Origin of the sequence: Muricauda brasiliensis, assembly GCF_003057865.1 — a bacterium.
Lineage (GTDB): Bacteria > Bacteroidota > Bacteroidia > Flavobacteriales > Flavobacteriaceae > Flagellimonas > Flagellimonas chongwuensis.
This window is the reverse complement of the sequence record NZ_QBTW01000005.1, coordinates 1-115,343: the sequence shown is the minus strand read 5'-3', so window position 1 is coordinate 115,343 and position 115,343 is coordinate 1. Positions and strand designations below refer to the sequence as shown.

Genomic DNA, 115,343 nt, shown 5'->3' with positions numbered 1-115,343 from the left:
TCGTTCTCCGTATTGATGGTTACCGTATTGTTTGCGCTCAAATCCTCGATATCCACACTGGAAATTTGCGGCATCCTAGAAACTTCCACAAACACGGTTCGGCTGGTTTCACAAAGAGTTCCGTTGGATTGATTGGTCACCGTTAACGTATATTGACCACTTTCGGAAACTATCAAGGATGGTTCTTCTTCACCGGTACTCCATTGATAGGTATAATTTGGATTTGGGCTGATTTCTCCTATTTCCAGACTTCCGACCGACTCACAAATTACAGCCTGGTCCGAAAAACTTAGAATCGGAGTTTCAATCGCATTCAAAGTAAAGCTTTGGGAAGCATCATAACATTCCGGGTTTGCCAAAGAGGTGGTCCTAACAAATAGGGTTTCCATACCGCCCATTGGGATATACTGTTTTTCCAGCGGACGAACTCCTAAATCAGCATCCGCTTGGGAACTGTGGTAACTCACAATAAAATTTTCGGGGTCCATACCATTCAATGCCTCGGAATTTTTACCGTTCAAACCAAATACCATATCGGTTTCTTGACAAAAGGTTTCATCGGTCAGCATACCTGTAACAGGCACTTCATTGAACCCAACTTGGACATCGCTCACTATATTTTCGACGGATGTGGTCACAACCACACGGTACTGGCCAGTATTTTGAACATGGTACGTAGCAGCATTGGCACCGGCAATAAGTTGATATCCGCTTCCTGTATCGCTATACCATTCATAATTAATGGCGCTAGAAGTGGTAGCGTCCAAGGTTACATTATCGCCCTCACAAGCTGCAATCGGCGGTCCCAGTAAATTGTTTATAATGGTGCAATCCAATGCACTATTGGGATGATCCACCCAAATATTTCCCGTAAACTGAATGGAGAATCCAGAATTTACATTACTGAAGTTATTGATAAAAAGGTAATAGTCCTCGCCAGCCTCGACTTGGAGCCAATCCTCATAGTGGACCGAATCCAAATCCCCTGTCGGGTCTTCTCCAACCCCTATAAAACTGGTGTTTTCACTGTTATCAAAAAAATTACAGCGAACGGGTTCACCCAGATTATTGCAATCCGATGCCCGATAAAGGGCAAAATCCCAATCTTCATCACTGCTATGTCCAATATTAAAGCCCAACTGCCCCGCTTCCGCAGTTCTAAAACGATACCATGCAGAATTGGATTCTATGGCTCCCGTAGTAGTCTGTTCCAAACAACCGCTAGAGGCCGCTCCATTAAAATCATCCGTGCCATAACCATTGGTTCCACCATTAATCGGGGTATTGCTACAAATAGGCACCGCGTCGGCACAGTCTGGCACAACTTGGGCGTGTGCAGAATGGCAAATCAATAGAACTAATAAGGTCTTCAAAAAGGTTTTCAACATAAAAGACTGTACGTTTGGGCATTATAAAAGTACCGTGGTGTTAGGGTTAACAATAATTTATGTTGTCAAACCTCGGCAAGCAGATGTTAAATCCCTCATTAATGTATATCTTTGCTCTCCTTAAGCAATAGCTATGAAACTAGAGCAGGCATTGGAAGAACAATATGAAGAAAGAGGAAACGACCATGTAGGTTCCTCATCGGACACCCCATTAAGGGATGATGCTTTTGTATTGAGCGACGAAGAAAAAATCGAAAGAATACAAAAAAGCGTAAGGGAAATTATGCTTACCCTTGGCCTTGACTTGGATGATGACAGTTTAAAGGGAACTCCTAAACGCGTAGCGAAAATGTACGTACAGGAAATATTTGGCGGATTGCATCCTGAGCGGAAGCCAAAATCCTCCACTTTTGACAATAAGTACAAGTACGGCGAAATGTTGGTGGAAAAGAACATTGTGGTCTACTCCACTTGTGAGCATCACTTGTTGCCCATCGTTGGACGTGCACACATTGCCTACATTTCTAACGGAACGGTGGTAGGTCTTTCCAAAATGAACCGAGTTGTGGATTATTACGCAAAAAGACCTCAAGTCCAGGAACGTATGAACATCCAAATTGTAAAAGAACTTCAAAAAGTTTTGGGCACCGAAGATGTAGCTTGTGTTATCGATGCCAAGCACCTTTGTGTAAACTCTAGGGGAATTCGAGATATTGACAGTAGCACGGTGACCGCCGAATACGGTGGAAAGTTTAAAGAAGAGGCCACTAGAAGAGAGTTTTTGGATTACATTAACTTGGACACCGAATTTTAAACACCAACCATTTAAATGCAACCTTATAAAGACCAAACCTTAAGAATCCATAATTCACTTACTGGAAAGAAAGACGTATTCGAACCTATAAACGAAGGCCATGTGGGCATGTATGTCTGTGGTCCAACCGTTTACAGCAACGTACACTTGGGTAACTGCCGCACCTTCATGTCTTTCGACATGATTTTCCGATACTTCAAATATCTGGGATATAAGGTGCGTTACGTTCGCAATATTACGGATGCCGGACACTTGGAAAACGATGCGGATGAAGGCGAGGATAAAATTGCAAAAAAAGCAAAACTGGAGCAGATTGAACCTATGGAAGTGGTGCAGCGATACACCGTTGATTTCCATAACACCCTGCAACTGTTCAATTTGTTACCGCCCAGTATAGAGCCGACCGCCACAGGCCACATTATAGAACAGATAGAAATCATAAAGGAAATCCTTGAAAAAGGATTGGCTTACGAGGCCAATGGTTCTGTTTATTTTGATGTGATCAAATTCAACGAAGATCACGACTACGGTAAATTGAGCGGCAGAAAGTTGGAAGATATGATCGCCAACACCCGCGAGCTTACCGCACAGGACGAAAAGAGAAATCCACAGGATTTCGCCCTTTGGAAAAAAGCGGAACCCCAGCACATTATGCGTTGGCCATCCCCTTGGGGTGATGGTTTCCCGGGATGGCACTTGGAGTGTACCGCAATGAGTACCAAATACTTGGGTGAAACATTTGACATCCACGGTGGAGGAATGGACCTTAAGTTCCCGCACCACGAATGTGAAATTGCACAAGCAGAGGCCAGCACCGGAAAATCTCCCGTAAACTATTGGATGCATGCCAATATGTTGACCTTGAACGGTAAAAAAATGTCCAAATCCACGGACAACAATATTTATCCATCTGAGATTTTTAGTGGCGACAACAACATATTGAGCAAGCCATATTCACCTTCCGTGGTTCGCTTTTTTATGATGCAGGCCCACTACACCAGTATTTTGGATTTGAGTGATGATGCCTTGCAAGCATCCGAAAAAGGGTACAGCCGTTTAATGGATGCCCTCGACAGCATCGATAAATTAAAAACAGGTGAAAAGTCCGATTTTGATGTGGCCGCTTGGAAGCAGAAATGCTACGACGCTATGAACGATGACTTCAATACACCTATTTTAATAGCACAATTGTTCGATGCCGTAAAGCACATCAACCTGATCAAGGAAGAAAAGGAAAGTATTTCCGAAGAGGACAAGGAATACCTTGCAAGCTCTCTAAAAGCATTTGTTTATGATGTCCTTGGTATCGAAAATCAAGCTATGTCCAAAGATGATTCCGGCACTCTAAATGGAGTGATGGACTTATTGATTGACATTAGAAACGAAGCTAGGGCCAAAAAAGACTTTGCCACTTCTGATAAAATCAGAGATCAATTGGTGGAACTCGGCATCCAAATAAAAGATGGCAAGGATGGAACTACCTTTAGCGTAAACTAGTGTTTCACAAATTTTGATTGGTACTCTCCCGGCGACACATGGATTTTTCGCTTAAAAAGCCGATTGAAATAAGAACGGTTCTCAAACCCACATTCCATATATATCTCTTTTATTTTCCTATCAGGGTCCTTTAAGAGATTAATAGCCATTTTTATACGCTCGCTGTTGATGTAATCAATCGGTGTGACGCCCAGTTCATCTTTAAAAGTTTTATGGAAATGAGACTCGCTCATATATGCTTTTTTGCTTAACTCCCCTACCGTTAGTGGTTCGTGGAGATGCTGCGAGATATATTCTATTACGTAGGCCAATCGGTTGTTAGAACTTATTTTAGACGCATTCTGGGTATATTTTTCTCGGGTATTTCCCTGCAAGATTCTAATTATCAGCTCTTGGAGCATATTATCCACAAAAAAATCTTTGGAAGGATGGTTCTCCGTGAACAGGTACAGCAAGCGTTGGATAATACCATAAATACTGGCATCATTGGTAAAATGGTAGTTATAATCCATCAAGGCCCATTCCGAACCATCATGCTTGGGCATGGATTCGTTCATTAAATTGATGACCTTATTTATCTTCTCATCGGAAATGGCCATAGCTAAACATCGTGTCGGATTCTCTTCATTGGCTTCCGGAAAGTCGATGCACATGACCTCATTGGAAGGAAGTATCAAAGATTCACCAGGTAGAAAATCAAAGGATTTTTTGTCCCTAAGATGCATCACCTTCTTCCCTATCAACATAGAGGCCAGTACAGGCTGGTCAAATTGAAGGAGTACTTTTTCCGCCTGCAAATGCGTCTCGAACACATGCATTGAGGCATTGTTCAAAGTGTAGGAGGTTTGGTTCTCAACCAAATGCTCGAGTTTTCTTTCCTTATAGAATTTATCCGGCAACCGCATATTGAATACTTACTCCTTAATATATTATACAAATAGTTATTAAATATAAAAAATATGATGTGATATTTTGTTAAAAATATAAAAACAAAGAGGATTGGTCATGTCATTAATAGAATACGTCAGATGTACAGCGTTCAAAATCAATACTTTTAGAATCAGTCACTTGAGCAAAGTGTGAACGAACATAAAATTAACTTTAACAACAAGTATTATGAGCAATGTACAAACTACTGAACGCAGTGTTTTGGAAAAACCAAAGTTCAAAGATCAGTATGAAAATTACATCGGTGGAAAATGGACCCCGCCGACAAAAGGAGAATATTTTGACAACGTTTCCCCAGTAGATGGCAATGCATTCACCAAAATTGCGCGATCCACAGCGGAAGACGTAGACAAAGCCATTGATGCCGCATGGGCAGCAGCTCCGGAGTGGAACAATTCCTCGGCAACATACCGCAGCAACCTTCTTTTAAAGATTGCGGATGTCATGGAGAAAAATTTAGAAGTATTGGCACGCGCCGAAACATGGGACAACGGTAAAGCGTTGCGTGAGACACGTGCCGCGGACATGCCATTGGCAGTAGACCACTTTAGGTACTTTGCAGGTGTAATCCGTGCAGAAGAAGGTTCGGTAAGTGAATTGGATAGCAATACCGTATCCATGAACATTATGGAACCTCTTGGTGTGGTCGGACAAATCATACCTTGGAACTTTCCCATCTTGATGGCCGCCTGGAAACTGGCTCCGGCCTTGGCCGCAGGAAACTGTGTAGTGCTTAAGCCAGCCGAACAAACACCAGTTGGAATCTTGGTACTGATGGAACTGATAGAGGATATACTACCTGCCGGTGTACTCAACATCATTAACGGATTCGGTCTTGAAGCCGGAAAACCTTTGGCATCGAGTTCTCGAATCAAAAAAATCGCCTTTACGGGAGAGACCACTACAGGTCAATTGATCATGCAATATGCATCAAAAAACATCATACCCGTTACCTTAGAGCTAGGCGGTAAATCCCCTAACGTTTTCTTCGAAAGTATTATGGATGCCGATGATGAATTCTTCGACAAATGTTTGGAAGGTGCCGTTATGTTCGCATTGAACCAAGGGGAAGTATGTACCTGTCCATCCAGAATATTGGTTCAGGAAAGTATTTATGACAAATTCATTGAACGTGTTGTAGAGCGCACCAAAGCCATCAAATTAGGGCATCCGCTAGACCCGGAAACTATGATGGGCGCGCAGGCCTCCAATGATCAGTTCGAGAAAATCATGAACTATATCCAAATCGGTAAAGAAGAAGGATGTGAAGTGCTGGCCGGTGGTGAGGCTGCTTACAATGAAGGTCTGGAAGGTGGCTACTACATTCAACCCACCATCTTAAAAGGAAACAATAAGATGCGTGTGTTCCAAGAGGAGATTTTTGGGCCTGTAGTCTGTGTAACCACATTTAAAGATGAAGCTGAAGCTCTGGAAATAGCCAATGACACACTTTATGGATTAGGCGCTGGGGTCTGGACACGCGACATGCACCAAGCCTATAAAATTTCCAGACAAATAGAAGCTGGTAGGGTTTGGGTAAACTGCTATCACAACTATCCTGCACATGCACCGTTCGGCGGGTATAAAAAGTCGGGTATCGGTAGAGAGAATCATAAAATGATGCTCAGCCATTACACCCAGACCAAAAACATGCTGATTTCCTACGACAAGAACAAATTGGGCTTTTTCTAGGATGGGAAATTTGATAAAACGCGTGTTGGTATCGGACAATGCCATAAAAATCATTGACCAATTAAGGGAGCGCCACGGTGAACTTATGTTCCACCAAAGCGGGGGCTGCTGTGATGGCTCCTCCCCTATGTGCTTCCCTAAAGGTGAGTTGATGCTCAATGAGAACGATGTTAAATTGGGCACCATTCATGGATGTGATTTTTTTATGAGCAAGGACCAGTTCGAATATTGGAAACACACACAGCTTACAGTTGATGTAACCACAGGGCGTGGTGCCAGTTTTAGTCTGGAAATTCCGTTGGGACTCCGTTTTGTCATTAAATCGCGCATGTACACGGATGAGGAGCGGGAACATCTGGAGCCCGTACAATCCGCTGAAGAAGTATAAACCAAGCCCCGACTTTGTCGGGGCTTTTTGCTACCTTGCCCCTATCCTACACTTGAGGTTCACATGAAGAAAATTTTGATAGCGCCATTTTTACTGTTGGTACGGTTTTACCAACTTTTTATCTCCCCCATGCTTCCCGCAACATGCCGCTATTCACCAACTTGTTCGCAATACACGTTGGAAGCTCTAAAAAAGCACGGCCTGTTCAAAGGGGGATGGTTGTCCCTTAAGCGAATTGTCAGTTGCAACCCATGGGGTGGAAGTGGTTACGACCCTGTACCTTAAAAATTGCACTTTAATTAACCCGTGCAACCATTCAAAGTAGTTATATTAGTCCAAAATTTAGATAAATGTATTCTCTCGGATTTGATTGGAACCCCGAAGGAACCCTATTTACATTGGGTTTCATACAGATAAAATATTACAATTTGTTGTGGATTGCCGCCTTTGTTCTAGGCTGGTTCATCATGAAGAAAATCTTCCTGAACGAAAAGAAATCCATGGAGAAACTGGATTCCCTTTTTATTTACACCGTGGTATCGATAATGCTCGGAGCACGTTTGGGGCACGTTTTCTTTTACGATTGGGACTACTACAAGGACCATTTAGCGGAAATCCTATTACCTATACGAGAAAGTGCGAACAGCAATCTTTTCGGCATCATCAACGGATATGAATTTACAGGCTTCACTGGCTTGGCCAGTCATGGTGCCACCATAGCGGCCATCATCGGAATCTGGCTGTATACCCGTAAATGGAAAGACATTAAAATGCTTTGGTTATTGGACCGATTGGTAATTCCTTCCGCCATAGGCGCTGCATTTGTTAGGTTCGGTAATTTTTTCAATTCCGAAATCAATGGAAAAGTGGTCGACAAGTCCTATTTTTTAGCGACACGATTTATCCGTGATTCGGATGATATGCCAGCGTATCAGGCGATGGCCCTGACCAAGGAACAAACCCCCAATGCGGCTTATAAAGCCATTCAGCACAATCCAGAATTCTCTGAAGTACTACAATCCATTCCTTTCCGTCATCCAGCACAATTGTATGAAGGATTTTGTTACGTGTTGGTATTCATAGCACTTTATCTACTGTACTGGAAAACAGAATGGAAAAACAAACCGGGCTTCCTTTTCGGATTGTTCATGGTACTATTGTTCGTGGTTCGCTTCTTCGTGGAATTCTACAAAAAGAGTCAAGGTGGGTTCGAGGATACACTTGGCATGCTCTCCACAGGGCAATGGCTCAGTATCCCCATGATTTTAATAGGGGTGTATTTTATGGTAAAACCAGAACCCGTAGAATTATAACAGTATGGGAAAAATTCTGAAAATAATGTTCTTGGCCTTTGCCATTGTGTTGGCATCTTGCAAATCGGAGCCTAAACAATCCATCAAAACGGAAAATATTTCCTTCACCAAAGAAGGTGAGCTTGATATCCTATCATCGGAAACAGACTCCATTAAAGCCAATTTTGATATCGAGATTGCAGAAACGGAGTACGAAACCCTGACAGGGCTCATGTACCGAAAGTCCATGCAGCAAGACCGGGGAATGTTGTTCATCCAACCAGAAGAAGCTGAGCAGAATTTTTACATGAAGAATACCGAAATCGCTCTGGATATTATTTATATCAATTCCGGAATGAAAATCGTTAGCTTCCAAAAAAATGCAAAACCCCTGGATGAGAGCAGCCTACCTTCCAGGGCACCGGCAAAGTACGTATTGGAAATCAATGCGGGGCTTTCCGACCAATTGGGACTTCAAGTTGGCGACAGCATTTCCTTTTCCCGCAATTAAATGTCGAAATACCTTCTAGAAAACCAAACTTCAGAAAGGCTGATTTTTCGTAAGCTGGAAGAAGTGGATTTTGAGGAGTGGCTCCCCTTTTATCACAATCCAAAATCCACCCAATATTGGGAAGGTCTGCCTAGTGACCCGATTGAAGCTTGCACGTCTCAATTTGATAGGATCTTTGAACGTTACGAAAATGACTTGGGCGGAATGAACGCGCTTATTTCACAAAAAACAGGTGAACTGGTCGGGATTTGCGGTTTGCTTGTCCAGATGGTGGATAATATCGAGGAACTGGAGATTGGATACTCCATTCTACCCAAATTTTGGTTGCAGGGCTATGCGTTTGAAGCTGCACAAAAATGTAAGGAGTTTGCTTTCGAAAACAATTTCTCAGATTCTTTGATTTCCATTATTCATGTAGATAACATACCCTCCCAAAAAGTAGCTCAAAAAAATGGGATGTATTTGGACAAGACCACTACTTACAAGAATAATCCGGTGCATATTTTTCGGGTAAACGCAGGATAATCGTAATTTTAGTGCTTTACTTTTATACTCCATGAAGCTCTCCAACAGCTACGCTATCCTCACACAAAACAATTCCAACTCTGACCATTTGGTTCAGCATTTGCTCCGTAACCAAACCGTTACCGGTCTTACTGAATTGAAGGAATTAAATGGGCTTCTGTTTTCGCGTTCCGAAATCAATAGGTATATGGACGAGGAGGAACGACATGACATTAAAATACTGACAAAAGACAGCGAACAGGCATTAAAGACCATGAGCAGTGGGGAACAGAAAAAAGCATTGCTCAGCTATTTAATGAAACAGGACCCGGATTTTATCATACTGGTAAATCCGTATGATAATTTGGATGTAGCCACCCAAGCCCAGCTCAAGGAACAACTTATAGCTATCACTTCCAATAAAATAATGGTTCAGTTGGTCAGCAGATTGGATGATATATTGCCCAGTACCGACCAATTTTTTAAACTGGACGGTAACCAACTCCATTCCTATGATTCGCCCGATGCTTTTTGGAAGGAAAACAAAACCGAAGCCATCAGCTTTAACAGGACAATACCACCACCTTTGTCACCCGTTGTTGTGGATTTTGAGGAACTCGTGAGCTTTAAAAAAGTTTCTGTCAGTTTTGATGGTCGTCAAGTACTCGATAACATCGACTGGACCATATCAAAAGGGGAATTTTGGCAACTTATTGGACCCAATGGCAGCGGCAAATCCACACTTTTGTCCATGATTACAGGTGACAGTCATAAAGGATATGGTCAAGATTTGACTATTTTCGGACAAAAAAAAGGAAGTGGCGAAAGCGTTTGGGACCTCAAACAAAAAATTGGCTACTACACTCCTTCCATCACCAATAAATTTCGGGGCTACCACAGTCTGGAAAACATGATCATATCAGGACTGCATGATTCCATTGGACTGTATGTTCTACCAACCGATAGTGAAAAACAATTGGCCAATGAATGGTTACATCTGTTAAACTTAAAAAATAGAAAGAATGATCACTTTCGCGACCTATCAGTGGGAGACAAACGTTTGGTGATGATGGCCCGCGCCATGGTAAAACATCCCCCTTTATTAATTTTGGACGAGCCTACTGCCGGTTTGGACGATTCCAGTGCACATTTATTTGTGGCCTTGGTCAACAAAATAGCCAAGGAAAGCGATTCCACTATAGTTTTTGTCTCGCATCGCAAGGAGCCTCAATTGGATCCTGAGTATATTTTTGAACTTCATCCATCGGAAAATGGCTCAAAAGGAATGGTATCAGACATTTAATTGACTCATAAATAACCGTTTAAACAAATCAACTGTTTTTTCGCTATCTTATAGGGAATTCAACATTTAACCACTCCCTTACATGCAAAAGATCACTGTAAAGCCAGGCGCCAAACTTGTGGATTACAAGGCGTACGGCTCCCTCTACTCCTCCGTACTGGATTTTACGGAACAAGCGAAAGAACCTATTGAAACGCTACAAGGCCGAACCATCTGGATGATAAATTCTACTGCTATTGGTGGTGGAGTTGCCGAGATGCTCCCGAGTCAAATGAGAATTTTACGAGAACTTGGCGTCTCCATTGAATGGCTCGTTATTGAGGCAAAAAAGGAAGCCTTTTTCGATTTGACCAAACGTATACACAATGCGATTCACGGAAGTGGCAACGGCATTTTTACGGAAGAAGACCGGAAAATATATGAGGAAGTCAACCAAAATAATCTATCCAAGGCTTTGAATCTAATCAATGACGGTGATATCGTTGTGGTACATGATCCCCAACCCATGCCGTTGGCGGCAATGATCAAAAAAGAAAAAAATGTTTCCATTATCTGGAGATGCCATATCGGACTTGAGGATGATACCGATGTTACCGATGCCGTTTGGAAGTTTTTGGAACCCTACACCAACGATTATGATCATTTTGTATTTAGCCTTCCCTCCTATGTTCCAAACCCATTGAAAAATAGAACCTCTATTATTCCACCTGCTATTGATCCTTTAAGTCATAAAAACCGGGAACTGCAATTGCACAAGTGCATTGGAATTTTATACCAATCCGGCATACTGGACGATCATAAGGCCATTCTTTATCATCGATATAAACATTTAGTAAGAAGAGTAATGCCAGATGGCTCTTTTGATGTGTTGGATGCTGGAAAAAACCTAAATCTGATTTATCGCCCAATAGTTACAGAGATTTCACGATGGGACCGCCTAAAAGGTTTTAAGGAGTTAATGGAGGCCTTTATCAAAATGAAGACGGACAATCGAAAAAATGGTGACCCCAAAAGTCTGGAGTACAAACGAATTGAAATGACACTATTGGTGATGGGTGGACCCGATCCTGCATTTGTTTCCGACGATCCAGAAGGAAAAGAAGTCCTCGAAGAATTGACGGAAACCTATAAAACGGTGGATAAAAACATGCAGAACGATATCGCCATTTTGTTACTGCCATTGGACAATCCAAAAGAAAATGCACTGATTGTAAATGCGCTTCAGCGTTCCTCCAGTATTATTGTGCAGAATTCCATCCAAGAAGGGTTTGGACTTACAGCTACGGAAGCCATGTGGAAAAGAAAACCCGTTTTGGTATCCAATGCGGCGGGACTCAAATATCAGGTTGTTCACAATAAAACAGGGCAAATAAATCCAGACCCTATGGATATCGAAAGCCTGTCCAAGACCTTGGCCTATATGCTCAATCACCCTAAAGAAAGGGACAAATGGGGTTTTAATGGCCAGCTCAGGGTCATCCAGAACTTTACTCTGTTCAGTCAACTATTATCGTGGCTGGGAACGTTATCCGCAAACAAAGTATAAAAAATAAAGGCCCTCAAAATTGAGGGCCTTTATTATTAAAGTGTAATGTAAAAAAACGAAAAACTATGCTCCTGTAGCAGCAGCAATTTTCTTCTTTAATGAGTCGAACATCACAGGTGTTGCGATAAATACAGAAGAGTATGTACCTACAATTACACCTACGATCATTGCGAACATAAATCCTCTAAGGCTCTCACCTCCAAAAATGAAGATGGCCAACAACACGATCAACGTGGTAAGCGAGGTGTTCAACGTTCTACTCAAAGTGCTGTTCAATGCATCATTAATGTTTACTCCATCGTTGAATCCTTTAAGTGCTGTAATCTCACGGATGCGGTCGAATACTACTACCGTATCGTTCAGGGAGTATCCAATTACCGTAAGTATGGCAGCAATAAAGGCTTGGTCGATTTCCATATTGAAAGGCATAATGCTTCCTGTTAGAGAGAATATACCCAACACGATCATTACATCGTGGAATACCGCAACAACGGCACCCAATGAGAATTGCCATTTTCTAAATCGCAATAGGATATAAAGGAAAACTACCGCCAAGGAACCTATAATGGCCAAGAATGCATTTTTCTTGATGTCATCTGCGATTGTCGGACCTACTTTAACCGATTGTAGAATCCCGATTGATTTTTCTGATGCTCCCACGGTAAAGTCTTCAAAAGACGTACCATCTGGCAAATATTTTTGAAGGGTGATGTATAATTTATTTTGAATTTCGGTATCCACTTCCACACCTTCTTCATCCACCTTGTAAGGAGTGGTCACCTTAATTTGATTGGCATCACCAAAGGTTTTCACCATGGTTCCGCTACCAAATTCGGCATTCAGTTCAGAAGCAATCTCAGAAGGACTCACGGCTTTCTCAAAACGAATTTGGTATGAGCGTCCACCAATAAAATCGACACCTTGGTTTAGTCCTTTGGTAAGCAATGAGAATACACTTACTGCTACCAAGATTCCAGAAACAATGTAAGCAATCTTACGCTTGGACAAGAAATCAATGTTCATCTTGGTGAAAAGATTCTTGGTAATCCCGGTACTGAAATCCAATCGACGTCCTTTTTTACTGGTGTAGGCCTCAATCATTAACCTAGTGACAAATATGGCCGTGAACAGCGAGGTTACAATACCGATCATCAATGTAGTGGCAAAACCTTTAATCGGTCCTGATCCAAAAATAAACAGTATGATCGCCGTAAGACCTGTAGTAATGTTGGCATCCAAAATGGAAGACAAGGCATTTCCAAAACCATCGGCAATGGCTTGAGCTTTTCCTTTTCCACGGGCCAACTCTTCTTTTATCCTCTCAAAGATAAGTACGTTGGCATCTACGGACATACCAATGGTCAATACAATACCTGCGATACCCGGCAATGTCAACACAGCACCAAGGCTTGTTAAAACACCAAAAATCAAAAGAATGTTGAATACCAATGCGATGTCTGCGAACACCCCTGCTCTACCATAGTAGAAAATCATCCATACCAATACAAAGATCATGGCGATGACGAAAGACATAAACCCACTATCGATAGCTTCTTGTCCTAAGGATGGCCCAACTACTTCGGATTGGATAATATCTGCGGACGCAGGAAGTTTACCAGCACGCAGTACGTTAGCAATATCTTTGGTTTCGTTTACCGTAAATGTACCTGTAATCTCGGAACGTCCTCCAGAAATAGGCCCTGAAGAAACACCCGGTGCAGTATATACTTTGTTATCCAAAACAATGGCGATACCTGTTTGGTTATTGTATGCATCACCTGTCAATTCTTCCCACTCTTTAGCACCACGAGTATTCATGGTCATGCTAACGGCAGGTTTGTTGAATTGATCAAAGGTATCTTGTGCATCGGAAACTACATCTCCACTAATTCTTGGAGTTCCTTCCCTGTTAGATTTCAATGCATATAAATCTACTATCTCAACATCTTGTGCTGGACGCTCCCAAAGGAACTTTGTAAATTGAATATCGTTTGGCAACAATCTTTTGATTTCTGGCATCCTCAAGTACTCGCCCAATTCAGCGGTATCGGAAACCATAGCTCTTGCAATGGCGTGGCTACCTGGATTAGCAGGAATCAGTTTGCCCAAAATTGGATTGGCCTGTGCGGTCATATCCAAAGAATCCTGTGAAACATCGGAAAGCAAAGAATCGATTTCAGACTCTGGTTTAGCTTCGGTATCTTCTTTAGCTTCGGGCTTCAAGATTTCTTTTAAACGCTCATTGGCACTTACCAAAAAGTTTCCAATGCTGTTGTTGCTCTGCGGATAGGTTTCCCAGAACTCCAATTGTGCGGTACTTGACAAAAGCTCTTGTGCACGGGCGATATCCCTAGCACCAGGAAGTTCCACCAAGATTCGGCCGGAATTTCCTTCCCTTTGAATATTTGGCTGGGTTACACCAAAGCCATCAATACGTTCGCGAAGTACTTCGAATGCAGATACAATGGATTCATCAATCTTTCTTCTGATGATAGGCTTCACCTGATCATCCGTCATTTGAAAGTTGATATCATCGCTAAGACCTTTGTTTGCAAAAATATCCGGTGATGCCAATTTGGTATCTCCCTTGATTTGGTCAAAAGCCTCGAAAAATAGCTCCAAGTAAGTGTTATCACTACTCTTGGATGCTTCATCCGCATCGGCCAATGCTTTGTTGAAAACTGGGTTCTTGGTATTGTTGGCCAAGCCTTTCAAGATATCCTTAACGGAAATCTGCAAGGTAACGTTGATACCTCCTTTAAGGTCCAATCCCTTGTTCAACTCTTTCGTCTTGGCATCTTCATAGCTCGTAAAGCCCAAAACAGTGTTATCACTGATCGAGTCCAAATACGATGCCTCTAAAGCTTCACGCTTTGCAACATAATCTTCCTCAGCCTCCGAAATTTGGCTAACTGCGTATGCTTCAGCATCTCCCTCCAACTTGTTAGTGATGAAAGTATAAGACAACTGATAGATGCTCACCAAGCCAAAAAGGATCGCGAAAAGCCTTATAAGTCCTTTATTCTGCATTGATTGTTAATTTTATAGAAGTTTTCTTAAACAGCGTGCAAATATATCATTTCCGATAACATTTGACAATAGAAATTGATGTAATTGCAATTACGGTTGATGGTTACGCTGTTAAAATAAAAATGTCATTCCGGACAAACCTTTAAATTTCCATACATATTGATGGTAAAACTCCTCGAGGCCGCGTCCGAAATGACATCTTAGTTGGTTATTGTTGATTTGGTCTAGACTTCCAGAAGTCCGTTGGTTTTTTTAACGCCTTCTGCACTTTCCTGCATTTTGGCCTTTTCTGCATCGGACAATTCGATTTCAACGATTTTCTCGATACCTCCTTTACCCAAAATAACTGGTACGCCGATACAAATGTCGTTCAATCCGTACTCACCTTCCAACAAAGTCGAACATGGGAACATTTTCTTTTGGTCGCATGCAATGGCCTGTACCAATCCGGATACGGCAGCACCTGGGGCATACCAAGCACTTGTGCCCAACAATTTGGTCAAAGTGGCACCTCCAACTTTGGTCTCTTCCACTACCCAATTCATTTTATCCTCCGACAAAAATTCGGAAACCTTCACACTGTTTCTAGTGGCGTGGCCAATTAGAGGAACCATTCCCGTATCACTGTGCCCGCCGATTACCATACCGTCCACATCGGAAATCGGGGCTTCCAATGCTTCCGCCAGCCTATATTTAAAACGTGCACTGTCCAAAGCACCGCCCATTCCGATAATTCTATTCTTTGGCAATCCTGTTGCTTTGTGAACCAAATAGGTCATGGTATCCATTGGGTTGCTCACTACTATGATAGTTACCTCTGGAGAATGCTCGATAAGGTTTGTTGCAACGGTTTTTACGATTCCGGCGTTGATACCGATCAACTCCTCGCGAGTCATTCCCGGTTTACGTGGAATTCCTGAGGTGATCACTGCGATATCACTACCTGCAGTTTTACTGTAATCGCTGGTACTTCCAGTAATTTTGGTATCAAAACCGTTCAAAGAGGCCGTCTGCATCAAATCCATGGCCTTACCTTCGGCGTATCCTTCTTTGATATCCAATAAAACAACTTCTGCCGCAAAATTTTTCATTGCTATGTATTCTGCACAGCTTGCTCCCACTGCGCCTGCTCCAACTACGGTAACTTTCATTTGTATAGATTTAAATTTTAGTCTTCAAAAATAATGCATTTGACGCAGAAAGAAGCTGACTTTTACCAGTTTTAGCGCGTCAATTCTATCAAATTATACCTTCTCAAAGTTATTTTGAAGTGTAGAAAAGCTGATTATGACAGGTGGCGCCTAAAAAAAGAAATATTTTATAAATTTTATGCAATAGATTCCTACAATGCTACGTTCTTATAGTCCCAAATTTAACGTAACCTACTTGACCTATGAAAAAGCTCTTTTCATTGTTGTCCATTGTTGGCATCATTGCCATAAGCAACTGTACTCGCGTACCAGAGAATCACGACCCTATCCTGGGCATCTGGGCAAAGACTGAATCTACCAGCACCACAGACAAAAGTTCCAATACCGTTCGCGAAGAATGGATTTTCAACGATGTATACCTAGGTAGGTACCAAAGGTATTCGAACTCCAAATTGATTTTTTACACTGATTTTAAATGGTCCCAAGAAAAAGGAACCTATTCCATTACATACGGTGATCCTGAGGTGACCGATATTACGGTAAGCTTGGAGAAAGCAAAAACACCAGAAATATTGACCCTGGATAATGGCTCGGTCTTCGCCACCAGGGAATGACGTGAAGACTACATATATGAAAATAGGAGGCCCCATTACGGGGCCTTCTTTATTTTTGGTCAGTTGATTTGGTTTCCTTTCTACCTGAATCCGAAGTTAACACCAAAGGTGAAGGTGCTGAATTCAGCTATATTGTATTCTGCATTAAGTCTAAAAAAGCCAAGTTTCAATTTGGTACCCAAGGTGGCGGCTACCCCACTCGCATTCTTTGACACCGTAAAAGGGTCCTCTACCGTCTCCGAAAAGAAAGGTCCGTTTGCCTGATAAGTTCCCAGCAAATCGATATCCGATTTACCTGTGATATAACCAAGTCCTCCATAAAAATTGATTACCGGAATGTTTTTTGTTGAAACGACAGCACTAAAATTCCAAGTTTTAAAGTTTGCATCAATACGTTGATCACTGCCATCAATAAAATTAGAATCCGTAAAATCATACTCTCCGTTCAAATTGGTATATCCTATGACCGCCGAAATGGCCACGGGCATCACCTTGTCCGCTGGCAATATTTTGGTGAAATCATATTGCAAGCCAGCTCCAAACAATCCTATTTTGGCATCGTCATCAAATTTGATTTTTGGCAAAAAGCGTGCTTTCACCTCCAGTCCTTTGACCAAGCCAACACTTGCCTGAAGATACCCTGATGGGATAAAATTTAGGTTTTCTGACGAAAGTCCCGAAGGAAGCACAAAGTCCTCACGGAACACGCCGCTTTGGTCCTCAACAAAGACCTCTACGCCTTCTATATCGCCCAAGGCGGTCGACACCATTCTGGCTTGGCCCGGATTCTGCACAAAGTCCAAGTTCTCATAATCGGCAGGATTCAACAAAAATGCCTTTTTATCATCCTTGTTCTTAAAGCCGGTCATGTTACCAATTATAGAAATTTCGAATCCACCCAAAGGTTTGGCATACGCAGTATTGTACCATCCATTGGATATGCTGTAAATGGCCCCTTCAGAAACGGGAGACAAATAGGCATTGGCAAATCGTTCTGCATCTGCCACACCAGAAACAAAGATATCATTCAAATCTTGGGCCTTGCCCATGGTCACCGAGACCAACGCTAAGGCTACAATTATTTTTTTCATAATCTTGAAGTTTTACCCAAAACTAAAAAACTCGCCTTGGTGAGGCGAGTTTTTGTTGTGAAATGCTTGTTATCTATACATCTATATTGGCATAGACGGCATTTTTCTCTATAAATTCACGTCTAGGCGGCACTTCGTCCCCCATTAACATAGAGAATATTCGGTCCGATTCGGTGGCATTGTCAATTTGTACCTGACGCAATTTTCTGAAATCTGGATTCATAGTGGTATCCCAAAGCTGCTCAGCATTCATTTCACCAAGACCTTTGTAACGTTGGATACCTGCTCCCCCACCCATTTCTGCATTGATTGCATCACGGTCCTTATCGTTCCATGCATAGCGTTTTTTGGCACCTTTTTTCACCAAATATAACGGAGGGGTTGCAATATATACGTGCCCACCTTCAATAAGCTCTCTCATATAACGGAAGAAGAATGTCAAAATCAAAGTTTCAATGTGGCTACCATCGACATCCGCATCACACATGATGACTACCTTATGATAGCGAAGTTTATCCAAGTTCAACGCCTTACTGTCCTCTTCGGTTCCGATGGTAACACCTAAAGCCGTATAAATATTCTTGATTTCCTCGTTTTCAAAAACCTTGTGCTGCATGGCTTTTTCCACGTTCAAAATCTTACCACGCAATGGCAATATGGCTTGGAAGTTCCTGTCCCTTCCCTGTTTTGCCGTTCCACCTGCGGAATCTCCCTCCACTAGGAACACTTCGCATTTGGTCGGGTCTTGTTCGGAACAGTCAGATAGTTTCCCTGGCAATCCACCAACACTCATCGGGTTTTTACGCTGAACCATTTCACGCGCCTTTGCAGCGGCATGTCTAGCTTGAGCGGCCAGCTTTACTTTTTCCACAATTTGCTTGGCATCATCTGGATTTTCTTCCAAATAATCTGTCAACATTTCGGAAACGGCTTGACTCACTGCACTGGTCACTTCTCGGTTACCTAATTTAGTTTTTGTTTGACCTTCGAACTGTGGTTCTGCAACTTTTACAGAAACAATGGCCGTTAATCCTTCACGGAAATCATCTCCGGATATTTCGAACTTTAATTTGTCCAACATCCCGGAATTATCCGCATACTTTTTCAAGGTAGTTGTCAAACCTCTTCTAAAACCTGAAAGGTGCGTACCTCCTTCGTGTGTGTTGATATTGTTCACATAGGAATGAAGGTTTTCGGAATACCCTGTATTGTAGACCATGGCCACTTCAACGGGAATACCGTTTTTTTCGCCCTCCATGGAAACTACGTTCTGAATCAAAGGCTCTCTGTTTCCATCCAAGAATTTGATGAATTCCTTTAAACCTTCTTCGGAATGAAAAGTTTCCGAGATAAATTCTCCCTTTTCGTCCTTATTCCTTTTGTCCGTAAGTTTTATAGTGATTCCTTTATTCAAATAGGCAAGCTCGCGCATTCTATTGGACAAAGTCTCGTAATTGTATTCTGTTGTTTGGGTGAAAATAGTATCATCTGGAACAAAGGTTACTATGGTACCCGTTTCCTTGCTTTCCCCTACACTTTTAACAGGATAAAGACTCTTCCCTCTTTCATATTCTTGCTCCCAAATTTTACCATCACGATAAACGGTCGCTTTTAAACTAGTTGACAATGCGTTGACACAAGATACACCTACACCGTGGAGTCCACCGGAAACTTTATAGGAATCCTTATCGAACTTACCACCTGCACCAATTTTGGTCATTACTACCTCGAGGGCAGAAACTCCTTCTTTTTTATGAAGGTCCACAGGGATACCCCTACCATTATCTTCCGTAGTTATGGAGTTATCTTCATTGATGGTCACCTCGATTTTATCGCAGTAACCGGCCATCGCCTCATCGATGGAGTTGTCCACAACCTCATACACCAAATGATGCAATCCTCTGACCCCTACATCTCCAATATACATGGAAGGTCTCATACGTACGTGCTCCATTCCCTCGAGGGCCTGGATGCTATCCGCGGAGTATTGTTTCTTGTTAGCTTCTTCGCTCATATATTTTCTGTATTTGCCTCAAAAATTCAAATCTTACAAATATAATCAATACCCTGTGTAAATGGTCTTAAACTGCTTGTTGGACACCCTAAGTTATCAACAAAAACTGTGGAAAACGACTTGGTTTGAAGCTTATACCCACCTACCGCTACAGACAACTAAAAAGCCCCTTTGATAAGGGGCTTTTCGGACTAATTAAAAAATGAAACTAGTTAGATTACTGCTTCATAACGTTTGGTTGGTTTAAACGGGGGTTATTTCATATACGCATCGGTATGAACCTTAGCCACAGCTCTTCCTGATGGGTCGTTCATATTTTTAAAGGCCTCATCCCACTCCAAGGCAATCTTGGTACTGCAAGCAACTGAAGGTTCCTGGGGAACACACAGTGCTGCTGCATCCGATGGAAAATGACTCTCAAAAATTGAACGATAATAATATTCTTCTTTGGATGTAGGCGTTTGTATGGGGAACTTAAAATGTGCGTTCTCCAACTGCTCATCCGTTACTTCTTCCGCCACTACGGCTTTTAAAGTATCTATCCAGCTATATCCTACACCATCCGAAAATTGTTCTTTTTGTCTCCAGACCACACTGTCCGGCAAATAATCTTCAAACGCTTTTCGCACTACCCATTTCTCCATTCGTTCGCCATTGATCATCTTATCTTTTGGGTTGATGCTCATTGCCACATCCATAAACTCTTTGTCCAAGAAAGGTACACGCCCTTCAATACCCCAAGCGGCCAATGACTTGTTTGCCCTTAAGCAATCGTACATATGGAGCTTATCCAGTTTTCTTACGGTTTCCTCATGAAAATCCATTGGGCTCGGTGCCTTGTGGAAATACAGATATCCACCAAACAATTCATCGGCTCCCTCACCCGAAAGGACCATTTTGATTCCCATGGATTTGATTACCCTCGCCATTAAGTACATTGGAGTGGAGGCTCTTATAGTTGTAATATCGTAGGTTTCTAGATTATATACAACATCTTTTATTGCATCCAGCCCTTCCTGAATGGTAAATTTGATTTCGTGGTGCACTGTTCCGATATGATCGGCTACTTTTTGGGCCGCTGCCAAATCGGGCGAACCTTCCAACCCTACGGAGAATGAGTGCAGTTGTGGCCACCAAGCATCAGCAGTGTCTCCGGACTCAATACGCTTTTGGGAATATTTTTTGGCGATTGCGGAAGTTACTGAAGAATCTAACCCACCCGAAAGCAACACTCCATAAGGGACATCGGACATCAATTGACGGTGCACTGCGGCTTCCAAAGCATCCTTTATTTTTTGAATACTGGTCTCGTTCTCCTTTACGGCATCGTACTCCATCCAATCTCGCTTGTACCACCTAACAAACTCACCGTCGGAGCTGTGCATGTAGTGTCCGGGAGGAAATAATTGGATTTTGGAACATGTTCCTTCCAAAGCCTTCAATTCGGAGGCTACGTAAAAGGTTCCATTTTTGTCCCACCCGATATATAAAGGAATAATCCCCATATGGTCACGGGCAATGAAATATTCATCTTTTTCGGAATCGTAAATGGTGAAACCAAAAATTCCGTTCATTTCGTCCACAAAGTCAGCTCCTTTTTCTTGATACAAGGCCAATATTACCTCACAATCAGATTGGGTCTGGAATTCATATTTTCCATCGAACTGTTTTCTTAGCTCTTGATGATTATATATTTCGCCATTGGCGGCAAGCACCAATTTACCATCTGCACTAAACAGCGGTTGTTTGCCCGAAGCCGGGTCTACAATGGCCAATCTTTCATGGGCCATAATCGCTTTATCATTGGAATAAATCCCACTCCAATCCGGCCCACGGTGCCTTACTTTCTTCGACATCTCCAACAATTGGGGCCTAAGTACTTCTGTACTTTCCTTCACATCAAATGCGCATACAATACCACACATAAAAATAAATTTAATAACAATCTTGAAACAAAAATGAATTTAAAGTTAATAAAACAAAACAGTTACGATTAAAATAATTACATATCGAAATAAAAAACCATCAATATTAGTTAATTTGAAATAAAAAATTTGGTTTATCTTTTTTAACTGCCTCCTTTTGTAAGGATACTTAATTTTCCCGTCTGTATATTTAAACAATATTTTATTAACTAGTTTTGAAAGAACTTAAATCACAATCATGAAGAAATTAACAGTATTACTTATGGTGCTATGCACTAGTTTGGCATTCACTACAGATGCGACGGCACAAAAGTTTAGCGGACTGGACAAAAGTCCTGCGGATATCGCCTATTACCCAGCTAGTTCAAGAGAAGCTGATAAAGCTGCGAGAGTAATTTACAGTCGTCCGCAGTTAAAAGGACGTAGCCTTGCCGAGTTGGCCCCTGTGGGTAAAGTTTGGAGAACTGGAGCAAACGAAGCTACTGAAATCACTTTTTATAAAGATGCCAAAGTGGGCGGCAAAACCATTAAGGCGGGCTCCTATGCTTTGTTCACCATTCCTGGTGAAGATGAGTGGACGGTAATCCTGAACAGCAACCTACACCAGTGGGGAGCTTATTCCTATGACAGTGATAGCGATGTGGTCAGAGCCACAGCAACCACTTCTACCGATAGCGAAGAATTGGAAGCTTTTGGTATTGCTTTTGACGATGACGGAAATTTGGTCATGGGTTGGGGTACTACAAGGGCTACCTTACCCATTAGCTACTAAAAAGTTTTAGTTTTATAAATTATGAAAGCCCCATTTCGGGGCTTTTTTGTTTTTCCACATCACTATTAATGGAAGGTATTATTTCTTCTGAACACCGCCCAAGAAAACATGTTCGGCCGTTACATGTGGAATTTCTTCAGAGGGAATCGTCATAATGTCATCGCTCAATATTACAAAGTCGGCAAATTTACCTGGTTCGATGCTTCCTTTTTCATCTTCCTCAAAATTGGAATAGGCCGCCCAAATAGTCATCCCTTTCAGGGTTTCCTCCCTGCTCAAGGCATTCTCCATTTGAAAACCACCTTCTGGGTATTGTTCCACATCTTGACGGGCCACGGCTGCATAAAATGTTAAAAATGGGTTTACCTGCTCCACAGGAAAGTCGGTACCCAAGGCAACTAGACCTGCTCTATCCAATAAATCTTTATAGGCATAGGCACCTTTGACACGCTCGGCACCCAACCTATCCTCGGCCCAGTACATATCGCTAGTGGCGTGGGTAGGCTGAACCGAAGGAATAATACCATCTTTAAAATAATCGAAATCGGATTCCGATATTACTTGAGCATGCTCCACTTTCCATCTGCGGTCGGTTTTGCCCTCCAATGCTTTTTCATAAGCACGAAGCACCACAATATTGGCCGAATCGCCAATAGCATGTGTATTCATTTGATAATCGGTGGATGCGATTCGCTGTGCAAGTGCTTCAATCTGGTTTACTGGGGTGACCATGGCCCCAAAATGACCAGGCTTATCGGAATAGGGAGCGCGTAATGCAGCTCCTCGAGAACCCAATGCACCATCACCATATACTTTTACAGAACGAACATTCAAGCCTTCTGTTTTGATAATTCCTTTTTCCAAAAAATAATCCAGATTCTCGGGATAATTGGACACCATGGCATACACTCGTATAGATAGTTCACCAGCTTGTTGCAGACTATCTATCAACTCAATGATATCTCTCGGCAGCCCCGCATCGTTAACAGTCGTCAGTCCATAATCCAAAGAAATTGCTTCAGCATCCTTAAGTGCCTGTATTTTTTGTTCTAGACTCGCTTTTGGAATTACATTATCAATCATTCTCATTGGGCCATCTACCAAAACTCCGGTTATATTGGTATTTTCATCCAATACAATTTCACCCCCTTCCACGAATGTATACTCCGTAATACCAGCCAAATCCAATGCCTTTTGATTGACCAAATAGGCATGTCCATCAATGCGTTCCAAAGCCACAGGAGTATCAGGGAACAATTCATCCAGTTTATCCTTGGTCGGAAACTCTTTTACCTTCCAATCGTTCTGGTCCCATCCTCTTCCTAAAATAAAATTGGAAGGACGCTCTTGTTGAAACGTCACCACCCGTTCCACCACTTCGTCAAAACTTTGGGTTCCAACCAAATCAACCACCTGCTGATTCTGTCCCAATCCATAAAAATGACAATGGGCATCTATTAGTCCTGGAACAATGGTTTTGCCCTGGGCATCAATCTGCTCTTGGGCTTCGTATTTTTCTAAAATTTCTTCGGTACTGCCAACTTCAACAAACTTTCCATCTTTTATGGCCATACTTGATGCTTTGGAAAAATCGGCATTTACCGTATAGATATTTGCATTGGTAATGACAAGGTCAGCTTGTTCCTTATTCTCGCATGAAAAGGCAAGAAGAGCAATCACAATTAGATAGAAGTTTTTCATTTCTGTCGGTTTCCTTCAAAAATAGAAAAAGTAAGGATAGGGAAATCGCGCTCACCTAAATAAAGAGCTAGATATTTTTTGAAAATTTAAATTTTAAGAGTTTCGATTCATTATTATCACTACTTTACAAAACATTTTTGATAGCTAATTTACCTATGGACATTGTATCAGCTTTTTCCTTTTGGACAAAGGCTATACTGCCTTTAAAAACTTTGGAGACCGCCATCCCCAGCGAACTCAATCTACTCCATTTTATATTCATCGGAATATCCCTTTTGGGGGCTGGAGTTGGCAGTTACCTTATTTTTTTGAAAAAACATAATCTGTACATGGGAGTTTTCATAATTGCCATGGCGGCCATTCTTCTAGAGCTTACTTTACTGTGGTGGGATGGTGTTCTGCATATACCCAAAATCCCGTTTTATTCAAGTATTTCCTTTCTTTTGGGCCCATCCCTATTCCTCTATATCCAAAGAAAGGTGTATCCGCATCAAAAAATGAAGGCAACAGCAATATTGCAGTACTTCGTCATTTTTATTATTAGTTTGTTATCAATATTAATTCTGACCAACACCAATAGTGATATGCCTGGCAACGGGCTCAGACTACAAGGGGTTCAACTACTGAACAGTTACTACTTAAAAAGTTTTTATTTTGCCTTTTTCTTGGCTTTAATTATAAAACAATATATCAAGTATCGAAAACAGATTGATAGCATGGACCGAAATTGGTTAAGAATACTGGTTATTTTCTTCTTTTCAATATTTCTGATCTCAATAATAGGAGCCCTATTTAAAGATGAATTTTCACTTATTAATGTAACAAGATATATAATCGCCTACTTTTTTTCGGTTTTTATTATTATCATCTCTTTCCTGTTATATCTATTTCCTGCTATTGTTACTGAACCTTTACAAATTAGACTGAACAATACCCAAATCAAGGAAAAATATCAAAACTCAGGCCTAACTATAGCCATGGCGAGCACATTAAGATTACAACTTTTAAGTTCCATGGAGGAAAAAATATTTTTGAATCCTACATTATCGCTGGAGACCTTGGCCAAAAAACTCAATACAGACCGTTACAGTCTCTCACAAGTTATCAATCAAGAATTCAATAAGAACTTTTATGAATTCATCAATGATTATCGCATTGATGAATGCTTGGCTCATATTGATGAAAACCCACATCAAATAGACTCAATTTCCGACCTTATTTATGCGTCTGGATTTAACAATAAAGTATCTTTCTACAATGCTTTCAAAAAGCGAAAAAGTATGACTCCAGTCCAGTATATCAAAGCCTTAAATCAATAGTTTTTTGTCTTTTTTTTAAGAAAACCCAGCTAGCCTGAAATTATTTAACAAAATTTCAACAATCTCATCATCAATCTATTACACAAAAGTAAGGGTTAATATTCGTCGGTAAACCATAAACCTAGGTCGGTCGTAATCATCATCCCATCACCTCTCATTTATTTTATCTGCTGATTAAGATTAGTTCGGTCATATTTCAAAACATTATGTAGTCTAACTGGCCCATTTGTTTATTTGGATTAGTCACCAAAAAATTGACCGGCTTTTCTTAATCAATAAACTAATTCAAAAAATGAATCTATTAATTAACACTCAAATTAAATGAGAACAAAAACAAAAGTATTACTGGCGCTTTTGATGGCATTTGTTGTGCATCTGTCTTCCGCACAGGAAAAAATGATAAGTGGTACAGTAACTGATGGGAGCGGACTGCCATTACCAGGCGTAAACGTTGTTATCAAGGGGACCACACAGGGTACTCAAACCGATTTTGATGGTAACTATAACTTACAAGCAGAAGTAGGCCAGACCCTTGTATTTACTTATCTGGGGCAAAAAGAGACCCAAGCCACCGTAGGTGTACAGAGCATCATAAACATACAAATGGAAGAAGACGCGCAAGCCTTGGAAGAAGTTGTAGTGGTTGGTTATGGTGTACAAAAAAGGAAGGAAATCACTGGGGCGATTGCCAGTGTATCCGGAGGAGACATCCAAGGCCTTGTAACACCCAGTTTCGAAAGCCAATTGGCCGGTAGGGCCGCTGGTGTGCAAATCACCACCAATAACGGTATACTCGGGGAAGCCCCAAGAATCAGGATCAGGGGTCTAGGCTCAATTAGTTCTGGAACTTATCCTTTGGTAGTTGTTGACGGTGTTCCAATTATTACTGGAGATATTGGTGGATATGCATCGACCAACGCATTGAACAGCATCAATCCAAACGACATCGAATCTTTTGAAATTTTGAAGGATGGTGCTGCAACCGCTATTTACGGTTCGAGAGCTGCCAATGGTGTAATCTTGATTACTACAAAAAAAGGTAAAAAAGGTTCTACCCAAGTGAGCTACAACGTGGTAACCGGTTTTGCATCACCGATCAAAACCTTTGATTTGTTGAATACCGCACAGTTCTTGGAAACTGCAAATGAAAAGCGTACAAACAGAGGACAGGCTCCTTGGGCCATTGGAAATGACTATGATACCGATTGGCAAGGTGCAGTACTCAATTCAAACGCGCTGCAAATGGATCACAACCTATCCGTAAACGGAGGAACCGATAGGACCAAATATTTCATGTCCCTTGGTTTTACCGATCAGGACGGTGTTGCAGTATCCAACAACATGAAGCGTCACAGCATTAGAACCAACCTTGAACACGATGTTTTTGATTGGTTGACCGTTGGTGGTAACCTTGCAATCACTAGAACTGAATTAAATGGATTGAATACGGGAGGAAACTCACTTTCAGGAAACATTTTTAATGCTACCAGACAGCTTCCCAACATACCAATCTATGACCCGAGCAATCCTACCGGCTTTAACCTATCTGCTGATGGAAGCGTAGTAGGGCAATGGGACAACACAGACCCTGTTGGCGACAACATTTCCAATATTGGCTACGTACTCGTCAATAATAAATTCCAGTCCATATCAAACAATACTTTGGCCAGCGCTTTTGGCGAAGTAAAACTATTGGAAGGTCTTACCTACAGGTTCCAGGCAAGTGCCAACAATACCATTACCAATGGATTTTTGTACTACAGTCCCATACATGGTGACGGCAGGGGATCTAATGGAAGGTTACAAAACAACAATCAGGATTATCTACGTTGGAATACCCAGAACATCATCAACTACAACACTAGTATTGCTGATGCTCACAACATTGGTGTTACCGCTGTTATGGAATTTCAAAAAGATAAGTTCAAAAGTTTCTTTGGAACAGGTACCGATCTTTTAGATGAGTTCTACAACAAAAACTTAGTTACCGGAGCTTATGGCACACAAACTTCCGGAGGTAGTGTAACAGAAAACGGTATCAGCTCCTATGTAGGTCGTTTAAGCTATAACTTTAAACAGCGTTATTTTCTTCAAGGATCTATACGAAGGGATGGTATTTCAAAATTAAGCGAAGCCACCCGTTGGAATAACTTTACTGGGTATTCTGCAGGTTGGAACATTGCCAACGAGGAATTTTTCAGTGGTTTGAACCCTGCTATTTCCCTCTTTAAACTAAGAGGTTCATACTCTGAGGTAGGAAACACAGATATTGGAGACTATCCATATTTAGGATTGACCTCAGCCTCACAATACGGCACCCTAAACGGTATCGCATTCACCCAATTTGGAAACGACCTATTGATATGGGAAACTAGTAAAAAGACAGATTATGGGGTGGACTTAGGCTTCATGTCCGACAAATTGACCATCAGTTTTGACTACTATAAAAATGATATTGATGGTTTGATTCTTGATGTACCTGTACCTCAATCATTGGGTGTGCCGGACAGTAGAATCAAGAAAAATATTGGTAATATGGTAAACGAAGGTCTTGAATTTGCTGTAAATTACACTCCTTTCAACACAGCTAATTTCAGCTGGAATGTTTCCGCTAACTTGACATTGGACAAAAACAAGATAACCAACCTTCCCGAAGGTCAAGATATTATTGGAGGTACTTCTACCAACACCAACATCGCTCCCAACTTGATTATTAGAGAGGGGGAGTCCATCAACTCTATTTATGGACACAGATATTGGGGCGTTAACCCTGCTAACGGTAACCCAGTGTACTATAAAGCTGATGGTTCTTTGGTACAGGGCAACCTGGATACACAGACCTATTTTGTATTCAACCCCAGCAATCCTGGAGACCTATCAGAAGCTTCTTCTTTAAGCGCTGCGGACGACAAGTTTATTCTTGGAAATTCCTTACCTACTTATTACGGTTCCGTCATTAACAGATTCACATACAAAGGCTTCGATTTTAGCTTTATGTTCCGTTATAGTGGTGGTAACGAAGTGTTCAACGCAACTCGTAGAGATTTAGTGACCCAAAACTTCAATAACAACTCTACTGAGATTTTGGGAAGATGGCAAAGTGCTTCCAATCCTGGAGATGGAATTACACCTAGGCTTTACGCAAGTAGCAACACCTTTACAAACCTAACAGGACATGCTACAACTAGATTCTTGGAAAAAGGTGATTTTATTAGCTTGGACAATATCACTTTGGGCTATAAACTCCCATCACTAGTAACTGATAAGTTGAATGTGGACATGGTAAGGTTCTTTATCCAAGGACAAAACCTATTGACCATTACAGACTATAAGGGCTTGAACCCGGAAATGGAGTCCAGCGGTGTGGACATTAACGGTACACCAAGATCAAAAGTATTATCCATAGGTCTAAATGTTAATCTATAATTCTTCAAAATGAAAAAGATATTCAAATACATCACCCTTTCCTTTTTCGGAATTAGTGTGATCTCATGTTCTGACGAAACTCTTTTGGACCTGAGTCCTATCAATAACATTTCGTTGAGTGACTCATATTCATCCGCCTCGTTGATCGAGAGTTCGGTTAACGGGATGTACAATGCTGCCGCAATTGGTCAGTATAACTCAACTAACCCCAATGCTGGGCGTGGATATATCTGGGGTGCCGCTTTCGTACAACAAGGGGACAACCGAGGAGAAGATGTGGTAAACACAGCTACCTTCTACCAGTTGACCTATACGGCTACATATGACCCAACCACTGCGAACAACGTGTATTATTGGATAGATGGTTACCGTTTGATCAACAGGGCCAACTTGGTGATTGAAGGAGTTACCACTGCTGCTGAAGCTGGTATCATTACCCAAGCTGTTGCAGACGATTATATTGGACAAGCGAAATTTTTGCGTGCCATAACCCACTTTGAATTGCTAAATTTCTTCGCAAGACCTTATAACTTTTCCGCTGGTGCTTCACACCCTGGAGTTCCTTACAGAGAGGTAGGTATCGATACTCAAGCTGAAATCGATTCAGAAATCGTGCTCGGTAGAAATACCGTAGCAGAGGTTTATGAAAAAGTATTGCAAGATTTGGACGATGCGGAAAGCTTGATTACCAACACATCATTGACCAAGGCATCTGCAAATGCAGCCATTGCATTTAAAACAAGGGTATATCTGCACATGAGAGATTGGGACGGTGTTATCGCAGAAGGCAACAAGCTTACTGGCGAATACACTTTGGAAGATTCTCCTAATGGACCTTTCAATGATAGTTATGGAAACTCCGAGTCGATTTTCTCATTGACACAGGCTGCAACCATGAACCCTGGTGTGAATGCTGCATTGGCTTCACAGTACAACAGAAGAAGATTGGTGGCCATCAGCCCTATCATTTGGAGAGATCCTAGCTGGTTGGCTGATGATTTACGTCGTGAAGACAATTCAACTGAAACCGAAGTGGGAACCGGAATGGTATTTACCGCTGGGGGGGCAAAATTCACCCTAAAATATAAAGATGGGGTAAACTATACCGATGCTTCACCTGTTATCCGTTATGCTGAAGTATTGTTGAACATGGCCGAAGCACAAGCTAGAAGAGTAGCTGCCGATTTAGGAGCTTCCTTGTCCTTATTGAACCAAGTTAGAAACAGATCTCTTGCTGATCCAGCTACCCAAGCTTATGTAGCCGGTGATTTTGCAAATGCAGGAGAACTTGTTGGTGCAATCCTTAAAGAGAGAAGAATCGAGTTTTTGATGGAAGGCAGAAGATGGTCCGATATCCACAGACTTCAAGGGGATGACCTTCAACCCATCAACGGAATACCACAAAAGGTAGCCAATGGAACACCTGCAGCTGAATTGTACACTTTGGGAACTCCATATGATGGTCCTTACGGTGTACCTGCTGTGCCGTATGCCGACTTTAAGTTTGTTTGGCCGATACCTCAGGTAGAGATTAACGCGAACCCTACACTTGCAGATCAGCAAAACCCAGGCTGGTAATTATCGAAAGGTTTAAGCATGTACAATAAAAAAACCCGTGGGCTCTCCCACGGGTTTTTTCATTGTTTTGGGATTAACTTTTCACCATCCCATAAAAATACTTTTTCTTCTTGGAATGATCTAACTTCATAAGCCTGCGATAAATCCAAGTAACCAAGCACAATTTTGTCTTGAACACCAAACATCTCATTAGGGAACCTATACTGCCAATAATTAAATTCATCCCCGCAATTTTCAACTTTTAATTCAGGTAAGGGAACAAAACGACCCTTGGCAGTTTCAACGATATAATTCAAACTTATTGACAAGCAGCAAGAAGTAAAATAATTTTCGACCAATATTATTCTTTTGACTCCTTGAATATTTGGCAAATCATTTACCGAAAGATGTAGACTGGAATCTTGCACGTCACTCGCATATTGATCCAAAACTGGGACAAGCGTATCATTTTCCTTAACTAAATAAATTGTGGATTTAGCGTAATCGTCATGAAGCATTAGAGATTCCTCATCCACATCAGCCCATATAGCTTTGGTCAATGAATAAACATCAGTAGGATAAAATCCACTCCCAAACTTTGGATGTTGCATATCCTGTGCGAATAGACCAAAAGTTCCCAAAGCACATCCTGCAATGAACCTTGGTATGGTATAAGTATTTTTCATAAGGATCAATTTTAATGAAATCCGATAAAAATACATTTAACACCAATACCATTTGTCGTGAATTGATGGATGATACTTTTCAATTGATGGATGGCCAATTATTAACCACTCACCAATCCAAGTTTCCTGTTTTTTTGCTCAATCTATGATTGAGATACTATCAGAAAGTCTCCTTAAAAATCGAATTTATAGGAAACTCCGGCCAAGGCCTGGAAGCCTTGCACTTGAAAATTGGCCCAACGTTGGTAACTATTGTTGGCAATATTCGATGCTTTTAAAAAAATCGAAAGCTGTTCGTTAAACCGGTACCCTACGTGTGCATTGGCATCAAAAAACCCATCCAAGGTTACCTGTTGGAATTGCAACTCGGAATCAAGCGGATTAATTTGAGATAACAGATCATCTCTTTCACCTACGTAGAACAGATTGGCACCCATGTACCATTGGTCGGAGATTTGATAATCCATAAAAACCGACCCTTTAATGGAGGGTAGGTTCCACGCTGGATTGTCGGTCTCAGTATCATAATCGTAGAATTCGGCATTTACACCAAGTGAGAAATTACGGTTTACATCCACATTGATTTCCCCGAAAACACCCAAGGTCTTTACATCATCATAAAATACTTGAAAAGAGTTGCCATAGTAATAGCTTTTTTCGTCATCCCTTGAGGTATTAACGGGATTGTGAAAGAAAAGAGGCTTTCTGTTCTCAGCCATATAAGAACCTTTGATATTGTATCCCACATTAGAGGTCAACTGCCCTTTCAAACCTAAATACCCTTCATACTGTTGGTCCGTTGGAACAATATCCAAAGTCGGAGAGACAAAAGGGTTATCATTCACAAAATCATAATAGGTGTTTTGCTTCAACTCCCCTTCTATTCCACCATAAGCGATTACATTTTCGTCCATTACACGATAAGATGCTGTTACCGCCGGATAGATATAAAAGTTGTTCTCACTATTTTCCATATCAAGGCCATAGACAATATTTGCTCCCAAATTAATGGTCAAATCATCACGCAGAATCAATAAACTTGGTGTTACCCCTGCCTGAAGATTGCTATACTTTTTCTCCCCTGCATTGACTCCTTCCGTAATAGAGCCATTTTCAAAGCTGCCCCCAACATAATCGACCTTGGCAGAAATCGTGATCAACTCCTCGGTTACGGGAAGCTCGAATGTTGGATTGATAACCGCACGGTTCTCTGCAGATTCCGTGGCGTCCCAAAAGCGTCTTAATAAAAGATTTCCGCTCTTAAAATAGGAATCTTCCATATTAAAATGGGCCTTGGCCTCGGCATTGAAATAGTTTTGCTGCTCATCCATGGCATTGATTTCATCCTCGCTGAACAGTTCGCTCTGTATTCCGTACCAATTGTAAAGTTGATGTTGCAGGCCAATAGCTGCTCCCCAATCCATATAACGGTCTTTTTTGGCATAGGATGCATTCAATTTGGTATCGTAAAAATCGGTTTCCAAGGGTGTAGAGTCCAAATCGCCACGGGACGAGTTATGGGTCAGGCCAAAATCCAACAGGTCCTCTCCCCTATTAAATTCTCGGCTTGTATAAAAGTCAACCAGAGCATTGTTGTAATTGCCCAACCCGATGGACGCATAGGAATTATACAAGGTCGGCGGCGGTGTTTTTTCCACCCCCGAAGCCTTCCCCTTGGCCGGGGTAAATGTAGATGCCACAGGCACCGAAAATATACTGTAATTGATTTTCTTTTTCTGGAGTATGATCGAATCGTTCAGGCTGGGGGACGATTTAATTTTAAAGGCATCCGAAACGGTCGGGGAATACGGCTTTACCACCGTTACCGTTTCCGTACCAATGTTATCCTCTTCCTGGGCGATAACCATTCCACAAAGGCTCAAAAAAAGTAATGAAAATATATAGGTTCTCTTTTGCATGTTGTGTCTCGTTTAATTTTGGTTCGGATCTACGGATGAATTGCTTTCTGCCTCTTTGGCCTTAATCGTGGCCAGTTCACTCTTCGCATCAGCAACGATGTCCTCAAATTCTGAAAAGTTGGAAATCACACTTTCCAAAATGTACGTGGCTTGGAAGGCATCGCCCAAATTGTAGAAGTTCTTCGCCATAATCACCAACCCTTTTCCTGCCCATTCCTTATAAGCTGCATAATCCTTCGCTAATTTTTGAACGGACTCGTTGGAAGCTTCATAATTCTGCTCCTGATTCTTAAAGTAAGCATCGTAGTACCATGCTTCTGCCGCCAATTCTCCAGATGCAATTTGTTTTACATCTTGGTAAGCAGTTTTGGCCAAGTTCTCATTGTTCGTCGCAATGGCCGACCGTGCGATCATGATCTGCGCATCACTCTTGATGCGGTCATCAATTTTAGGAGCTTTCAATACCTTCTCCGCATAAGCAATGGTCTGTGAGTAGTCCTTTTGTCCGTAGTAGCCCTTCATCAAATTGGATTGTGCAAAGGTTTTGTTCTCCGAAATATCCGCAGTGCTCTCCAATCTTTTCAAATAGGGAATGGCACTGTTATAATCCTGTTTATCCACGTAGATTTCGCAAACACGGGTCAGGGCCTGCTCCGTATACTCACCATTTCCACCATCGGCAACAGCCTTGTATTTCGGCAGCGCCTTATCCTTTTCCCCATTGGCAAAATACAGTTGTGCCAAGGCGAAATTCGCATTCTGGGCATGCAACCCATTGGGAAATTGCTTTAGGTAATCCTCGTATCCTCGTATGGCCGCTGGCGTTTTGCCTTCGATCTGTTTTCTTTCGGCTGATTCGAAACTTGCATTATCCAGCTCGGAATCGGTCACCTCCACAAAATCCAAGTTTCTGGCCCAAGCAGCATATTCGCTTACCCTACCTTCGTCCACATAGACCAATTTTGCGGTAGCCACCGCTTGTTTGGCTTCTTGGGCTTTCGGATATTTTTGGACCACTTCCTTAAGTTTGCTCAACGCCTGCTCATTTCGACTGGAATTGTAATACACCAATCCAGAACGCAACAGTCCACGAGGGGCAAATTTGCTTGTAGCATACTCCGCCACGATACGGTCATAGGTCTGCAACCCCAAACTTTCTTGGTTGTTGTTGATATAGGAATTGCCCAGTTCGAAGAGGGCATCATCTCGAAGGGATGAGGAAGGATAATTGGTCAAAAACTCGTTTAGGCCATTGATCTTCGCAGAAATATTCCCCAAAAATCCATCGCAAAGTGTTTTCTGGAATGCTGCATAATCACGCTCGGGACCATTCATACCGGATGCGGTATCGTAGGCCTTCTTTGCCAATTGATATGTACTGTTCACAAAATAGCTGTCGCCCAAACGCAAATAACCATCGTTTTTCCTTTGAGCATCAATGCTATTGGAACTCACCACATTCTGAAAATAGGATATGGCGTTGTTGTAATCCTTTAATTTGAAATAAGAATAGCCCAGGTTATAATCCAAATGCTCGTACTCTTGTAGCGATTTGGACACTGATGAATTCTGGAACCTGACAAAATCGACCAAAGCTTCCTCGAAACGGTTCAACCTGTAAGCCGACTCCGCTTTCCAATAAAGTGCACGGGCCTCAAAAGTAGGGTTCGATGCGCTTTTCAGGGATTTATCAAATCGTTCCCAAGCCCCTTCATAATCGCCATCGATAAAAAGTTCGATACCGCGATAATAAGCTACTTTTTGATAGGTTTCCTTGCTTGCGTAGTTCTGGTTCTCCTCCAAAAGTTGCATCGCTCCTTCAAAATTTCGAGAAGTGATATAAGAGTCTACCAAGAGTTCCTGGACCTCCATTTGATGTTCATCCTTAGGATATTTCTCCAAATATGAGGTCAAAACTTGTGGAACCGGCTCGTAGGCATTTCCGATTTCGTAGCTCAAACGGGCATAGTTCAGCCAAGCATCTTTTTGGATATCCGGGCTGAACTCCATTTGTGAAGCATTTCGGAACGCGTTCAGGGCTTCTGATTTTTTATCCAATTTTAAATAGCATTCCGCTAGGTGATAATACGCATTTTGCGAAACGGCATTGTTGCCACCTATAATTTTATTGAACTGTTGAACGGCCTGTTCGTAGTTACCCAATTTATAATGGCTGTAGCCCAAGAGGTAATAATCGGTATTGTTCCATTTTCCACGTTTGCCCCTGTATGCTTCCAAATAAGGAATGGCCTCGGCATATTGTTCCAAGTTGAAATAACTCTCCCCAATAATTTTGTTGAGTTCTGAAATTTCCTCTCTATTTGATTTTGGCAATTGCTTTTTGGCCAGTTCAATAGCCTCTTGAAACTTGCCCAGTTTAAAATTCAGGTCAGCCTGATAATACGTCAACTTTTCATCGAGCAGCTCTGGGTCTCGGATTTGGTCGAAACGAGCACTAGCAGAATTGTAGTCGTCCTGTTCGTAGGCGATATATCCTAAATAATACTTGGCCTGGGACCCGTATTTCTGGGAGGTGGTGACCTTGTTCAAATAACGTTCTGCCTCTTGCGGACGTTTAGACGCATAAAGTGCATAACCATTGTTGAAATTATATCGGTCACGCTCCGAATAGGGCATTGAACTTTCATCTACCTTTTTGTACCATTTTAAGGCATACGGATATTTTCCCGTTTCAAAATAGTAGTCGGCCACATCCAAAAACGCAGAGTTCCGTTTTGTGGAAGTCGGGTATCGCTCCACAAAATCTTCCATCATCTTATCCGCCCCGCGCTGGTTTAACCGAATTGCTGCGTTGGCGGCATAATAAGCGCTGTTCGCTTCGGTTTCCCCATCCTTGGTACTGGCCTTCACAGATTCAAAAATGTTCTGCGCTGCTTGGTATTGCTCATTATTGTAGAGCGCCAAGGCATCTTGATAGGCTTTGTTTTCGTGGGTAAATATCTTGGTTTCCTGTGCGGACAGCACAAAAAAAGTTCCCATAAAAATGGGAATTATAAGGAGGTTTTTTCGATTCATAGTGTTCTACGCTCTTCTCGATTGACTTTACACATAACGTCAAATTTAAGGCCAAAGTATATTTTAATTTGTCATTTATCGAAAAATACGTGTCTGAACTTGATTTATTTGCCCGAAATAATAATTTTAAGTCCTCTATTGAAAACCCCTTCAATAGCAATATTTCCAAACCTCAACATATAAAGTCTTTTGGGCTTTACGATTACAAGAAAGGGACAATCCTTGTGTTTGTTCCAATGTCTAATTTACACCATGTTGAGATGTCTTATTTTATTTTGATTATTGTCCTTATCCTATTGTTTTGTGTTTTCTTATACAACAACTTAATCAGCAAAAAAAACAAGGTCGAAGAATCTTATAGCAGCATTGATGTAATGCTAAAAAAGAGAACGGATCTAATCCCCCAACTCATCAGTACCGTTAAAGGCGCCATACAGCACGAACGTGAAACCTTAAGCGAGCTGACCCAATTAAGAGAAAGATTGTTGGACAAAACCGTTGATACGGAAGAACGGTTTCAGTTGGAAAGTCAATTGGGAATCATGTTGGGAAAATTGCAAGTGCGTGCCGAAGCCTACCCCGATCTAAAAGCGAACCAAAACTTTCTTTTGCTGCAATCCAGCCTCAATGAAGTTGAGGAGCAATTATCCGCAGCCCGGAGGGCATATAATGCCGCCGTAAATTCCTTCAACAATTCCATTGAAATGTTTCCATCGAACCTAATGGGCAAAATGATGCACTACTCCAAAAAGCCTTTGTTCACTATTAAGGATGAAGAGAGGAGTGTACCAAAAATTTCATTCAACTCATAGCAAATGGTCGATTTTAACAAAATAAGGGATGAGGTGTTTCCGCTCCTAACAAAAGCAGAAAACATCCGAAGGAAACATATTGTTTATCAAAGTGTGTTTTCAATTTTAATGTCACTAATGATTTTTGGCTTTTTGCTTTTACCCATCATTACGTATTTCAACAATGCCGGTTTCAGCAAATGGATTGCCAACATTACCCAAGGAAGCTCATGGAACCCAATTCAACTAATAGCAACGTTATATTGGGTGCCTTTTTTCATTACGATGGTTGCCGCCTATACCACCAAAAATAAGTACAAGGCAATGGAAAGGGAAATAATAAAGATTACCCTAGATAAAATGGCGCCTGAACTGAAATTTGACCCCAAAAGACAGATTTCCCCAAAACTGATTGAAGAAAGTAAATTACTGCCTTCCTATGCCCAAATAAAAAATGGACAAAACAGGCAAGGTGGTTACAACCTTCACTTTGGGACTTTAAAAGGAACGGTCGGAAATACATCAATAACTATGGGAGATGTCAACATCTTAAACCAAGGAGTTTATGGTTCCTTTTTAATGTACATTCCTTTGTTCCCCTACCTCAATTTAGTCTATAATTATGTGAGACCTTATTTCTCCAAACATCACTCTACCGAGAATTTGGGAAGTAGTTTCGTTGGAATGTTTGCCGTGGTCGATTTTAATAAAAAGTTTAATGGACACACCATTGTTTTGCCCGATGCAATGGAAAAAAGGGTCGGATATCTGGCAAAAAATCTTCAAACCATGAATATGACCAGAGGCCAATTGGTACATCTCGAAGATACTGAGTTTGAAAATGATTTTATGGTGTACAGTACCGACCAAGTCGAGGCGCGCTATATTTTGTCGACCTCCCTAATGGAAAGAATCACCCAATTAAAAAGAAAAATTGACAAACCCATTATGTTGTCTTTCAATAAAAATAAATTGTATTTGGGCATACAGCATCCACATGGTTTTCTATGTTTCGACAAGAAAAAAAACTTATTGACTTCCAATGTTTTTGAAAAGATACATGATGATATTTATGCTGCGATCGCAATTGTGGAAGATTTAAACCTGAACACCAGAATTTGGAAAACCGAATCTCCGGAAGTTTCAAAATAAATTAGGGATTAACCTTTTATTTTGATGTCGCTTAGCATATTTTCAAATACTTTTGTGTAAGCTGTTTAAATAAAATTATGTCCGAAACCATAGTAAAATTACAAGACGTCGCCGTATTCCAGAATGAGAACATGGTTCTCAATGATATTGATCTTGAGGTCAAAAAAGGAGAATTCGTCTACGTAATCGGCAAAACAGGTAGCGGAAAAAGTAGTTTTATGAAAACCCTGTACGCCGACCTTCCCCTAAAACAAGGTGAAGGACAGGTAGTGGATTTTGACCTAAAGACCTTGAAAGAAAAAGATATTCCATTTCTGCGAAGAAAGTTGGGCATCGTTTTTCAGGACTTTAAATTGTTGCCGGACAGAAATGTCAATAACAACCTTAGGTTTGTACTCAAGGCGACCGGTTGGACGGACCCTAAGAAAATGGATGACAAAATCGAAGAGGTGTTGGACAAAGTTGGCATGAAAACCAAAGGCTTTAAATTTCCCCACGAGTTATCTGGAGGTGAGCAACAGCGTATTGCCATTGCCAGAGCCCTGCTTAATGACCCAGAACTGATTTTGGCGGACGAGCCCACGGGCAACCTTGACCCGCAAACCAGTGTGGAGGTGATGAAAGTGCTACAGGACATCAACCAGAACGGGCGTACCATTATTATGGCGACCCATGATTATGCGTTGATTCTAAAATATCCCCACAAAACGCTAAAGTGTGATGGCAGCAAAGTATTTGAAGTGATTCAAAAAGCGATATAACGCCAAAATTCTATTCTAGCTGATTGATTTCCACCTAAATTACTGGATCAGCAAAAGTTTTTGTTACTTTGTTCAAACTAACATTGATTCCTTTTTATGGAGATTCTTGGTATTGATATTGGCGGGTCGGGCATCAAAGGTGCTCTTGTAAATGCCGAAACAGGTGAAATGCTAACGGAACGTTATCGGATTGAAACACCAGCTTCCAAAAAACCCGACGATATGGCCAAGGTCGTGGCCGAAATAGTTGAACACTTTAACTACAAAGGCCCGGTGGGTTGTGGTTTTCCTTCCATTGTTAAAAACGGTGTCTGTAAATCCCCTGGGAATTTGCACCCCAGCTGGGTGGGTGTCAATATCGATGAGTTGTTCACCGAATATACGGGTCATGAGTTCACGGTACTCAACGATGCGGATGCGGCTGGTTATGCCTCAATGAACTATGGTATAGGCAAGGGAAAAGACGGATTGGTGATAATGATTACCATTGGCACAGGATTGGGCAGTGGTGCTTTCTACAACGGAGTGCTTATCCCTAATTTCGAATTGGGCCAGATTCCTTATAAAAAGTACAAGAAGATTGAAAAATGGGCCGCAGCTTCGGCAAAGGAACGCGAAAAGCTCAGTTTTAAAAAATGGGGTAAAAGGTTCAATAAATTTTTGGGATTCGTAGAACTTATTGTTTGCCCAGACCTTATCATAGTGGGCGGTGGTACATCAAAAGATTGGGAACAATTTAGCCATCGCATAAATATCGAGACAGAGGTGGTAAAGGCCGAGCTGATGAACCATGCTGGAATTATTGGAGCAGCCGTAGCGTGTTTGCGAGAGCAACACCACGGACATTTGCATTAATCTTTTTTGAAACAAGACTAAAAGGAATCTAGACTTCGCCCTTATTGTTCTAAAAAGAAAAGCGAATGAAGTATAAAACTCCATCCGCTTTATTCAAATGTCAAATTGAATTATCTTAAACTACTTTATTTCTTTTTCTATCTACCTCTTTTAGGTATATTTTCCTAAGTCTCAAGTGGTTTGGAGTTACCTCAACATATTCATCTTTTTGGATGTATTCCAAGGCTTCTTCCAAAGAAAACTTAATTGCCGGAACAATCTTTGCCTTATCATCAGCTCCAGAAGAACGAACGTTTGATAGCTTTTTGGTCTTGGTTACGTTCACCGTCATATCATCCTGACGAGAGTTTTCACCGATAACTTGACCTTCGTAAATATCCTCTCCCGGGTCAATGAAGAACTTACCTCTTTCCTGAAGCTTATCGATGGAATAAGGAATTGCAGTTCCGTTTTCCATAGAAACCAAGGAACCGTTCAATCGCTGGGCGATATCCCCTTTCAATGGTTGATATTCAAAAAATCGGTGCGCCATAATGGCTTCACCTGCTGTAGCTGTCAACAATTGGTTTCTAAGACCAATGATTCCACGGGATGGAATAACGAATTCACACACCATACGGGAACCTCTCGCCTCCATACTGGTCATCTCCCCTTTACGGATGGAAACCATTTCAACAGCTTTTCCTGAAACTTCTTCCGGCAGGTCGATGGTCAAGTGCTCCACTGGCTCACATTTTACACCATCAATCTCCTTGATGATTACCTGTGGCTGCCCAATTTGAAGCTCGTAACCTTCCCTACGCATGGTTTCGATCAATACAGAAAGGTGCAATACACCACGACCAAACACCAAGAATTTATCGGCACTATCCGTTTGTTGTACGCGAAGCGCCAAGTTTTTCTCCAATTCTTTTTCCAAACGCTCCTTGATGTGACGGGAAGTAACAAACTTTCCATCCTTACCAAAAAACGGACTATCGTTGATTGTGAAAAGCATACTCATGGTAGGCTCATCAATAGCGATGGTCTTCAATTTTTCTGGATTTTCGATATCGGCAACGGTATCACCAATCTCGAATCCTTCCATACCTACAATGGCACAGATATCCCCAGCAACCACTTCTTCCACTCTTAAACGGCCCAAACCTTCAAAAGTGTAAAGTTCCTTGATCCTAGTTTTTACGATAGCACCATCTCTTTTCACCAAAGAAACTTGCTGCCCTTCACGAAGTTTACCACGTTGTAATCTTCCGATGGCAATTCGCCCGGTGAATGAAGAGTAATCCAAGGAAGTAATCAACATTTGAGTGGTCCCTTCTTGAGGCTTGAACTCTGGAACATGTTCGATGACCATATCCAATAATGGCTCAATGTTTTCGGTCTGTACTTTCCAGTCCTCGCCCATCCAGTTGTTCTTTGCAGAACCGTAAACGGTCGGGAAATCGAGCTGCCATTCTTCTGCACCCAATTCAAACATCAAATCGAAAACTTTTTCGTGAACTTCTTCCGGGGTACAGTTTTCCTTATCAACTTTGTTGATGACCACGCAAGGCTTCAAACCAAGGTCGATGGCCTTTTGAAGTACGAAACGAGTCTGTGGCATTGGCCCCTCAAAAGCGTCCACCAATAACAAAACTCCATCGGCCATGTTAAGTACACGCTCAACTTCTCCACCAAAATCGGCGTGACCAGGGGTATCTATAATATTAATTTTTGTGTCTTTGTAAACAACGGAAACGTTTTTGGAAACGATGGTAATCCCACGTTCTCTCTCCAGGTCGTTGTTATCCAATATCAGGTCGCCCTTGTTCTCGTTTTCCCGGAACAACTGGCAGTGGTACATAATTTTATCAACCAAGGTAGTCTTACCGTGGTCTACGTGTGCAATGATTGCAATGTTTTTGATTTTGGACATAACCTAAATTTTAAGCCCGCAAAGATACTGCTATTTTTCACTTGTTGGCACACCTAAATGTTATTTTTATCTTATTGATTTTGTGGAAGTTCCAAATCTAAAGACCAACACACCAGCGCTTTTCGCTAATAATCCATCCAATGCTTAGGTTCACCACGGGTTGAATGGTCCCTTTGAACGGCCCCACATAGTAGCCTGCACCGGCATCAACAGAGAAGCTGAAACCTGAATCAAAACTGCGCTGGATGCCATACACCAGACCGCCATAACCGTGAATGCCATCTACCAATCGACCCTCAACCACACGATCTCCCGGAGAAAAAACGGCAACTGAAGGTGCAATATAATTTCCGGAATTCCCATAAATGGACCTTCTTCGCCTTTCCCGACTGTTCAAGTTGTGATAATATCTGTTCTGAACGGTAATGGCAGGGAAAAAATCAAAATCTTCCAACGGTCGGGAACTAGCAGGTTCCAAAGCGGCCTGATACGCCACTCGAATGTCCAAGGTACTATTTACTCCCAGAGCCATTTCATACTCAATTCCTGGATTGATGGCATTGAGCTTAAACTGACGAATTTCACAGTTAGTGCCATATTGGGCTTGGGTAAGATATCCCATGAAAAAGAATCCCAGAAGTAGTAAGCGACGCATTGTAGGTTAATTTGGTAGTAGTATAACCTTAAGTTGTGCAAAATAGTATGTGGCAAGGCTTTTATTTAATCTAGATACGGGTCTTTTTTCTTCCGCTTGGTGGCCACCCATCCAAAGGTTAAATTAATCAATGGCCCATATCCATTCGGCACGCCATCTCCTCGATAATATCCTGCCCCTAGCTCCACATTAAAATTGAATCCTTTTTCATAGGTACGTTGGATACCGTAGACCATTCCGTAAAATCCTAAGTTAAAATCGCTAGGGCCTTCCACATCGGTCGCAACTCGAAGTTGTGAAAAGAAGATGGCTTGGGCGGCGGCGATATAGTTCCCCGAGTTACCAGAGGTATTTTTTTCCAGCCTTTCCCTCCTATCAAAATTATGGTAATAGCGGTAACGGTTGTTCATTGCCAAACCGAACACATAGCCCTCTTCATAAGTAGCGGTGGCCAAACCCAAATTTGTGGAAACGCTTTGGTTTTTAAAAATTCCAAGTTCATACGTAAATCCGGGGCTCAATAAGTTCAATTTAAATTGATGCCGTTCCAAATGGGCCAAATCAAATGTTCCGCCCCGCTCTTGCCATTGGGCTTCTACAAAAGTTGATACTAAACAAAGTAAAATAAGAACATATTTATTTTTCATGGTTGATGGTTTGTATCGATAAATCTAAAAAGGATACCATGGTTTAATATTATATTTGTGCAAACTTTAAGAAATGGACATCACCAAAATTCCACAGATAAAACACACGGACAGCGATAATTTTTTCCTATTGGCTGGCCCTTGCGCCATTGAAGGCGAGGATATGGCCATGCGAATTGCAGAAAAGGCGGTTGCCATTACGGACAAGCTTAACATTCCCTACATTTTTAAGGGGAGTTTTAAAAAAGCTAACCGTAGCAGAATTGATTCTTTTACGGGAATTGGTGATGAAAAAGCTTTAAAAATCCTTCGAAAAGTTTCGGAGACTTTTGGTGTTCCGACCGTAACCGACATTCATGAAATCTCTGACGCAACCATGGCCGCCGAATATGTAGATGTTCTCCAAATTCCTGCGTTCTTGGTCAGGCAAACCGATTTGGTCGTAGCAGCGGCAGAAACAGGCAAGGTCGTCAACTTGAAGAAAGGGCAGTTTATGAGTCCTGAAAGTATGAAGCATGCGGTTACCAAGGTGACGGAAACCGGAAATGAGCAGGCCATTATCACCGATCGTGGAACCATGTTCGGTTATCAGGACATGATTGTAGATTTCAGGGGAATTCCAACGATGAAACAGTATGCACCTGTGGTTTTGGATGTGACCCACTCACTTCAACAGCCCAATCAATCTTCTGGGGTGACAGGAGGTAGACCCGCATTGATAGGAACAATGTCCCGAGCAGGAATCGCAGCTGGTGTAGATGGACTTTTTATGGAAACTCATTTTGATCCTGCAAATGCCAAAAGTGATGGCGCCAATATGCTGGATTTAAGTTTATTGGAAAAACTTTTGACGGATTTGACTGCGATTAGAAAAACCATCAATTCATTATAAAATCTCCTCAAACTACAATTTTAACAAAATCAATATACTGATTTAAAGATAATTACATTTAAATTTTAGATTTATTTATAATTAGTCTAAATATTTTTTGTATGATTAAATGTTGGAACATACATTTGCAATCGAAATTTATTTAGACCAATTACAAATAACTAATGAAGAATATATTACTCATCCTCAGCCTAGCTGTCTTTTCTTTTTCGCAAGCTCAAACAGGAAGTTTGGAAGGAAAAGTGACAGATCAAAGAAACAACGCACTATCAGATGTAAACATTATGCTATCCAACACCAGTTTGGGAGCCACATCCGATAATTCTGGTTCTTACAAAATTGAAAACCTTGCTCCCGGCTCCTACACACTCACCTTTTCTATGGTAGGTTATGGAATGCAAACTAAGACCATCACGATCAATGCTGGACAAACCACTCAGGTTTCAACAGTTAAAATGGTGGAAAAACAGGAGCAACTCAACGAAGTAATCGTTGAGGGCCATCAGAACAAATATCTCGAAAGAGAACTTTCAACCTCGTTGAGGTTAAAAACGGAACTGGTAAAACTTCCACAAAATGTACAGGTCATCAGCGACCAGCTCTTAAAAGATCAGCAAGTAACCACCATAATGGACGGACTTACCCGAAATGTGAGTGGTGTTACCATGTTGGAACATTGGGGACAATTTGCCCGGATCAACATGCGTGGCTTTCGTTTACCAGCTTTTAGGAACGGAGTAAACGTTCAGGACAGTTGGGGGCCATTGGCCGAAGACATGAACACGGTGGAACGCATTGAGTTTGTAAAAGGTCCGGCCGGATTTATGATGTCCGCAGGTGAGCCCGGTGGTTTTTACAACGTAGTCACCAAAAAACCTACGGAAGAATTTGTTGCCAATGCCTCTTTTACCGCTGGAAGCTTTGACTTTTATCGTGGTACAGTCGATGTGGGTGGCAAAGCCTCCGAAAATGGAAAGTTGCTCTATCGCTTCAACGCCATGTACCAAACTACGGACAGCCATAGAGGAAATGAGCAAACCGATAGATTTGGTATTGCTCCCGCCCTAACCTATAAGTTTAGCGACAAAACTTCAGTTACCGCTGAAATGAACTTGCAGGATGCCGAATCCTTCTTGGGGTCTGCCTATATTTTTGCACCTATGGAAGATGGATATGCAAGCCTGCCCCGTGATTTCAACTTTGTTGACACCAATTACCCAAAAACCGATATTCAGGAAGTTACTTTCTTTTTGAATGCCAAACATGAATTTTCTGATAATTGGAGCGTTGAAGGTCAAATGGCATATTTAAGATATGATCAAATTGGAAATTCTGCCTGGATAGCTGGACTTGATAGCGATACCGGAGATGTTGTTAGGACAATATCCCAATGGGATGCACTGTCGGTAGGTAAATATGCCCAATTATATATCAACGGGGCCTTTAATACCGGAGCCGTTTCACACAAAATCTTGGGAGGTTTCGATTTTAGCGAAAAATCCTATTGGGCCGATTTCTCGGTTACCCTTCCAGTGGACACTGCTGCACCATTCAATATATATAACCCTCAGTATGGTGTCACATTCCCTGAGTTTGACCGTTCTGTAAATGTTCAATACAGAAATGGAGGTGCTCCATATAGTGCAAATACCTTAAGAGGATATTACCTGCAAGATGAGATTGGTTTCTTGGATGATAAAATTCGATTGACCTTGGCCGGACGGTATACCAACTTGTACACTCAAGGAAAAACGGAAAACGATGACGTATTTACACCACGTGTTGGCTTGAGCGTTGATATTTTGCCAGATTTGACCGTTTACGGACTCTATGACCAATCTTTTTTGCCTCAAGCAGGAATGAGTGTCGATATGGAACCTTTGAACGACCCTGTAGACGCCAACGATATAGAAGGTGGTATTAAAAAGAGCTTTTTTGATGGACGGTTAAGAACTTCTTTAGGGGTTTACCAAATAACGAAGGAGAATATTTTGACCACAGATCCATCCAATCCTAACTTCTCCATGTATTTGGGCGAAGTACAGTCAAAGGGTATAGAATTCGACCTTCAAGGTGAAATTACCCCAGAGCTAAATGTAATCTTGAACTATGCCAATACCAAGGTAGAGGTAACCGAGGACCCCAACCCGGATATTGTAGGCACTAGAGTGGCGGGCCATGCCAAGCATGTAACCAATGGATGGTTAAATTATAACTTCGCCCAAACATCATCATTGAACGGATTCGGTGTTTCCTTAGGCTATCAATACCAAGTAGACCGATCTACTTGGGCATGGGCCGCTGACAACCAGTCCGACCTTCCAGATTATTTTAGAATGGATGGTGCCCTATCATGGAGAAACAGCAACTTCAGGGTTCAACTGAACATCAACAATATTTTGGACGAATATCTATATTCCGGTGCCAACTATGGTTCTTATCTATATTGGCAATCAGAGCCCGGCATCAATGGAAGGCTAACAGTAGCGTATAGTTTTTAAACATTAACCAATTTAAATAAGGCCCATGCAAAATACCATGGGCCTTTAAACGCACATGATCATGAAAACAAAATTCATTCTTTTTTTAACTTGCCTATTTGGGACCCTTACGGCCCAGGCACACTACCTATGGATCGAGACCAATGCCAACGGAAAACTTGGTCAGTCCCAAGAAATACGTGTACACTATGGTGAGTACACTTACGGCGTCATTGAAAAAGTAGAAGGTGAGGCCTTTCCCGCAGTTTCTAAATTTACCCTTTGGGCAATCGGTCCCGATGGTTCAAAGACTGAACTTAAGACAGAACCAAAGGAAGACCATTACTTGGCCAGTTTTACCCCATCACAAAACGGTGTTTATACCATTGCCTTGAACAACAATGAAATCGATGTGATCGATTATACCCAATATGACTTCGGAATCTTTAAAACCCACTATCATTCCACTGCAAAGGTTCAAGTAGGGACAAATGGGGACACCAAAGCGGAAAATCCAGAAGGAATCGTGGTAAAACAATTGGAAAATGACGGGAAAGAAATCAAACTCCAAGTTTTGTACAAGGGCGAGCCCATAGCCAAAAACGAACTTAAGGTCTATGTCTCCGACCTATGGTCCAAAACATTGTATACCGATGATAATGGTGAAGTTTCCTTTACTTTGCCTTGGAACACAAAATACATTGTAGAGACCACGACCAAAGAAGAGATTCCAGGCACCTACAATGGCGAAAAGTATGAGTTTATCTGGCATTGTGCCACCTACTGTATAAAACAATAACCATGTTCACGGGAATTTCCCTTCTAACCTTGATTTCCTTTTACCTGCTGTACAGTACATCAAAAAAAATGTCGGCCGTCGGGAATCTGGGCTTTGAAAAGTCGATCGGAGAACACGAAAAAGCATCCAAATACATTGGCTTGGCCTTAATGATTTTATCATTGGGGCTGAGCTGCTTTTATTGGGGCATAGGTGCTGGAACCTTCACCTTTTTTATCATTTTAATGACGATTGCCAGTTTGGTTATACTCCTAGCCCCCTTGCGATTGCTGAACTACACTTTTTTGATTCTCACTTTTGGCTGTTCCTTTATTTTTGAAATCCTGTTGTTTTAAACTATGCCCGCCAACAAAAAATATTTGACCCCCTCCCCCGCACAACGTTTTGCCAAGATATCCTCTGCCATTTTGGGAGGTTTAATCGTTTCGGTGATGTTCCATATGGCTCTGGCCGCTTGGTTTGATCACGTTATCGTAATCATCACCAGTACGTTTTCAGCCTTTATTCTATGGGCCATTTTAATGGTTGTTGCTTTTTTGGGCAAAAATGGCTGGAAAATTTGGAGTATCTATCTTCTGGCAAGCCTTGTGTTCTTTGTGATCTTTTATTTTGGAAACCAAACCAATCCACTTGTTTAAAACCATGGGAAACCGCATCTATAATATATTGTTCCACACACATACCGTAAGCGGTATCGTAATCAGCGTTGCACTTTACGTTATCTTCTTTACAGGTTCGTTCTCCTTCTTTAGGGATGAGATTACCAATTGGCAACGCGGACATTCCGTGACCCAGGAAGATGCAATATCCGGAAGCGTGGACCAATATCTTGACGAACTCTCCAAAGAACACAATCTTTATGGGCGTGATGTGGTGCTGCGCCACTATTACAATGAAAGAAATATTTCCGTAAGCATTGGGGCTTCTCAAGACTCTCTAGCTGCTGAAAAAGACAAAGCCCGCGTCTTTTTTTATTTGGATACAGTGGATAATACCAAAGGAAACTATGAGGGCAATTACCATTTGGGCGAGTTTTTGTACCGCCTTCACTTTTTGGACCAAATCCCATATCCCTACGGCAGATATTTATCGGGATTGGTGGCCTTCTTCTTCCTATTTGCCATTATCACGGGAATCTTGGTGCATTGGAACAAGATTGTCTCCAACTTTTACACCTTCAGACCTTGGGCCAAGATCAAAACTATTTGGACGGATGCCCATACTGCTTTAGGAGTAATCGGTTTCCCTTTTCAATTTGTGTATGCCGTTACCGGAGCCTTCTTTTTGCTGAAAGGCGTTTTGATTCTTCCTGTGGTGATGGGAATGTATGATGGGGATCAAAACAAACTATTCGAAGACCTAGAGTACAATCATCCCGTATATGAATTTCAGAACGGAAAACTGAACAAAGAAATCCATCTTGATCAACTTGTGGACCAAATGAAGGAGGAGTGGCCCAGTTTTAGAATGACCGAAACCCACATCTTTAATTACGGGGACAAAAACATGCATGCTGCCATCAGCGGATACCTTGGTTACGAAACTAAATTAAATGGTCTTGGATACCGAATCTACAATATGGCCAATGGTTCCATCGTAGACGAAAAGGTTCCCGCCAAGAACAATTCATATTTGGATGCAGTTAAAAATATGATGTTCCGTCTTCACTTTGGTGATTATGCGGGCATCGGGCTTCGTTTAATATCCTTTATTCTTGGACTAGTCTCCTGTTTTGTTATCCTATCCGGGATCATGATCTGGCTCGTGGCCCGTGATAAAAAGAATATCCCAGAAAAGCGCAGAAAATTTAACGCACAAGTAGCCAATTGGTATATGGCCATCTGCCTTACCCTGCTTCCTGTTACTGCCTTAGAGTTTATCCTTGTAAAGTTTGCAACAGAAGTCAACCGCACCTTTTTGTACCAAACCTATTTTCTTGTTTGGTTAGCTGCATCTGTTTTCTTTATCCTTAAAAAGGATATTGCCTTTACCAATAAATGGACATTGATCTCTGGTGGTATTTTGGGATTGTTGGTTCCGATTGCAAATGGAGTCGCAACGGGCAATTGGATTTGGGTAGCCTATCAAAATGGATACCAGCACATTCTTTTGGTGGATTTGCTCTGGTTGATATTGGGAATTGTATCGCTTTGGATAGCTTTCTTTAAACTGAACACCTCTAAGAAAGAACTCGCACCTTCCTAAACCTACTTTTTGTAAAATCCTTTATGTTTAAGCGAATAACATTCCTGTAAAACTTCCACCAACACCTTTTGGTCAATTTCTTCCAACGAAAAATAGCGAAGCGATTTGACCACCTTTCGGTTTTCATTGACCATTTTATCCAAATGCAATGTGAGATGGGCCGAATTCCAAAAGGCAATATCCACATACTTCTTTTTTTGTGACACATTTAAGTAGCAAATGGGCTGTTTGCCTGCATAAAAGCAAGGGATGTTCCATTTGTATTTCATGTCAACATCAGGAACAATAGACTCGATTACAGCTTTTAGGTGCAATAAAATGCTTCTGAAGGGTTCTTTTTGGTCGAGTATGTAGTTTTCGGCTGGATTCATACAACGACTTGCTTAGGATTTGCGTTTGAATAGCTTATTGACCAACTTCAACAAAAGAAGCGCAACAAATCCGATGACCAGCCCAAAAATAAAATCCTTTAGCATACTGGGGAGGCTTGGGAACAAATGGTGAAAAAAATCAATGTTATGGGTAAAAATACCCCCTGAAACCAACAATAGAGCCAATGTACCTACAATGGACAGACCCTTAATTATTTTCGGAAGCGCATTCACCAATACCATGCCCACCTTATCTGAAAAGCTGTCGGTCTCCTCATTTAAGTTAATAAGCCGGTAGCCATAATCGTCCATTCGTACAATCAAGGCAACAATGCCATATACACCTACTGTTGCCAACAACGCTACAACAGACACCGTAGCTATCCGTATGGTCAATGGTTCGTTTACCACAGTGCTCAAGGCGATGATCACAATTTCAATGGAAAGGATAAAATCGGTTATGATGGCCTGTTTTATTTTTTGTTTCTCCAGTTCCGGCAAATCTTCTTCGGGAATTTCGGTGGGATCGGTTTCATGGGCTTCCTCTCCTCTATGAAAAATGTACTCGTACACCTTTTCGGCCCCTTCATAGGCCAGATATACCCCTCCTAAAATCAAGATAATGGTAATAGCAAAGGGCAGATAGGCACTCAACAAAAATGCTATGGGCAGAATGATCAATTTGTTCAAAAAAGAACCTTTGGTAATGGCCCATAGTACGGGAATTTCCCGGCTGGATAAAAATCCTGTCGCCTTTTCGGCATTCACCGCCAAGTCATCGCCCAAAATACCTGCTGTTTTTTTTGTGGCAACCTTGCTCATTGTTGCCACATCATCCATAAGTGCGGAAATATCATCCAAAACGGCAAAAAAACCTGATGCCATAAGCTTTGTTTAAGGTTAGTGATTTAAGTTTGGGAACAAAATAAATAATTCCAACCTTACCAATGGTCAAAATCGAAAAAACTATTGTCTTAAATGCCTTCCATAGACATTAAAGTGGCCGCCCAAATAATCACAGAAGAGAAAAAGATTCCGATTGTATTTGCTGCAAAGGCTTCGCGTTTTTTCATCTTGAAAAGATATGCAGCAATACTGCCTGCATAGACCCCGGTGCCAGGAAGGGGGATCATAACAAACAACACAATCCCCAAGAATCCGAAACGTTGTATTTTGTTTCCCGAACCCTTTTTGGCTCTTTGACCTACGAAGACAGCGGACTTTTTATAGAAACGCCATTTAATCAAATGACGGTTGATATATTCCAAAAAGAACATCATTAAGGGAAACACCATTACGTTTGCCAAAAAGCAGACAATGAATACAATGTACTCATTTACCCCTTGGTACATTCCATATGGAATACCGACCTTGGCCTCACCAAAAGGCGATATACTCCAAAGTGCCGCTATAATCAAATCTTTGTGCAACGTACTGAGATTTTAAGCCGACAAAAATAAACAGGAATTTACATTTTGCGTCTTGGTTAACCCTTAAAAATTTATTAATTGTGATTTATGTAGCCTAAGCTAAAATAACTTTAAGCCACGGAAGAAAAAGATGAGCCATTTATAGCCTGATCAAAACCGGAAAGAATTTGATTAGTATATTCCTTTGGAGTTCTATCCGATATAGAAACCCGTTTATTATCCACATCCACATTGAAATGAAAGCTAGAAAAGTCGGTATCGACATCCAGCCGAGACAACAGGAATCGCATAATCCTAGGTCTAAGGCTGTATTCCATATCGATACAGGTGCGTTGCATTGCTGGATTGTCATCTCCAGAAAATACCCAATTGAATTTCACTGGCTTATGGAAATTAGGACACACAATATACTAAAAAACGGTCCATAGTCAACTTATAACCATTGTTTTTGGACAAAGAGTTATTCTTTGCCGTCCAAGTAATCCTGTAGGTAAGCATAACGTTCGGTCAGCTTCCCATTTTGAGTCATACGAGCTCTTTCAAGGACTCCGTCCTTGTCATTATTGAAAAACGAGGGAATTACGTACTTAAAGAATGCTTCTCCAAAACCAACACTGGCATCCCTGGGCAATTCACAGGGCAGGTTATCCACGGCCATTACAGCAATGGCATTTTCCAACATAAAATCGGTTTCTTTTTCAGAATACGGGTCATAGCCGTAGATAGGTTCCGCAATGGTAGACGGACGAATAGTAGATGCGACCGGACCATCGATATCGCAACTAATATCGGCAACCACCTTTATTTTAAAATCGGGCTGCTTGGCATCCTCTCGGGTGTAGAGATAAGGGGCCCCATCTCCATAAAAATGACCTGCGATATAGAAGTCGGTTACATTGGCAAACCGGAAAAAGTCGGACTTGTAGGCTTCGGGGTTTTGGAAAAAGTCAGCTTTGTTACCCTTGTTGCCGTCTTTTCGTTTGACATATTGGGACACATCAATTTGGCAATACACAGGTTCGTCAAACGTTTTGGACAAATATTCACTAGAGGCAATGTGCCTTAACCCCATCGCATCGAGCATTTCTTTTGCTCCATTGCCCACTCTGCCCTTTCCCGTGAGCAGTATTTTGATATTGGGCAGTTGTATTTTTTTGAGTTCGTTAATCAGATCCTGCTGGTCTAGAAGAGACTCCGCTTTGGGCAACTGATACAAATTGTACTTCAACCCATATGCCCTAAACCCGTTGTAGGCTCCCACAATACCAGCGTAACGACCAAAAGCTACCAATCTAGCTCCTTTGGCATTGGTAATCACCTCATGATCGTATAGTTCTATGTTTTTGTCCAAGATAGCTCGGAGCAGTTCTCGATTATAGGGCTGTTTTTTTATGGTATGGGAAAAAAAGAAATATTTTTTGTGGGGAATCAATGCATCGATGGGAACCTCTTTGACGCCGAGAAGTACGTCGCAAATCTCCATAACGTTTACCACTTGCAAGTTCTTATCGGCATACTCTTGATCGGCAAATACCCGTATGGGGGATGATTCGACCAAAATTTCGGCTTGTGGAAATTTGGACAAGACATTTTGACATTCTTCTGGAGATAGCACTACCCTGCGGTCTGGCGGATTTTTACGTTCCCTGATGATTCCGAACTTCATATAACATTTTGGTATAATTGTTGACCAAAATAAGAGGAAAAGGCAGGGTTACCAAACTTTTTATTGTTTGATGGATATGCGTTACCTTTGCCGACCGCGTTAGGGATAGAGGCAAGTACCGTGTACAGCCGATAGCCCGACCAAAATGTTGCGAAGCAATGTTTTGGGAACGCCCACACTTCGACTGCGCTCAGTGCAGACAAGTTCTTTGATAAAAAAGTGAGTAAATGTTTAGGCCCTTCGACTCCGCTCAGGGCATAATTCGTTCATGGTAAGCAAAGCTTACCTAACTCATTATGGGGGCCGACCGGTTTTGACAGCAAGACCAATGGCGATGTAAGCATGCCGAGCGCTGGGATATAGCTCGTTAATCTCATATTTCACACTTTTAATTGGCGAAAATAATTACGCTCTTGCCGCATAATCTGAATTATAGTAGGATTTGCCTCGTCCCTACAAGGTAGGGAAGCGAGATGTTCCTGAATAGCCCTTGTTGACGGCGATTCGTTTAGGAGCACCAAAAAAGTCAACACAAGGGTGTCCGTTCGCTTTGGCGACACCTCTAAAACCTAAAGAAGATAAGTGTATGTTAGGCCGTATCTGGTCAGGCATGCATCGAAAACTAAGCAGATACTAAGCATGTAGAAAGCATGGTTATTGCTTGTTTGGACGAGGGTTCGAATCCCTCCGGCTCCACTGAAACATACCCAATTCAAAACATCAAACCTGTAAATTACTGATTTACAGGTTTTTTTATTTTATTTAATTTCATTTGCACTTGAATAATATCAAATAAAAAGGCACCATATCGATACCCAAAATATGTCAAATTCCTTTGCAGTCTTATTTTACCTTAAAGACAAACGCCTCGACAAGAACGGAAAAGCTGGACTATACCTTAGATTAACAGTAAATGGCCAACGCTCTGTAATAAGCCTTCATAGAAAGATCGACCCTAAAAAATGGGACTCAAGAATGAACAAATTGAAAGGAAAAGGAATTGAAGCAGAAGAATTGAATCGATTCATGGCTACTGTACGTCATAAGATTAATAAGATTCACCATGAATTAGTAGAAGAAGGAGAATTTTTCACCGTGCACGATGTAAAGGATAAATTTCTAGGAAATGACAAAAGAGTAAAAATGCTATTGGAACTCTTTAATGAGCATAACCAACAAATGGAAAAACTTATTGATATTGAATTTGCATTGGGCACCTACAAGCGATACCATACCACTAGAAACCATGTGGCTGAATTTATCAAGTTGGAACTAAGAAAAACTGATATTCCTGTCCGAGATGTGGATTTGAAATTCATCAAAGGATTTGAGTATTTCCTAAAAACAGTCAAAGAATGCAACCATAATACAGCTTTGAAATATATCAACAACTTCAAGAAGATTATTCGAATGGCTGTTGCCCATGAATGGATCAGCAAAGACCCATTCTACAATTATAAAGTACAGTTCAAAACAGTGGAAAGGGAATTCCTTTCCAAAGAGGAACTACAGACTTTGGTGGATAAGAAAATTGATGGGGAACGTTTAAATATCGTCAGGGATATGTTCGTGTTCTGTTGCTATACCGGCCTATCTTATATTGATGTCCAAAAATTACACCCTGACAACATCGTGAAACATATAGATGGTAGCCTTTGGATAAAATCCAAACGCACCAAGACAAAATCTAGATTGGGCATTCCCTTGCTCCCAACTGCTTTGTCAATTATGGGTAAATATCAAGACCACCCAAAGGTTATGAATGGGGATTGTGTATTGTCTGTTTTGAGCAACCAAAAGTCCAATGCTTATTTAAAAGAAATTGCTGACCTATGCGGCATTAAAAAGAACCTCACAACCCATTTGGCCAGGCATACATTTGCAACGACAGTTACACTTTCCAATGGGGTTCCCATAGAAACCGGAGGGCAGATGCTGGGACACAAAAATCTAAGGACCACCCAACATTATGCCAAGATTATTGATAGGAAAGTGAGCGAGGATATGGCTGTTTTAAAGGAAATTCTTGCAGAATAGAGAAATAATCCAGCTAAAAAGAGTGGTTTGCCTTAGTGGCAGACGGACTTTACCTACCTGAAGATTGTCGGGTGGGGCTGGTACTATCTCTCGACCATACTGGACGATTACAGCCGGTATATCATCCATTGGAAACTCTGTCCCTCCATGAACGCCGGGGACGTGAAGAAAGCCGTGGCAAGGGCATTGGAAAAGGTATCTTTCCCCAAGGGAAAATGCCAAGGCTGCTGTCCGACAACGGGCACTGTTACATCAGTGGCGAACTGAAGGAGTTCATAAAGGAAAGGGAGGTGGAGCATATCCGGGGAAAGCCCAACCGCCCACAGACACAAGGCAAGATAAAGCGTTACCACCGTTCGATGAAGAACATCATCAAACTGGACAACTATTATCTGCCGGGGGAGCTCAAGGAAAGATTGGAAGAGTTCGTGGACCATTACAACAACAGGAGATATCACGAATCATTGGACAACCTGACCCCTGCAACCGTATATTTTGGATTGGACAAAAAGATATTGGAAAACCGTAAATTGATAAAGAGAAGAACGATGCTCAAAAGAAGAAAAGAGCACCAAATTCAAAAGTTGAAACTATGACTTAACTTTGGACCGGGCCAGTTCAGATTCGTTTGAAGACGTACAATAAAACGATATCTCTTTTTGTCGTTTGTAAAAAACTTGTGTTTGCCCAATTTATGACCCCTAGCGTCCTAAATCTTCTTTGACACGTCGGTAACATTGACTCCATAGTTATTTTTCATAATTTTAAAATTGACCGTTGAATACGTTGCATAAACTATTTTCTATCTTGGATAACGATACACCAAGTATGCCTATTGGTTGCATGCAACTTTTAGCAGAAAAAGGACTGATACGTCTAGTAAGGCTTAACTTAGAGACCGTTTTGGTCTCCCCTTTCTCCTGTTAAAATTATGAATTCAAAGTAAAGGAGACCGTTGTGTATCATTTAAGACCAAAAACCTGATTACAAAAAATGGAAAATAAACCCTTCAAAAAAATATCTAATTGGTACCAAAAATTACAAATTAGTAAATCACCTCAAATGAATTTAGTTTGGGGATTTTTTTTGTATACACTAATTGGATTCATTTTATTGTCTATTCCTTTATTTCACAAAACCGACATATCTTTTTTAGATAATTTATTCATTTCGATTTCTGCCATTTCAACTACTGGACTTGTAACTATAAGCGTTTTCGATTCCTATAATTTTTTCGGTCAGTTTATTATTATGGCATTAATACAAATTGGCGGAATTGGATACATGACGCTAACGACTTATTATTTACTATTTACTACAAAAAAAATAACGCATTGGCATAGTAAATTAATAGGTGCGGAATTTACTTTACCCAATACAATTCAGATAAAAGATTTCGTAAAAAGCGTTATTGTTTTTACCCTGATAATGGAAACTATTGGAGCTATTCTTTTCTACTTTGCCTTTACCAATTCCGGAATGGGAGGTTTAAAAGCAATTTGGTTTTCAATTTTTCATAGTATTTCATCGTTTTGTACAGCTGGGTTTGGATTATTTAATGATAGTTTCGAAAGTTATCAAGAACATACTTTTATAAATACAATTATTTCTTTATTAGCCATTTCTGGTTCTTTGGGTTTTATTGTTATAACAGATTTGTGGTATCGAATTAGAGGTAAATCAAAAGAAATTTCGTTTACAACAAAAATCATTATTTATGGTTTTTTGATTTTGCTTTTTTTAGGCACTTTTCTCATTTATACAACTGAGCCGCCATCTATTCTCAGCTCAAATAGTTCATTAATGACCTCTTTCTTTCAAGCAATGTCAGCCATGACAACAGTTGGATTTAACACGATACCTATCGGTGAATTATCCTTGCCAATATTATTGCTTATAACCTTTCTTATGTATATCGGAGCTTCTCCCTCGGGAACAGCTGGAGGAATGAAAATAACGACATTAACGGCAATGCTATCGATATTGAAAAGCCGATTGTTTGGTCAGAAAAAAATTACATTTTTAAATAGAAGTATACCATTTGAAAGAATCTATGTTGCCACATCAACTTTTATGCTCTACACGAGTTTAATTTTCTTGTTTTCATTTTTACTTTCTTACTTTGAAAACTTTTCTTTTGAAAGCATATTGTTTGAAGTAGCATCCGCTTTAGGAACTGTTGGATTAAGCACAGGAATCACTGGGGATTTATCCAACATTGGGAAATTATTGATTATTATTTTGATGTTTATTGGACGAGTAGGAGTCCTTACTTTTGGATTTGCTTTGTTGCAACAAAAAGAGAACGATTCAAAAAAAATCAGAACTGATGACTTGGCTGTATAACATAATAGTACTAAGAAAAATAGAAAAAACGCCGTACAACAATGCTAATAAGTAATTGCTTGTTCCCGCATACTTCCAAAATCCGCATGGATTTTCAGTTTGATGTGTACCTGCCCGCCGGGCAGGCAGGCTTGCAAAGTTAAGTACCAACCCATACAACCACTCAAATCCGAGACTCTTAGCGGAAATATGACAAATCAACTGTAATCTTGAATTGTAATACGTTTATCCTTGATTTGAAAACTTTTTGAATCTGTATGCCTTGTAGTTTTGCTAAAAACAAAAATTATGGGTGAACATAAAGTTTGGCTTATTACCGGAGCCTCTAAAGGAATGGGGCTTGAAATTACAAAAGCAGTTCTGGGAAATGGTGACAAAGTCATTGCAACTTCACGAAATACGGACACACTTTTGGAAAAAGTTGAAGAACACAAGGGAACCTTACTTCCAATAAAATTGGAGGTCACTAATGAAAAAGATGTTGAAAATGCAGTTTTAAAAGGCATAGAAACATTTGGACAAATAGATGTTGTGATCAATAATGCGGGATATAACCTGTTAGGTAATATCGAAGAAATAAGTGATGCCGAATTTAGAAAAACCATGGATGTAAATGTTTTTGCAATGACCCATATCATTAGACATGTCCTTCCCCATTTACGGAAGCAAAAATCGGGGCTAATCATCAACACTGCATCTATGATGGGTTATATGAGTTATCCTGCCAACGGAAGCTATAGTGCATCTAAATATGCGGTTATTGGACTGTCAGAGGCCCTTGCCCAAGAAGTCGCTCCTTTTGGTATAAAAGTGACCATCATGGCTCCAGGAACCTTTCGCACAAATTTTATGAATGAGGACACCCTCAATGTTGCGCAACATAAAATTGACGCTTATAATTTAGACAAACAAGTAGAACAGTTTACGGGATTCGATGGCAAGCAATTAGGAAATCCTAAAAAATTAGCAGAGGTAGTACTTCAACTGGCTGAAATGTCCAATCCACCATTGCATCTTCCTTTAGGTTCTGATAGTTACAATGCCATTTTGAAGGTTCGTAAAAACGAAATGGAAGAAATGGAAGAATGGAAAACCCTATCTTTATCCACTGATTTTGAACAACATTAGTGTGAAAAAAACTGCTCCATATAAAATTGAATCAATATCTGAACTCCATAGATTGTTCCATTTACCAAAGCCAATTCATCCATTGGTAAGCGTGATTGATTTTGAACATTTAAAATTCGATTCTAATGAAATTTGGAACAGCTTTTATTATGATTTCTATTGTGTGGCTATTAAAAAAGGTACTTCAGGGAAATTTCGATACGGACAAGCTCATTATGATTTTGATGAAGGTATCATGAGTTTTACCAAACCCGGTCAAATCTTTTCGGTCACGGACCCTACCGATGACCCCGTGTCAGGATATATGACGGTCTTTAAACCTGACCTAATACGACATTATGATTTAGGAAAGAATATTGGCAACTATGGATTCTTCTCCTATGCTGCCGCAGAATCGCTTCACCTTTCCGAAAAAGAGGACCATATCATCATGTCCCTGATGCATCAAATGCAGGATGAGCTAAAAAATAACATTGACCATTACAGTCAGGATTTACTAGTCTCGCACATTGATCTACTTCTCAATTACGCCAAGCGTTTTCACAATAGGCAATTTCTGACTCGAAGCGCTGTGAACAATGACATTGTCGTAAAAATGGAAGAATTGATGGAGGCCTATCTAAAAAGTGATGCTGCACTATCGGGTGTTCCAACGGTCAACTTTTTTGCGGAAAAACTCAATGTCTCTCCCAGTTATTTGAGTGATCTATTAAAAAATGCAACCGGCAGGAATGCACAAACAATCATCCAGGAATCCATAGTTGAAAGAGCGAAGGAACTGCTATCCACCACTAATTTAAGCATAAAGCAAATTGCTTATCATCTGGGGTTTGAATACCCCCAATCTTTCAGCACTATGTTTAAGAGGAACACGCAACAAACACCATTGCAATTCAGAGCATCATTTAATTGAAAAGATTATTACCCTTCCAATACGTTTCTAAAAAAGCAAAAGTGTTTCAATCTAAGTTATTATAGTAGATTTATCATACATTTAAAATCGATAAATCGTTACATTAAATCTGCACTACTTTAAATATCCAATATCAGTTTGTAACCTGCCCTTTGAAAAGAACTACTTGTATATCCTTTCGCATAAATTCGGGATGACTGGCCCAATAAACATCCAGTACACCACTATAAACCAACACGTTATGTCTATTCTTTAAAAAATCACCGAATAGATAACTTTTGACCGTTTCGATATACTTTCTATGACCAAACTAATGAATTCTAGAGACATTCTTGATTAAAACTGTAGCTACTCGATTCAACCCAGCTTACATGATAAATTATGTTAATTAGTTTTTGTTATTCCTTTCTCCGAACAGTATAGTAGATAGTTTTGATTGCTTTAATTATAATGTTTTAACCTTTACAATAAGCACTGTAAAATGTTTAATCCGCAATGATTTTATGTAAATTCTCAAACAACAGAAAGTTTATATATTGTTTTAGTACGATAGACTGTTCCGGGATCCAAACGTACAGAAGGAAACCTTGATTGATTCGGACTATCTGGATAATGTTGAGGCTCCAAACATAGGCCTTGTCTTTTCCCGTATATGATCTTTTTATCGGTTGTACAATATCCACTTAATAAATTTCCACTATAAAATTGAATACTAGGTTCAGTAGTATACACTTCCAATCGACGGCCACTACGCCAATGGTATAATGAAGCTGCTAATTCTAGATTACCGTTCTCTTTATCTAAAATCCAACAATGATCATAGCCTTTCCCTATCAACAATTGCTCATCATTGTCAAAAATGGAATCGCCTATGGTTCTATATTTTCCAAATTCAAATGGTGTTCCCTCTACGGGGCGATATTCTCCAATTGGAATCATTTTATCGTCCACGGGCAAATAAGATTCCGCATTCAATAATAACTCATGATCCAAAATATCCCTTGAAAAATCTGCTGAAAGATTGAAATAACTATGCTGCGTAAGGTTAATGATTGTTGGGCGGTCAGTTGAAGCCTCATATTGGACCTCAAGTGCATTATCATCCTTAAGGGTGTAGGTGACCTTTACATCAAGATTTCCAGGATATCCTTCTTCCATATGATGACTGGTATATGTCAAGATAAGAGATGTAGATTCCATCTTAATCCTTGTTGTAGCATTCCAAACCACTTTATCAAAGCCCTTTTCTCCACCATGGAGATGATTTTCGTTTTCATTTTTGTTCAATTCATACTTTTTTTTGTCAAGTATAAAACTGCTATTTGATATCCTATTTGCGAATCTTCCTATTAACGCTCCCAAAAAAGCACCTCCTTCCATATAGGACCTTAAATCATTAAAATTTAGAACTATGTTGCCTTGGTTTCCATCTTTATCCTTAGAAGTCCATCTGGAAATTATACCTCCATAATTAATAATATCAACTTCCATTCCATCAACGTTCCTTAGCGTATATTTATACACTTTTTCTCCTTCAGGAGTTTCTCCAAATTGTTTTTTTTCAAGACGTGTATCCTTCATTATTTTATAGTAATTAGTTAAAATTGATATTTCAAACCCATACTCCCATAATAATTCCGACCATTTCCAGGGTAAAAATATCTGGGTTCTGCCCCACCAAAACCAACTGCATTGATCAATACGGATTGGGCATAATTTTCATCAAAAACATTGTTGATGCCGGCATTCAGGCCCAAATGAATGTGTTGGGAAATAGAAGTTTGATAACCGATTTTGGCATTGAACACATTAAAAGAGTCGCTATAGGCCGAATTTGCATCCGTAAGGGGAATTTCATCCACAAATTGGTGGGTAAGGTTCAAATGCAGACCACTGGTGTGTTGCACATCCAATCCAGAACTGATCAAATGTTTTGGAACTCCCGTGAGCGGATTGCCAGAATAATCGTTGTCGCCATCCACAAAATCCACAAAGCTATGGTCGTTCAGGGTATAGCTGAGGTAAGGCGTTAGGGTAAGGGTTTGCAAAAGCTTTCCCCGGTACTGTAGGTCCAATTCCACACCTTGGTGACGGGTTTTCCCAGCATTTCTTCCAATATATTGGTCTTCCCCGACACGTTCTGCCACCAAAAGGTTTTCCACATTCATTCGGTACAGCATAACATTGACAGATAATCTTTTGCCAAACGGTAACCATTCGCTGCCCAACTCATAATTAACTCCAGTTTCCTGGGCAATATCTGGGTTGATGATTCCACCTGGAGTCAAGGTTTCCTCCAAACTGGGGTTCGAGAAACCACGGCTGATGTTGGCATAGATTTTTCCGTTTTCCAATTGATAGTCGATTCCAAGATTGGGCAACAAGATCGCATCAAAATCGCGTTCGGCAGATGCATTGCCATCACCTTGATCGAACAAATCCCGAAAATCATAAAAGGTTTTGTTCAGGTTAAGGCCCAATTGGGCGGTTAAATTTTCAATAACCGGATATGTGAATGTTCCAAATAGGGTAAACTGTCTTCTAAATTCTTTGTTATTACTCAATGGGTCACCTAGCAAGCTGCCATTTCCATCATTTTCTTGGTATAAATTTTCAAAAGTGCCCCACTGATATTCATCTTTGTAAAGTTCTCCACCAAAGGTGAACTGGGCTTTTTCCCATTCACCCGCAAAACTAGACCTAATACCAAACCCGTTGGTGTACTCATTTAAAATATCAAAGGGCCGTGGTTCGTAATGATCTAAGTAGGTATAGAAAATGCTGGTTGTATTTTGAAGGTGTTCGAAAAACCGATACGTATGCGAGAGACCTGTTAAAATATATTTATTGGCTTCGTATCCCTGTGCAGCCAGCCAATTTGATGCTGCCCGGGTTGGGTCTTCATCAAAATAGGTCTGGTTGATGGAACTTGGAATATGGGCAGTGTAATCTATATAATTCATCAAAATGGACAGACTGCTGTTTTGTCCAGTCCTAAACTGTGTGTTCAACAAAAAACCATCCCGAACAAACTGACTGTTCTGTCGGTAGCCATCCGTTTCCAGGTGATTGTAGCTTAAGCTCAGGTTAAAACCATCTTCGGAATGCGAAAATGTGAGATTGTCCTTTAACATATTATAGGAGCCCACTGAAAATGAATTGATCAATTGGGACCTATCTTCCACCGATGCCTTGGTGTCCAACAAAAAGGCCCCTCCAAGATTGGCACCATATGCAGTGCCTTTGGGGCCTTTGATAATTTCTATTGCCCCCAGGTTCTCAAAATCGAAAGCTTCGATTGTGCTTGCACCTGTGCCATTGGTTACGGGAATTCCGTTAAAATACATACGAAGCTTATTAGTGCCGTAAGGAGTCCTTGCCCCAATGCCACGGACTGTGATTCGGTTAGTGTTTATGGCGCCGGATAAAAGATAAACTCCCGAAATCTGGTTGATGGCCGAGGGAATATCCGTTGGGTTGAACCGTTCAAAAGTTTGCCCGTCAATTTTGGATGATGTTGTGATTCCCGTAGCTTTTTTTGGGATAGCATTATGGATCAAAACAATTTCATCCAATTGGGTTATGGTATCCTTGGGGGTGGCTTGCGCATGAGTCAATAATCCCATTAGACCAAAGGCAACAATTGGTAAAAGTTTTGTCATTTTAAGTATCTCTCTTTTTCGGTTTAGGGGCTCGGCGAAAAAAGGCGTAGCACAATACTTGCGCTACGCCAACAAACTAAACTAAACCAACTAATCTAGATTGATTTTTGATTGGTCGGTCCCAACTATTATAATGCACTTATAGTTTTCTTATTCGAATGTTTTTCCATTTCATGGTAAAAGGCCCAGGTTCTTCAACACCGTGCATTTGAAGCCCTATAAAGCCTTTAGGGTTTGTTTTGTAAACCTCTTCATTGGTGAGGTCTTCAATCTGTATACCATTCAACCAAGTCTGGATACGGGGTCCTTCGGCCAAAATGCGCAATTTGTTCCAGCCATCCTCATTTAGATAATTGTGGCCGTTCTGTATCTTTTCGTCCGAGGACAACCAACCTGTTCCTAAGGCCTCTCCATATATAAGTCCTGTTGTCGGGGTACCTGGCTCCCTGTTTCGTTGCATTTCCACTTGGGGCCCGTACACACGACCGGCCCTTCCCCTTTGGTGTTCTGCTTCAGAAACCGGTTTTGTCCTACTTCGTATTTGAATTCCAGAATTGGTCACATCATCGACCATAATATCCAAGGTCAGTTCAAAATCGTCAAACTCATCCACCGTACACAGGAAGGAATTGGGACTTCCCTGTGCTGTTCGGCCTACAATGCTTCCATCCTCCGCAAAATAGTCGTGCCATCCATTGAGTTGTACCCAACCTTCCAATGATTCACCGTCAAACAAATCGGTCCATTCTGAATACTTCTCCTTCACCTCTTGTCCATTTTCAAGGACTTCATCGGGCAGGGCAAATGCAATTACGGAATCACCATATTTGGTCGCGTTCTTTCCTCCACCACCAGCTGCTATCACCAAATATTGTTTCCCATCTATCATGTATACACTTGGGGTGGCATAGCCTGCTGCAGGCAATTTATATTCCCAAAGCACATCGCCATTATGCGAATTGAAGGCCCTGATTTTTTCATCCGGGGTGCCGGCCATAAAAACCACATCTCCGGCTGTGGCCACCGGACCTCCAAAACTCTTGGAGCCTGTATTTCGTATGCCTTGCTCTACCAGTTCTGGATATTCGCCCAATGGAACTTTCCATAGGATATTTCCCGTACCAAGGTCAACCGCATTCAATGTCCCCCATGGTGGAGCGATTGCAGGGTACCCGTTCTGGTCCACAAAAAATGGCGCTTGATTGGAATATCTGGTTTTTGATTTAACCGATTCTTTGGCTTTACCTTCGTCGCCATCACTTTTCAAAAAGGCGATAAGGTCGTTTACCTGTTCTTCCCCTAATTGCTCAAATGAAGGCATCATCCCTTTTCCGTTGAACAACAAATCCTTGATTTCCCCATCCGACAATTGAAGATCGGTCAACTTAGGAAATGCTGGTGGGTTTCCCTGTCTGTTTGCCCCATGGCAAGATGTACAGGCATTATTGTACAACAAAGCGCCCCGTTGTTCTGGTGTTGCCTCCTCCTTGTTTTCCAGTTCTTGATATTTTACCAACTTGTGAATGGTGGGAGCCTCGTTTACATTGATATATACTACATTGGTGTATGGATCATATGATCCTCCGCCCCACTCCATTCCTCCTTGGTGTCCTGGCATAGTAATGGTTCCCTGCTCAGAGGCCGGGGTATATAGATTTCCTGTTCTATATTTTTTGAATTCCTTGAGAACGTATTCATGCACTTCTGGAGTGATGTTGCTCAAATCCGATTCGTTCAGCGTAATCCTGTTCAATGGTGGCGGCTTTACAGGAAAGGGCTGCGTGGCCCAAGCTTCTTCGCCCGGAACATCTGAGGCCGGTACCGGCAATTCGACCACGGGGAATATTGGTTTTCCTGTTTGCCTGTCCAAAACAAAGGTCAATCCCATTTTTGTAAACTGCACCACCGCCTCTTGGATGGAATCCCCCACCTGAATATCGGTGAGCATAGGTGCCGGAGGATTGTCATAATCGAATATGTCGTGATGTATATTCTGATAGTGCCATTGCCTTTCTCCTGTGGTGGCATCCAATGCTATGATACAATTACCGAAAAGTCCTTTCCCTTTTCTGTTACCTCCATGGATAAAGTCGGGAGCCGGAGATCCTGTGGCAAAAAACACCCATCCCCTTTCTTCGTCCAGGGAAAAACCTCCCCATGGATTGGCCCCACCGTAGACCACGTCTTCTTCGAACTCCCACGTATCGTAACCAAACTCACCTTCTTGTGGAATAGTATGGAATATCCATTCAAATTCACCGGTCTTGGCATTATATGCCCTGATATCCCCAGGGGTAGAAAAACTGCCTTCTGGTACGCGGGACCCAACGATCAAGTAATTTTTATAAACTATCCCCGGAGAGGTCATCTCAACGGATGCATCTTTTGGGTCCACGGGTAAATTTTGCCTAAGGTCTATGAATCCATCTGGGCCAAAATCATCAATTCGTTTTCCCGTACGGGCATCAAGGGCATATACCCTGTCCTTAACAAAATTGAATATCCTTCCATTTTCACCATTGGCATCTTCCCAGTAGGTAACACCTCGGCTTCGGCCTCTGAAATCCTTTTTGTCCGGGCTGTATAGAGCGGGGTCAAACACCCATTCTTCCTTACCGGTTACCGCATCAATGGCCACTACATGCAATTTGGGAGTAGTAAAATACATCAACCCATTTACCACTATGGGGTTACTGTACATGGAAGGTCTATCGGGATCACCGTGCTTGTATTCCCAAACAGGCTCCAGAGCATGCACATTTGCCGCATTTATCTGCCCAAGTTCGGAGTACTGATTGGCCTTTTTATCTCCTCTATATATGGCCCAATCGGTAAAATTATCATACTTGTCCGTGTTCTCTCCTTTGGCCACGGTGGCCGAACCGGACTCCCCCTTTTTGGGGTCCTCGGCGGTATCGCAGCTGTACAATGCGATAATCGTTGCCAGACAAACAATAGCTTTCTTTTTAGTCGTCATTAATTTAAGTGGTTTTAGTTAGTTCTTGTGTACACATAAGTTATTTTCCTGAATTGCTTCCTTTACAATTCTTCACAAACAAATTCTTTCCAGGTACGTGCAATAAGGTCATTGTCCCGGTTGCCGGTGTAGATCAACAATCTATACTTTATAGTCTCTGTTGAACCCTTTGGAATCTTCCAATCACCCAATATTTGAATAGAGGGGCCCAAACCAAACTGGCTGTCTACACGCCATGGTGTAGGGAAGGCCCTATTGTCCGGATGGTCCATCATTGCAATGTGAGCCAAATTCGTTCTTCCGGGAACCTGTATGCCAACATCCGCCCAAATTGCTCTTTGGGCCTCCGCTTCAAGATTCTTTTTACCGTCGGAGTTTACTATTTCGGCGTTATATCCTTTCTTCCAAGGCATGCGCAAAAACAAGCCGCCAACATAGAATTCTCCCATGGTCACATCCTCTCTAGCACTGCCCTGCCATTCCAAATCCAATATAAAACTTCCTTCTCGCTCTTCCATGGACCATTGTTGAACCTCCTCAAGAATCACTTCACCTTCTTCGTTCAACAAACCATATTTTGTTTGCCATCTTACTATTGCTCCAGAACCCTCCAAAATGGTCGAAGATTCCTTCTTCCAATAGTCTTCTTTCCAGTTCATGAAGTAGTCTCTCTCGTTGACACGTTTTAGTCCCCAATAAAGTCCTGTTTGATGTAAATGATGACCTGGCCCATACTCTGTCAAAACCCCATTACCATCGGGTGCGGCAATAGGATGGATATAGGGCCTGATTCCCGCTTTGACCACTTGTGTCAGAATGGGATTCGACGTATCCTTGGAACGCGAAATAATTAAAGATTCATTGATGCTGTCCGTAATGATGTACAACTTGCTCTCCTGAGCATAAACATTAGGTCCCATGAGTCCCAAAAGGAAGTATACGCCAATAATCTTAAATATATTTTTATTCCTTCTTTTCATACTTTTTCTTTATCAAAATTAGGGGCCAATGGAAATAATCGGCCCCATGGTAAAAATCAATAGCCGGGATTCTGTACAAGTACGGAAGCCCCACTTTCATCTTTGGAAAGGTCTATTTGTCTTTGCGGGATTGGCCAAATCTCATGCTGTCCCTCCGTGAAGGATTTTCCGCATAGGTAGGACATAACCGAACAAGAAACATCCAAATAGTTGTTCATTACCTCTCCGGCTATTCCCCAGCGTACTAGTTCATAAAACCTATATCCCTCCATAGCTAATTCAATTCTATTCTCATGCCTAATGGCCCGTAGGGCAAATTCCCTGTCTGGGAAAATAGCCGGATAAGGTTCTACACTGTAGTTTGCCGCTGGTGTACCATCATCAAAACGCACCACATTGGAATTTTTGGCCCGATTTCGAAGCTCGTTGATCAAATTGGTCGCTGTTTCCAAGGAACCTCCCGTGGCTTCGACCTCTGCTTCGGCCAACCATAGCATAACATGGCTCAACTTAAACTTACGGTAATTGTTGGCATTGGGAAATGTCCTCCCTGTATTACTGGACATTGTTCCTCTTTCAGATTTCAAGAACATGGGCTTTTTGTTTATGTAAGGGCCTCCATTAATAGGGTCACGAATCCAAGAATGTCCTTCCTGAATGCCCCAATCCAAGAAAGGTACCCCTGGCCTACCTATGGTGTGATCCAATCGAGGGTCCACGGGACCTTCATACAAAACACTCTCTCCATCTTGATCATAAGGAAATATATCATCTTCGGAAAAGGTATCATCCAGAAGTGGCAGTCCATTTTCACCAACTCTATATGCAGTTACCAGATTATGGGAAGGCTGAAAAAATCCACTTCCTCCCATAAAGGTCATTCCTATTATACTATTGCCTATACCAGCATTTGGGGATCCATTAAATCCATCATTTACTGCATACTGAATTTCAAATATGGACTCCTTGTTATTGAGGTGGGCAATCCTATAATTCTGTTCATAGCTCTCCATCAATTCAAAAGGGCCATTGTTGTAGATATCCCGTAAAATGGGCAGAGCATCATCAAACCGCCTTTGGAACATATAAACATAGGCCAAATAGGTCTTGGCCGCCCACGAAGTGGCCCTTCCCTTATCCTCCCAACTTCCCGGAAGGTTGTCTGCTGCAAATTGTAAATCTGCTTCTATTTCCGGCCAAACCAAATGATCATTGGGCACTACAGACGGATTCTCTGTATTCTCATCGATATAAGGAACTGGACCATGCACCCTTGTAAGTTCAACATAGTAATGAGCCCTTAAAAATTTGGCCTGCCCCTCTACCTGTGCCTTTTCCTGTTCGTCCATATCCTCCACATCTGGAAGGATACGCAAAATATCGTTTGTTCTTAGGACACCATCGTACATCGGGGCCCAGTGGTTGGCCACATAAACGTTGGCAGCATCCACATAAAATCCTTCAATGGCATTAATGGGAGCCTGGTCTCCTGCCACGGTACCCTTGTAGGCATTATCGGAAGCCACTCCTCCCCAAACCCAATTGGAATCTGCTCCTGCCCAACCTTCTCCATTTTTTCCATTGACACCGTCCACAACGGCATAGGCACCTGTCAACAATAAATCTATACCTGTTTGGTTTACCAAGTCTTCAACTTGGGATTCTCCTTTGGGCCGTATATCCAAAAGATCATCTTTTGAACAAGATCCAACTAAAACCAACAACAGTATCAATTTGATTAAATGTATTTTTTTCATCTTGTTATGTTTTTGATTAAAGATTAATATTGATTCCCATCATAAATATCTGAGATGGGGGATATAGACCGGAATCCACTCCTATTTGACGATCGTCACCAGAACTTGTTTCCGGGTCTATTCCACTGTAATTGGTGATGGTGAACAAGTTCGTTGTCTGTAGATAAATCCGGAACCTGTTCAATCCGCCGAGCTTCTCCAACACCTTTTCTGAAAATGAATAGCCAAGCTCAAAGTTTTTCATTCTAAAATAGGAACCATCCTCTACAAAAAATGTTGATGGTCTTTGCATTACAGAATCATCGTTCAACGAAATGGGCACAGTAATCCTATCCCCATTCTGATATCTTTCCGGCGTCCAAGATTCATACAAACGTTTTTTAAGATAATTCCCATCAAAACGGTTGAACAAAACTGTACGGCTACTGAAATTGACCAAATCATTCCCAAGAACGCCTTGGAAGAACATGGTCATGTCCCAATTCTTATACTTAAAATTCATGTTGAGTCCATAAGATAGATCAGGGTGTGGACTACCTATAAAGGTTCTATCATCTGGATCAATTACCCCATCACCGTTTACATCCCTATACTTGAAAACCCCTGGTCTACTGTAGGCATCTACACCAGATACATCAGGATTGTATGGTGCATGTGAGTCTACTTCTTCCTGTGTGTTGAAATACCCATCCACGATATATCCGAAAAAAGAAGATATAGGTCTTCCCGGGGTAGTCGCGGTATAAGTATCATTCAATAAAGAGTTTCCAAATCTAATTTCATCAGGGTTATCGTTAAGGCGGATCACCTCGTTTTTATAATGAGAAAGATTAGCACTAATAGTATATTGTAGCGGACTGTCAATATCACTTCTGTAGTTCATAATTAAGTCGATACCAGAGTTTCTCATCTCCCCTACATTCACGGAAGAAAGTTCCAACGCACCCCATGTATCCGGTTTGACATCAGGATACAGCATATCTGTTGTTTTTCTTGTATATACATCTACAGAAGCATCAAATCTATAATCGAAGATTGAAAAATCCACACCTATATTTGTAGTGGTATTGGTTTCCCATTTACTTTCCGGATTACCCAGTTTATAGGCATGAAAACCTGCTTGGGTCGAGGTGGATCCCGAACCGCTAAGGTTATAATAGGATTCAAAGCCATCTGCACGATAGGTACTGTAGGCATTGTAGTTTCCTACATTATCATTACCGTTCTGGCCCCAGCCTACCCTAAGCTTTAAGCTGTTCAACCAATCTACATCGTCCATAAACTTCTCATCGCTTACTCTCCATCCTGCGGAAAATGCCGGGAACACCCCCCATCGATTTTCTTCATTAAACCTAGAAGATCCATCTCTACGGGCAACAGCTTCGAACAGATATTTGCCTTTGTAATTATAATTCACCCGTCCAAAAAAGGAGAAAAGTGCCCATTCATCAAAGAAACCTTCATTGGTTTGATTTTCGGTTCCTGCATTTAAAATCATGTAATCCAAATCGGTAAAAGCAAATGAAGACCTTCCGGCAGCAAAATATTCCAATCTATTTTTAATCTGTTCCATTCCCAGAAGCACATCCAATGAATGATCTTCTCTAATAGTTTTGGAATAATTTAAAGTATTTGTGAAATTATATTGAAACCCCTCATTATGACTAAGCTCTAGGCTATTGTTAAAGTTGGTCTGTGTAAATTCTGGATTGGCCAAGGTACGGTCTTCAGCCTTTCTGTTGTTGCTATCCACACCCAACATAGTCTTAAAAGTAAGGTCATCAGTCAGGTTGAATTGCAAGTAAACATTTGCCAAAATCCGTAGCTGTCTAGAAAAGTCATCCTTATCCCTATATAGTATTGCTACGGGATTTTGTGCATTTCCAGTACCTTTGGATTGGGTACCTGCAAAATTTCCACGGATATCATAAACAGGAATGATAGGGTGTGTTCTAAGAGCGTATTCTATCGCTGAAGTAGACAGGTTTCCTTTTCTATTGCTTCTTGTTAAACTCAAGCTTTGTCCAACTTTGAACCAATCGGTAATGTTGATATCGGTGTTGGCCCTCAAACTGTAGCGGTCAAAACCGGTGTGGTTCAATATTCCTTCTTGATTTAAATAACCTCCTGATATGGCATAGTTCATATCTTCGGTACCTCCACTAACGGAAAGATTATATTCCTGTATCGGGGCTACGGTGAAAATTTCATCCAACCAGTCCGTCCCCTGCTTGTTGGCCCTTGTTATACCATAATATGGGTCGCCAAAATTGTAAAGACTCTCATCCACTTCTCCTTCCATCCTTCCGTTGGGGAAAATATAATCCGGGATTTGCGGTGTAGCTCCGTTACCATATTGAAGGTCTCCCCAACCCGGGTCTCCGACCTCTATCCCATCATTGGTGAATTTTTGCCATTTCAGTAATCCTACTTCCTCGGTATTCAACAAATTTATATTGTTGTTGGCTCTTTGTACCCCTGATCGTACACTGAGGCTAAGACTTGGCTTTCTGCCCTTGCTTCCCCTTTTTGTGGTCACCAAAATTACACCGTTTGCCGCACGGGAACCATAAATTGCTGATGAAGCTGCATCCTTCAATACGGTCATGGATTCAATATCGTTGGGATTCACCCCGCTGAGGCCTGTGGTTGTGGGCACTCCATCTATTACATATAGCGGGTCATTGTTGTTTATGGAACCCACACCCCTCACACGCACAACGGCATTTCCTCCAGGGGCGCTGTTGGTGGTAATGGTAACACCTGCAACGCGTCCCTGCATTCTTGAGGCGGCATCACCACCCGTAGGTACTGCGTTCAGTTCTTCTTCGTCCACAGTAGCTACAGAACCGGTAAGGGATTCTTTGCTCTGGGAACCATATCCTACAACAATCACTTCATCGAGCCCTGCAGCACTTTCTTCCAAAGCAATGGTAAATGTCGATTGCCCATCAACAGGAATTTCCTTGGCTGCAAATCCGATATAGGAAACCACTAATGTCCCATTCTCATCGGCCAACGAAAGTGAAAAGTTTCCGTCAAAATCGGTTTGCACTCCATTAGTTGTGCCTTTTTCTACAATATTGGCTCCCGGCAAGGGCTGGCCATTGGTATCTGTCACGGTACCAGTTACATTGAACTGGTAAGTGTTCTTCTTTGTCTTGTCTGAATAAAAAGTGTTCTTTTCTACACTTTTCTCCATTGCAGTACCAATAATTGGATCAAATTTGCTTTCTTTGTCAATAGGAGCGCTAATCTCCTCACTTAAATGAGAGGCAGTAGCATCTATCACAAATAGTGTTGTTAGTGATAAAAGAAGTGCCAACTTCCATCCAAAGATTTGGTAACAGCAATTATCCAATACCCATAAGGGATTTGATATTTTTTTCATAATTTCAAGGTTTGTGTTAGTTAATTATTATCTGCCCTATCGGAAAATGATCCACCATTTTCCGATTTTTTTTTCGTGTGTATCAACACATATTTCAATCAGTTTGTTTGTTTTATTCAATAAATTTTATCGCATTAACCCGCATTCACTCTCGGCGAATCGGTCAATGCCGGAGTTGATTTCTTTTTTTGATGTATCCAGAAGAAAAGAATGACAAAAAGCACAATAAGTATAATCGGGAAGACCACCATTCTTTTTAGTGTTTCTTGACCTGCTTCCAGTTCCAATGCATCTCCGGCAAGGCCCATTGACGTTGCCGTAGCCCTGGCACTATCTATCCAGTCGCCTATGATGGGCTGAAAAATTGACGTGGAGAAAAAACCGATCGCTCCCACCACGGACATTCCCAGAGCACCACTTTTAGGGATTTTCTCGGCCACGAACCCAATCATATTTGGCCAGAAATAGCAGACCCCAACGGCGAATATCGCTGCGGCAACATAAATCATTCCACCTGTTTGGCTGCTGAGCAAAAAGATACCTAGAGCGGTAAAAATCGCCGAACCCAAAAGGACCCCACTTTGATCGAACCGATGGACAATCTCTCCACCGAAATAGCGTCCAAATGCCATGATTCCGGTGATTAAGGCCAATACCAACATGGGCACTGCCCCACTCTTCTCCAATACAAGTTGGGCCCATTGGGTCGGTCCAAACTCGGAAATGGCCGTCAATGCCATACATGATGCTATAAAAATGAACATGGGCGATACCATGGCCTTAAAATTAGCCTTGACGCTGGCTGCTTCCTCTACTCTTGGCTTTGGAAATTCCTGCCCATAGAACATATATGCATAAAGAAAGGTAGGGATAAAGAAAATCCAAATTTGGGCTTCCCATCCCAAATTAAGACCGGTCATAACATACGATATCAAGCTTCCGAGCACAATTCCGCCAGGGAACCACATATGGAAACGGTTCATTAAAGTATTCATCATCTTTCCCTGGTAACTATCTGCAATCATGGGGTTACAAGCGGCTTCCGTACATCCATTCCCAAGACCGATCAATAGGGTCGATATCATTAAACCGATATACCCTCCGGAATAAATGGTCAGCAAAATACCTGCGGAATGTGCCACAAAAGCAAAAGCCATTATATTTCTGGGCCCGATGACATGATAGAACAATCCCCCTATTACCATTGTGATAGGGAAGCCCAAAAACCACATCTGGTTGATGTATCCTAGTTGCTTTGCAGTCAAATCAAAGGTCACGGCCAATTCCGGAAGAATCCCAGCTCGAATACTAAAGGAGAAGGCCGTTGTTATTATTGCAAAACAACTTCCATAAAAGAGTCTTTTCTTATTGTTCTTTTCCATAATTCGTTACCTGTTGTAATTTTTACTTGATTATTATTTTCGAGGTATCAAAATAACATTTAACCGGGTTTTGACCATCAGTCTTCCGAAAGTGTGAAATCCGGCATCTTTATAATCTCTCCCCCGTTCATGGCGGACTCGTGTGCCAAGATTCCAACACAGGTTATGTTTGCGGATTGGACCGCGTTCGGATAAGGTTGCCGCCCCTCCATCAAGGCACTTACAAACTCGTGCGCCAAATGTGGATGAGATCCTCCATGCCCTGCTCCTTGTATAAAGGAAAGGTGTTGGTTGTCATCGGAATCATAAACACCGGCGCTGGTAAAATTTGCAATCTTTTCTGGCAGCAGGTGCGCATAGTCCGGCACCTCTACACGTTCAGGTGTCTCTCCAGTATGAATGACCGGGTTTTCATTTTCTATTAAATTCCATTCAAAGGATTTAAGGCTTCCGTAAATATCAAAGCTTTCACAATATTGTCTTGCCGTATTAAAAAGGGAACGGGTTATTTCGGCAGATAAATCGGACTTCCTGAATTTGATGTGACAGGTTTCCACAGCAAACGGGGAGCCATATTTACCAATCAATTCCTCATCAATCCTACCAGAACCAAAACATGACACATATTCGGCCTCAGACCTGGAAAGGGCCAATATTGGACCTACACAGTGGGTCGCATAATGCATTGGAGGCAAGCCCTCCCAATAACCCGGCCAACCCTTCATTTCTTGATGGTGCGACGCCCTTAAAAATTGTATCCTTCCCAAGTCACCATTTTCATACATCTCTTTTACAAAAAGGAATTCACGGCTGTATACCACGGTCTCCATCATCATATAGGTAAGCCCTGTTTCCTTTACGAGCTCTACAATTTGTCTACATTCCTCAACAGTGGTGGCCATGGGAACGGTGCAGGCAACATGTTTTCCTGCCTTTAACGCTGCGATGGACTGCTCTGCATGGTTAGGTATTGGTGTATTTATATGTACGGCATCAATATCAGGGTCTTTAAGCAGCTCGGCATAATCTGTATACCGTTTTGATATGCCAAAAGCATCACCGATTTCATTGAGCTTTTCTTCATTTCGCTGACATATTGCATACATTTCTGCATTGGGGTGTTCTTTATAAATCGGAATAAACTCTGCTCCGAATCCAAGCCCCACAATGGCTACTTTAATACTTTTATCACTCATTTTTATAATTTGGTATTATGGTTTAATTCGTATTGGTTTTATTGGCAAGCTAAATCGATTTATCACCTGCACTCCTGACATCCGACACCCACTTCACCAACAATCAGCTTATTATCAATTACTTATCAACACAAAGTGGGAGTTAATCCCCAAGCTTTTGTTCAGTACCGATGTTGGTAGTTTTAGCGAACATTCAAACATATCCACAATACCTTTGGATTCCAATATGAAATTTATACATATCATTTAGATATATTACCATCTATTATTTAGACTTATACCCTTCCAGCCGCCTTACTCACCATTCAATAGTTAGTATTTTTTTGATATAAATTTTTATTAGTTACCATTTTATTGAAGTAAAAATTGCCATCAACAACAGCACAGTCCACATTTAGTTGGTTAGGTTCGAAAAACTTCGTAATTGAAAAAAATACGATATCATCAACTTTTGCATATCTTTAAATTAGATTTTTAACTAGAAAAGCAAACCCCGAAGCATGCTTAAATATGTCATTGTCCACTGGACACAAAAACATGGCAATGGTTTCCTTTATGCTCATATAATTTTAGCCCAACCACATGCCTAAGGATATAATCAGAAAAAAAAGATATAAAGTAGCCCTGTTACTGGAAACCTCAAACGCATATTCCAGAGGCATCATTAAAGGGATATATGGTTACATAAAAGAACATGATGACTGGGATGTATATCTGGGTGAATACGGAAGGGGCGAGCCGAACCCTGAATGGCTACTCTCTTGGAAAGGGGATGGAATTATAGCCCGTATTGAGAATAAAACCACTGCCGACCTAATACAGCAATGCAACCTGCCTACAGTGGATACAAGCTCTGCCAATTTGATCCCCAATATACCTTGGGTTGAAACCGATGATGAAAAAATTGCACAAGTTGCATTAAAACATTTAGAAAGCTGCGGTTTTAAGCACTTTGGTTTTTTGGGTGCTAATTTTAACTGGTCCAAATGGCGTTCCAACCACTTTACAGACTTGCTCCGGGAAAATGGAATTTTTTGCCATGACCATCATATTTCCATCGACCTGAAACTAAATTTGGTCGCGGAACAGAAGAAAATAGATTCTTGGCTGTCCAGTCTTCCAAAGCCCATCGGAATATTCGCGGCATACGATCAATTGGGAAGATTAATTATTGACTCCAGCCACAGGCAAGGTTTTATGGTTCCCGAAGATATCGCGGTCATAGGTGTCGACAACGACCCACTGGTCTGCGAACTCTGCTCCCCACCACTCACTAGCATTATCCCAGACACACATAATACAGGTTACTTGGCCGCCACGCTACTGGAGCAGCTGATAAAAAAAAAGAAAATTGAAACATTTTCCCATCGCATACCACCTTTGGGCATCAAGAAAAGAAGGTCCACTGAGGCACTAGCCATTGAGGACCCATATATTTCAAAAGCACTCCACTACATATATGAACACGCGAATAGCGGCACATTTAACATAAACGATGTATTGAACTTGGTTCCAATGACCCGAAGGGTTTTTGAGAAAAAGTTTGTAGAAATCGTGGGGCGGACACCGTACAAGGAAATGCAACGGGTACGTGTAAACCGATTGAAAGAATTGTTGACTGAAACCGAGCTTGGATTACTTGATATTGCCGAAAAAACAGGTTTTGAACATGTTTCTTATATGAGTTATCTGTTCAAGCGTGAAACTGGTATTTCCCCCATTGCATATCGTGAGGGAAAGTTAATAAGAATCTAATTAAAAGGGAGGCTTTCAACACTGATAATACTCCAAAGGCAAGGAGGACCCCCTCACTACTATACTTGTTTTGATTGTCTTTGTCTCAAAATCATCCACATGGTCTTTTAGAACATTGAAGGCTGATGTATAAAGAGGTTGCCAATAGGTATTGAATAATTTGTTGAGCGCATTTTTTTCGCCTTGCTTTAATTGCACTATAAACAACGTATCGCTTTCAAGACTGGATTTGGTCACTTCAGTTTAATTGGTACCCAAATCTATCCAAACAACATGTCGTTATCTGGACTTAATTTTTAATTAATTGTTAAGAATAAGAGCATGTCTATTTGATTGGTCAGAAATACTACATTAATTGAAAGATAGAGATTATGTGTTATACTAGAAACTTCGAACCTAGTAAACCATACTGGTCGGGTAAAAATGAGCACCTTGGAAACTTACATGAAAATTTGATTTTCAAACTATTAAAGCCAAAAATTGTATAACTCAAATTTTCCGTTCTTAGTGGTCTCAACCATCAGGCTCATCCAATTTTACCATTTTTTTTTGCTTTCCGATACATCCGTACCAAAACAAAAGCTTGTTAAAAACCCCACCAGCACACAGGTGCCCAAACCAATGGCACTATACAGGAAAATATGAAGATCGGTCTGCGTAGATACGAAGAACTGGACCACACTGCTCACCAAAAGTCCGACCACGGCACCCTTTGCATTGGCCTTGGGAAAACATACCCCCAAAAGAAACAGCCCCCCTAGACCCCCTGTGAACAATCCCAATACCTTAAAGAATTCATCCCAAAGCGATTCAATATCAAAAGAGGCCATCCATAGTGCAAACAGAACGCCCAGTACCCCAGTCAATAGTGTCGCGTAGCGGGCCACCTTCAAATACCTTTTTTCGGCCACACCTTTGTAAAACCTTTTATAGATATCTATGGTGAAAACTGTGCCTGTGGAGTTGATACTGCTGCTCAAACTGGACATGGCCGCAGAAAACAATCCTGCAATCAACAGACCTGAGACGCCAGCGGGCAGTTCGTTGATGATGAACCACGGAAAGATGGCATCATTGTTCTCGGCCACAGGGTCCAATGCATCCGAAAACTTGGTGTAATAGAGAAACAGGGCCGTTCCCACGCTAAAAAAGATAAGGGTAGATGGGATGACCAACAAGGCATTGGTCCATGCGGTCTTTTTGGCACCGGATTCATCCTTCGTGGTCAGATAACGCTGTACCAAGGTTTGGTCACTACTATATGTGATCAGGTTGGCAAAGAAGCCTCCAATTATGACCACCCATATCGTGGGCTCGTTCCAAGAAAAGTCAAAATGGGTCAACGTCAATTTGTTGTTCTCGATGGCCCTACCCAACATGGGTTGAAGATCATCACCCAAATCAAAAATGATGACAACAAGAGAGAGAACTGCTCCTCCCATAAGCACGATGACCTGCACCACGTCCGTCCATATGACGGCCTCTATACCACCAATGAGGGTGTAGGCAATGCTAAAGGCTCCGACCACCACAATGCATAGCGAAATGTCTATTCCGGTTACCAAGGATAGTGCTATGGCGGGCAAATATAGCACAATTGCTATGCGACCAATCTGGAAGAGCATAAAGGAAATACTCCCGAACATCCGCACGGTAAGATTAAAGCGTTGTTCCAAATACTCGTAGGCCGAGGTGAGCTGTAGCTTTCGATATATGGGAATGAACAACCCTACCACCACCGCGGTGGACAGCAAAACACTCAGATTGTAAAAGAAATAGGACCAGTCTGTTGCATAGGTTTTTGCGGGTATGGCCATAAAGGTAATGGCACTCAATGCCGTACCAAAAACGCTGAGACCTGCGGCCCACCAAGGGACACGTCCGCCACCTTTGAAATAATCGTCCGTTGTTTTTTGTTTGGATGAAAAATAGATTCCTATTCCCAAAAGGACAAGGAAATAGAGGCCCAGTACCATGTAGTTCAGATATCCAAAAGTTCCTTTGGAATGCTCCACCGTAGCTTGTAAAATTCCAGTTGACCGAACACCCGGGCTAATTTCTCCCATAGGAAGGGTTACCTTGTTCCCCCAGAAAAAAGCGTTGGTAGTGACCGGAGGGAAATTGGGCAGCTTGCCCGCCTTCTGGAAGGTGTTGGTAATGGTATTGAATGACCATATCTGATTGGAAAAACCGGTATGGTTCTTCAGCCTGTCATTCAGCACGGATTGTAAGGAATCTTTGCCCTCATTATCTTCCATAGCCAGTATTCGCTTGGACAGGGCATCCCTTTCCAACAATCTGTCCCCTCCATCCCCGCTAAAGATGAGAATATTGGACACTCCATAGGACAATGCTGGTGCAGCCATGACCGGAGGCACATTGACAATTCGGTTCCATTGCTTGGTTGAAAAATCAAAACTATATCCGTCATCAAGCAGTTCTATACCCGTTTCGGTTTCTGACCTTCCGCTAAAGATGTAGAGCGCATCGGACTGTCCATTGCCCTGCACGGCATAGGAAGACATTTTTCTCGGCGGGCCTGGACATGGAGGCAATTCTTTCCATGACAGTTTTTGATTGGAAGAACTGCCCAATAGTTCGGAAAGGGGTAATTGGAACAACTTATTTGTCCCATTTTCAATACCTCCCAAATACACCTGTTCCTGATATACGGCTCCAAAGGTCGCTTCCAAATTCCCTGGTAGATTGCCCAACTGCCGTTGGGAAATACGTTTATCCACTTGGTCCCATGAAAGCAATATGGTCTTGGTGACAATGCCCTCTGCATTGTTCCCTCCCAAACAAAGTATTCCCTCTTTTGTGGACAAGGAAACACCATAACCCATCGGAACAGGGAGTTGTACCTCTTCTGAACTGTACCAATTATAGGCTGTGCCTTGCCTTGTGATGGCAATAATTGTGTTTTCCCACTTTTTTTGCCCCATTTCCCATGGGTATCCGTTGGGAAAATTGGCACCTCCTGCCAACAAAAGTACATCATTATGTACTCCTGAAAAACTTCCGGCCATTCCCTTTTCCGGGAAATCCTGACCTTGTGGCATTTGTGTAGCCGTTTGCCAATCGAACCGGACGAAATCTTTTTTTGGCGATTGGTCTTGTGCTTTAGAGGTATTTCCCAGTAAAAAAATCAACACAAAAAATAGAAAATAGCTCTTCATTTTCTTTCCGTTACCCATCATTTCCATTGCTATTTGATTCATCATATACCCTATTCTTCCACTCTGGTGGCGTTGTCCCAATCATCTGTCCTAAATGAGGATGCAGGCAAAAGGTTCACATCATACAACGTCCCAACGATCCAATTGCGCCAGGCATATCTAACCGCCATCGGTTTGGGTACTTTCGGACTTTTGACAAAGACCTGTTTATGGTTACCTACTATTTTGGCTTCAGCCGTATAAAATTTTCTATCCTCCCCTGCAATTTCAAAACCTTCAAGCTTGTCATAAGCAAAAAGACCTGTATCCCCTATGTGGTCAAAATTCAATACGATTCCTCCATCCTTTATGGCCAAGGAACTGTATGTCGGGCCCAGATGGTCTATGGCCGTTTGTCCATAGGTTTGGTTAAGGGCCATATAGAGCAACCTATCCGCGACTTCTTTTTTCTTTGGTGGGTGGATGGTGTGCGATTCCCCAATATCCATGGTAATGGCCATTCCAGCATTCGGAATATCTTCCAAGCTCTCCAATTGGGCCTCCCGGATAAAAGCTGAATTTTCAACTTCCTGAAAGTAATCGTTCCTTTTATCGTACAGATACGGAGCAACCTGCACATAGTAAAACGGAAAATCCCCTTGGCCCCACTTGGCCCTCCAATCCTTTACCATTGCTGGCAAAAGTTGTCGGTAGAGTTGAGGCTCCAAACGGTTGGATTCGCCTTGGTACCACAACATTCCTTTGACAGTATAAGGCACCAACGGGTTTACCATGGCATTGAACAACACCGTGGGGATATGTTTGGTATTTTGGGAGATATCCACATCTTTCATATCAACTGTTTGATACATCTCCAATGCATCCTTAGCCATCCAGGATTGTATTTCCGTTCCTCCCCATGAGGTAAGGATAAGCCCAACCGGGACATCCAATATTTCTTGAAGTTGTTGTCCAAAGAAATAGGCAATGGCACTGAAATCCCTAATCGATTCGGGAGATGCCTCCTGCCATGGCCGATATCCGTCCAAATGGTCCAAAGGTGTTTTTGAACCGTGATGTTCCACCGAAAAGACCCTAAGCTTTGGGTTGCTGGCATTGGAAAGGGCCGAGAGGGCACCATAGGTGGGTTGGCCTGTGTAGCCTTTGAGGGATTGTTCCATGTTCGATTGGCCCGAGCAGAGCCATACTTCTCCAAAGAGGATATTCTCCAAAATGATACTGGATCCGCTTCCCTTGATTTCCATGGATTGCGGTTCTCTTGCATTCGTGGTGGTCAGCTTAGTACTCCAAGATCCATTGTTATCCGCCTTTACCTCAATTGGGCTTTCCATCCATGATGCATTGATGGTAACATTGGCGTTCGCATTGGCCCAGCCCCAAACGGCCACTTGGGTATTGTGCTGCAAGACCATATTGGATGAAAAGAGTTCGGGAAGCTTGATCTGGGCATTGGTGGATTGGATTGACACCCATATACATACAACTGTATATAAGACTAAACGTAATCTTCCCATTTTTTGGTCTTTTTATTTATAAAGAGACTGCCCAAAAGATCATTGGAAAAAATCTTTTGGACAGCCTTCTTCTCTGTTTTTATATTACAGGTTATAAAGTTCGGTAATTTCTACTAGGGTCAATGCTTTATTATAAATGAGCATTCCTTCCAAGGTCCCGTTGAGGAAATTTCCAAACACGCCTGGATCCATTTCCTGCCCTCCGATTTTGAAGTCCTGTTCGTTGGATACATTTCGGATCGGGGCAACATCCATCTGGTGGATTAATGATCCATCCACATAAACATAGTTGGTGCCACCATCCCTAACAGCGACCACAAAATGCCATAGGCCATCCGAAACGCCATTGGGCAACCTATCTGTACCGATGTTGATAATCGCTCCTCCGTTACTGTCCTCTGTATCAAAACGCATCACTCGCGAATCCGTATTATCGCCTATTCTCAACCAGGTCTGGTTGTCGTTTGGTCCGTTGGCCCCACTTTCTTGCCAGACCATCATTCTAGAGGTATCTTCTGTTTTCACCCAGACCCCAACAGAAAAGTTGGCAGTGCCAAAATTCAAAGCATCATTGTCCGCAACGGTGATCAGACTAGCTCCATCAAAAGTGGCCGTTCCTGTATTTCCAAAGCGATCTTCTCCGGTGAAAAGTACATTGCCCACAATAGTTGTGGAAAGTTGGTTCGGCCCTGCGTCTGACCCACCATTGCTCAATGGGAAATACGCAGCCAAATCATCTCCTGGAACCACAACCACATAATCTTCACGAGTAATGGTGGACTCGCCTCCATTATCATTGGAAACCGTTAGTGATACTCTATACCTTCCTGGGGTAGCATAGGTGACCGCAGGACTGGTTTGATTTGACGTGCCAGGTGTTCCTCCTTCAAAGGTCCAGCTATACGTATCCACATTTCCTACGGAGAGATCGGTAAACGTCACCTCATTTCCCGTGTAGGTATAAGAGGCCGAAGCTTCAAAATTGGCATCCACAGAGGTCAGGTCCAAAACGGTGAGCACATTGCTCATCACCACCTCATCCGAGTAATCTGCGTTGGCAGCAGTCAATTTAATGGAATAAACACCTGGCTGCTCGAAAACGACAATTGGGTTTTGATCGGTAGAAGTGATACTGCTTCCCGTTTCAGGAATGAACTCCCATTGCCAGGATGTTGGGTTTCCTGTGGTCCTGTCCATTATCGTAAAGTTGTTGCCCATAATCACCGAATTTGCACTCAACTCAAAATCTGCATTGACCTCTGGGGACTGTACCACGATAAAGTCTTCCTTGGTAAGGGTCTTACTTCCATTTTGGTTGGCCACATTCAAAGTAACACCGTAAGTTCCAGGTGTCTCGTAGACTACCTCGGGGCTTTGTAAATTTGAGGTCGGTGGCGTTCCCCCTGGAAATGTCCAATTCCATCTGGTCACATCGCCTATGGACAAATCCGTAAACTGTACAGCATTCCCTGCCTGTACGTTCTGCACTTCGGCCGAAAAATCCGCATCCACTTGTTTCACCAATGTACTGGTGTCGTCATCAGTACACGAGAACAGAACGGCCAAGGAACAAAGAGCCATCATTATTTTTATTGTTTTCATATCGATCAATTTAGTTTTTACTGTTAGTTAGTCTTGGTTATTGTAATTCATCGAGTCCCACGGTCTCAAAAGAGATTCCTTGGTAGCGGTCTTGAGGGGTTGGACCTGTCTCGTAGAGAATGGCAACCCTATCCCCGTTATAGTTTTCCAGATCAGAATAGGCAGCAAACCCTCTGTGAAGGAGATATGACCGGGTCCATGTACTTCCATCGTCCGTACTCAGGCGTATGGTCATGTTCATCCGTTCCATTTGATCGGCAGGATTGGAAAACAGCAGAATGTTGTCCTCAAAATCAAATCGGTGTAGGCTGGATTGCACCTTGGGACTTATAAGAGTATTGTCCAATCCCAAATATTCCCAGGTATCACCACCGTCAGAGCTTGTGGCCACCTTTCTGCGCTTTTCGTTACCGGAGTTCCGCATGTTCAGCATAAGATCTCCATTGGAAAGTTCGGCCACTTCGCATTCGTTGGTCTGGACCTCCGGGGAAACACCTCCCAACACCCAGCTTTCCCCATGATCATCGGAATAAATCACATGTGAATACCCCCGTCGCTCACTATCAATATAATCACAGCCCACCATAAGACGATCGGCATAGGGTCCATTTTTAATTTGGATACCAGAACCCGGTCCCGTGGCATACCATCGCCAATTGGGCAGCTTTACATCTTCAGTGATCTCTGTGGGAGAGGTCCATGATTTTCCTTTATCGGTGGAAGAAAGATGATAAACACGGCGCGTGTCTATGGAGGTACCATCATTGATAGGGCCTATATCGTCCCTACCATCGTTCCAAGTTGCCAACAACACCACTTTTTGTGCCACTGCATCCCAGATGGGAGCAGGGTTGCCGCAGGTATTGTCCGCATCGTCCCAGACCACAATGGTTTCTCCCCAAGTGAATCCATTGTCTTCGGAACGTCTCACTACTAGATCGATGTTCCCCGTATCGCTACAACTGTTCCTTCGTCCTTCAGCAAAGGCCAATAGGGTCTGATCATCCACCTGCAACAGTGCCGGGATACGATAACATGCATAACCTCCTATCCCTTGTTCAAAAAGATAGTTGATTCCTTCTGTGCCCGGAAACTCTACAGCTACCGGATCATCGTCATCCACAATGATGCTCCCTCCAGGGGATTCGGTGCATGCGGACAACAGTACTAAAAAAAATATGAGATAACCGTATTTCATTTTTATGTGCTTGTAAGGGTTTGTTAGTTAGCTATCTTCAATGAGCTATTGGTTTGAAAAGTCCTTGCCGGTCCATTATCGAATACAAATCATTGTACTGGGTTTCCAATAAGGGGCGTACCGGAGGTTTGGGAGGACCAAAATCATGGCCTACCATTTTCATTATGGCCTTTTGGGCCGAAAGACCGTCATATTTCAAGAAACCATTGATGATCTCTGCCACTTGATGATATTGGGGGACTGCTTTTTGAGGTTGGTTGCTTTTGTGCTGCTCCACAATTCGTTGATACATGGGCAGCATAAAATTGTAGGTGCTTCCTATAAAGGCATCCGCACCCAACGACAATGCTGGCAGGAACAGTTCGTCCACACCAAAGTACATTTTCAAGTCCTTCCCAAAAGTGTGCTCACAGCGAATGTAATCATCCAGATTGCCCGCGGTGTATTTGATCCCCTTCAATTGGGGCAAACGTCCGTGAATCGCTTCCAGAAAATCGTGCATCTTGAAATTGAGACCGGTCTTTCCAGGAATATGATAGTATATAAATGGCAATTCATCCTGACAATCGACCATTTTTTGCACCCCATAGACCAGATGATCCAAGTTGTTGATGCCATAGTAGGTAGGCAGGTTGGCCGAAACGGCGTCAGCACCTACCTCAATGGCATGCTTGGTCAGCAAGGTGCTGGTCTCATGACTGGCATGACTGACACAGATGATGACGGGTACCCTTTTGTTCACGGCCTGCATATAGCTTTCCACAATGGCCATTCGTTGTTCTATACTGCAGGACATTCCTTCCCCGGTACTTCCGGTGAGATAGAACCCTTCTATACCTTGTTCGATCAGATGTTCAACAAGTGGTGGGATAGCTTCCAACTTCAGTTTACCGTCCGTATCAAATGGACTGAACCCTGCTGCGATGATCCCTTTAAATTCCAATTTCTTCATGTATGATTTTATTTGTTCAAAAAACACTTGGGATATTGACCATGGATCAGTTCCTATATCCCTCGGTCTGCTCTATAAGTTCATTCTGTGCAATGACATTGTCGTTCACGGGCCATACCAATGGAAGGTTCTTTCCTGCCAAGTTGGGCACTTCGGCATAGATATCGATGGTGCTGCCCGCATCGAACCGTACAAGGTCCCAGTATCTTTTGAGTTCCAAGAAGAGTTCCCTCCCCCGCTCATCCAGAATCTCCCGCTCCACGGTAGGCTGATCGGTAGGACCTGTATAGGCTCCGGTACCTGCCCGCTCCCTAACCGTATTGATATCAATGATCGCTTCCACTGTTAATCCTTGGGCCGCCAAGGCTTCCGCCCTCAAAAGCAAAAGTCCGCCCCATCGGTACACAATAATGTCATTGTCATAAAAAGTATCGTTGTTGTTGTCCGTACCCTTGAATTTGTTCTGACTGATGCTCAACACATCTGGATCGGAATCGGCGTCGGACCCATCTTGTGTAAGGATCGGGATAAAGCTCCGAGCTGTTCGTTGGTCGTTTGGATTGTTGTAAAGCGCGATGATCTTATCACTGGGTCTGTAATTATGCCTTGCATTGAAACTGGTCGAAGTGGGAACGTTCGGGTTAAGCTCCCTATCCACATTCACATCACGAGAAGTAATGGTACTTGCATACATACCGGCCTGTTCGTTGAAATCAAAAAAGATGGAAAAGACCACTTCATTGTTTTCCTTGACATCAAAAACATCCCCAAAAGAATTGAGAAGTCCCACACCCTCAATGTCATTGATGGCATCAACAGCTCTAATAAAGTCCTCATTACCACCACCGAGTACCTTGCCTTTCCAAAGACTGGCATCGGCCAAAAGAGCATTGGCCGCAGGGGCTGATGCTGTGTATTTGCTATCTCCGAAACCATTTGAAGGGAATGCCGCCAAGGCACTTTCCAAATCCAAAAGAATCTGATCCATGACCTGTGTTGCCGCTGTTCTGCCCACGGATGGGGTTGTTTGGTCCACAGGCTCCAAAATCAAGGGAACATCTCCCCAAATTTTCAGCATTTGGAAATAGACGAAGGCCCTTATGAAATAAGCTTCCCCAAGGATTTGGCCTCTTGTCTGGGAGCTGTTGAACTCAATTTCATCTGCGGTGTTGATCACAATATTGGCATTATTGATCAAATTGTAGTTCACCCTCCAGTTGGGTCCGTTTGCCCCACTCAGGTTGTGTGCCCACGAATCCGAAACCGTGCCGATGAGGCCCACATCGAAGGCATCTCCACGATCCTCGCCATATTGGGTGCGGTTGTATTCGTCCCTTACACCATCGTATAGCCCGGTCAAAATGGCCCTTAGGTCACCTTCGGACCTTGGGAAGTTGCCCGTGGTTATGCTGGATGGTATTTCAGTATCCAATGCACTTTTGATACACGATTGAACCGAAAGGAACAGTATCAGTGCCAGAAATTTATATATAGAAGAGAGTTTCATAGTTTTATTTTTTTAAAAAGAGACATTCAATCCGATGATAAGCTGAAAGGGCCTTGGGTATATACCTTCATCCAGACCATCGAACACCTCTGGTGTAAGGCCGGTATACTTGGTCCAGTACCCTAAATTGTTGGCACTGATGCTGACATCCAAATTGGAAATCCCGAATTTGTCCAACCCTGCAGATTCGGGGAATTGGTATCCGAGCCATAGTTCACGGAAAGCAATGAAATCGCCCCTGTGGTAATACAGTGTACTGGCAGAACCTCCACTACTGCTCGGGGTCAGGTTTCCATTGGATTCCCAAGGGCGAAGGTGGTTCCTATAACCATTGTCAAAGTCGGAAGCATTGTCATATCTTGGAAAAACAGCAATGTCCCCCTGTTCTTTCCAAAAGTCGTCCCTGAGGACATCCTTAGTGGTCATTACATTGTTTCGCGCGTTGGCATTGGCCCTGGCCCTCCATCCGTTATTGATCACATGCCCGAACGCATAGTCCATTGAGAAACGAAGTTGCAGCCCTTTGTAGGTGAATGTATTGGACATTCCTCCTAATTTGTCCGGTGTTGCAAAACCGACAAATACCATATCATAGTTATCGATGACGCCATCATTGTTGACGTCCCTCCAAATAGCATCCCCTCCATGTTTGGGGTCTCCAAATTTGGACCCTGAAACCAATAGGTCCTCTGGCGCATTGGCGGCTTCCTCATCCGTAGCATAAACTCCAATCATGTCAAAAGCCCAGATTCCGTAGGGTCTTTCCCCTTCAGCAAGTCCTCCGACTTCCATCAGGTCACCGTTATCGTTATAGACCAAACCGTAGTTGATCCTGTTTTTGTCCCTTCCGTTTTCAGGAAGTTTGACCACTGTGGTCCGATTAAAGGCAAAGTTGAAATCCGTATGCCATTGGAAATCTTCCCCTTTGATGATATCAGCTCCAATTTCAACTTCAATTCCCCTATTTCGGATATTTCCCACGTTGTCTCGTATGGAACTGAAACCTGTCTGTTGGGGCATGGGCCTATCGATCAATCGGTCATCCGTGATCTTTTCATAGACATCCAGAAGGAGGTTGATCCTATTGTTGAACAGTCCCATGTCCAAACCGATGTCCGTTGAAGTCGTGGTTTCCCATTTTAGGGCTGTATTGGGCAATTGGGTCAACAAGGCTCCTCCTTGGAAACCATAAAGACGGGTGGAAAACTCTCCTTGGGTATCCGATATGGTAAGCCCTGAAAGAGATCCTGCCTGCCCCCAACTACCTCTCAACTTTAAACGGCTAACGGCCTTGGACTTCCAAAACGATTCCTGATGCACATTCCAACCCAAAGAAAATGCCGGGAAGAATGCAAATCGGTTGTCTTCTGCGAATTGCGATGCACCATCGATACGGTAGCTGGCAGAGGCCAAGTATTTCCCCTTAAAGTCATAACTGATACGACCAAAATTACTGAGCAGCTTGTTCTCAACGATGGAACTGGATACCCGCTCCATATCAGTGGCAGAGGCATTGAGGGTCTCGATGATGTCTGTTGCCCCGTTGGAGCCACTTCCATTGATGGATTCCCTTCGGTTCTTGGTATAGTTCATCCCCCAGAGCAAGTCAAAGTTATGATCTCCAAGAGAGCGATCATAGGTGAATATTCCGTTCAACAACAATTGGTTGTTGGCGACTTCGCTTCTTTCGGCCCGCCTACCTGGAATTTCAGGGGAAGCCCTTTCAAAAAAATTGAAATTGTAATCATCCCTAAAGAAGGAGACCGAAGGTTTGAAATGTAGGTTATCCCAAATATTCCAATCCAACCCAAAGTTCAAGGTATAGTAATAGGTCTTTTGTTCTGCATCCTGATAATAGAGCTCATGGTAACGGTTTCTGGGAGAACTTGTGGTTTCACCCAAAGCGGGGGTTCCATCATCATTCCACAATCTCACTGAATGCGGAAGACGTGAAGATCGGTTTATGGAGTTGTTGGCATTCTGGACCTCATTGTTCTGTTGAAAACTGAAATTGACCCCAGCATTGGCACTGACCTTATCAGAAAGGTCATAATTTCCATTGTAAAGCCCCGTGATCCGATCAAAACCAGTTCCCAAAAAGGTTCCGTCCTGCTTGAGATAGCCCAAACTAATGTTCATGTTGCCATTTTCACTACCTTGGGAAAAGCGAACATTGAAATCCTGCAACTGAGCCGTGGTAAAAATCAGGTCATCATAGTTATTGTCCTTAAAGATCATGGTTCTCCCCGTCACGGGATCCTTCATGGTCTGATATCCTTGATTTTCCAAAAGGTCGGCAACATAGGCCTGTCCTTCCACACCGATCACATTGTCCAAAAACGCCAATGTGTTTCTATTGAAGCCATAGTCCCCTCTATTGTTCACGGTTTGAACACTATACCCAAAGTTGGTATTGGAAAGTCTGTCCCCTGGGTTTTCCAAGTTGATTCCCTTAGCGGCGGCAATTCGCGACACCCGTATATAATCTTCGGCACTGGTCCATGGGTACCTGTTCAATTGCTGGGCGATACCTGACCGATAATTGATGGAAACTGTACCCTTACCATTTCTTTCTCCGGATTTTGTGGTGACCAAAATGATCCCATTTGCGGCCCTGGCACCATAAATGGCTGTTGCCGCGGCATCCTTCAATACTTGAATAGATTCAATATCATGGGGGTTAAGTCCATTCATGTTGCCCCTAAAAACCCCGTCAATAATATATAGGGGCCTATTGGCAGAACTTGTACCAGAAACTTGAGTACCACCACGGATGAATACTTGGGCTTCTTCACCTGGCTGTCCTGAAGAGGGCAGAATGCTTAAACCAGCAACCTTTCCTTGTAGAGCTTGAATAGGATTCGCGGACGGATTGCTGTCCACTTGCTCCACTTTTACTTTTGAAACCGCACTGGAAACCAGATTCCTTGATTGTTTGCCATAACCAATGACCACCACATCATCCAATACTTGGGTATCCATATCCAAGGCTACATTGATTTGGGTCTGCGAACCTACCACAACTTCTTTGGGCACAAAACCCACATAAGTAAATACTAAGGTCTGGCCCTGATTTGCATTGATTACGTAGTTGCCGTCAAAATCTGCAGCAACACCGTTTGAGGTGCCTTTGACCAATACACTGGTCCCCGGCAAGGGAACCCCTTCGGTATCGACCACCCTTCCCTTTATTTCCTGCTGCCCCATGGCCATTATGGACACAAGGAACACAAAGGGAACTAAGAGTTTTTTAATTAAGATTGAGTTCATAGTTGTTTGTTAATTTATATTGTAGGACAATATTATGATACGAATATAGTACAATTCTATTGATTACGCCAAAATCTTTTCTATTTTTGTTCGGAATTGCCCTTGGGGCTATATATGATTATATATGAAAGAAAACCACAATACTTTTAGACCCGTCCAGAAAATGACCATGGTAGATCAAGTAGAAAGGTCACTACGTATCTATTTCAAGGAAAATGGCTTCAAGCCAGGGGACAATCTGCCTACGGAGAACGAACTGGCCCAGATCATGAACGTAAGCCGCAATGTCATCCGGGAAGCTTTGAGCAGGTTTAGGATGCTGGGGCTCATATCTTCCAACAAGAAAAGTGGGATACATTTGGAAAAATTCAATCTCTTTTCTGCTTTGGAAAGAGTGATGGACCCAAATGTTCTGGACAAATCGACCTTGCACGATTTATTTGAGCTGAGGATCATGCTCGAAATCGGAATGGCCGATGCCATTTATAGGAACATAGCTCCTGAACAAGTGCATGGCCTAAGACAGATTGTGGAGGACTTTGAATCCAAAAAGGTGCCTAACAAAATTGAGCACGAAATCAGTTTTCACTCAGAACTATATAAAATCTCAAAAAATGAAACGCTTTGTGGTTTCCAAAAATACCTGAAGATTGTTTTTGATTATGTACTGAGCCTTGAAGAAGAGATGATGGATACTCCGATCAACAAGAGCAAGGTAACACATTCGGATTTGGTGGACTGTCTGGAAAAAGGTTCGGTCCAAGAGTTCCGGGAACTGATGCACAACCATTTCAGTCCATATTACGAGATGAACTTTTTAAGACAAGGGGGCAAATAATTTTGCCCCCCGGTCATTGATCTTGTTATTCCTTGCCGCCCTTCAAAATATTATCAAAAAGAACGATCTGAAAAGTCATCTGGGCTTGACTTCCCTCATATAATATTCCAATTTTGTCCTCATCGATACTGGTCAAGCAGGAGTATCCGGCACCCCTACCCTCATCCAGTTCTATCCAATGTTCACTGGGCCACGTTTGGCCATCATCAAAACTCACCTTGATGGTCTGTTTCACCCTACTTTCCTTGGAGTTGGGATTGGAAAACAGCAAAGCGCTCTTTTTGTTCCCCGCATCGTCTGTATAATAGTGTTTGTGGATACTCGCCATACAAACGGGTTCAATGAGGGCATTGTTCGATGTGGGATGTTCTTCCCAAGTTTGGCCAAGATCATGGGTAACCGCTATTTCCCGTCCATTGGTATCCGTAAAGTTTTTTCTGTTCGCATTGTACCGCATGTTCAGCATAAGTGACCCGTCTGACAATTGCACCACCATACATTCTGTAGTATTATGACCTGCTGGCTGGCTGGCGACCCATGTTTTGCCACCATCTTTGCTATAGGTAATGTTCGAAAAAGGAATTCCCTCACTGTCCCTTCCTTGTGTAGGAAATACAAGGGTGCCATCTTCCAAGGTTATACCATGACCAGGTGCCGGTGCAAACAACCACCATTTCGGGTCTTTGATCATAGGTGTCAGGTTGATGGGCTCCTCCCATGTTTCTCCATTATCTGTACTTTTGGCAATCAGGAATTGGCTGGTCTGTTTGATGTCCAACCCCGGTTGTGATCCCTTATCCCTCCATTGGTGGTTCCAGTCTTCACTTTCCTCGTTCAATGCTTCCAGCCATTGCCCCTCTTTATTGATTACACCGTGCATCCAGAGACCGGCAATGAAAATGTTGCCCGTTTTTTCATCTACCAAGATACAAGCATCACTCACTCCATTGAATTTTTCCGGCAGATTGCCATAAGTTCCCATATCCAGGGCCACTTGGGTTTCGTTCCACGTATTTCCATGATCAAAGGACCTGCTTACCCCTATATCTATGTTACCTTGCAAATCTCTGGAAAGGTCCCTTCTTATATCATAAATGGCCATGAGGGTACCTTCGTTGGAAGTGGTAAGCCCCGGAATCCTATAGGTGTGGACGCCATCTTGTCCATGCTGCCTCAATGCCACGCCCAAACGCAGTTTATCGAGATCATTAACGTTGGAAATAGTCACTTGCTTTCCGTTGACCTTGACTTCCTTCAAAACAGCCTTAACAGTTTGGGCAAGGTCAGCTTTATCTTTTAGCTCATAGGAAAGCCAATAGTAAGTCGGTGCATTCTCCAGCTTGACAGCCACATCAAATTTGGTTTCCTCAGCAGGAATGCTCTCCCCCACCAATATGGCCTCATTATTAAATAGGGAATCTTTCCCTGTAGCATAAAGGCGGATTGTTTTTAGGGCCTCAACATTTTCGTGGGATATGCTTAATTGGATATCAGTTTCCATAAGGGTATCGTTGGGGATTGGAAAACTGATTCGCAACACCGGATTATCCGATTTGTTCTTCAAAACCGGCCAGTTGAACATTTTGGTGTTTGCCGTCTCAAAAGGTGTCTTTTGACAACTAGTCACGAAAACCAATAAAATCCCTAAAATGTAGATGTAATGTTTCATTGTATTTATATTGTAGTACATAATTACAATATTATATATATCTTGGAAAATACTCAAAGAAAAATCATGAAAATTTAATTGTAAATATTTCCCATCTTTGACCTTGACTTGAAATGCCGGACTTAGTATACCACTCTGGCCGGAAAATTGAGCACCTTTGAAAATAACATAAAATCGATTTTCAAACCACTAAAACCAAATATAGAATGGCTCCAATTTTCTGCTTTTGATGGTCTCATCCATTCGGCTCATTCACAAACGGAAAACAGTGAAGCGCCGCAAGCACTCCAAATCTTACCCCAACTTTTGCGCATGGATCCTGTCGGGTTTTTTGTAGTGTTCCGATAGATAAGCGTAAAGCAAAAACCCGAAAGGGCACAACCTACTTTTTGGATTTCAATACCCCATGTCCTCACCCGCACCCATTGCCTTATCAATGCCCCTTCCAAGTGCTTTGATGATCTTGGCAGCCATTTGCACTTTATTGGTCGGTATACTCGGTGCCTGGACACCCATCGTCTTTAGGAGTTTAAAGGCCATATCCCTTTCATTTGTAGGCAGACCCATTACTTTAGCAAATAACTTTCCCGGTTCTTTAGTATGAGCCTTTCACCCAACATAGGATTCCACATAGTTCCTCTTGAAACCTGTTGTCCTGTCAAATGTCTTTTCCGCAGCTTGGTAAAAGCTGTCCCTATCAAATTCTCTCTTGACCATCTTTCCGTTCAGTTCCACTTCGGAGGCCTTGTGCTTTGCCATGGGGGAAAGGGTATAGGTGTTCGTCATGTCCCTTCTACTGACAATGATATGGATATGGGTCTGTGGCCCTGCTTTTGCATCCCTGCTGCCACCAATTGCCCGTTCTGTTTGTGCGGGACCAATCTTGTTTGCTCTGTGATCCTCTTTTCAAGCTCTTTGACATTCCCTATGGATTCTCCTCGCTCCACTTTCCGTATCTCGTTCCTGAGCCTTGCTATTTCCCCTCGGTAAGGTGCATTCTCCTGAACTTGTTTGTCAAATCCCCGAAAAGTGCGCTCATGCTCAATCTTGGCATAATATTTCAAGTTCTCTGCCTATACCTCCTGATTCCTATGAAAACTCTTGGCATAGTCCTCCATAAGCTTCCTTGTGTATTCCCTTAGCATGTTGGGGTCATTGCCGATGGCCTTAAGTTCCCTTTAGTTGGGACTGACCACTATGGAATAGAGTTTTGGGTCTTTCTGTCTCAGTTTCGCAGTATTGGCATCAATTTCATCGATGACCATTTGAGGGCTTACGTTGTCGTTTTCTTGGTCAAAGAATTCTTCCCTTTGTTCAGGCAACCTATCCTCGTTTTCCTTTTCCAGATAATCCACATAGTTCCCCACACTGGAGTTATAGGTACTGCCCATTTTCTGTGCCGAGATGATAAGGTACATTGCTGTTATTTTAATTGATGTTTCAAGCTTTCAAAACTCAATCAATTAACTGATTTTCAAAATGTTAAATACTATAAAATAACCGTGATAGCGCAATTTGCGCATCACCCTCTTGCTATTCCTTTAGTCCCGCAAGCGGGACCGAAGAAATACAAGCTGATTTAGAAATCAGCTGCCACATAAACATACTTTGGTTTGTACGGACTAAAGGAAAGTCAAATCAAATATGCCGTACATTAAAATGTTGCTTTTCAAGCATATAAATATAGAATTTAATGGCAAAGGAGAAAAACACAATTTGTCTTCAATCAATAAGTTTTGGCACTGGAATAATGGGTTATGAAAAAATGTCGAAACATAACCATCTGTGAACGAATGCAAATTGTTCAAAGGGAAGGCTACAAAAACTGGGGTTTTTCCGCAAAACAGGTTAACTTTTTGTAAAGTCACCTATTCGGTGAGCATAAAATTTTAAAAGTCTGGAAAGTCCATATTTAAAGGCATTTTCAGAGGCAGGTTCTAGTGCCTCCGGCACGGTCAGCCTAATTTTGAAGTATTGAAACCTTATATACCAAAAGGATTGAACCTAAAACAACTCGGGTATTTTATGGACCAGACATTCAGCAAACGAATGGACATGGACAAAATAGCGGCCATAAGGGATATGTGGAAAGGAAAATTGGTTTTAAAGGGAGTGGTCACAGCTTCTAATGCTGAAAAAGCAATCTCATTGGGGCTTGATGGTATTATTGTTTCCAATCATGGAGGCAGACAATTGGATGCTGGTGGGTCCACAATCAGTTCTTTACAAAGTATCGTGGCCAAATATGGTGATCAAACTACCATTATGATGGACAGTGGGATTCGTTCTGGACCTGACATTGCAAGGGTTTTGGCCAGTGGGGCCCATTTTACTTTTATGGGTCGTCCATTCATGTACGGAACCGCTGCCTTGGGAAATTCAGGGGGAGACCACACCATTTCCCTTCTAAAAATACAACTAAAACAAGTGATGGAACAGATTGGGTGTCCAGATGTTGATCAAATGCCAGATTACCTGTCCAAAGTATAAAGTAGCTCTAAAACTTTTATACAAGTATGTCAAGACTGTAGAGAATGGCAAAAAAGTCAGGTCGCAATACGAAATCTATGATTACCTGAAATCAAGATCTGCACGATAATGGATAGAGGATTACAATACAAAGCATACCCATTCATCCATCGGGGATATGCCGCCCAGGGAATACACGAACCGTTTCGGGGGAAGAATTCTTCCCCGAAACAAACGACATTAATGATACTTTTATGAATTTAGCGATGTCCTAAAAGGGGTAAGGCTACAAAATGAACAATATTCTTCGGTAACGGGCACCAATTTCTCCATACTGAAACGATACTTGGTATCCCTGGTATTTCCTGTCAATTGAGCAAAATCTTCCGTGGCATATTTTTTTCCTTTACCATATCTATCAAAACGCTTTATAAAATAGGACAGGCTACCGTCTTTGCCATTCTCATGGTCAGGTCCTCATTCTTCGGCAATTCGGGAAAAATATCATTTTGGGGCTGTATGATATAGGTTCCGAATTGGTCCACAACTTTAAATTCTTGGTGGCCTACATAAATGTTAGCACTTAATTTACTTTGGTCACATAGGCGATATCCACGTTTCGCAACAATGGCAATTCAATTTCCAGAACCATGTTCACTACTTCCCCAAGGCATATTTCGTAAAGGTCGAGCTCTTCCTTTTAGAAGGGATAATATCCGAGTTTAAGGTAGCTATTGACGTATTGAAATGGCTTTATCCTGCCATTGATTTATTGAGTCACTTCAATACGGTTTTTTTATGATTTGGTCAAGGGATAATGGTTTAAGAAGAGTTCCCGATTCCACCCCGAATATTTATGTACTTGACCAAAAAAGCAGGCTCCCATAAGGAGCCTGCAATAACTAAACTACTAAATCAAATTAATTGAACTAAATTTTAATTGAACCATTCCTTATTGGGCTCAGGTCCTAATTGATACTCCAATTTCACCCCATTTTTTAGTACATCGAGCGGTATCTGATTGGTACGGCTCTCCGAACCATTCACTTTAAGGGATTGTATGTAGTGATTTTTAGAGTGATTGTCCTTCGATTCAATTGTTATGGTACTTCCCCAACCTGATTGGATTTCTATCTTATCAAAGATTGGACTTGTCAATTGAAAACTCGGGTCTATATCCACCAATCCTTTTACATCAAACAAGCCAATGGCAGCCATATTGTACCAAGCCCCCAATTGTCCTTGATCTTCATCCTGACCATACCCATATCCATGAATGGGCTCCACACCATAAAAACCATCACAAATCTCCCTTATCCATTTTTGGGTTAGCCAAGGTTTGTTCGTAAAATTAAAGAGGTATGCAATATGCAGATTGGGCTGGTTCCCTTGATTGTACAAATAGTTCAATCCGGCAAAGGCATCAATCTGTTCACCACCAAACTTCGTTTTCTCAGACACCGTAAAAATGGAATCCAGTCTTTTTACAAACTTCTCCTCTCCCATCTTCTCTACAAGCTGCTTTGGTTGATGCGGCACATAGAAGGTGTACTGCCACGCATTTCCTTCTTGGTAGCCAATCCAAGGGGCAAAAGGATCAAAATCATCCAGAAAATTACCTGAGTCATCCTTTGGCCTAATGAAATCGGTTTGTTCATCATAAAGATTTCTCCAGTTCTCGGAAAGTTCCATCAATTCCTCATACTCCTTTTGCTTCCCCAAGGCTTTGGCAAACTGTGCCACTGCATAGGAACTGAAACAATACTCAAGCGTATGTGACACGGAAAAGCCAGAACCTTCAGGTGTGGTTTCCATGCCCGGGATATAACTGATATACCCATTTTCTACAAACCCTTTTAAATCCGTTTTACCGGCCCCTTCGATCCTATCTTTGTAACGGACCTCGTTTTCATAAGCGGCCTTAAAAGCCAGTTCCACATCGTAATCCCGAATACCTGCCTGATAAGCGGATGCAATCATCAAACTCACAAAGTTGGTGCCAACACCGGACACAAAACGGGAATTGGCCAAGCCATCTCCCATCCATCCGGAATTTTTATATACAGCAAGATGTGTCTGTACCAAATCGTTATAGTATTCAGGCCATGCCAGTGTCCATAATTGTGTGAGGTTCCAAAATGCTCCCCAAATTGCATCGGTATTATAGAAGTTGAATTCTGGGTCTCCGTCGGCATTCAATGGAATTTGGCCTATGCTTCCATCATTTTCTGGAAACTGTCCGTTTACATCATTTGCCAGTCCTCTACCTAACAGTGCATGGAACAAACCTGTGTAAAATTTCGTTTTGTTTACTATTGAAGTGTCTGTGACCTTAATTTTTGAGAGTTCGTTTTCCCAAGTTTGTGTTGCTGTTGATAGCGCTTCATCAAATGTTAAATTCTCAGCTTCTGCATTGAGGTTTTCCAATGCATTCTCTGCTGAAGTATAGGAGAACCCTGCCTTGACTTCAATAGCTTCATCCTCTTTCGTTTTAAATCGAAGATAGATTCCAGCACCTTCACCTTTTTGATGAAGCACATCCTTGAATTGTTTATCGTGAATAAATGTTCCTGCCTCTTCTGCCTTTTTGCTTATCTCTCCTGCCACGAACATTTTTACCTCAGCACCTTGCTGATACTTTTGCACATATTTGGGATACGTAGTCACCCATCCCATGAATGTTTGATCTTCGGGATTATAAGTTACTTTGGCATCTTTTACATCGCCACTTTCGCCCAGCTCGTTACCGATGTCCAAAATAACATAGGCACTATCAGATTTTGGAAAGGTGTATTTATGAAAACCTACGCGTTTTGTTGCTGTAAGCTCGGCCGTTACGTCGTAATCTTTAAGCTTTACTTTGTAATAACCAGGGCGGGCAATTTCATCTTTCCTATCAAAACTGGAACGATAGCCTGTTTCGGGTTTTTCCATATCACCTGGGGTTGTTTTTAAATCCCCTGTAATAGCAGTGAACAAAAATCCTCCAATTTGAAACTCGTGCAGGTTAGCAAATCCTTCAATGGTATTGTCCCTTGAATCATAGCCCGTAGCTTCCCAACCTTGCTCATTTCCCAGACTTCCATTCGTTGATGGCCCCAATTTTGCCATACCAAAGGGCATGGAAGCAGGTGTATAGAAAAACCAGCGGCTGTGGGCGGTTCCAATGTTCGGGTCCACATAGTTTATCGGGGAACTTTCTGCAATATCCTTTGCTTTTTCAGCTTTTGTGGAAGTTTCGCAGGAAACCAGCAAAATGGCACAGGCAATTAAAAATCTATAAATCATTTAACCTCTTTTTTTAATAATATAATATGTAACAAAAACATATAGTGCCGATAGCACAAGCACTACAAAACTCAATTGAACTCCGAAGGATTTATTGATCAATCCCATGATCGGTGGTATAACCGCCCCTCCTACAACTGCCATGATCATCAATCCAGAGATTTCGTTGGCACGTTCGGGCATCTTGTTTACCGTAAGTGAAAAAATCAATGGAAAAAGATTTCCAGAGGTCAGACCAATCAGAAAAATAACCACTTGGGCCATCAGGCTCGATGTTGAAAAGACAAGGGCCACAAGTAACACAATGGTCAACAAGGACGACCAGTACAGAAACTTAAGATTATTAATTTTGGACAATAGGAGTGCGCCTAAAAACCGGGTTATCATCAATGCCGTAAAATAAATACTTATACCTATGGATGCCTGTTCCAAGCTTATCCCAAATTGGGATGTAAGCAGATTTTGAATATTGGTGTTCATACCTACATCAAGCCCAACAATCAAGAAAATGGCCAGCACCATGGCAGCAATAAATGGATTCTTCAATAGTTTGAGTGCCGAACCAAAGGTGGCCCTCTCTTCCGACGATGATTCTTCAATAGGAGTCAGCATTAACCAAAGCCCAGCAATCGAAGAAGTAATGCCATATACCAAGAACACGAGTTTCCAATCGCCATACCGAGATACGGCAAAGGTCACGATCAATGGGCCAACAAGTGAACTAATGGCCTTTATGAATTGGGATAGGCTCATGAAACTGGAAAAACGGTCCTTGGCCACTACATCTTGCAACAGCGGATTTGAGGAAACCTGAATGATGGTGTTCCCTATGCCCAGTAATACAAAGCACACCAGTAAAATTCCATAGGAATAGTATATGAATGGCAAGAACATGCCAACAGTGGTAAAAAGTATACCAAAGAGCAACACTTTACGCTTGCCTATATTATGCTGCAGCACACTAATGGGTATTGACAGGAAAAAAAACCATACAAACACCATGGAAGGTATGAGCTGTGCCATTTCCGGTGATAGGTTAAAATCACGTCGTGCAAAACCTGTGGATACCCCCACAATATCCACAAACCCCATAACGATGTAGCACAACAGTACAGGAAGTACAACCTTAAAATTCATCTTTTTTGTATCCATTACATCAATTTTAAGGTTTCTGCTATGCCTGCATAATAATCTTCATCCAACAAAAGGGCGCTTCCCATGATTGCCGCTTCCTCCCCAAATTCCGACACATAAATCTCATCGACACCCTTCAGCGCTTCTTTTAACGCAGGGCCAAAGAATTCGAACGCTTTGGAAATGTTACCTCCAAAAACTAAAACATCGGCTTCAAATTCCTCAATATAAGGGTTGATAAAATCAGCAAGTCTGGTTCCAAAATCGTTAAAGACTTTACGGGCATTGGCATCTACACCCACCAATTCGCAAAGTTCCTTTACATTTTTTAGCCTCTTACCCGTCTCTTCTTCAAAAGCATTGATAATTCCCCTTGTGGAGAAAAGATCATCGGCAAACACGTTTCGGTAATATTGGTTATAAAGGAAACCTCCTTCAGGAACTTGTTTATCCTTTATGATGGGCTTGCCGTTTAACAGAAAACTGGATCCCAATCCCGTTCCCAATGTTATCGCTATTGCTTTTCTAAATTTTGATGCTTTACCTATCAACGCCTCGGCAACGGAGAACGCGGTTGCATCATTTATAAATCTAATCTGGGAGGGCTGAACCTTAAGCCTATCGGCCAATTCCAAACGGAGATTGACATCGTATAGGGATTGAAGTTTTTCAACATCGGTGATTTTGCTAATTCCATTATAATAATCAAACGGACCGGGCATGGCCACTCCTATGCCGCTTATTGGTTTGCCCAGACCTTTAATGGTGGCCTGCAGTGCATCTACCCATCCAGTCAATATTTCTTCTTTTGAACCTTGGGAATTTATTTTCTTATAAGAAAAGGTTTCCCTGCATAAGGTTTTGTTCTCATGGCTATACGCACAAGATGAAATATGGCTTCCTCCTATATCAACTCCTATACTGAACATCTACTCTTTATTCAATTATTGGAAAAACAGTTTTTCCGATCAACATCTATTTATGATTCATTTTCATATAAGGCCACGACCCCGTAAGCTTCTATCAAAGCTGCTTGATGAAGTAGCCAATAGTAACGGCCTTCACTATTACCTGACCAGTCTTCAAAAAACTGTTCCTCGGCATTTCTTGCATTATCCCACGCATAATCCATGTTTTTAATAAAAACGTCTATGTATTCATCCGTCTTTGAATCATATTCCGATAATTGTACAAAAGCGGACAATAGCTCTACATTGAACCAAGAATCGTGGGTTTGGTAAAATATTTGCCCATTGACAATGCTCGTAAACTTGGAATAGGCAGACCGTGCCGTGGCAATGGCCTCGTTCAAGTATTCTTGGTCGTCGGATATTTCATAGAGGTTTACCCCCGCCATAATCATCAAGGCTGCATTGTAAGTCCACTTTGTAGTATTTATTTGCTCTGTTGCTATATTGATATCGTTCCAATATAGATTATCGCTGGGATCTCTTAAGGTATTATAGTTCCACTCGTACACCCGTTCTGCAAAAGTTCTGTACTGTGACTCATTGGTCAATTGGTACATTTTGCTGGTCACATAAGATGCATATGCACTGGTATTGGCCGCTTTCATACAATTGGCCCCTCCTGTACAATTGGTGGATTCCGCCTCAAACCAGTACAATCCTCCTCCCATTCGTGAATCTTCACCGGACATGATAAATTCTGTAACGGTCTTGGCCCTGTTCAAATAAAAGGCATCCCCTGTAAGCTCGTAAGCTTTGATGAGTTCCATGGCCACAATGGCACTATCATCATAATAATGATCGGTCTGCCCCTCGGTCACTGGAGCTGCTTGGTAGGTGGGTAGAACATTCCTGTCATCATAATAGGCCTCAAGACCGGAAAACTCCTTGTCCAAAATAGACCTGTCGTACCCTAGTTCATAAAGTACATTACCAGCCGTGAGCATTCCTACATAGGGCCATAAATAGCTATAAGCAGGATCTCCTGATTGTGACGGGAAATTTTCTCTATATAAATCCTCTTTTTTATAAAGGGATTGAATCATATCATAAACGGCCTTGGCCTTTTCTTTATGGCTCAAGGATTCCTCTTCTTCAGGAACCGGGTTCTCCATTTCTTCGTTTCCTTCTTCCAACTGATCCTCGATGGAGGGGTCGCTGCTACAACCGACCCCCCATAAAAACAACAGGGAACAAAAAAATGTAATTTTTGAACTTATCATATTCTGTAATTATTCTTGTATTAATTCTTGGTAATAATTTTCAGCCTTGGGATCAAACACTACCCTGACGGTAAAGTTTGCACCGTTCAATGCATCTGGAAATTTCCAGGCTCCTTGCCAATAGGCTGCCTCTGGTCCCAAGAAATACACATTATTGTAATATTCCGGTTCGCCTCCGTTGGGTCGTCCATTGTATCCTTCAAGCCCCGGAACCAAAGAGCCGTTCATTGCTTCGTTGTGCATACTTCCCAGATAAGAAACCTGTCCATCTCCCAGTTGAAATTGGTAGCGGTAGCGTTCTTCCTCCCAACCTAACCAATCCGGCGCATCGGGGGATTCTGGCGTCAAGAATTCAAAATAGGCGTTGGTAGCTTCAAAAGTATGATTTCCGACGTATTCAAGGTCTGCCTTAACCGCTTGATTGGCCAAAATATACAATTGAATGTTAGAAATTTCGACAAAGGAAATAGTGGCTTTGGCCAAATCCATACGCACTCTGTACACACCCTCTTCCATATCAAAAGTAGTAGGATCATCCCCTGATCTTATCTTTCCTTCCGAATTGATATAATAATGGGTCAGGTCTTCAGCAGAAGCATTGTTTCCATTAACGATATAAAATTCACCTGGGGAAAGGTGGGTAACCGATTCAAAAACGCCAGGTTGAAAATTATCATTGGGCAATTGATTGGAAATCTGCTTGAATGCCACTGCACTTGGAATATCGGATGCTTCGGTAGCTGAACCGTATACGTACATGTATTCCGGAAATATCGCCAGTCCTTCAGGTCGAGTCAAACTAAGTGTAGAAGGCTCGGCGAAATTTTCCCTGAAATAGCTGCTCGAAGCTTCGACCGTCCATGCCACATCACCTGTTTCCAATTGTTGAATGCCAGCTTCGGCCGCTATGATGTTCAAACGCGACGTGCTCATGGTAAAAGTGGTTGCCCCACCACCATTGTCGGACGGCGATGTATACAATGGGTCGCTAAAATCCCCACCAGGTCTATCGAACTTTATAGTATACAATATGGTACCACCATCATTGGCCTGTGCCGGGGTCCAAGAAAAGATGATATTGTCACCATTCTCAAGGTCTATCGCTATAGTCTCGCTACTACTTGGGCTTTCCAAGGAACCCGTTAGTGCAATTTCAGGATCTAAAGTGTAATCGTCATTATCACATGAAATCAATGTCATGGATAAAACCATCAATGTCAAAAATGACTTTAGTATTGTTTTCATTACCAATTAGGGTTTTGGGTTAGATTATCGTTAATATCTCGCTCACTAAGAGGAATGGGCCACAAATAGTGTTTTGCCGGGTCAAAGCTTCTCTCATCCACTCTAATGTATCCATCGTCAACGATGCTGTCGTCTGTTTTAATACCATGGGCCCAACCATTGAGTACTTCTTCGGCAATTTCCCATCTTCTGATATCGAAAAATCGATGTCCTGCTTCAAAAGCTAGTTCTATTCTTCTTTCGTTCCGTACAATTCCCCTTAACAGGTTTTGGTCATTTCCGGGAAACACAAGTGCATCCCCTTGAAGTCCGGCCCTTGCTCTTATGGCCCCAATGGTAGCATCCCAATCAGCCTGACTGAATGTTCCCAGCTCTATTTTTGCTTCAGCTAAATTCAAGAGTACTTCGGCATAGCGGATTAAAATTAGGTTAAGACCTGAATTTACTTGATTCCGGGCCATGGGGTCATAGAACTTGTGCACATAATACCCTGTAGGTGTGCTATTTGATGAAAAATTCAATCCATCCGGTTCATCACCTGGGGAAGTACCTATTACAATATCATTGCCTTCAAAGTCCTTCATAGTGTATTCATCATGGATAATTGTCGCGGACAACCTTGGGTCACGATTTTGATATGGGTTGTTCTCATCATAATTTGCTTCTGGCTCATCAATACCATATCCATTTATGGTTGGATAGGCATCCACCAGTTCTTGCAAAGGGGAGAAATTGGCATACCCTCCCAAACTAGGCGGTATCAATGAATATTGATTATTGTGTTCCCTAAATGTAGGGATGTACTGAAGGCTCAATAAAATTTCGTTGGCTGATTCATTTTCTGTTTTAAAAAGATCAGCATAGCTGGGAAACAACGAATAATCACCCAACAGCCCTTCGGCCAATGTTGCTGCCATTTCATACTCTCCATTGTACAGATGAACCCTGGATTTGAATGCTATTGCCGCATCTTTGGTTATTCTACCACTTTGATCGGCAGGATAGTTGCTCGGAAGGCCGTTTATCGCCGAAGAAAGCTCATTGTAAATAAATGCCAAAATGGCTCCGCTATCATCTCTTTCAAGGGTAAGCGACTCTTCTATACTAATTTCATCCGTAATAAGAGGGACATCGCCATACAGTTCTATTAGGTTGAAGTAATGCCAAGCTCTAATAAATCTGGCTTGAGCGGTAACAGCCGTTCGTTGGTCTTCGGTGATTTCCTCAACCTCATTAATGTTGTTGAGAAATATATTGGTTCTACGTATAGCTTCATATCTCCCGGACCACACACCTGCCACTACGCCATTGGCGGTGCCGTAACTTCCGCTTGCAATATTACGGTACTCTTCCATGGCCTTGGTGTAGGCGTCATCTGAAAGTGCATTAAAGTATAGGTAGTCTTGTGCTGACATCAAATCAGCATAAATCGAGTTCAGGAATATTTGCGCATCCTCCTCGGTATCCCAATAATTCAATTCGCTCTGCGAATCCATTGGGGATAGATCCAAATCTGAAGAACATGCGGAAAATATCCATATGACACTTAGAAATAAAAATATTTTTTTCATGATGTTTTTTTTAGAAATTAATGTCTAGTCCCAAAGAGAAGATTCTGGACACTGGGTATACCCTTCCACTTGCCCCTGTATTTTCTGGGTCTACGCCAATAGCGTTCAACGGACTGAATGTGGCTATGTTCAAGCCGGTTAGGTACAATCTAATTTTACTCAGTCCCATTTTCTCAACTGCTAGATCGGGTATGGTATACCCCAATTGAATGTTCTTGATTCGAAGGTAATGGGCATCAAAAATGTAGAAATCAGATTTTGCCGCGTTGTTCACCGATTCTGCACCGACTGTAAGCCTTGGATATGAAGCATCCATGTTTTGTGGGGTCCAACGATCAAGATGGCGATTGAACACCGGTCCTTCGTTACTGTTATGGAACGCCTCGATTACTTCTCCCCTCAACCATTGTTTTCGCTGTCCCACACCTTGAACGAAGATTGAAAAGTCAAACCCGTTCCAATTCGCGGCATAAGTTGCACCGTAAGTATATCGTGGAAATTCATTGCCAAGGATAAAACGGTCGTTGTCGTAATCGATTTGTCCATCTCCATTTCGGTCAACATATCTGATATCCCCTGGATCCACATCATTTACAAAAATCGGAGTAGCGCTATTGGCGATTTCCTCATCAGTATTGAAAAAACCATCACTCTTCAATGCGTAGTAGGAATTGATCGAATATCCTTCCCGTAAAATGGTATTTACATCAAAACCATTTATAAACTCGCGATCTCTGAGGTCTTCAACCTCATTCTTGTTATCAGCAACATTAATATTCAATGAATGGTCAACTTCACCTGTTTGGAACCTATAACCCAAACTCAATTCCCAACCTCTGTTTCGTACCGATCCGGCATTTTGGAAAGGTTGTCCTAGACCATAAGTCCCCGGAACTGGCAATTGGAGCAATATATCCTCAGTGAGATTGTCAAATAACTCAACGGTTACATCAAAGCTTCTATTGAACAAGGATAGGTCTATACCCAAGTTTTTCATGGTTGATGTCTCCCATGTTCTATTACTGTTGCTTACGGAATAATAAGATCCGGAAACAGGCACGCCACCAAAACTGTAAACATTACTATTGATGTTAACCAAACTTTGATAGCCATATAGATCGTTGATATCCTGATTGCCCAACTGCCCCCAAGAAGCTCTAACTTTGGCAAAGGAGATAAAATCAACGGATTCCATAAAAGTTTCATTGCTTATGGTCCATCCGGCAGAAATCGAAGGGAAGACACCCCAACGGTTCTTCGATGAAAATCTGGACGATCCATCGTATCTAATATTACCATTGATTTGATATCGACTATCGTAGGAATATCCAATTTTACCAAAGAAGGATTGGATAGACCATTCATTTCCAGAACCATTGGCACTCTGGATATCACTGGCATTGCTGATTACTCCAAACTCATTTCCAGGAATATCGATTCCCGTAACACCAAAAAACTCACTTTTAAAACTTTCGGACGAAGCTCCCAGCATCATGTTGAAGCTATGCTTTTCATTAAAATCCTTGCTGTAACTAGCCGTCAAGAAAGGGTTTAAATACAAGGACCTATTGTAATTATCGGTTACCGAATTTTCATTGTTTCCCCCTCCTGGGTATGCAAAGTCTATTGCTTTTCTAAACTGATGTGTTTTATTGCTGGTTAAATTACCTCCCAACACCCCTTTAAGAATCAGGTTTTCAACGGGTTCGTATTCAATGCTAAAGTTCCCTAAAAACTCATCGTTTTGATATTTGGTGGTTCCGCCTACCTCAAGTTGGGCCAAAGGGTTGCTATTACTTCCACTTACAAGCGTGTAATCACCATTTTCGTCCACAATGTCATAAATCGGAGGTATACGCATGGTGGGCTCAATGATCCATTCTTCAAAATAGGCGTTGTCCTTGATATCATTTCTGGCAAATGACATACGTCCGCCCAACTTTAATTTATCATTGACCTGTTTTTCCAAATTTATTCTGGCGTTATATCGTTGATAGCCGTAATCAGGACCTTTGAACATGCTTTCTTGATCCACATAGCCGAGCGACACCAAATAGTTAAGACCATTTTCTGCACCGCTCATGGACAGGTTGTGGCTACTTTGCAGTGCCATATCCTTGTAAATTTCACGGTTCCAGTATACATTGGGACCATTTTCTTTGTAATCCAAAATCTGTTCCGGGGTAAACGCAGGTTGAAAACCAGAGTTTACCAAAGCCTCGTTACGTAATGTGGCGTATTCCCAGGAAGAGGCAAATTCAGGAAAATTGGTAGGTGTTTGCACTCCATAAGATCCTTGGTATTGAAATACAGGCTTTCCCGACTTCCCTTTTTTAGTAGTCACCAATATCACACCGTTGGCCGCACGGGAACCATAAATGGCGGATGAGGCGGCGTCTTTAAGAACGCTTATGCTTTCAATATTGTTGGGGTTCACATTATTTAGAGAACCGATTACACCATCCACTACAATTAAGGGAGTGTTTCCATTAATGGTACTTACACCCCTAATGTTTATCTGCGGCACAGAGCCCGGTCTAGATGTTGTATTTTGAATAATCAATCCTGGCGACTCTCCTTGTAACGCCTGATAGGAATTGCTCACAGGCTTTCCCTGAATGGCAGTCTCATCAATGGTACTAATGGCCCCAGTAAGATCTGCCCTTTTTTCCGTACCATACCCAACCACTACAACCTCGTCCAAATTCGAGGTATCCGACTCAAGCATTATGGTCAGCGGCGTATCGCCTTCAACCATGATTTCTTGCGGTTTATATCCAATATATGATACAAGAAGGACATCCCCTTTGTTTGCAGTAAGGGAAAATTGCCCTTCCATACCGGTACTGGTTCCGTTGGTGGTTCCCATAACAAGGACATTGGCCCCAAATATGGGTCCCAGTTCATCTGTTACCTTACCAGTAACGTTAATTTCCTGTGCGAATCCACCATAGGTGAAAAGCGCCAGCAAAATTACGGTAGCATAAGATCTTTTTACAACAAAGCCTCTCTTGCTGTCCACCGTTGCTGGTGCAACTGTCAGCTCATTTGAAGGAATTCCCGAAAAGAACCTCCAAAAATGGCATCCATTCCTTAAAAAGTTAGTTATTGATTTCATACGTTTGTTTTAAGCTAATTTTTAGTTTTCTGTGTGCGTTTAGTTGTACTACTCAGTGCGTTTTCGTTTGTTTTTCATGGTATTTATTTTAGAAATGCGTTTATGACTTTGGCCCTACCTTGACACAAATTTTTCAACTTGAAGCTTTTAGCAGCAGCTGGAACAACAAAAGTTTCGGCATAAGCAAGTGTTTCCACATGACCATTTTCAGTTTCCAATTGAATCCGGTCACCTTCGACCAACATCATTACCTGACATGAGTTTTCGGTACTTCTTTCAATAAACACATCGAATTCAAGTCTTCTGACGTCATAGAAATGATCGGGATGGGTTGGGTAATTGGTAATGGCATGATCCGAGGTCTCTTCGGCCACATAGGTTTTAGAGAAAAGTTCATTGGTGACATTTTCCCCTTTTCTATCAAAATTCAGATTCTTAAAGGCGTGCTCGATATTGATTGGACGTGGTTTTCCATTAAGGTCCAATCGTAACCAATCGTACATTTTGAAGGTGAAAATATATGGGGTGGCGCTGATTTCCAGCACCATGTTACCAGAACCTGCACTGTGTACAGTACCATTGGGGATAAGGTAAAGCTCATGCTTTTTGGATGGGTGCTTTTGCACATAGTCGACAATGTCCAATTCAATATTCTCCTCTTGACTGCGCTCAAGGTCCTCTTTGAATTTTTGAGAATCAATATTTTCTTGAAAACCGAGGTAAACACTGGCATCTTCCTTGCAGTCCAAAATATAATAGCATTCATCCTGTGTTATGTTCTCCCCAAATTCTTCTTGAATGTAAGTAAGACTGGGGTGACATTGAATGGATAGATTCCCTCCTTCATAAGTATCCAAAAAATTGAAACGAATGGGAAACTCGATTCCAAAGGTTGCTTGATGCTTGCCCAACACATTTTTGGATTCTTGGTTCATCAGAAAATCAAAAGAAATCTCGAGAAGGTTGCCATCACTTTCAAAAAGCAGTCCATTTTCGGGAACGATCAAAGAGAATGCCCAAGCATAATTGACGACATCTTTGTTCAAACCAGGTATGTGCCCCTTTATCCATTCACCTCCCCATGCTCCTGGTTCAAACCAAGGCCTTACCCTGAATACAGAAGCGGCCATCACTTTAAGGGCTTCCTTGATATCGTTCATGTGCGACCATGTAATTGTATCTTGGAACTGTGCATCTACAATGACATCTATTTTGGAGGCCAATCTCTCTTTTTCTTGGTTCAAAACCACCCAATCAATAAAGTAGTAATGTTTGTACATTTTAAAATCCACATTGGAAGTGGATATACCCAAATTGGTTACTGAACCAGCCCTCATTCGGTACTGCAATTCATTTTTGGGCAAATCAAAATAAACCAACGGGCAATCCCAATCTACTAAACTGGCACCGCTCCCGTAAACTATATTGATTACACTTTGATTATTGGGCTTGACAGTCTTGAGCTTTTCCCTATCAAAATAATCCAAAAGGGAAAAATCACATTTTCTCCCCCATACCGATTCCTCTTCCCCTAAAAAGGGATCGACCATGGATGCAATTTTATTTTCATCCTTTAAACATGCCTTAATTGCGATGGCATTGACTGTAAAACCATTGCTTTTAACGGCATCACATATTTTATGGACCACAATCTCCCATGCCACTCCTGAAAATCCATCAAGGCAAACTGTTTTGTGTTTGATGATAAAATCTGCAAGCCCTTCATAACCTTCGAAAATTTTTCCGCTTTCCATATGATGCCGCGGGTAAATATCATATTGGCCATCTTGATGCAGGCTTGAAACTTGAGTAGGGGGTAATATATATTGGTCGGTCTTACGCTTTATTCCCAATGTGCTTTTGCTTTTTTCTTCGTTCTGAATCATTAAATTAACAAATAAATTATAATGTACTTATGTACAAACATAATAATTTATTTTATTTAAATCATGTTGTTTTAATAAAAAGTTGCTTTTGTAATTTGGAAAGTGTTTGATTATTGAGGACAATATTAGGAATTTAACAATTTCCTATCGACTACTTTCAACCGAATAAATAAAACTATCGGATTTATAGTAGCCAAAATTGAACTCAATGGGTCGTTCTCCTTGATCAAAAACAAATCGTTTTCTGAACAACACAGGAGTTCCTATTTCAATCTCAAGTTTTTGGGATACCAACTCATTGGATGCTGTTGCGCTGATTTCTTCTTTAGATAGTGATGCTATTGTTGAATGCTCTTGTTCAAGCATTTCATACAGGGGCATTTTAAAATCCTCCTCCCCTGTTAGCCCGATTCGGGGATGAAAGTAGGATACAAAATAAACAAAAGGCTCATCTGGCTTTCCTCTTACCCGTTCCATCTTAAGAACTTTTCTATCTTCGGGAATATTAAAAAAATCAACAACATTGGAAGGGGGCTTTACCCAAGTTAAATGCAGCTCAAAATTCCTTATCGGAATCCCCCTTACTTTCATTTCCTGCGAAAAGCTCAACCAATTATTGGAACGCGAACTTACAGGCTGTGGTGCAACTCGAGTACCTGCCTTTTTCTTTCTGACCAACAGTCCCTCAAATACAAGCTTTTTGACCGCTTGCCTCACCGTAGACCTAGAGATTGCCAATCGTTTGCTCAATTCAACTTCACTGGGAAGTGTCTTTCCTTTTTGGTATTCCTCCTGCGCTATTAATTCACGGAGCAATTGCTCAACTTGGGCGTGCAAGGGAACTGGACTTTTGTGGTCTATTTCAAATTTCATTTGGCATCTATATTATAATATGGCATTTTAATGTTTGCACATACAATCAAAAATAACACTATATCAACGTTTTTCATTTATATGCATAACATTTAAAAAAAACTTGGGAATACTCTATTAGTTATGTACATAGTTGTCGTTTGACAAATCCTTGCCATCCGGTCCTATGATTTTTACATCTAATCCCAATCCTCCCTTAGCTTGGAAATAATGGAGCGAAAGTTTATGATATCCTTTTTGAAGCGGTAGATCTATCGTTTTGGTATCCATGGCGTGGTGCCCATCATGTTCAATGACCTTCTTATCATTGATCCATAGCATGGAACCATCGTCCGACGTCAAATGAAAGGTATAAATACCATCCTCCATAAGGCGAACGTACCCATCGAAAGTCAAGCCAAAATCGCTCTCCCGAGTTGCTTTGTTCAAATCAATGCCGTCTGCAATACCCGATTTCAATGATTCAAGTTGACTAAAATCTGGGAGATAATCCCATTGCCCTTGATAATAGGAATATTTCAAACCTTTCTGAAAATCTTCACCCAGTTGAAGCTGGGGTGGATTCAAGGAGTCAGCCTTTTCAAACCGCTTCTGGGTAACTTTACTCTTCTTATCACCATTGATAGACCTCGCCTTCAGCAAAGATGTTGCATTAACCTGTATTGGTTCGGTATATTTATTTGAACTTTCTGTTGGATCTGAACCATCAAGCGTGTAGTATATGGTTTCTCCTTTTCGATTTGCCAATGAGATTTTCTCATGATCCAAAAACATAGAGTGATCGGAAGAAATGACTACCGGGGAAACCATATTATCGTTATGAATATTATAAAGAAAATCCATTGGCAATTTTATGACTTCGCGATCATAGGTGACCAGACCATTTACTTCTCCTTCCACATCGGATAGCTGCGTGTACACCACTGCGCTTGCGGCCTTGTCCTGCTTCATTTGCCATACATTGTCCCACAGCTCTGCGTAAGAGTTTTTAAATTCCAAGGTATCTGTCATTTCACGGTAGCCCCAATTGTTCGACTGCCACAGATGTTCTGGAACCGCCAATCCAAGGCCACCAAATTCTCCCAATACGGTCGCCCGTTCTTCTTCCACCGGGTAAATATCAGGGCCGGGATAGCTGTGCATGTCAATAATATCCCCCACGTTATGATCTGTCCAGCCGCTGGCATTGCTCACCAATCTTGTTTCATCCATATCTTCTACCCAATGGGTAAGCCTTTCTGTGTCGTACTGTCCCCACCCTTCATTGAAAACGACCCACATCACGATGCTCGGGTAGTTATAAAGGTCATCCACCATGGCTTTGAGTTCACTTTCAAACTGCTGCTTGTCTTTTGGGGTTAGCCTTTCTTCAAAATCTTCGTGTGGGTAAACTTGGGGCATATCTTGCCAAACCAGCATTCCCAATTTATCGCATAGGTAATACCAACGTTGGCTTTCGGTTTTCGCATGCTTGCGCAACAAGTTAAAGCCCATCTTTTTAAAGGTTTCAATATCCCATATATAAGCTTCTTCTGTAGGGGGGGTCATCAAGCCATCCGGCCAGTATCCTTGATCCAGCACACCGACCTGAAAATAGGGTTCGTTGTTCAATAGAATCTTGGTATCATTGTTTTTATCCTTTCCCAAACTGATTTTACGCATGGCCACGTAACTGGAAAACTCATCTGTAACGGAATCATCTTTGACCAATTGTACTTCCAAGTCATAAAGAAAAGGCTGCTCTGGGCTCCATAATTTTGGCTCTGGAACTTCGAGTATAATATGATTTCCTGGGGAACCTTCAGTTTCGGCAACCAATTGTTCTCCATCTTTTAGGACCAACTTGATGGTTCCATTTCCTTCCGTGGCTTCAGCAAAAAAATCAATTTGACCTTTATCAATATCCGATTCCACTTTGAAGGATTGGATGTGGTTGGACGAAACTGGTTCGACCCATACCGTTTGCCAAATACCGGTCGTGGAAGTATAAAAAATCCCTTCAGGCTTCTTTACCTGCTTTCCTACGGGTTGTAATCCATCATTGGAAGCATCATGAACCCTGACCATCAATTCTTGCTCACCTTTAGTTAAATACTTGGTGATGTTAAATGAAAAGTGGTCGAAGGCACCCTTATGCTCTCCAATTTTTTGTGTGTTGACATAAATGGTTGCGTGATAATCGACCCCCTCAAAATTCAATATGACTTGATCATCCCAATCCTCCGGTACCTTAAATGTTTTGCGATAGAGGAGGTCATCCGTTTTTTCTTGCACTCCGGAGAGATAGGATTCCACTGCGAATGGAACTAAAATAGTATCCGAAAGTGCCGTACCAAAAGGAATGTCTTGCTTTGGAGAAGTATCAACTTGCCAAAATCCATTCAGATTCATCCATTCCTTACGTTGTTGAATAGGTCGGGGATACTCGGGCAAAACATGATTTGGGTCTACTTGGTCTGTCCATCTAGTTTTTAAAATGGCTTCTGAACCCATGTTCGACCCATCTTTTTTTTCCTCCATTTTACAGCTAGTCAACAAAATAAGGAATAACAGTCCTGTGTGTAAAAAATATGATTTCATAATCTATTAAATGCGTTTCGGTTGTTCTATCTAAGGTATTTGTTTTATGGCAATGAGCGTTGCTATTAATTCTTTGTTCGAATTAAAACCTCTCCTCCCTTTTCAAATATGGAATGATCGATAAAGTAGCCATCTATTTTTGTTCCATTGACATATATGCCTTTGAGTGCTCTCGTGTTTCCTTCCAATATGATTTTCACATTCTTACCGTCCTTCAAATGCCAGGTTACCGTGTCAAAAATGGGAACAGTAACCAGGTATTCAGGGTCCGTAGGGGAAAACGGATATAGACCCAATGCATTGAATACGTACCAGGAAGACATTTCCCCAGCATCATCCATACCGGAAAGTGCCAGGCCTTCTTTACCAATTCCATAATAGTCGGACAATAATTTATCGATGACCGCTTGGGATTTCTCTGGCTTTTCAATAAAATAATAGGAGAAAGGAGCCTCGTGCCCTGGTTGGTTTCCTTGGCTATATTGCCCCATAAACCCTGAAACATTTCGTGCAATATGGTTGGGGTTCCATTTATAGGAAAAGAGCGAGTCCAGTTTTTCCTCAAACTTTTCACTGCTTCCATATTGGTCAATAAGGCCATGCATATCGTGGGGTACAAAAAAAGAAACCTGCCAGGCATTGGCCTCTCTGTACATATACTCGTAATACGGGTATTCTGGATTGAAGGGAGTGATCCAATCTCCATTTGCCAATCTACCCCGCATAAAATTGGTTTTCTGGTCGAATACGTTCTTATAGTTGTTAGATCTATCAAATAAATCCACCTGCCGTTCCGAATCCCCCATTTCTTTTGCCAATAACGAAAGTGAGTAATCATCGTAGGCAAACTCCAAGGTTTTGGACACCCCTGCTTTTCCTTTGGATTCGGTGTTGGGCTCCTCTATTTTTGGGTCTGAAATATATCCTAGTTCCATATACTCTTTTATATAAGGACGAGTTCCTCCTTCTTTATAAGCATTGTTAAGTAGAAGCTCATATGCTTTTTGCACATCAAAATCTTTTATGCCACGCAAATAAGACCCCGTTATGAAAGATGCTGCATGATCTCCGTGGAAAAATGTGGGGATAAATCCAGTAACCTTTCCCCTGTCGATAAGCGATTCAATGACATCCGATGTTACTTCCGGCCTCAAAATTTCCATCAACACTACTTTATTTCTATAGGTATCCCATAATGAAGGTATGGTGTAATACTGAAAATCCTTATTCTTAATATTACCCGAAGCATCCACAAAGTCTCCATTGCTGTCACTTCTTAATGCTGGCCATAAAAAAGATTTATAAAGTGAGGTGTAGAATATTTCCTTTTCCTTTTCGGATCCGCCTGTAACCTCAATTTGATTTAGAAAATCCGACCATATTTTTTTACCCGCTCCAAACACATCATCAAAAGATTTAGGGCCAACCTCTTTATCCAAATTCAGCTTTGCATTTTCAACATTAACATAGGACAATCCAATTTTCATGGCAACCTTTTCTTTACTGTTGTCCTTTAAATGCACAATAGCATATCCTTTGGATTCTCCAAGGTTGGTCAATGCAATGCTATCAATATCACAATCAATTCGGGCGAAAAAATGAATTTTATCCCTTCCCACCTTCTGAAAACCACTGATTTCGTTGGTTGATACTTTGGAAATCTCCCAATCGGAAACATGGTTATTGGCCTTTCCCAAATCAAACAATATTCTTTTTCCATCAGCCTCCCCGTAATGATACTCATGAATGGCGGCCCTAAGTGTTGAAGTCAATCTTACATTGATATCATAATTCTGTAAATAAACCTGATAGAAATCGGGGGAAGCCGATTCATTATCATGTGAAAAAGTGCCTTTGTAGGGAGCTTTAGCTCGGGAAGAAATAGGCAGAACTGGTAGATTACATAAATTCCAGTGTCCCTTGTTAGTATGGGCAAATCCTAAAATTTCAGTATCCTCATACTCGTAACCTGCTCCTGTACCATATTCCGTGATTGGGCTTAGCTGTACCATAGCGTTTGGCAATGATGATCCTGGATAAGTCAAACCTGCCCAAACCCTCCAATCCTTTGGAGGAGTATATCCGATAATCTTCTCATCCAACAGAGGCGCTGTTCCTATAAATGTATTAACATATTCGTAGGGTGTTTTATCAAGATGTGCAGGTCCACCATCTGACTTGGTTTTATCCGTTTTACAAGAACTTAATATCACGGATATACATAGAAACAGTAAAGGTTGTTTAATTTTCATGGTATTGGTTAAAAGAGATGAAATACCCGCTTGTTGGCTGTTCAGCAATTATTTCTTCTAAATAAATATGGGAATGTTTTATTATTATGTACGAACATAATAATAAATTTTGATATTCTAATTATCAAACCCGGGAAAAACAATTGGCCTAAAACAACAACTCTCAAAAGGCTTGTTTCAATTTCTTCGACTACACTAAAAAAACAGGCCCCTTTAAGGAGCCTGCATCAAATTAACTAAACTAACTCAAATCCACTTTATGTACTATTTTCCATAAAGAAGGTTCGGCTATTCTATATAAATCATGTGATCAAATTACCGTCTTCGTCCCATTCGGCGATGACGCCCCGCTTGCTCTGGTCCACGCATTTGGCCAGCCATTCCTCGTCGTAGGCCACCCCGTGCTGGTCCAGTACGTCCTGTGGCACCCCGTCCCATACATTGGGCTGGTTCCCCTTGTAACCGATCTCCTCTATACCGATCTTGCTCGTGTAGAAGCCCGTCATCGTCAGGTTCCTAACCAGGGAGAAGAAGTTCACCTCAAAAGGGCGCTCGTTGCCCGGCACCTCCGGGTCGTAGTACGCGATACCGTCCAGTATCCCCTTCTGCTGCTCCTCGGTCGCCTCCTTGAACTCCACTCCGTGCTCCGTGTTGCTCTTGTGGTCCAGCCACATCAGCCCTCCTCTAATGTCCGGTTGCAGGGTCTCAACGTCCTTGGCCATGAACTCGATGAAGCCCAC

Annotated in this window: 79 protein-coding genes, 1 other RNA gene and 2 pseudogenes (1 of these 82 running past the window's edge); 34 read left to right on the top strand and 48 right to left on the bottom strand. The window is 41.8% G+C overall.

Annotation, left to right across the window (positions count from 1 at the left end):
• Window positions 1-1,388, bottom strand: partial view of a T9SS type B sorting domain-containing protein gene (locus DCK90_RS04350; RefSeq protein WP_108244967.1) — the 5' portion only. Its footprint begins 415 nt before the window's first position; the window shows 1,388 of its 1,803 coding nt (coding positions 1-1,388); the start codon lies at window positions 1,386-1,388; its stop codon lies beyond the left edge, outside the window.
• A gap of 133 nt (window positions 1,389-1,521) precedes the next feature.
• Between DCK90_RS04350 and folE the strand changes: the two genes are divergently transcribed.
• The gene (folE, locus tag DCK90_RS04345) at window positions 1,522-2,202 is read left to right on the top strand and encodes a GTP cyclohydrolase I FolE (RefSeq protein ID WP_108244966.1); all 681 of its coding nucleotides are present in this window, start codon (window positions 1,522-1,524) and stop codon (window positions 2,200-2,202) included.
• Window positions 2,203-2,217: 15 nt separating this feature from the next.
• Window positions 2,218-3,699, top strand: a complete 1,482-nt coding sequence (gene cysS, locus DCK90_RS04340; RefSeq protein ID WP_108244965.1) for a cysteine--tRNA ligase — start codon at window positions 2,218-2,220, stop codon at window positions 3,697-3,699.
• On the opposite strand, the gene DCK90_RS04335 is transcribed toward cysS, so the two are convergent.
• Window positions 3,696-4,604: an AraC family transcriptional regulator gene (locus DCK90_RS04335; protein WP_108244964.1), complete on the bottom strand. Its 909-nt coding sequence runs from the start codon at window positions 4,602-4,604 to the stop codon at window positions 3,696-3,698. The genes cysS and DCK90_RS04335 overlap by 4 nt on opposite strands.
• Window positions 4,605-4,815: 211 nt before the next feature.
• Here DCK90_RS04335 and exaC point away from each other — a divergent pair, with 211 nt between their 5' ends.
• From exaC to DCK90_RS04295, 8 genes are all read left to right on the top strand, one after another.
• Window positions 4,816-6,339, top strand: coding sequence for an acetaldehyde dehydrogenase ExaC (exaC, locus tag DCK90_RS04330; protein WP_108244963.1), 1,524 nt, complete (start codon window positions 4,816-4,818; stop codon window positions 6,337-6,339).
• A gap of 1 nt (window position 6,340) precedes the next feature.
• Window positions 6,341-6,727 (top strand): DUF779 domain-containing protein, encoded by a 387-nt coding sequence (locus DCK90_RS04325; protein ID WP_108244962.1) that lies wholly within the window; start codon window positions 6,341-6,343, stop codon window positions 6,725-6,727.
• Between the two features lie 63 nt (window positions 6,728-6,790).
• A complete protein-coding gene (gene yidD / locus DCK90_RS04320) occupies window positions 6,791-7,012 on the top strand; it encodes a membrane protein insertion efficiency factor YidD (protein WP_108244961.1) in 222 nt (73 codons plus the stop codon).
• Window positions 7,013-7,077: 65 nt separating this feature from the next.
• Entirely contained in the window at window positions 7,078-8,040 is a 963-nt protein-coding gene (gene lgt / locus DCK90_RS04315) for a prolipoprotein diacylglyceryl transferase (RefSeq protein ID WP_108244960.1), read from the top strand.
• A gap of 4 nt (window positions 8,041-8,044) precedes the next feature.
• The gene (locus DCK90_RS04310) at window positions 8,045-8,530 is read left to right on the top strand and encodes a DUF192 domain-containing protein (RefSeq protein WP_108244959.1); all 486 of its coding nucleotides are present in this window, start codon (window positions 8,045-8,047) and stop codon (window positions 8,528-8,530) included.
• Window positions 8,531-9,055 (top strand): GNAT family N-acetyltransferase, encoded by a 525-nt coding sequence (locus DCK90_RS04305; protein ID WP_108244958.1) that lies wholly within the window; start codon window positions 8,531-8,533, stop codon window positions 9,053-9,055.
• A gap of 31 nt (window positions 9,056-9,086) precedes the next feature.
• Complete coding sequence (locus tag DCK90_RS04300; protein ID WP_108244957.1) at window positions 9,087-10,337, top strand: ATP-binding cassette domain-containing protein; 1,251 nt, start codon at window positions 9,087-9,089, stop codon at window positions 10,335-10,337.
• 82 nt (window positions 10,338-10,419) lie between these two features.
• Complete coding sequence (locus DCK90_RS04295) at window positions 10,420-11,883, top strand: glycosyltransferase (protein ID WP_108244956.1); 1,464 nt, start codon at window positions 10,420-10,422, stop codon at window positions 11,881-11,883.
• 63 nt (window positions 11,884-11,946) lie between these two features.
• On the opposite strand, the gene secDF is transcribed toward DCK90_RS04295, so the two are convergent.
• Window positions 11,947-14,913 (bottom strand): protein translocase subunit SecDF, encoded by a 2,967-nt coding sequence (secDF, locus tag DCK90_RS04290; protein WP_108244955.1) that lies wholly within the window; start codon window positions 14,911-14,913, stop codon window positions 11,947-11,949.
• Window positions 14,914-15,137: 224 nt separating this feature from the next.
• The gene (mdh, locus tag DCK90_RS04285) at window positions 15,138-16,064 is read right to left on the bottom strand and encodes a malate dehydrogenase (protein WP_108244954.1); all 927 of its coding nucleotides are present in this window, start codon (window positions 16,062-16,064) and stop codon (window positions 15,138-15,140) included.
• Between the two features lie 242 nt (window positions 16,065-16,306).
• On the opposite strand from mdh, the gene DCK90_RS04280 reads away from it, so the two are divergent.
• Window positions 16,307-16,678 carry a hypothetical protein gene (locus DCK90_RS04280; protein ID WP_108244953.1) on the top strand — a complete coding sequence of 124 codons (372 nt, stop codon included), beginning with the start codon at window positions 16,307-16,309 and terminating at the stop codon, window positions 16,676-16,678.
• An 80-nt stretch (window positions 16,679-16,758) separates the two neighbouring features.
• On the opposite strand, the gene DCK90_RS04275 is transcribed toward DCK90_RS04280, so the two are convergent.
• The 3 genes from DCK90_RS04275 to asnB all read right to left on the bottom strand — a co-directional run bounded on the left by DCK90_RS04275 (window position 16,759) and on the right by asnB (window position 21,708).
• Complete coding sequence (locus DCK90_RS04275) at window positions 16,759-17,769, bottom strand: DUF6588 family protein (protein WP_108244952.1); 1,011 nt, start codon at window positions 17,767-17,769, stop codon at window positions 16,759-16,761.
• Between the two features lie 73 nt (window positions 17,770-17,842).
• Window positions 17,843-19,783, bottom strand: a complete 1,941-nt coding sequence (gene gyrB / locus DCK90_RS04270) for a DNA topoisomerase (ATP-hydrolyzing) subunit B (protein ID WP_108244951.1) — start codon at window positions 19,781-19,783, stop codon at window positions 17,843-17,845.
• Window positions 19,784-20,037: 254 nt separating this feature from the next.
• Window positions 20,038-21,708 carry an asparagine synthase B gene (asnB, locus tag DCK90_RS04265; protein ID WP_108244950.1) on the bottom strand — a complete coding sequence of 557 codons (1,671 nt, stop codon included), beginning with the start codon at window positions 21,706-21,708 and terminating at the stop codon, window positions 20,038-20,040.
• A gap of 238 nt (window positions 21,709-21,946) precedes the next feature.
• Here asnB and DCK90_RS04260 point away from each other — a divergent pair, with 238 nt between their 5' ends.
• Window positions 21,947-22,480: a DUF2911 domain-containing protein gene (locus tag DCK90_RS04260; protein WP_108244949.1), complete on the top strand. Its 534-nt coding sequence runs from the start codon at window positions 21,947-21,949 to the stop codon at window positions 22,478-22,480.
• Between the two features lie 78 nt (window positions 22,481-22,558).
• Here DCK90_RS04260 and DCK90_RS04255 read toward each other — a convergent pair whose 3' ends face one another.
• Entirely contained in the window at window positions 22,559-24,181 is a 1,623-nt protein-coding gene (locus tag DCK90_RS04255) for an amidohydrolase (protein ID WP_108244948.1), read from the bottom strand.
• 155 nt (window positions 24,182-24,336) lie between these two features.
• Here DCK90_RS04255 and DCK90_RS04250 point away from each other — a divergent pair, with 155 nt between their 5' ends.
• The 3 genes from DCK90_RS04250 (at window position 24,337) to DCK90_RS04240 (ending at window position 30,504) form a co-directional block, all read left to right on the top strand.
• Entirely contained in the window at window positions 24,337-25,500 is a 1,164-nt protein-coding gene (locus tag DCK90_RS04250; protein ID WP_108244947.1) for a helix-turn-helix domain-containing protein, read from the top strand.
• 321 nt (window positions 25,501-25,821) lie between these two features.
• The gene (locus DCK90_RS04245; RefSeq protein ID WP_108244946.1) at window positions 25,822-28,926 is read left to right on the top strand and encodes a SusC/RagA family TonB-linked outer membrane protein; all 3,105 of its coding nucleotides are present in this window, start codon (window positions 25,822-25,824) and stop codon (window positions 28,924-28,926) included.
• Between the two features lie 9 nt (window positions 28,927-28,935).
• Window positions 28,936-30,504, top strand: a complete 1,569-nt coding sequence (locus DCK90_RS04240; RefSeq protein ID WP_108244945.1) for a RagB/SusD family nutrient uptake outer membrane protein — start codon at window positions 28,936-28,938, stop codon at window positions 30,502-30,504.
• 59 nt (window positions 30,505-30,563) lie between these two features.
• Here DCK90_RS04240 and DCK90_RS04235 read toward each other — a convergent pair whose 3' ends face one another.
• The 3 genes from DCK90_RS04235 to DCK90_RS04225 form a co-directional block, all read right to left on the bottom strand.
• The gene (locus DCK90_RS04235; protein WP_108244944.1) at window positions 30,564-31,169 is read right to left on the bottom strand and encodes a hypothetical protein; all 606 of its coding nucleotides are present in this window, start codon (window positions 31,167-31,169) and stop codon (window positions 30,564-30,566) included.
• 173 nt (window positions 31,170-31,342) lie between these two features.
• Window positions 31,343-33,088: a TonB-dependent receptor gene (locus DCK90_RS04230; RefSeq protein ID WP_108244943.1), complete on the bottom strand. Its 1,746-nt coding sequence runs from the start codon at window positions 33,086-33,088 to the stop codon at window positions 31,343-31,345.
• A gap of 12 nt (window positions 33,089-33,100) precedes the next feature.
• Entirely contained in the window at window positions 33,101-36,124 is a 3,024-nt protein-coding gene (locus DCK90_RS04225) for a tetratricopeptide repeat protein (RefSeq protein WP_108244942.1), read from the bottom strand.
• A gap of 236 nt (window positions 36,125-36,360) precedes the next feature.
• Between DCK90_RS04225 and DCK90_RS04220 the strand changes: the two genes are divergently transcribed.
• The 4 genes from DCK90_RS04220 to ppgK all read left to right on the top strand — a co-directional run bounded on the left by DCK90_RS04220 (window position 36,361) and on the right by ppgK (window position 39,683).
• Window positions 36,361-36,936 (top strand): LemA family protein, encoded by a 576-nt coding sequence (locus DCK90_RS04220; protein ID WP_229418493.1) that lies wholly within the window; start codon window positions 36,361-36,363, stop codon window positions 36,934-36,936.
• A 3-nt stretch (window positions 36,937-36,939) separates the two neighbouring features.
• Window positions 36,940-38,067: a DUF3137 domain-containing protein gene (locus tag DCK90_RS04215; RefSeq protein ID WP_108244941.1), complete on the top strand. Its 1,128-nt coding sequence runs from the start codon at window positions 36,940-36,942 to the stop codon at window positions 38,065-38,067.
• Between the two features lie 77 nt (window positions 38,068-38,144).
• Window positions 38,145-38,828 carry a cell division ATP-binding protein FtsE gene (locus DCK90_RS04210; RefSeq protein WP_108244940.1) on the top strand — a complete coding sequence of 228 codons (684 nt, stop codon included), beginning with the start codon at window positions 38,145-38,147 and terminating at the stop codon, window positions 38,826-38,828.
• A gap of 96 nt (window positions 38,829-38,924) precedes the next feature.
• On the top strand, window positions 38,925-39,683 hold the full coding sequence (gene ppgK, locus DCK90_RS04205; RefSeq protein ID WP_108244939.1) for a polyphosphate--glucose phosphotransferase: 759 nt from the start codon (window positions 38,925-38,927) through the stop codon (window positions 39,681-39,683).
• A 115-nt stretch (window positions 39,684-39,798) separates the two neighbouring features.
• Here the strand turns inward: ppgK and typA are convergent, their stop codons facing one another.
• The 3 genes from typA to DCK90_RS04190 all read right to left on the bottom strand — a co-directional run bounded on the left by typA (window position 39,799) and on the right by DCK90_RS04190 (window position 42,900).
• On the bottom strand, window positions 39,799-41,598 hold the full coding sequence (gene typA / locus DCK90_RS04200) for a translational GTPase TypA (RefSeq protein WP_108244938.1): 1,800 nt from the start codon (window positions 41,596-41,598) through the stop codon (window positions 39,799-39,801).
• 97 nt (window positions 41,599-41,695) lie between these two features.
• Window positions 41,696-42,253 (bottom strand): hypothetical protein, encoded by a 558-nt coding sequence (locus DCK90_RS04195; protein ID WP_159075758.1) that lies wholly within the window; start codon window positions 42,251-42,253, stop codon window positions 41,696-41,698.
• A 65-nt stretch (window positions 42,254-42,318) separates the two neighbouring features.
• Window positions 42,319-42,900 carry a hypothetical protein gene (locus DCK90_RS04190; RefSeq protein ID WP_108244936.1) on the bottom strand — a complete coding sequence of 194 codons (582 nt, stop codon included), beginning with the start codon at window positions 42,898-42,900 and terminating at the stop codon, window positions 42,319-42,321.
• Between the two features lie 73 nt (window positions 42,901-42,973).
• Between DCK90_RS04190 and kdsA the strand changes: the two genes are divergently transcribed.
• The 6 genes from kdsA (at window position 42,974) to DCK90_RS04160 (ending at window position 49,276) form a co-directional block, all read left to right on the top strand.
• Entirely contained in the window at window positions 42,974-43,792 is an 819-nt protein-coding gene (gene kdsA, locus DCK90_RS04185) for a 3-deoxy-8-phosphooctulonate synthase (RefSeq protein ID WP_108244935.1), read from the top strand.
• 164 nt (window positions 43,793-43,956) lie between these two features.
• Window positions 43,957-46,293 carry a TonB-dependent receptor gene (locus DCK90_RS04180; RefSeq protein WP_108244934.1) on the top strand — a complete coding sequence of 779 codons (2,337 nt, stop codon included), beginning with the start codon at window positions 43,957-43,959 and terminating at the stop codon, window positions 46,291-46,293.
• Window positions 46,294-46,354: 61 nt separating this feature from the next.
• Entirely contained in the window at window positions 46,355-47,071 is a 717-nt protein-coding gene (locus DCK90_RS04175; protein ID WP_108244974.1) for a DUF4198 domain-containing protein, read from the top strand.
• A gap of 2 nt (window positions 47,072-47,073) precedes the next feature.
• Window positions 47,074-47,406: a hypothetical protein gene (locus tag DCK90_RS04170; protein ID WP_108244933.1), complete on the top strand. Its 333-nt coding sequence runs from the start codon at window positions 47,074-47,076 to the stop codon at window positions 47,404-47,406.
• A 3-nt stretch (window positions 47,407-47,409) separates the two neighbouring features.
• Entirely contained in the window at window positions 47,410-47,709 is a 300-nt protein-coding gene (locus DCK90_RS04165) for a hypothetical protein (protein WP_108244932.1), read from the top strand.
• 4 nt (window positions 47,710-47,713) lie between these two features.
• Window positions 47,714-49,276, top strand: a complete 1,563-nt coding sequence (locus DCK90_RS04160) for a PepSY-associated TM helix domain-containing protein (RefSeq protein WP_108244973.1) — start codon at window positions 47,714-47,716, stop codon at window positions 49,274-49,276.
• A gap of 2 nt (window positions 49,277-49,278) precedes the next feature.
• On the opposite strand, the gene DCK90_RS04155 is transcribed toward DCK90_RS04160, so the two are convergent.
• From DCK90_RS04155 to DCK90_RS04135, 5 genes are all read right to left on the bottom strand, one after another.
• Window positions 49,279-49,647: a DUF1801 domain-containing protein gene (locus DCK90_RS04155; RefSeq protein ID WP_108244931.1), complete on the bottom strand. Its 369-nt coding sequence runs from the start codon at window positions 49,645-49,647 to the stop codon at window positions 49,279-49,281.
• A gap of 12 nt (window positions 49,648-49,659) precedes the next feature.
• The gene (locus tag DCK90_RS04150) at window positions 49,660-50,532 is read right to left on the bottom strand and encodes a DUF808 domain-containing protein (protein ID WP_108244930.1); all 873 of its coding nucleotides are present in this window, start codon (window positions 50,530-50,532) and stop codon (window positions 49,660-49,662) included.
• An 89-nt stretch (window positions 50,533-50,621) separates the two neighbouring features.
• Entirely contained in the window at window positions 50,622-51,077 is a 456-nt protein-coding gene (locus tag DCK90_RS04145) for a COG2426 family protein (protein WP_108244929.1), read from the bottom strand.
• A gap of 110 nt (window positions 51,078-51,187) precedes the next feature.
• The gene (locus DCK90_RS04140) at window positions 51,188-51,457 is read right to left on the bottom strand and encodes a hypothetical protein (RefSeq protein WP_108244928.1); all 270 of its coding nucleotides are present in this window, start codon (window positions 51,455-51,457) and stop codon (window positions 51,188-51,190) included.
• Window positions 51,458-51,537: 80 nt separating this feature from the next.
• On the bottom strand, window positions 51,538-52,743 hold the full coding sequence (locus tag DCK90_RS04135) for an NAD(P)-dependent oxidoreductase (protein WP_108244927.1): 1,206 nt from the start codon (window positions 52,741-52,743) through the stop codon (window positions 51,538-51,540).
• Window positions 52,744-53,042: 299 nt separating this feature from the next.
• Here DCK90_RS04135 and ssrA point away from each other — a divergent pair.
• The 6 genes from ssrA to DCK90_RS04100 all read left to right on the top strand — a co-directional run bounded on the left by ssrA (window position 53,043) and on the right by DCK90_RS04100 (window position 59,167).
• Window positions 53,043-53,442: a transfer-messenger RNA gene (gene ssrA / locus DCK90_RS04130) on the top strand.
• Window positions 53,443-53,565: 123 nt separating this feature from the next.
• A complete protein-coding gene (locus DCK90_RS04125; RefSeq protein WP_108244926.1) occupies window positions 53,566-54,780 on the top strand; it encodes a site-specific integrase in 1,215 nt (404 codons plus the stop codon).
• Window positions 54,781-54,815: 35 nt separating this feature from the next.
• Window positions 54,816-55,376, top strand: coding sequence for an integrase core domain-containing protein (locus tag DCK90_RS04115; RefSeq protein ID WP_159075757.1), 561 nt, complete (start codon window positions 54,816-54,818; stop codon window positions 55,374-55,376).
• Window positions 55,377-55,773: 397 nt separating this feature from the next.
• The gene (locus tag DCK90_RS04110) at window positions 55,774-57,126 is read left to right on the top strand and encodes a TrkH family potassium uptake protein (RefSeq protein WP_108244923.1); all 1,353 of its coding nucleotides are present in this window, start codon (window positions 55,774-55,776) and stop codon (window positions 57,124-57,126) included.
• A 270-nt stretch (window positions 57,127-57,396) separates the two neighbouring features.
• Entirely contained in the window at window positions 57,397-58,254 is an 858-nt protein-coding gene (locus DCK90_RS04105) for an SDR family NAD(P)-dependent oxidoreductase (protein ID WP_234414621.1), read from the top strand.
• A 163-nt stretch (window positions 58,255-58,417) separates the two neighbouring features.
• Complete coding sequence (locus DCK90_RS04100) at window positions 58,418-59,167, top strand: helix-turn-helix domain-containing protein (protein ID WP_234414619.1); 750 nt, start codon at window positions 58,418-58,420, stop codon at window positions 59,165-59,167.
• Window positions 59,168-59,680: 513 nt separating this feature from the next.
• Here DCK90_RS04100 and DCK90_RS04095 read toward each other — a convergent pair.
• The 8 genes from DCK90_RS04095 to DCK90_RS04060 all read right to left on the bottom strand — a co-directional run bounded on the left by DCK90_RS04095 (window position 59,681) and on the right by DCK90_RS04060 (window position 74,512).
• Window positions 59,681-60,748, bottom strand: coding sequence for an aldose epimerase family protein (locus DCK90_RS04095; RefSeq protein ID WP_108244920.1), 1,068 nt, complete (start codon window positions 60,746-60,748; stop codon window positions 59,681-59,683).
• A gap of 17 nt (window positions 60,749-60,765) precedes the next feature.
• Window positions 60,766-62,829: a TonB-dependent receptor family protein gene (locus tag DCK90_RS04090; RefSeq protein ID WP_108244919.1), complete on the bottom strand. Its 2,064-nt coding sequence runs from the start codon at window positions 62,827-62,829 to the stop codon at window positions 60,766-60,768.
• Window positions 62,830-62,968: 139 nt separating this feature from the next.
• The gene (locus DCK90_RS04085; protein ID WP_108244918.1) at window positions 62,969-65,806 is read right to left on the bottom strand and encodes a family 16 glycoside hydrolase; all 2,838 of its coding nucleotides are present in this window, start codon (window positions 65,804-65,806) and stop codon (window positions 62,969-62,971) included.
• Between the two features lie 62 nt (window positions 65,807-65,868).
• Entirely contained in the window at window positions 65,869-66,786 is a 918-nt protein-coding gene (locus DCK90_RS04080; protein ID WP_108244917.1) for a DUF6807 family protein, read from the bottom strand.
• Between the two features lie 56 nt (window positions 66,787-66,842).
• A complete protein-coding gene (locus tag DCK90_RS04075) occupies window positions 66,843-68,543 on the bottom strand; it encodes a RagB/SusD family nutrient uptake outer membrane protein (protein WP_108244916.1) in 1,701 nt (566 codons plus the stop codon).
• Between the two features lie 16 nt (window positions 68,544-68,559).
• Entirely contained in the window at window positions 68,560-71,934 is a 3,375-nt protein-coding gene (locus tag DCK90_RS04070; RefSeq protein ID WP_108244915.1) for a SusC/RagA family TonB-linked outer membrane protein, read from the bottom strand.
• A gap of 134 nt (window positions 71,935-72,068) precedes the next feature.
• Window positions 72,069-73,316 carry an MFS transporter gene (locus DCK90_RS04065; protein WP_108244914.1) on the bottom strand — a complete coding sequence of 416 codons (1,248 nt, stop codon included), beginning with the start codon at window positions 73,314-73,316 and terminating at the stop codon, window positions 72,069-72,071.
• Window positions 73,317-73,393: 77 nt separating this feature from the next.
• Window positions 73,394-74,512, bottom strand: coding sequence for a Gfo/Idh/MocA family protein (locus DCK90_RS04060; protein ID WP_108244913.1), 1,119 nt, complete (start codon window positions 74,510-74,512; stop codon window positions 73,394-73,396).
• Window positions 74,513-75,094: 582 nt separating this feature from the next.
• Between DCK90_RS04060 and DCK90_RS04055 the strand changes: the two genes are divergently transcribed.
• Entirely contained in the window at window positions 75,095-76,267 is a 1,173-nt protein-coding gene (locus tag DCK90_RS04055; RefSeq protein WP_108244912.1) for a XylR family transcriptional regulator, read from the top strand.
• 536 nt (window positions 76,268-76,803) lie between these two features.
• On the opposite strand, the gene DCK90_RS04045 is transcribed toward DCK90_RS04055, so the two are convergent.
• From DCK90_RS04045 to DCK90_RS04015, 7 genes are all read right to left on the bottom strand, one after another.
• Window positions 76,804-79,491, bottom strand: a complete 2,688-nt coding sequence (locus tag DCK90_RS04045; RefSeq protein ID WP_108244910.1) for a sodium:solute symporter family transporter — start codon at window positions 79,489-79,491, stop codon at window positions 76,804-76,806.
• Window positions 79,492-79,496: 5 nt separating this feature from the next.
• Window positions 79,497-80,960 (bottom strand): sialate O-acetylesterase, encoded by a 1,464-nt coding sequence (locus tag DCK90_RS04040; protein WP_108244909.1) that lies wholly within the window; start codon window positions 80,958-80,960, stop codon window positions 79,497-79,499.
• 84 nt (window positions 80,961-81,044) lie between these two features.
• Window positions 81,045-82,562, bottom strand: coding sequence for a PKD domain-containing protein (locus tag DCK90_RS04035; protein ID WP_108244908.1), 1,518 nt, complete (start codon window positions 82,560-82,562; stop codon window positions 81,045-81,047).
• Between the two features lie 37 nt (window positions 82,563-82,599).
• Window positions 82,600-83,760 (bottom strand): sialidase family protein, encoded by a 1,161-nt coding sequence (locus DCK90_RS04030; RefSeq protein WP_108244907.1) that lies wholly within the window; start codon window positions 83,758-83,760, stop codon window positions 82,600-82,602.
• Window positions 83,761-83,797: 37 nt separating this feature from the next.
• Entirely contained in the window at window positions 83,798-84,712 is a 915-nt protein-coding gene (locus DCK90_RS04025; protein WP_108244906.1) for a dihydrodipicolinate synthase family protein, read from the bottom strand.
• 46 nt (window positions 84,713-84,758) lie between these two features.
• A complete protein-coding gene (locus DCK90_RS04020; RefSeq protein WP_108244905.1) occupies window positions 84,759-86,219 on the bottom strand; it encodes a RagB/SusD family nutrient uptake outer membrane protein in 1,461 nt (486 codons plus the stop codon).
• A 12-nt stretch (window positions 86,220-86,231) separates the two neighbouring features.
• Window positions 86,232-89,489 carry a SusC/RagA family TonB-linked outer membrane protein gene (locus DCK90_RS04015; protein ID WP_108244904.1) on the bottom strand — a complete coding sequence of 1,086 codons (3,258 nt, stop codon included), beginning with the start codon at window positions 89,487-89,489 and terminating at the stop codon, window positions 86,232-86,234.
• Window positions 89,490-89,613: 124 nt separating this feature from the next.
• Here DCK90_RS04015 and DCK90_RS04010 point away from each other — a divergent pair, with 124 nt between their 5' ends.
• Complete coding sequence (locus DCK90_RS04010; protein ID WP_108244903.1) at window positions 89,614-90,327, top strand: FadR/GntR family transcriptional regulator; 714 nt, start codon at window positions 89,614-89,616, stop codon at window positions 90,325-90,327.
• A 25-nt stretch (window positions 90,328-90,352) separates the two neighbouring features.
• On the opposite strand, the gene DCK90_RS04005 is transcribed toward DCK90_RS04010, so the two are convergent.
• Window positions 90,353-91,996, bottom strand: a complete 1,644-nt coding sequence (locus DCK90_RS04005; RefSeq protein ID WP_108244972.1) for a sialidase family protein — start codon at window positions 91,994-91,996, stop codon at window positions 90,353-90,355.
• A gap of 396 nt (window positions 91,997-92,392) precedes the next feature.
• Window positions 92,393-93,387, bottom strand: a pseudogene (mobB, locus tag DCK90_RS04000) (MobB family relaxase).
• 553 nt (window positions 93,388-93,940) lie between these two features.
• Here mobB and DCK90_RS03995 point away from each other — a divergent pair.
• Window positions 93,941-94,486, top strand: a pseudogene (locus tag DCK90_RS03995) (alpha-hydroxy acid oxidase); the annotation flags it as partial.
• A 915-nt stretch (window positions 94,487-95,401) separates the two neighbouring features.
• Here DCK90_RS03995 and DCK90_RS03985 read toward each other — a convergent pair.
• The 12 genes from DCK90_RS03985 to DCK90_RS03930 form a co-directional block, all read right to left on the bottom strand.
• Window positions 95,402-97,753: a GH92 family glycosyl hydrolase gene (locus DCK90_RS03985; RefSeq protein WP_108244902.1), complete on the bottom strand. Its 2,352-nt coding sequence runs from the start codon at window positions 97,751-97,753 to the stop codon at window positions 95,402-95,404.
• Complete coding sequence (locus tag DCK90_RS03980) at window positions 97,754-98,905, bottom strand: MFS transporter (RefSeq protein WP_108244901.1); 1,152 nt, start codon at window positions 98,903-98,905, stop codon at window positions 97,754-97,756. It lies immediately after the preceding gene.
• On the bottom strand, window positions 98,905-99,816 hold the full coding sequence (locus DCK90_RS03975) for an ROK family protein (RefSeq protein ID WP_108244900.1): 912 nt from the start codon (window positions 99,814-99,816) through the stop codon (window positions 98,905-98,907). Before DCK90_RS03975 ends, DCK90_RS03980 begins: the two co-directional genes overlap by 1 nt.
• Window positions 99,817-99,866: 50 nt before the next feature.
• Complete coding sequence (locus tag DCK90_RS03970; RefSeq protein ID WP_108244899.1) at window positions 99,867-101,078, bottom strand: glycoside hydrolase family 76 protein; 1,212 nt, start codon at window positions 101,076-101,078, stop codon at window positions 99,867-99,869.
• A 9-nt stretch (window positions 101,079-101,087) separates the two neighbouring features.
• Window positions 101,088-102,323, bottom strand: a complete 1,236-nt coding sequence (locus DCK90_RS03965) for a SusE domain-containing protein (RefSeq protein WP_108244898.1) — start codon at window positions 102,321-102,323, stop codon at window positions 101,088-101,090.
• On the bottom strand, window positions 102,323-103,894 hold the full coding sequence (locus DCK90_RS03960; protein ID WP_108244897.1) for a RagB/SusD family nutrient uptake outer membrane protein: 1,572 nt from the start codon (window positions 103,892-103,894) through the stop codon (window positions 102,323-102,325). The genes DCK90_RS03965 and DCK90_RS03960 overlap by 1 nt, the downstream gene beginning before the upstream one ends.
• 10 nt (window positions 103,895-103,904) lie before the next feature.
• A complete protein-coding gene (locus tag DCK90_RS03955; protein WP_108244896.1) occupies window positions 103,905-107,012 on the bottom strand; it encodes a SusC/RagA family TonB-linked outer membrane protein in 3,108 nt (1,035 codons plus the stop codon).
• 83 nt (window positions 107,013-107,095) lie between these two features.
• On the bottom strand, window positions 107,096-108,766 hold the full coding sequence (locus tag DCK90_RS03950; RefSeq protein WP_234414617.1) for a class I mannose-6-phosphate isomerase: 1,671 nt from the start codon (window positions 108,764-108,766) through the stop codon (window positions 107,096-107,098).
• Window positions 108,767-109,042: 276 nt separating this feature from the next.
• Window positions 109,043-109,771 carry a GntR family transcriptional regulator gene (locus tag DCK90_RS03945; RefSeq protein ID WP_108244894.1) on the bottom strand — a complete coding sequence of 243 codons (729 nt, stop codon included), beginning with the start codon at window positions 109,769-109,771 and terminating at the stop codon, window positions 109,043-109,045.
• A 117-nt stretch (window positions 109,772-109,888) separates the two neighbouring features.
• On the bottom strand, window positions 109,889-112,291 hold the full coding sequence (locus DCK90_RS03940) for a PA14 domain-containing protein (RefSeq protein ID WP_108244893.1): 2,403 nt from the start codon (window positions 112,289-112,291) through the stop codon (window positions 109,889-109,891).
• 125 nt (window positions 112,292-112,416) lie between these two features.
• Window positions 112,417-114,603 carry a GH92 family glycosyl hydrolase gene (locus DCK90_RS03935; RefSeq protein WP_108244892.1) on the bottom strand — a complete coding sequence of 729 codons (2,187 nt, stop codon included), beginning with the start codon at window positions 114,601-114,603 and terminating at the stop codon, window positions 112,417-112,419.
• Between the two features lie 302 nt (window positions 114,604-114,905).
• A partial coding sequence (locus DCK90_RS03930; RefSeq protein WP_199912645.1) for a gluconate 2-dehydrogenase subunit 3 family protein occupies window positions 114,906-115,343 on the bottom strand: 438 nt, incomplete at its 5' end.

What these genes read in the sequence shown, in the direction of transcription:
- DCK90_RS04250 (WP_108244947.1), top strand. Translation starts at nt 24,337, where the DNA reads ATGGACATTGTATCAGCTTTTTCCTTTTGGACAAAGGCTATACTGCCT.
- DCK90_RS03980 (WP_108244901.1), bottom strand. Translation starts at nt 98,905, where the DNA reads ATGGATACAAAAAAGATGAATTTTAAGGTTGTACTTCCTGTACTGTTG.
- DCK90_RS04170 (WP_108244933.1), top strand. Translation starts at nt 47,074, where the DNA reads ATGTTCACGGGAATTTCCCTTCTAACCTTGATTTCCTTTTACCTGCTG.
- DCK90_RS04210 (WP_108244940.1), top strand. Translation starts at nt 38,145, where the DNA reads ATGTCCGAAACCATAGTAAAATTACAAGACGTCGCCGTATTCCAGAAT.
- DCK90_RS04225 (WP_108244942.1), bottom strand. Translation starts at nt 36,124, where the DNA reads ATGAATCGAAAAAACCTCCTTATAATTCCCATTTTTATGGGAACTTTT.
- DCK90_RS04150 (WP_108244930.1), bottom strand. Translation starts at nt 50,532, where the DNA reads ATGGCATCAGGTTTTTTTGCCGTTTTGGATGATATTTCCGCACTTATG.
- DCK90_RS04045 (WP_108244910.1), bottom strand. Translation starts at nt 79,491, where the DNA reads ATGATGAATCAAATAGCAATGGAAATGATGGGTAACGGAAAGAAAATG.
- yidD (WP_108244961.1), top strand. Translation starts at nt 6,791, where the DNA reads ATGAAGAAAATTTTGATAGCGCCATTTTTACTGTTGGTACGGTTTTAC.
- DCK90_RS03935 (WP_108244892.1), bottom strand. Translation starts at nt 114,603, where the DNA reads ATGAAAATTAAACAACCTTTACTGTTTCTATGTATATCCGTGATATTA.
- cysS (WP_108244965.1), top strand. Translation starts at nt 2,218, where the DNA reads ATGCAACCTTATAAAGACCAAACCTTAAGAATCCATAATTCACTTACT.
- lgt (WP_108244960.1), top strand. Translation starts at nt 7,078, where the DNA reads ATGTATTCTCTCGGATTTGATTGGAACCCCGAAGGAACCCTATTTACA.
- DCK90_RS04010 (WP_108244903.1), top strand. Translation starts at nt 89,614, where the DNA reads ATGAAAGAAAACCACAATACTTTTAGACCCGTCCAGAAAATGACCATG.
- DCK90_RS04125 (WP_108244926.1), top strand. Translation starts at nt 53,566, where the DNA reads ATGTCAAATTCCTTTGCAGTCTTATTTTACCTTAAAGACAAACGCCTC.
- DCK90_RS04260 (WP_108244949.1), top strand. Translation starts at nt 21,947, where the DNA reads ATGAAGAAATTAACAGTATTACTTATGGTGCTATGCACTAGTTTGGCA.
- DCK90_RS04310 (WP_108244959.1), top strand. Translation starts at nt 8,045, where the DNA reads ATGGGAAAAATTCTGAAAATAATGTTCTTGGCCTTTGCCATTGTGTTG.
- DCK90_RS04110 (WP_108244923.1), top strand. Translation starts at nt 55,774, where the DNA reads ATGGAAAATAAACCCTTCAAAAAAATATCTAATTGGTACCAAAAATTA.
- mdh (WP_108244954.1), bottom strand. Translation starts at nt 16,064, where the DNA reads ATGAAAGTTACCGTAGTTGGAGCAGGCGCAGTGGGAGCAAGCTGTGCA.
- DCK90_RS04195 (WP_159075758.1), bottom strand. Translation starts at nt 42,253, where the DNA reads ATGCGTCGCTTACTACTTCTGGGATTCTTTTTCATGGGATATCTTACC.
- DCK90_RS04015 (WP_108244904.1), bottom strand. Translation starts at nt 89,489, where the DNA reads ATGAACTCAATCTTAATTAAAAAACTCTTAGTTCCCTTTGTGTTCCTT.
- asnB (WP_108244950.1), bottom strand. Translation starts at nt 21,708, where the DNA reads ATGTGTGGTATTGTATGCGCATTTGATGTGAAGGAAAGTACAGAAGTA.
- DCK90_RS03950 (WP_234414617.1), bottom strand. Translation starts at nt 108,766, where the DNA reads ATGGAAAGCGGAAAAATTTTCGAAGGTTATGAAGGGCTTGCAGATTTT.
- DCK90_RS04090 (WP_108244919.1), bottom strand. Translation starts at nt 62,829, where the DNA reads ATGACAAAACTTTTACCAATTGTTGCCTTTGGTCTAATGGGATTATTG.
- DCK90_RS04280 (WP_108244953.1), top strand. Translation starts at nt 16,307, where the DNA reads ATGAAAAAGCTCTTTTCATTGTTGTCCATTGTTGGCATCATTGCCATA.
- DCK90_RS04325 (WP_108244962.1), top strand. Translation starts at nt 6,341, where the DNA reads ATGGGAAATTTGATAAAACGCGTGTTGGTATCGGACAATGCCATAAAA.
- DCK90_RS03985 (WP_108244902.1), bottom strand. Translation starts at nt 97,753, where the DNA reads ATGATTTATAGATTTTTAATTGCCTGTGCCATTTTGCTGGTTTCCTGC.
- DCK90_RS03940 (WP_108244893.1), bottom strand. Translation starts at nt 112,291, where the DNA reads ATGGAGGAAAAAAAAGATGGGTCGAACATGGGTTCAGAAGCCATTTTA.
- DCK90_RS04080 (WP_108244917.1), bottom strand. Translation starts at nt 66,786, where the DNA reads ATGAAAAGAAGGAATAAAAATATATTTAAGATTATTGGCGTATACTTC.
- DCK90_RS04070 (WP_108244915.1), bottom strand. Translation starts at nt 71,934, where the DNA reads ATGAAAAAAATATCAAATCCCTTATGGGTATTGGATAATTGCTGTTAC.
- DCK90_RS04165 (WP_108244932.1), top strand. Translation starts at nt 47,410, where the DNA reads ATGCCCGCCAACAAAAAATATTTGACCCCCTCCCCCGCACAACGTTTT.
- DCK90_RS03965 (WP_108244898.1), bottom strand. Translation starts at nt 102,323, where the DNA reads ATGAAAACAATACTAAAGTCATTTTTGACATTGATGGTTTTATCCATG.
- DCK90_RS04220 (WP_229418493.1), top strand. Translation starts at nt 36,361, where the DNA reads ATGTCTAATTTACACCATGTTGAGATGTCTTATTTTATTTTGATTATT.
- DCK90_RS04030 (WP_108244907.1), bottom strand. Translation starts at nt 83,760, where the DNA reads ATGAAATACGGTTATCTCATATTTTTTTTAGTACTGTTGTCCGCATGC.
- DCK90_RS04295 (WP_108244956.1), top strand. Translation starts at nt 10,420, where the DNA reads ATGCAAAAGATCACTGTAAAGCCAGGCGCCAAACTTGTGGATTACAAG.
- DCK90_RS04235 (WP_108244944.1), bottom strand. Translation starts at nt 31,169, where the DNA reads ATGAAAAATACTTATACCATACCAAGGTTCATTGCAGGATGTGCTTTG.
- kdsA (WP_108244935.1), top strand. Translation starts at nt 42,974, where the DNA reads ATGGACATCACCAAAATTCCACAGATAAAACACACGGACAGCGATAAT.
- DCK90_RS04180 (WP_108244934.1), top strand. Translation starts at nt 43,957, where the DNA reads ATGAAGAATATATTACTCATCCTCAGCCTAGCTGTCTTTTCTTTTTCG.
- secDF (WP_108244955.1), bottom strand. Translation starts at nt 14,913, where the DNA reads ATGCAGAATAAAGGACTTATAAGGCTTTTCGCGATCCTTTTTGGCTTG.
- DCK90_RS04040 (WP_108244909.1), bottom strand. Translation starts at nt 80,960, where the DNA reads ATGGGAAGATTACGTTTAGTCTTATATACAGTTGTATGTATATGGGTG.
- DCK90_RS04335 (WP_108244964.1), bottom strand. Translation starts at nt 4,604, where the DNA reads ATGCGGTTGCCGGATAAATTCTATAAGGAAAGAAAACTCGAGCATTTG.
- DCK90_RS04255 (WP_108244948.1), bottom strand. Translation starts at nt 24,181, where the DNA reads ATGAAAAACTTCTATCTAATTGTGATTGCTCTTCTTGCCTTTTCATGC.
- DCK90_RS04095 (WP_108244920.1), bottom strand. Translation starts at nt 60,748, where the DNA reads ATGAAGGATACACGTCTTGAAAAAAAACAATTTGGAGAAACTCCTGAA.
- DCK90_RS04135 (WP_108244927.1), bottom strand. Translation starts at nt 52,743, where the DNA reads ATGAAGTTCGGAATCATCAGGGAACGTAAAAATCCGCCAGACCGCAGG.
- DCK90_RS03970 (WP_108244899.1), bottom strand. Translation starts at nt 101,078, where the DNA reads ATGATAAGTTCAAAAATTACATTTTTTTGTTCCCTGTTGTTTTTATGG.
- gyrB (WP_108244951.1), bottom strand. Translation starts at nt 19,783, where the DNA reads ATGAGCGAAGAAGCTAACAAGAAACAATACTCCGCGGATAGCATCCAG.
- DCK90_RS04160 (WP_108244973.1), top strand. Translation starts at nt 47,714, where the DNA reads ATGGGAAACCGCATCTATAATATATTGTTCCACACACATACCGTAAGC.
- DCK90_RS04005 (WP_108244972.1), bottom strand. Translation starts at nt 91,996, where the DNA reads ATGAAACATTACATCTACATTTTAGGGATTTTATTGGTTTTCGTGACT.
- DCK90_RS04085 (WP_108244918.1), bottom strand. Translation starts at nt 65,806, where the DNA reads ATGACGACTAAAAAGAAAGCTATTGTTTGTCTGGCAACGATTATCGCA.
- DCK90_RS04020 (WP_108244905.1), bottom strand. Translation starts at nt 86,219, where the DNA reads ATGAAACTCTCTTCTATATATAAATTTCTGGCACTGATACTGTTCCTT.
- DCK90_RS04035 (WP_108244908.1), bottom strand. Translation starts at nt 82,562, where the DNA reads ATGAAAACAATAAAAATAATGATGGCTCTTTGTTCCTTGGCCGTTCTG.
- DCK90_RS04245 (WP_108244946.1), top strand. Translation starts at nt 25,822, where the DNA reads ATGAGAACAAAAACAAAAGTATTACTGGCGCTTTTGATGGCATTTGTT.
- DCK90_RS04175 (WP_108244974.1), top strand. Translation starts at nt 46,355, where the DNA reads ATGAAAACAAAATTCATTCTTTTTTTAACTTGCCTATTTGGGACCCTT.
- DCK90_RS04275 (WP_108244952.1), bottom strand. Translation starts at nt 17,769, where the DNA reads ATGAAAAAAATAATTGTAGCCTTAGCGTTGGTCTCGGTGACCATGGGC.
- DCK90_RS04300 (WP_108244957.1), top strand. Translation starts at nt 9,087, where the DNA reads ATGAAGCTCTCCAACAGCTACGCTATCCTCACACAAAACAATTCCAAC.
- DCK90_RS04055 (WP_108244912.1), top strand. Translation starts at nt 75,095, where the DNA reads ATGCCTAAGGATATAATCAGAAAAAAAAGATATAAAGTAGCCCTGTTA.
- typA (WP_108244938.1), bottom strand. Translation starts at nt 41,598, where the DNA reads ATGTCCAAAATCAAAAACATTGCAATCATTGCACACGTAGACCACGGT.
- DCK90_RS03960 (WP_108244897.1), bottom strand. Translation starts at nt 103,894, where the DNA reads ATGAAAAAAATATTTTTATTTCTAAGTGTCATATGGATATTTTCCGCA.
- DCK90_RS04230 (WP_108244943.1), bottom strand. Translation starts at nt 33,088, where the DNA reads ATGCAAAAGAGAACCTATATATTTTCATTACTTTTTTTGAGCCTTTGT.
- DCK90_RS04190 (WP_108244936.1), bottom strand. Translation starts at nt 42,900, where the DNA reads ATGAAAAATAAATATGTTCTTATTTTACTTTGTTTAGTATCAACTTTT.
- DCK90_RS04060 (WP_108244913.1), bottom strand. Translation starts at nt 74,512, where the DNA reads ATGAGTGATAAAAGTATTAAAGTAGCCATTGTGGGGCTTGGATTCGGA.
- DCK90_RS03945 (WP_108244894.1), bottom strand. Translation starts at nt 109,771, where the DNA reads ATGAAATTTGAAATAGACCACAAAAGTCCAGTTCCCTTGCACGCCCAA.
- DCK90_RS04215 (WP_108244941.1), top strand. Translation starts at nt 36,940, where the DNA reads ATGGTCGATTTTAACAAAATAAGGGATGAGGTGTTTCCGCTCCTAACA.
- folE (WP_108244966.1), top strand. Translation starts at nt 1,522, where the DNA reads ATGAAACTAGAGCAGGCATTGGAAGAACAATATGAAGAAAGAGGAAAC.
- DCK90_RS04075 (WP_108244916.1), bottom strand. Translation starts at nt 68,543, where the DNA reads ATGAAAAAAATACATTTAATCAAATTGATACTGTTGTTGGTTTTAGTT.
- DCK90_RS04025 (WP_108244906.1), bottom strand. Translation starts at nt 84,712, where the DNA reads ATGAAGAAATTGGAATTTAAAGGGATCATCGCAGCAGGGTTCAGTCCA.
- ppgK (WP_108244939.1), top strand. Translation starts at nt 38,925, where the DNA reads ATGGAGATTCTTGGTATTGATATTGGCGGGTCGGGCATCAAAGGTGCT.
- DCK90_RS04155 (WP_108244931.1), bottom strand. Translation starts at nt 49,647, where the DNA reads ATGAATCCAGCCGAAAACTACATACTCGACCAAAAAGAACCCTTCAGA.
- exaC (WP_108244963.1), top strand. Translation starts at nt 4,816, where the DNA reads ATGAGCAATGTACAAACTACTGAACGCAGTGTTTTGGAAAAACCAAAG.
- DCK90_RS04240 (WP_108244945.1), top strand. Translation starts at nt 28,936, where the DNA reads ATGAAAAAGATATTCAAATACATCACCCTTTCCTTTTTCGGAATTAGT.
- DCK90_RS03975 (WP_108244900.1), bottom strand. Translation starts at nt 99,816, where the DNA reads ATGTTCAGTATAGGAGTTGATATAGGAGGAAGCCATATTTCATCTTGT.
- DCK90_RS04065 (WP_108244914.1), bottom strand. Translation starts at nt 73,316, where the DNA reads ATGGAAAAGAACAATAAGAAAAGACTCTTTTATGGAAGTTGTTTTGCA.
- DCK90_RS04305 (WP_108244958.1), top strand. Translation starts at nt 8,531, where the DNA reads ATGTCGAAATACCTTCTAGAAAACCAAACTTCAGAAAGGCTGATTTTT.
- DCK90_RS03955 (WP_108244896.1), bottom strand. Translation starts at nt 107,012, where the DNA reads ATGAAATCAATAACTAACTTTTTAAGGAATGGATGCCATTTTTGGAGG.